Origin of the sequence: Pseudoduganella umbonata, from assembly GCF_014192225.1 — a bacterium.
Classification (GTDB): domain Bacteria; phylum Pseudomonadota; class Gammaproteobacteria; order Burkholderiales; family Burkholderiaceae_D; genus Rugamonas; species Rugamonas umbonata.
In genome coordinates this window covers 310,235-406,002 of the sequence record NZ_JACHXS010000006.1, presented here as the reverse complement: position 1 = coordinate 406,002, position 95,768 = coordinate 310,235, and the positions used below count along the sequence as shown (strand labels likewise).

Here is a 95,768-nt window from a genome sequence, read left to right as displayed (position 1 = left end):
CAGTCTGCAGGAGCCAGCCAGCGCTGCCCGTCGAGGCCATGGCGCCAGCCCAGGTAGTTCGGCAGGTATTTGCTCGCCACGCCATTGAACCGCGATAGCCAGCCATGAAAGCGGCTGTGATAGCCATTCACGTGTTGCAGGTGGAGGGCACCGCGGGTGCGCACTCCTGCGCTCAGATTGACTGCTTCATGCAGGATGCCGGCGCGGCGCGCGAACGTGCGGTAAGCGGCAGCGCTGTCCGACACCAGCAAGACATCGGCAGCCAGTACCGGAGTCAGGTGGCGCGCCAGCTGCCGCGCCGTGACCGGGCCGCGGCCGCAGACGAAATGCCGGGTTTTGCCGTCACGGTCGCGTGCCACCAGAATGCAGTCGAGTTCGTTGGAGATGCCGCGCCGCCTGGCCTTGCCGCCGCGCCGGCGCGCCGGCCGGTCCAGGTGCCGGCTGCCTTTTTGCGATTCGAGCAGATAGGTTTCGTCCGCCTCGACAATGCCTTGCAGCCGGGGTGGCCGGTCGTGCCGTGCTGCGCCCATGAAACGATGGCGCCAGCGAAAGCTGGTGTTGCGGTGGATGCTGGTGATTTTGGCGGCACCCCCGGACCGTGCGCGAATCCAGCACCGCCTGCAGGAAAGGCAGCCATTTGCCGCGCAGGCAGGAAAGCGAAGGGTGTGCCGGTCAACGCATTGAAGGTGCGGCGGCACATCACGCAGCGGTAACGTTGCAGGCCGCCAGAGCTGCCGTGACGATGGATGCGGATAGCCGTGCAATGCGGACAACGATCGCAGGGCCGGCCGAACTTTTCGATCAGTTCCAGACAGGTTGCCAATGACGAGGCCGACTCGAGCAGGGCACGCAGTGTCGCCAACTGGGCGCCGGACAACCCGTCGATTTGCCCGCGCAATCGTTCCAGCAAGCTGTTGAAAACGCCGTCGTGCATCGCCGCCTCCATCGTCAATACGATATGAGACAGCGATTGCGGCGAATTGTTCAGTTCCCCCCACAGGCTCGGGTGACAGCGCCAAAAAAAAAGCGACACCTCGGCGGTATCGCTTTTCCCATGCAAAGGCGCCTTGCGGCGCCGCCATCAGTGGTGACCGTGCTCGGCCTCGTAGGCGTCCGCCTCGGCCTTGTCCTTGTGGATCGTGCCGTCCGGGTGCTCCGGCGGCGTGTACAGCGTGTACAGCTTGAGCGGTTCGCTGCCCGTATTGATGACGTTGTGATGCGTGCCGGCCGGGATCACCACACCGACGCCGTCTTCCAGCGCGTGTTCCTCGCCGTCCAGGATGGCCTTGCCCTGCCCCGCTTCCACGCGGATGAACTGGTCGGTGTCGTCATGCTTTTCGGCGCCGATCTCCTCGCCGGCCTGCAGGGTCATCACGACCAGCTGGCTTTGCGGCGTGGTGAACAGCACTTCGCGGAAATTTTCATTCGACAGGGTTTTTTCTTCGAGGTTGATACTGAATCCGGCCATGATTGCTCCTTATGGGTTACCAATATTGCTTTGTATTATATCGGGGAAAACCGCGCCGGCAGCGCTGCCGCCGCCGCGGAAAGTCGCTTCAAGAACGGGGCGGCGCGGCGCTCTGGCGCACCCCATTTCGAGCAACAAGCCTGCCGGGAACTTACGCCAGCGCGACCTTGTGCAGCCAGCCGTGCGTATCGGCCGCGGTACCGCGCTGGATGCCCAGCAGCGCATCGCGCAGGGCCAGCGCGACCGGGCCGTTCTCGTTGCTGTTGATGGTGACTTCAAAGCCGCGGCCCTTGATCAGCCCGACCGGGGTGATGACGGCCGCGGTGCCGCAGGCGAACACCTCGGAGATTTCGCCGGAGGCGATGGCCTCGCGCACTTCCGTCAACGACAGGCGCCGTTCTTCCGCTGCGTAACCCTCGTCGGCTGCCAGCTGCAGCAGGGTCGAGCGCGTAATGCCCGGCAGCAGCGTGCCCGTCAGCTGCGGCGTGACGATGACCGGCTTGCCCTCTTTCCGGTACACGAAGAACAGGTTCATGCCGCCCATTTCCTCGATGTACTCGCGCTCGATCGCATCGAGCCAGATCACCTGGTCGCAACCGTGCTGCGTTGCCTCGGCCTGCGCCAGCAGGCTGGCCGCATAGTTGCCGGCGCATTTCGCCTCGCCCGTGCCGCCCGGCGCGGCGCGCACGTATTCCTTGCTGGCCCACACGCTGACCGGCTTCAGGCCCTGCGGGAAGTATTCGCCGGCCGGCGACGCGATCAGCAGGAACAGGTATTCATTCGATGGCCGCACGCCCAGGAACGGATCGGTGGCGATCATGAACGGGCGCAGGTACAGGCTCTCGCCGGAACCGCCCGGCACCCATGCCTGGTCGATCTTCACCAGCGCATCGGCCGCGCCGATGAACAGCTCCTTCGGGATCGACGGCATCGCCAGGCGATGCGCGCTGCGGTTGAAACGCTCGGCGTTCTGCTCCGGGCGGAACAGGCTGATGGAATTGTCCGGCTGGCGGTAAGCCTTGAAGCCCTCGAAGATCGCCTGGCCGTAGTGCAGCACGGAAGCCGACGGATCGAGCGACAGCGGGCCGTAGGCCTTCACTTCCGGATCGTGCCAGGTGCCGTTGCTGTACTTGACGACGGCCATGTGATCGGTGAACACGCGGCCGAACTGGATGGCCTGCAGCTTTTGTTCACGGTCGGCGGCCGAGGCCGGGGTGGTCGAGGGGGTGATGTTGAACGTGGTGTTGGAGGACATGTCGAAACTGCGGAGAAACGGAGTTGGTCGTCGGGGGAGTTTAACACGCGGCATCAGTTTGGCACCGAGGGGAGAGATACACGGTCCGTTCGCAGTGAGCCAGTGCTGGACGTTCAAGGCCGACGATCGAGCATCTGGATTATTGACCCTACGCAACATCGCCAGCCTGCCGATCCCTATATTTCTCATTGGAACTTTTTGATGGGTGAACGGGGGGAGATCTTCATGACCGAGGCAATCAATCGCACCGAAACGACCTATGTGGATGCGCGCACAGGCACGGGCCGCTGCACGGTGCAGTGGCTTCTGGAAAACCGCAACCTGAAGGGCAAAACGACGCACCCGATCACGCATAACAACAAGCTGACGATGTTCATATGCGGGAAGGAAGGATTTCAGGATATCGCGAAGGAAATACGCAATGCGAAAGGCAGCATCGATATCTGTTGCTGGGGATTCGATCCGGGGATGGAACTCGAACGCACGCGCAACGGAACCTGGCCGCGCGGTGATACCTATGGCGACTTGCTTGTAGCTGCTGGACGCCGTGGCGTGCGTGTCCGCTTGCTGGTCTGGTACGACTGGACTGCCGCCAAGGCGGGCATGGCCCGGAACATGCCGGGCATGACGCATGACACGCACGTATGGCGAATGGATGGCGGATCGAAAACGAACGCCGGGACACTCAGTGCCGCCAACAGCATTGCGCTGCTGCGCAGTCGTCACGCGGAAGCAAAGGCCGGCAAATCCGATCCGCTCAGGAATCAGCGTGGCATTTTCCGGTTCACGGACGAGACCATTCCCCTGCTGGCGCGCAAGGAATACTGCTTCAGCTGGTATCGGGCCGCCCGTGGAGGCATGCTCAAGAATATCGAAGTACGGCTGCACAATGGTGATGGGGACAGTATCGAGCGGCAGCTGTCGACCGAAACCACGCAGCCGGGAATTCTCGAGAGAACGTGCATGGAGTCTTTCGGCACGCATCATCAAAAACCTCTGCTGATCGATTTCGACCACGCGGACGGTACGAAGGCGGTGGGTTATGTGATGGGTTTGAATTCTGTCACCGAATACTGGGACACGACATCGCATCAACTGGAAAATCCTCGTCGCGAAGAAGTGGGTCCAACTGAAGCAGCGAAGGCAAGCGTTGAAGAACGCGGCTTCAAGACATTGAAACCATTTCGCGACTACGCCTGCCGCATCGATCGAGGCGGTGCGTTGGTCCCCCTGTACAACAACTTCATTTGCGCGTGGAACAGGGCCAGATCGAATGCCCCAAGTGGCGGATCGGCCGTGGACTTCAACGCCGCGGCAGGAAACGGGGGAGTTCCGGCAGCGTTGCTGCGCAAACCCTGCCCGGACGACAGCACCGTCCAGATCGTTCGCACGCAACCGGCGGAGGATGACCTGACGATACGCGAGCTGTATTTCAAGGCCGCGGACAATGCCAGTCTGGCTTTCCGATACCTCTACGTCGAGAACCAGTATTTCCAGTATGAAGAATGGACTCAACGGCTGGTGCAAAAACGCCGCGATGTAATGAAACTGTGGAACAAGGCCCGTGCCGGATCCAACAAGCACTTGGCTCACATGCCTGTCCTGCATGTGTTTGTCGTGATTCCCATGCCGGAACGAAAGGAGATGATTTCTCGCACCTACGATGCGTTGGCGCACCTCGGTGAACAAGGTGCGATGAAGGGCCAGCAGGCCATGATCGGCGAAGAAAACAGGCGCGTGGCGGCAATCAAAGCGAAACCGTCGCATCCCCTGGATGGCACGCTCGGACGGCCCCAAAAGCATCATGCGCCGTTGCCGGAAGTAGTGCGGCATGCGAACAGCATCGACAAGCCCGATCCGAAAAGATTGGAGCGTGAAAGCGGCATCAAAGTCTGCACCGCGATGCTGAATGCATGCGGCTCGGATGACAAGCAGTGGCGATACCGCGAAATCTACATTCACTCGAAACTGCTGCTCGTGGACGATGTGTTTTGCACACTGGGCAGCGCCAATCTCAATCAGCGCAGCATGACGGCGGACAGCGAGTTGAACCTCGCTACGATCGATCCGAAGTTGACGACGGATCTGCGGTGGAGGGTTTGGAAGCAGCTCAGTGGAGGCGCGTTTGATGGAGGCGACGGGAGCAAAGCCGAGATTGAAAAGGCATTCAGCCAGTGCCAGGCTCTGATGCGCACCAATGCGCTTCAAAAAAAGATTGGAGGCAAACTGACTGGCTTTCTGTTACCCCTGGCCGATGAACGAAGTTCAACGATTCGCCTGGGCTAAGCCATGTTGCTCCAACATCACTTGCTCAGGAAACTCGTCGTCATTGTGACAGTCCTTCCCGCCCTATCCTTTGGATACAAGATGATCAATCTAAGTGAATATACGTTGCCACGCGACGAGGAATTGCCCCTGTTCGATCCTCACATGCCAGCATTCACCTGCACTCATGAAGCAAGGCATATTCCTCCAATCGATGCGGAAGCGGAAGCCTGGTTCCGGGAAGCACGCGCACTCGAGGATCCAGAAATCTACGTCGACGATCGCGACTATAAGAGGATAGTGGAATTGACCCGGCAGGCGGCGGAGAGACGCCACTGGAAAGCCATGCTGAACCTGGCCAGCCTGTATCTCGAAGGACGCGACCCAAAGCACGGCACGGGTGATGCACTGCTTTGGGTTGAGGAAGCGATGCGCTTGGGAGTACCTGCCGCATATGACCGTATGGGAACGTATTACAGCAACGGCACCGGCGTGCGAGGCAATACGGAAAGAGCCCATGCTTTCTGGCTGCGGGCTGCCGAAATGGGGAATCCCCAGGCAATGACGTTCCTGGCCAACAAGATGAATGCAACCTGGGACAGCCCCAGGAATGGATTCTGGGCAAACATGTCCATTGCGACAAAGATGTTCGAATGCGCGCTGGCTCAAGGCTTCGGCGAGGCGGCATATCCACTGCACTTCCGATATCTGCATCCACAAGGTTCACATGCAGAGATCATTGCCGCGGACCCTAGGGAAACACGATTGCATGCACTTAAGACGCTGCATCTGGGCGCAAAACTGGGCTGCGCCATGTGCGCAACTCATCTGTACATCGATTTCGATCACCCCTTCAAGCTGTCGGAGATGATTGCACCGTTTGTCGACAAAGCCCGCGGCGAGCGCTACCGTGTTCTGGCCAACTACCTGGATTTCAACCCCGACATCCGCTACCCCAACCTCGACCAGGTACTTCCCCTGCCCCCTGCCATTCTGCCCGCGTGGAACGGCGACACCTACACGCTCATCGAAGCGGCAATGGGGACCTGCTTTCCACCACGCCCCGGCACGGCCGCCTCCCCTGCGCAAACGGCTGCTTGCAAGACGCTCGATCCTGTATTCCACCTGCGCCGCAGTGGCGAACAAACGCAGGGGAAGACTGCACCATTCGCCGGTTACTGGCAGCCGAAAGCGCCCGACGAGCCGGACGCCGTCCGGAAAGCGGTCGAAGCCATCCAGCCCGCCCTGTATGCGCGGGACGAACGCTTTTTCGTCCCCCATGTGTACGAACCTTTCGGCAAACCGGTCAGCTCATGGCTGGTGTGGGAACATTGGCTCACTGTCGATGCCGGCGATGGCGAAATCCGACCGCAAGCCGCAAGGGGCTGGCACGCGTCGTGAAACACACGGCACCGCTACGATCCTGCGGCAGCGAAGTGCCGTGTACCTCCACCGGCATCTGGCAACCCTGGATCGATCCTGAGCATCCCCTGCAAAGGATTGTCAACGTCACGTGGCGGCAAGCCTGGTTGCGGGAAGGCCAGCCGTTCCCGCAACCGCAGCGCGACTGGCTGCTTGACCTGCCGAACGAACTGCTCACCTGGCACTTGCTGGATACCGGGGTCGATATCAACGCGGACCGCGACGGGTGACGCGTCGACAGCGACAAACAGGCCTCACACGTCCCACGCTATTGCCTGCTCAGAAACAGGACGCAAAAATAGGGACCGCAAAAATGGGGACGGACCCTGTTTTCCAGGCAATATTTCCCAGAAAACAGGGTCCGTCCCCATTTTTTAAGCAACATTTTTAGTAGTTGACCGGATAATCCTTCGCGAATTTCGCGCCCGAATATGCCCTCTTCTGCGTCCAGTCCTGCGCCGGGGCGGTCCAGTAGCTGTCCGTGGCGGGCAGCCCGAGCGACAGGAAGCCGGCGGTGGCGATGTACATGCTGCCGTTGTTCGAGTACCAGTCGCCCAGTTCCGGCTGGTGCCCCATGAAGCCGATCGTCAGGTAGCCGTCGCTGGTGAAGTTCGATGGCGTGGTCCAGATGGCGCGGTGGGCGGCGTCGAGCGCGGCGCATACCTGGCCTTCGGGCAGCGACTTGGGCAGCTTCTTGCGCCATGCCAGCAGCGCCAGCGGCTGGAACACGGCGGTGCGGTAGGTCAGCGAGCGGCCGACCGGCGGCCAGGTGCCCTGCGGCGAGATGAAGCGCTCCAGGTGCTCGCCGTAGCGCTGCATGCGCTGGTAGGCCTGCGCCAGCAGCTCGTCCGGCTTGCCGTTCCAGAACGGTCCCTTGTGCTTCGCCAGCACTTCCAGGATTTCCACCAGCATCGGATACATCACGTACGAGCTGTAGTAGTCGAAGTGGAACGCCTCGCCATCCTTGATCCAGCCGTCGCCGATGTACCACTCGTTGATCTTGCGGATCGCCACGTTCATCCGCATCGGATCGTGCTCCTCGCCGATCGACAGCAGGAAGGCCTCGTTCATCGCGGCGAACAGCAGCCAGTTGATGTACGGCGGCTCGATGCGGCGCAGGCTCTTGATCTCGGCGACGATGCGCCGCTTCGTCGTCGCATCCAGCGGCTCCCACAGCGCCTTCGGCGCGCGCATCAGCGCGTTCGTGAAATACGCCGAATCGACCAGCGTCTGCCCCGGCCCCTTCCACAGCAGGTAATCGGGGCTTTTCGGATCGACCGAATGCACGTAGCTCTGCACCGCGAGTTCGCGCAGGCGCTTGCGCGACTTGCCTTCCGGCGTGCCGTCATCCGGCAGTTCCAGCCACGGTGCCACGCCGGCGATCAGCCGGCCGAAGCATTCGAGGTACGTGACGCCCTTGTCGCGGCCATCCCACGTGGGGCTGACCTCGAGCTGGAAGGTTTTTTTCAGCTGTCCTTTGGCCATGTTGGCCAGCACCGGCTCGGCCATCCGCTGCATCAGGCCGAGCTGGAAGGCACGCGCATCGGCCGGTGACGGCGACACCGATCCAGGCTGGCCGGCAGCCAGCGCATCGCCACCGCCGGCCAGCAGCGCAGCCCCGGGTGCCGCCGCCAGGCCGCGCATGAAGTTACGACGTTCCATCAGTTGGCTCCTTTCTCAGTTGCCCCATCGATCAGCCGTACCATCTCCGCCCCGGCCAGCAGGAAGGCCCCCACGCCGAAGTGCGCGGTCGAGTTCTTGTCCACCACCTGGCCGGGGATTGCCCGGTCGCCGATCGGCTGCACATAGCCCAGCCGGCCGTCGTCCTGCACCGCCGTCGTGGTCAGGAATTTCCAGCCCTTCTGCGCGGTCGGCAGGTAGTCGGCCTTGTCCAGCAGGCCGTTGTTGATGCCCCACAGGAAGCCATACGTGAAGAACGCGGTGCCGCTGGTTTCCGGCCCCGGCGCGTGGGTCGGATCGAGCAGGCTGCGCGTCCAGTAGCCGTCGGCCTGCTGCGCCTTCTTCAGCGATGCCGCCATGTCGCGGAACATCTGCTCGTATTCGGCGCGGTGCGGATCGTCCTTCGGCAGGTCGTCCAGCACGCGCGGCAGCGCCGCGAACACCCAGCCCACGCCGCGCGACCAGAAGTCCTTCACGCCATTCACGCTCTTGTGCTTCGGATAGACATAGCGCGCATCGCGGAAGAACAGCTTGGCGTCCTCGTCGTACATGATCTTGCGCGAGTGCGAGAAGTACTCGTGCATCTTGGCCAGGTACTGCTTGTTGCCTGTGATCGAATACAGGCGCGACATCACCGGCATGCCCATGTACAGGCCATCGGACCACCACCAGTAATCGTCGTTCGGGGTGCTCATCTGGTATTCCATCACCTCGCGGGCGCGGGCGATCCGCACCGGGTCGGGCTGCAGCTTGTACAGGTCGGCGTAGACCTGGAAGCAGGTCTGCCAGTCGCCGAACAGCACGTGGTCGTCCGTTTCGCCGTAGGTGTACTTCCACGTCGATTTATCGGTGGACTTCGCGCCCATCCACTTGTTGTGCTCCGCCCAGTCCTGCGTGTAGCGCAGGTAGGCCGCATTCTTCGTGATCTTGTACGCTTCCAGGTTGCCCGTGTGGTAGGCCGCCACGTTCCAGAACGGCCACTCCTTCGACGGCGTGGTCTTCTGCCAGTAGCCGTTCACCTTGTCCATCGCGGCCACCACGTCGGCCCTGGCCTGCGGTCCGGCCGTCTCATTGGCGGCTTTCTGCGCCGCGCAGCCGGCCAGCACGAAGGCCGCGACCAGCAGCATGCCCTTCGCCGCGTATTGCCTGTTCACCTGTTGCTTCATCGATTCCACTCCTTCGGTTTGAACTCCAGCACGCGCACCATCGACGGCGCTCCCCGTGCCAGTCCTTCGCCATCCGCCTGCCGCACGTCCTGCACGAACAGGTTCAGTTCCCCGCTGCGCCGCCAGCGCTCCGGGTCCAGGTTCGGCTCCCACGCGCCGACCGCCGCATCGGCGAGATCGCGCACCGTCCAGCTGCCGCGCGCGATATCGACCAGCGCGGCCGACACCCGGTTGCCCCGTTCCTCGTCCCTGAACAGCAGCAGCGCATTGGCGCCCGCCGTATCGACGACGAGCTGCGGCCGCGACACGGGAATCGCCTTCGTGCCCATGCCCGACAGCGAGAACGGCGTGCGCCGGAAGGGTAGATCCAGCGTGCGCCAGCCGCCATCCCCCAGGTGGACGATGCGGTACTGCGGCACCGTTTCGCCGGCCTTGCGCCAGTACGTGGCGATATAGGGCCGGCCGGCACCGTCCGCGGTCATCGCGGTCTGGTTGATCAGCTCACTCTTCTGCGGCACACGCGCCGCCACCTCGGCGGTCGCCTCGGTGACCGGCAGCGCCAGCCTGCGCCCGCCGCTGTCCTCCCACGTCGCGCCGCCGTCGCGCGAGCGCGCATAGGCGATGTCGTGGTTGCTGGCGACATCCGGCGACTCGCGCCAGGTCCACGACACGTGCACCGTACCTTGTCCGCCGACGGCGGCCTGCCAGTAAGCGTTGCGCTTGCCCTCGCCGGAGATCAGGTTATCGTGCAGCCGCGCCCACCGCTGCGCCGCCGGATCGTAGCGGTTCACGACCAGGTTGCCGCGCCCCGATCCGCCGTCCCGGTACAGGAACAGCATGCCGCCGCCGGCCAGCGGGTGGAACTCGGGATAGGTCACGGAGCGCTCGTCGCGCCCCGTCATCGCCTCTTCCGCGCCCAGCGTCAACGCATGCGGCGCGGTGCCGCGGGCGTAGCGCAGCGGGCCGTTGTGGTGATCGAACGCCACGTGCAGGACGCCACTGGCATCCAGGCCGATGCTGATGCTGTTGTGGGCATCGCGCACGTTGCCCTTGTATTGCGTGGGCGCCAGTTCCCAGCGCGCGGCATCGGGCTTGCGCCGGCCCAGCACCACGCGCCCTTCGGCATCGTAGAAGGCGATGAACTGCCACTCGCGGTCGCTGACCAGCGCATGGCGCCGGAACACGACGGCGTTGACGGAGTTGTCGGCCCAGCCCGGCGCCACGTCGACGAGCTTCACATCGGCGCCGGCAGCCGGCTGGCCGCCGCTGGCACAGCCGGCCAGCAATGCCGCCAGCAGCGCGGCAGCCGGCCACGCCGCGGCCAGCCGCGCTGCCGCGGCACCTCGGATCGGTGCCCGCATTACAGCGAACCGCGGATGCCGATCTTGATCGTGCGGCCGTCGTACTTGGCGTAGTCCATCCGGGTCTTCTTGCCGCTGCCGTACACGCCGTTGGCATCCTCGAAGTAGTCGTAGGTCAGCGTGTTGGACAGGTTCAGCGCATCGAGCCGCAGTTCCAGCTTGTCGCTGATCTTGTAGCTGATATTGCCGTCCAGGTAGCCGCGGGCGGCGCGCCAGCGGATCAGGTCGTCGCCGTTGTTGCGCGGGTTGTCGCCGTGCAGCGAGCGGCCCTTGTAGTTCCACGACAGGCGCACCGCCAGCGGGCCCCGCTCATAGTAGCCGGTGGTGCTGTAGGCGAACTTCGGCACCGAGTTGACTTCGATCTCGCGGCCCGCGTTGGTGATCCAGCGCTGGCTGTTGAACGGATCGATGTGGGTGAAGCTGGCCAGCGCGCCGAAGCCCTTGAACGGATCGGGCAGGAAGTCGAAGGCCTGCTGGTAAGCCAGCTCGTAGCCCTTCAGCACCTGCTTGCCCGCGTTCGAGTACGTGCGCAGCGTCATCGGCAGGTTCGGATCGATGCGGCCGTTGGCATCCTGGAAGATCGGGCCCAGCGCCGTTTCCGGCAGGCCCAGCGAACCGAAGGTTACGTTCTGCGTGGTCGATACCGTGGCATCCGTCAGCACCTTGCGGAAGTAGCCGGCCGACAGCAGGCTGCCCGGCTTGAAGTACCACTCCAGGCTCGTATCGAAGTTCTTCGACTGCTGCGGCTTCAGGTTCGGGTTGCCGGCGGTGGCCGTGTTGTCGAACTGGTTCGGGATGACGGTCTGTGCGGCGATGATGCCCAGCGATGCGCGGGAAATGGTCTTGCCCCACGAAGCACGCCACATCAGGGTATCGGTCACGTCGAAGGCGGCGCTGATGGCCGGCATCACATTGCTGTACTTGCCTTCTTCCTCGTTCGGCACATAGGCGTTGTTCGCGCCGGCCTGCTTGAAGTTGTCGATGTAGGTCTTGGTTTCGGAATAGCGCACGCCGGCATTGAAGCGCAGTTCGCGGCCGAATACCTCGCCACGGAAGTCCGACTGCACGAACGCGGAACTGACCTTTTCCTGCGCGGTGAAGCTTTGCGCCGGCGTGAACGCGGAGTTCGGGTTGTATTCCAGCGGATTGAACGTGGAATACGTGTAGCCGCGGTCGAACGTGCCCCAGGCGCCCGGCCAGCCGCCACCCATGTCCAGGTTCGAAATCGGCAGGTTCGACGTCATGCCGGCGCGCAGGCCGGCATTGCCCAGCTGGTTCAGCCGCGCCGTGGCCAGCGAAGTGCCATTGCGCTTGTCGATGCCCTTGGTGGTTTCCACGAACGAGAAGCCGCTCTTCATCTTGCCGGTCCAGCCGCCCGGCAGCTCGTACGAGTACTCCGCCGCCGCGCGGGCCTGGCGGCCCTTGTCGAATTCCTTGGTCCAGCCGGTACCGATCTGGAAGCCCTGGAAGTTGTTCGGGTCAGTGTAGCTGGTCGGCGACGACAGCGACGGGTACACGTGGTCGTCGCCATAGTCGATGGTCGACGTGATGCCGAAGATCTGGCCGGACAGCGTGCTCTGGTACGACAGCGCGCTGCTGTTGTTGGCGCTGGCCTGGGCGGTAAACGTCAGCTTGTCGCTGGCCTTCCAGGTCAGGTTCAGCGCACCGTAGCCGAATTCCGTTTCGTCGTTGGCGTAGGTGACGCCGCTGCTGTACGAGGTGTTGCCGAAGGTACCCTCCAGCAGGTTCGATGCCGGATCGATGCTGACATCGAGCGGAATGAAGCCGTTGTTGCCGTTCTGGCCGGCCGGCGCATTGCGGTTGGTGGTGCGGCTGTTGCGCACCAGGATGCCGAAGTACATCTCGTCGCGCTCGTTCTTCAGCTTCGAGTACAGCGTGTCGAAACTGACGTTCAGGCCACCGTTCTTGTACTGCAGCGACGAGACCAGGCCATCGCGGGTGCGGTCGTTCTGCGAACCGTAGAAGCGGTAGATGCGCGGCAGTAGCGCGTTGTCGATCTGGTCGCGCGTGTAGCCGCCCAGGTTGGCCAGCGGCGAATCGTAGTCGAGCGCCACGGCGAAGTTGCCGCGCAGCGGAGTGCGGCTGCCGTTGGCCGAGCTGTTGTAGCCGCCGGTGGCTTCGAAGCCGGAGCGGTTGTTCTTGCTGCCCGAATGCGAGCCGCCGACCAGGAAGCCCCAGTTGCCCCAGGTGTTCGAATACAGCGCGAAGCCGGCCGGGTTGAAGCGTTCGGACATCGTGTTGTAGCCCGCCGTGATGCCGTAGCGTACCTGGCGCTTCGGATTGTCGAACGGGCGCGGCGTCTGCAGGTCGACGATGCCGCCCAGGCCACCCTCGGTCAGCTCGGCCAGCGGCGACTTGTAGAAGTCGATGCGGCCGAACAGTTCGGACGCGAACACGTCGTAGTTGAAGCCGCGCGCGGCGCTGCCGATGGTACTGGTCGACGTGGTGTTCACCGGCGCGCCGTTCAGCGTGGTGACGGAGTATTCGGTGGGCAGGCCGCGGATCGAGATGCGCTGGCCTTCGCCGGAGCTTTCGTCGCGGTTCAGGATCACGCCCGGCACGCGCTGCAGCGACTCGGCCACGTTCGCCTCGGGGAACTTGCCGATGTCCTCGGCCACGATCGAGTCGCGCACGCCGATGGCCTGCTGCTTCAGGTTCAGCGCCTTCTGCAGGCTGGAACGGAAGCCCGTGACGACGACGGTGCTGACCGCCTCCTGGTTCGCGGCGGGGCCCGCGCCGGTGGTGCCGGTAGTCGATTGCCCCGAGGCGCCGGCCTCCGGCTGCGCGCTGGCCTGCGGTGCGGCCGCGTCTGCGGCGGTGGCCTGCGGTGCGGCCGCATCCGCGGCGGTTGCCGTTTCCTGTGCACTGGCATGGGTGCCGTAGGCCGCGGCAAGCGCCAGCGGCAACAGGGTGGCGAGAAGCTTCTTGTTCATCTCCGTCTCCGATCTAATATGGTTATCTCGATGCCACGAGTTATGGTCACGTTACCACAAGGCGTTTTCAGAAAATCGCTCAACAAATTGAGCGGTTTGACGACGGTTCCCTAAGTCGTTGAGTTCATTGAATAAAGTCTTGACGGCAAATTCCGGCGATGTGGTAACGTGACCACATTCCCGCCTGAACCATGTCCGCTCTGGTACAGTCGGTGCCTCCAGAACAACACGTGGCCACCGTCCAGCCCCATGCGCAAGACCAGCAAGCTCAGTGAAGTGGCAAAAATCGCCGGCGTGTCGCCGATCACCGCGTCGCGGGCGATCCGCGGCGTCGGCTACGTGTCCGAATCGGCACGCGCGCGCATCATGGAAGCGGCCGCGCAACTGAATTACACGCCGGACATGCTGGCGCGCCGCATGCGCGGCGACAAGAGCAACCTGATCGGCGTATTCGTCAACAACTACGGTTCGCTGGTGCTGCACGAAGTCACGCGTGCGATCAGCACCGAAGCCCGGGCGCGCGGCTACGACATCCTGCTGTTCAATGCCGAGCGCTTCGACAGCCCGGCGCGCGCCGGCACCGTCGACATGTTGAGCAAGCTGTGCGACGGCCTGCTGCTGGTGATGCCGAACGGCGCGGACGGCTACCTGGATGTGCTGGAACAGCATCGCATGCCGTGCGTGCTGGTGCACTATGACGCGCGGCCGGTCAACCTTCCCGTGATGGCGCTGGAGAACCGCAACGGTGCCCGGATGGCGGTCGAACACCTGCTGGCGCTGGGCCACCGCCGCATTGCATTCCTGGCCGGCACCTCGGCCACCGGGCAAAGCGCCGAGCGCGAAAAAGGCTACAAGGATGCGCTGCGCGCGGCCGGCATCCGCGCCGATGCGTCGCTGATCGTGGGCGGCGCGTTCAACCAGGCCGCCGGCCACGCCGCCGCGCAGCAGCTGCTGGCCCTGAACCGCCCGCCGACGGCGATCTTTGCCGCCAACGACGAAATGGCCTATGGTGCGATCGACGCGATCCACAGCCGCGGCATGAAGGTGCCGGGCGACATCTCCGTGATCGGCTTCGACGACATTCCGCTGTCCAGCCACGTGTTTCCGCCGCTGACGACGATGCGCCAGCCGCTGGCCGAGCTGGCGGCGCGCGCGGTGGGCGACGTGGTGACCATGGCCCAGGGCGGTACCGTGCCGCCGGAACGGGTGCCGTTCGCGATGGAACTGGTGATCCGGCAGTCGACCGGGCCGGCCGCCACTGCCGGCGCAGGCCAGGCGGCCGATTCCGCCGAACCGGCCGACGGAAACGTCTGATGGCCCAGGCCGCCGGCACTGGCCTGCCCCGCGATTCCGTCGAGGAAGCGGGTGCGGTCGGCGGTGCCGGCACGGGTAAGACAGGCGGCGGCGCCGGCGCAGGAACGATAAGCAGCGCAGCGGCCGCTGCGGGCCTGGCCGGCATGCTGGGCTGGCTGCTGCTGGGCGACCTGGGCATCGCGATGCGCGACCGTGCGGCGCTGCCGTCCGCGCTGGAACTGCTGCGCGTGGCCGGCGCCTCGGACACGGCCACGTCGCTGCTGCTGTCCACCGTGCCGGCGCTGCTGTCGATGTTCGTCGTGCCCGTCGTCGGCTGGCACTCCGACCGGTACCAGGGGCGCCTGGGGCGCCGCCGGCCGTTCCTGCTGGTGGCGGCACCGGCCGGCTGCATCGCGCTGATCGGCCTGGCCTGCTCACCCGCGCTGGGCGCGGCGGCCCATGACTTGCTGGGCGACTGGTCGCCCGGCGCGCGTATCTGCCGGCTGGCGGCGTTCGGCCTGTTCTGGACCGTGTTCGACTGTGCCGCGCTGTGCGCGCTGTCCCTGTTCACGGGGCTGGTCAACGACGTGGTGCCGTTCGGCTGGCTGGGCCGCTTCTATGCGCTGTTCCGCATCGTCGGGCTGGGGGCCGGGATCGCCTTCCACACCTGGGTATTCGCGCTCACCGACCATTACCTGGCCGAGATCCTGGCCTGCACCGGCGCGGTGTTCGGCGGCTGCATCGTGGCGATGTGCGTGGGTGTGCGCGAACCGCCGGCACCGGCCGCACCGGCCGTCTCCGCCACCGCCGGGCGCGGCCTGCCCAGGCAGTTCATGACCCGGCCCATCCTGTGGGCGATCGCGATGTTCGTCTGCGCCGCGATCACGTTCAATCCGTTCAACACGTTCTACCAGTTCTTCGCCCACGCCAGCGCGGTGCCGAAGGCCACGCTGGGCATGCTGACGGCGATCGGCTACGCCGTCTCGATCGGTTCGGCGTTCGCCATCGGCTGGCTGGTCGACCGCTGCGGCGCGATGCGCATCTCGGCCATCGTCATCGCCGTGTATTGCGTGGTGGCCGCGCTGGGCACGCTGCTGGTCGACGATGCCGCCAGCTTCCAGGCCGTATACCTGTGCCACGTGATCGTTTCCGGCGCCTGGTGGACCGCCGCCGCGTCGATGCCGATGGCGCTGTTCCCGCGCGAGCGCTTCGTGCAGTTTAATGCCACCAAGGACTTCGCGGTCGTTTCGGCCAGCATCCTGGTGGGTATCCTGCAGGGGCCGCTGCTGGACCTGTCCGGCCACGATTACCGTCTCACGCTGGGCTGCGGCGCCGTGTTCTCGGCGCTGTGCCTGCTTTGCCTGGCGCGCCTGCGCGCCCTTCCCCAAGCTGTTCCTTCAACCTAGCCAGAAACACATGACCAACCAGCCATCCCGCCGGCGCGTACTGCTCGGCACCGCCGCTGCCGTCGGCAGCACCCTGCTCCCATCGATCGGCAGCGCCGCGCCGGCGCACCGGTTCGCCGTCGGCGACAACGACTTCCTGCTGGACGGCAAGCCCGTGCAGATCCGCTGCGGCGAAGTGCACTTCGCCCGCGTGCCGCGCGAATACTGGATCCACCGATTGAAGGCGATCAAGGCGATGGGCCTGAACGCCGTGTGCGCCTACCTGTTCTGGAACTACCACGAGTGGCGCGAGGGCCGCTACGACTGGAGCGGCCAGCGCGACGCCGCTGAATTCTGCCGGCTGGCGCAGGCCGAGGGCCTGTGGGTCATCCTGCGCCCCGGTCCCTACGCCTGTGCGGAATGGGAAATGGGCGGCTTGCCGTGGTGGCTCTTGAAGAGTGACGGAGCCGGCAAGCCGGACGCCTTCCTGCGCACCCGCGACGACAGCTTCGTCCAGCCCGTGCGCCGCTGGATGCGCGAGGTGGGCCGCGTGCTCGGCCCGCAGCAGGTCACGCAGGGAGGCCCGATCCTGATGGTGCAGGTCGAGAACGAATACGGCTTCTTCGGCGAAGACCTGGAATACATGCGGGTCATGCGCAAGGCACTGCTGGACGGCGGTTTCGACGTGCCGCTGTTCCAGTGCAACCCGACCAACGCGGTGGCCAAGACGCACATTCCCGAGCTGTTCTCGGTGGCCAACTTCGGCAGCGATCCGCAGCGCGGCTTCGCCGAACTGGCCAAGGTGCAGAAAGGCCCGCTGATGTGCGGCGAGTACTACTCCGGCTGGTTCGATACGTGGGGCGCGCCGCACCGCACCGGCAGCGCGGCCAAGGCGGTGGCCGACATCGAGGCGATGCTGGCAGCGAACGGCTCGTTCAGCCTGTACATGGCGCACGGCGGCACGTCGTTCGGGCTGTGGGGCGGCTGCGACCGGCCGTTCCGGCCCGACACCACCAGCTACGACTACGATGCGCCGATCAGCGAGGCCGGCTGGGTCGGCGAAAAATTCGACGCCTACCGGGCCGGCATTGGCAAGCACCTGGCACCGGGCGAGACGCTGCCGTCGCCGCCCGCGCACATGCCGGTGACGACGATCCCCGCGTTCACGCTGGCCGAGACTGCGCCGGTGTTCGCCAACCTGCCGGCGCGCGTCATTCGCGATGTCACGCCGAAGCCGATCGAGCAGTACGACATCAGCCGCGGCGTGATCGTGTATCGCGTCACGCTGCCGGCCGGCCCGGCGGCCACGCTGGAAGCGGCCAAGGTGCGCGACCTGGCGTGGGTCTACATCGACGGCAAGGAAGTGGGCACGCTGGACACGCGCTACCGGCGCTTCCGCGTCAACCTGCCGGCCCGCAGCAAGAGCACCACGCTGGAAATCCTGCTGTACACGATCGCGCGCGTCAACTTCGGCGTCGAGATCCACGACCGCAAGGGCCTGCATGGCCCGGTGACGCTGCGCGCGAAAGGGCAACCGGTGGTTGCGCTGGAAAACTGGGAAATCCGCGCGATCGATTTCGACGCCGACGGCGTGCTGCCGCCGCTGGACTGGAAAGCCGGCAAGACGAAAGGCCCGGCGTTCTGGCGCGGCAGTTTCGATGCCGCCACCGCCGCCGACACCTTCCTCGACATGACCACCTGGGGCCAGGGCATCGTGTGGATCAACGGCCGCTGCCTGGGCCGCTACTGGAGCATCGGCCCGACGCAGACGATGTACCTGCCCGGCCCCTGGATCAAGGCGGGGCGCAACGAGGTCGTCGTGCTCGACCTGACGGGCCCGCAGGACAACCGCATCGCCGGCGTGGCGAAGCCGGTGCTCGACCGGCTGCGCCCCGAGCGCGACCTGGCGCGTCCGCCCAGCACGGCGCGCCTGGCGTTGCAGGGTGTGAAACCGGTGCACGAAGGCCGCTTCCAGCCGGGCGGCGTCACGCAGGACGTGCCGTTCGCCCAGCCGGCCCGCGGCCGCCAGCTGTGCATCGAGGCGCTGGACGCTTTCGACGGCAAGCCGTTTGCCGCGATTGCCGAACTGGCACTGCTGGGCAGGGACGGCAAGACGCTGAACCAGACGCTGTGGACGATCGCCTATGCCAGCAGCGAGGAAGCGTCGAAGGAAGACGGCACGGCGCTCAACGCGATCAACGGCCAGAACACCGACTTCTGGCATTCGGCCTACAGCAAGTCGGTGGCACAGCCGCCGCACCGGCTGGTGCTCGACCTGGGCGCGCCGTTCGAGGTGGCGGGCCTGCGCTACACGCCGCGCCAGGGGCCGGACGGGGTGACGGGCCGCATCCGCCGCTACCGTGTCTATGTCGGCGACAAGCTCGTCACCGAAGAGGCGTAACGAAGAGACATGGGCGCTTGACTGAACGTCAAGTAGACACTCTGCTCATGAGTGCACACTCACCGCTGGCACGGTTGACCCGACCGTGCCCGCGGGAAATACTGGAGGCCTTCCACATGTTTTAAGGCCTTTCGGAATCCATGGCAACCGTTGCACAAGCTACCAGCACCACCCTCTCCGGCTACAACCATATCGACGCATTGCTCGGCAATATGCCGAACTGGAACTACGTCACGCCCGGCACCAATACGCTGTACTACTCGTTTTCCGTCGCCAGCAACCTGGAACCGGGCAATTCCTCGCTGCTGAGCGCCCCGCAGGCCTTCACGGCGTCGCAGGCGGCCGCCACGCGCGGCGCCATGACGTACGTCTCGAAGCTCACCGGCATCAAGTTCGTGGAAACGGCCGATGCCGGCCTGGCGCAGGTGCATTTCGCGAACGCCAACCTGGCCGGCTCCGGCACCACGGGCCTGGACAGCAACCGCATCGGCTATTCGTACAACAGCAGCGGCGTGGTGACCAAATTCACCGCCGCCTCCTATGTCTACCTCGACAACGCCGAATGGGCCGGCATGAACGCCAACCTGGCGCCGGGCACGCAGGGCCACGAGACGCTGCTGCACGAGCTGGGCCACATGCTGGGACTGAAGCATCCGTTCGAGGGCTCGATCAGGCTGCCGTCCACCACCGACAACACGTCGCACACGCTGTTGTCGTACACGCATACCGGCGGCATCCACTCGACGTTCAGCCAGTACGACATCGCCGCGCTGAAGTGGCTGTACGGCGGCGACGGCCTGGCCGGCAATCTCGGTGTCAATTCGGCCACCGGCGCGCGCTGGCTCGCGGGCACGAGCACCGCCAATTCGCTGGCGGGCGGCGCCGCCAACGACATCCTGGAAGGCGCCGGCGGCAACGACGCGCTGAATGGCGGCGCCGGTACCGACACGGCGTTCTACAACGGCGCCCGCAGCGCCTACACGGTCACCCGCACCGGCACCGCGTCGTGGAACGTGACCGGCGCCGAAGGCAGCGATACGCTGGCGAACATCGAACTGCTGCGCTTCACGGACGCGACGGTCACGCTGGCCACCGGCGCCGTCACGCTGACCCAGCCGTCCGCCACGACGGCTGGCCTGGCCGCAGCGGTGTCCGAGGCCGGCACCGTCGCGTTGCGATCGGTCCAGTCGAAGGACGTGGCGGCCGCCCTTGCAAACGCCTCGGCGGTCCATGGCGACGGCGACATCGATGTGCAGGTGGCCGGCCACCACGGGCACGGGCACGGGCACGGGCACCACGATGACGGCGCCGGCACGCACGCGCCGCATGCCGGCCACCCGAAGGGCGCCGCACTGGCCCGCGCCGAGGCGCAGGACCTGCATGGCGCCGGCGGCATCGACGTGCAGCTGGCCGGCCATCACGAGCACGGCTTCGCGCTCCACGACATGGCGTGATCCGGCCCCGGCGGCGCGTCGCATCCGCGCTGCCGGACGGCCTGGAGCCATCGCCATATTGCCGGCTCCACGGGCATTGCAACAAAGTGTAATCCGGCCGCCGCACGGCGGCCCGGCCGGATTATGCTGTCGGTATACCGACAAGGAGTTTGGACATGGCCTACGATGCGATTCCCTACCTTCCGCTGCTTCACGTGGCGGAAATGAACGATGCCCGGCACCTGCTGTTCGGCCCGCGCCTGGGCGACGACGGCTACGACAACGAGGCGGTGTACGCCAGCACCGTGCCGGGCGAAGGCTCGTTCCCCGTCTTCAGCTTCACGGCCGTCGAGGGCGCGCTGTACACGGTCACGTCGGAAAGCTGGTTCGATCCCTACCACCTGGTGGTCTACGACAACATGGGCAATCCGATCGCCGAGGACGACGGCTGGGGCCCCGCCGGCCAGGACGGCCTGAGCTTCATCGCCCCCTATACCGGCAAGTACTACGCCGATGCCTCCTGGCAGCAGGGCTACGCGCCGGACGGCGGCGTCGAGCTGGCGATCCTGGAAGAGCTGGACACGGTGCCCGTGCAGCTGGGCCAGGGCACGGCGAATGACGACGAGATCACCGGCACGCTGACCAACGACGCGCTGTACGGCAACGGCGGCTGGGACCTGCTGATCGGCGAAGGCGGCAACGACCTGATCGACGGCGGCAGCGGCACCGATACCGCCTGGTACGAAGGCGGGCGCGACGAATACGACATCATCAATGCGGGCCACCGGCTGTTCGTCACCGATGCCGTCGGCCTCGACGGCGAGGACACGCTGGTCAATGTCGAGCGGCTCGATTTCGCCGACGGCGCGCTGGCGTTCGACGTGGACGGCACCGCCGGCCAGGCCTACCGGCTGTATGGCGCCGCCCTCGGGCGCCTGCCGGACGAAGGCGGGCTGGGCTACTATATCGACCGGCTCGATGCCGGCGTGTCGCTGCGCCAGGTCGCCGCGGGCTTCGTCGCGTCGCCCGAGTTCCGCGACCTGTACGGCGCCAATCCGACCAACGAGGCGGTGGTGACGGCGCTGTACCGCAACGTGCTGGACCGCGAGCCGGAGCCCGCCGGCCTGGCCTACTGGGTGGACATGCTGGCTTCCGGCCGCGACACGCTGGCCGGCGTCGTCATCGGCTTCAGCGAAAGCCGGGAAAATTACTACCAGCTGGTCGGCGTGATGGAACAGGGCATGGAATACCAGGTCTACGGCTGATACCCGGCGCGCCGCGCTATTTCGCCCGGAAGCCCCGTCCCGTGGCGGCCCAGTAGATGCCGCCATACAGGTGGTGGCGGAACACCGGGTCGGCGTAGGTTGCCGGCAGGTGGCCGAGCGCCGTGTAGAACGCGCGGCCGCTGTCGACCTGCTGGTACCAGCTGACCGGGTGGAAGGCGCCCATCCCCTTGCCCTTGCCCGTCTCCGGGCGGTAGGTCGATTCGTCGACGGACAGCAGGTAGCGCAGCCCGCCCGACTGGCTGGCGCCGAATTCGTACCACTCCTCCGTCACCAGCGTGCGGGGCGCGAAGCGCTCCATGCCGGGAAAATTCCCATCCTCCACCTTCAGCACCGCCGATTGCACGGCCGGATGCGTGACGAACATGTGGCCCACGAGCTTGCGGTACCACGGCCAACCATGCTCCGTATCCGCCGCCGCATGTACGCCCACGTAGCCGCCACCCGCGCCGATATAGCGCTCGAACGCGCGCTGCTGCTCGTCGTCCAGCACGTCGCCCGTGGTCGACAGGAAGACCACGGCCTGGTACTTCGCCAGCTCCTTGTCGTTGAAGACGCGCTTGGCATCCTCGGTCCAGAACACATTGAAGTCATGCAGCCGGCCCAGCTCACGCAGCGCCGCCACGCCCTCGTGGATCGACTCGTGATGCCAGCCCGCCGTGCGCGAAAACACCAGCACATCGAACTGCGCCGCCAGCACGGGTGTGGTTGCCAGGGAAAGTACTGTCGCTACAACTAATCTCATGTCTCCTCCATAGATATTTCCTGAAACCGGGGTCTGACCCCAGTTTGAGGAAATTGTTGCCAATAATGGCTGTTTTGACGCTGCCGCAGCAAAAAAAATTGCCCAGACCGGCCTGCTGCCTATTCTGGCAACGGGACTTCAGTTCTGGGCAACTAATTTCCTGAAACCGGGGTCTGAAAGGAGAGATGGCTTGCAGGCCATCTCCGCTGCGCACGCGGAGAGCAATGCTTTCCGAAATCCCTGCTACGCCCCCGGTCTCAGGAAAGATTTACTTGGGCAAGGCCAGCGTGGTGCGCGAGGTGATAGCGTCGGAGGCTCCGCCGAGGTGGAACTCGTAGGTGCCGGGGGCGCGCTGCCAGTCGCGGGACCTGGCGTCCCACACGGCCAGCGTGCGCGGGTCGACGGTCACGCTGACGGCCTTGCTTTCGCCCGGCTGCAGTGCCACCTTGTCCCAGCCGGCCAGGCGGCGCGGGGCTTCCCAGCCGGCGGCCTTGGCCGAAGCCGCGGCGGGAGCGGCGTACACCTGGGCGACCGCCTGCCCGGCGCGCTTGCCGGTATTGGCGACGGTGAACGACAGCACCACCTTGCCGCCGTCGTTGCGCGCTTTCAGGTCGCGGTACTCGTACGTGGTGTACGACAGCCCGTGCCCGAACGCGAACAGCGGCTTCTTGCCGGTCTTCTCGAACCACTTGTAGCCGACGGCCGCGCCTTCGATGTTGTAGTCGGTGCTGAAGCGGCCATCGCGGCTGGCCGGGTCGCCGTCGATCTTCGGCCGCGGCAGCTGGGCTTCCGAGGCGGGGAACGTGAAGGCCAGCCGGCCGGACGGGTTGACTTCGCCCGTCAGCAGCCGGGCGATCGCCTCGCCGCCCGCCGATCCGGGGAACCATGCGGCCAGCACGGCGCTCACGTTGTCCAGCCACGGCATCGTGACGGGGTTGCCCGTCTCCAGCACGACGACGGTGCGCTTGTTGGCGCCGGCCACGGCCGCGATCAGCGCATCCTGGTTGTCCGGCAGCGCCATCGACGGCGCGTCCAGGCTCTCGGCTGCCCATTGCGTGGCGAACACGATGGCGATATCGGCCGAAGCGGCGGCCTTCGCCGCGGCGGCGGGATCCTTGCCGTCGACATAGGTCACGCGCGCCTTGGTACGGGCCTGCAGCGCCTTCATCGGCGACGAAGGCAGCCAGACGATCGGCCCCGGGAAGCCCTTCGGCCCCTCGCCTTTTACCGCGCTGCCGCCATGCGGATGCACCTGCGCGGCGCCGCCGCCCGAGATCACCGCCTTGTCGGCATGCCCGCCGATGATGACGATGGATTTCACGTCGGCGGCCAGCGGCAGCACGTTGCCGGCGTTCTTCAGCAGCACGCTGCCCTCTTCCGCCACCTGCCGCGTCACCTTCGCATGCGCCGCGAAGTCGATCATCGAAGGCTCCACCTTCGGCTGCGGCGCGTCCATCAGGCCGTTCGCATACATGGCGCGCAGGATGCGGCGCGCCATGTCGTCCAGCCGCTCTTTCGGCACGTGGCCGTTGTCGACGGCTTCCTTCAGCGCGGGGCCGAAGTACATCGACTTGTCGAACGGCCAGCCGGACTGCTGGTCAAGGCCACCGTTGGCGGCCTGCGTCGTCGAGTGCGTGGCGCCCCAGTCGGACATCACGAAGCCCTTGTAACCCCAGTCCTTCTTCAGCACCTGGTTCAGCAGCCAGTCGCTTTCGCAGGCGTACACGCCGTTGACCAGGTTGTACGAACACATGACGGAACCCGGATCGCCCCGCTCGATCGCGATGCGCAGCGCCAGCAGGTCGGACATCTGACCGGCCGGCTCGTCGATCTTCACGTCGATCGTGTTGCGGTTGGTTTCCTGGTCGTTGAACGCGAAGTGCTTGATCGTGCCGACCAGGTTGTTCGACTGGTTGCCGCGGATCTGCTCGCCGGTGATGACGCCGGCCAGCAGCGGATCCTCGCCGGCGTACTCGAAGTTGCGGCCGTTGCGCGGATCGCGCATCAGGTTCACCGCGCCGCCCAGGATCACATTGTGGCCCGACAGCCGCGCCTCGCGGCCGATCATCGCGCCCGCCTCGTACGCCAGCTTCGTGTTCCAGCTCGACGCGGTGGCCATGCCCGACGGCAGCGCGGTGCGTTCGCGCGGCGCCGGCGACGGCTGCGTGGCCACGCCCAGGCCGGCATCGGTCTGCCACTGCGGCGGGATGTTCAGCCGCGGAATGCCCGGCACGTAGCCGGCCGTGTACGGAATCGCGTCCTTCGGCGGCTTGACGCCGGCGAATTCGGCACCGAAGTAGCCGAACACCAGCAGCAGCTTCTCCGCCTGCGTCATCTGCGCCACGGTGTCCTGGGCGCGCTTGTCGGCATCGGGCGCAGGATTGGCAAAAGCCCCGGCCCCTGGCGTCGCGCCGGCAAAGGCCGCCGCAAGGGCGACGGCCATTACCTTCCTGATTGCTTTCTTCATCACCGCCATTACAGTTTCACCGTCACTGGTTTGCCCTCATACGTGACTTCCTTGTCGGCCGTGTCGAACGTGTCGGCACTCGAAACGCCCGGCTTCACGAAGTGCACGCGGAACGTGCGCTTCGCCACCATGCCCTGGTAGCCGTCGCCGCCGCGCTGGCCGATGGTCAGCGTGCCGCTCTTCTCGTCCCACGACAGCGGGATACGGGAGTACTTGCCGCGCTGGTAGTCCTCGGTCACGCCGTCATCTTCATAGAAGCTGAACTGGCCGCTGGCGCCCGTGTAGACCTTCAGCGTGATCGGCGCGTCCGGCTTCTCGTCCACGTACTGCGTCACAGGACCCATCGGCACGATCGAACCTGCCTTGACGAACAGCGGCATGCGCGTTTCCGGCGCTGCGGCCGTCACCGTGCGGCCACCCTGCAGGCGCTCGCCGGTATGGTAGTCGTACCACTGCGCACCCTTCGGCAGGTATACCTTGCGCTCGCGGGCACCATACTCGGACACCGGCGCGACCAGGAACGCATGGCCGAACAGGAATTCGTCCTTGACGTCCTTCGAACCAGGGTCGGTCGGGAAGTCCATCACCAGCCCGCGCATGATCGAACCTTCGTTGAAATAGGTGCTCGACGCCGTCGCGTAGATGTACGGCATCAGGCGGTAGCGCAGCTTCAGGTACCACACCATCGAGTCGCGCATCGGCGAGCCTTCCGGCGCAATGTTCTGGATCTCGCGCTTGACCACTTCACCGTGCGAGCGGAACAGCGGCGTGAACGCGCCGAACTGCCACCAGCGCAGGTTCAGCTCGCGCCATTCCTTCAGGTCTTCCGGCTTGATCTCGGCGCCGCCGATGCCGCGGTTTTCCTGGGCCGAACCCAGTTCGCCGCTCTGGAAGCGGGTTTCCTGCGCATAGCCGCCGATATCGTGCGTCCAGTTCGGCACGCCGGACATCGACGAGCTGACGCCGGCCGAGATCTGGTCGTACAGGTTGTTCCAGCGGCCCACCGTGTCGCCGCTCCACGTGGCGACGTAGTTGCGCTGCACGCCGGCAAAGCCGGAACGCGACAGGATGAACTGGCGCTTGTTGGGCTGGTCGCGCTTCAGGCCGTCGTACAGGGCCTGCGTCTGCAGCAGGCTGTACGAGTTGAAGGTGATTTCGCCGGGACCGTAGACGGTCGGGCCGATCAGCTTCTTGAAGTCTTCCAGGCGCGTGTTCGACAGCACGTCCGGCTCGGTGTTGTCGAGCCACCACGCGTCGAAGCCCAGGTCGACCAGCTTGGTCTTCATCTGGCGGTAGTAGATGTCGCGGGCTTCCTGCGTGTACGGCGAATAATGGCTGTTCTTGTAGCCCGGGCCAACCCAGTCCAGCGCGCCATCCTCGACGTTCTTGGTCCACATGTGGCCCTTGGCCTTCAGTTCCTGGTAGTTGTCGGTGTTCTCGTAGAACTTGCCCCAGACGGACAGCATGATGCGCGCGTTCATCTTGTGGACTTCGTCGACCATGCCCTTCGGGTTCGGGAAGCGCTTCGGATCCCAGTCGTGCGAACCCCAGCCGTTCTCCGGCCAGTAGAACCAGTCCTGCACGATGTTATCCAGCGGCCAGCCGTTCTGGCGGTAGGTCTTGACGGTATCGAGCAGCTGGTCCTGCGTCTCGTAGCGCTGGCGCGACTGCCAGAAGCCGTAGGCCCACTTCGGCATCAGCGGCTGGGTGCCGGTCAGCACGCGGTAGCCGCCGATCACGTTGTCGATGCTGGTGCCGCGGATCACGTAGTAGTTCAGGCCCTCGGCGATCTCGGACGAGAACTGCAGCGAGTGGCGCTCCGGCTTCGGCAGCGGGTTGTTGTGCGCCACGTAGATCAAGCCGCCTTCCGGCTTCCACTCCAGCTTGAAGTCGACGGGTTTGTTGGCGCCGAAGTCCACTTCGAAGTTGTGGTACCACGGGTTCCAGCCCTGGCGCCACACGTCCATCACCTGCTTGCCGTCCACGGTCAGCGTGGCGTAGTCGGACGAGTACAGCTTCATCTTGTGCACGCCCGGCTTGTCGCTGGCCAGCTTGCCTTCCCAGACGACCTTGACGTCCTTCAGTTCCTTCAGCGGCTTCAGTTCCTTCGGCCAGAACTCGGCCACATCCTTCAGGTACTGGTAGTTGATGTTGTCTTCGCGGCGCTCCAGCGCCAGCTTGCCGCCGATGTAGTAGCGGGCCGTCAGCGCGCCTTCCTTGCCGGCGGCGTCCGTCAGCTTCAGGTCGCGGCCGATCGGGCCGTACGGACGCGCATCGCCGAAGCGGGTGATGCCGTTGTTGTCCCACAGGATGCCGTAGTTCTTGTCGGAGACCACCAGCGGGATCGCGATGTCCATATTGTGCTGGAGCAGGTCGACGTCCTCGCCGTTCAGGTTCATCTGGTTGTTCTGGTGCTGGCCGGTGCCGTAGAACGCATCCTTGGTCCCGTAGTTGAAGCCCTGCTTCACGGCCAGGTAGGGTTTTCCACCAATAGTGACCGGCTGCAGGTCTTCGGCATCCTGCTTCAGGAACACGGCGCCGCCCTTGTCGGCGAACTGCACGCGGCCATCCTTCAGCGACACGGTGGCCACCAGCTTCTTCGTCGTCAGCGTCACGGCATCGCCGCTCTTCTTCACGTCGAACGTACAGGCGCACGGCTTGGCGATCGTCATCAGCGACGGCGTCAGCTGCTTGCCGGCCTGGTCGACTTTCACCACGTGGACGATGTTGTCGGCCATGACCTGCAGGCGGATCTCTTTTGCCAGGCCATTGTCCGGCGCGATCGTCACGCCGGTCGCGGTCTGCTGGAACGTGCCGGCCCATGCCGGGGCGCCCGCGGCCACCATCAGGCATGCCAGGCTGACTGCTTTGATATTCGATTTGATCATTGATATGTCCCGAGTTTTATTTTGAGCACGAATGGCTTGCTGCCGAAATTGAGGCCGTAGTCGGTCTGGTCGCCATTCCACACGCGTTCCATCACCCACTTGCCTTTACCGTCGTACTGCCCTTCTTCCACGCGCGCGTACATCGACGGTTTTCCGGCATTCCGGCCGGCCGGGTCGAACTTGATGCGCGCATTCTGCGCGACGACGATGAATTCGTTGTCGGCGATCTGCGCGACGGCCAGGCCGCCGTTCGGCTTTTCCGTGCCTTCGATCGGATCGTTCTTCTCCATCGAATCGCCGAACTGGCGCTGGCGGAAGCTGACGGTGGCTTTCCAGCCATCCAGCGCGATGTCCTGCGGCTTGCGGTCGTCATGTTCGAACACGCCGCGGGTGCGGCCTTCGAAGCCCCATTTCGCCCACTCGCGCATCATCGGCCGGAACGCGCCGTACACCTTGCCGAACGGCTCGGTCATCGTCTTGTCGGTGGCTTTCGAGCCGAGAGGATAATTGGAGAACGCAAAGTAATCGATGCCGAACGGTGCGAAGCCGATGCCGCCCTGGCCGAACACGGCGTACGCCACCCGCGCGAAATCCTCCGAGTTGCCGATCTCCGGCACGAACAGCGGATTGTCCTTCGTGTGGAACTGCTCGAGCGTCTTCGCCACCTTGTCGGACTCGTGCAGGTAGATGTCCGGACCTGCCACGTCGATGTGCGGCGCGGCCGCCTCGTAGATGCCCAGCACGTCGTAGGTCGGGCCGCCACTGGCGAAGTTGCCCTTCCACGGCGCCATCGGTTCGACCGGATCGCGCAGCGCGTTATTGACGAACATCGGCAGGTCGTACACGGAGCGGCCGGCTTTCGCGATCTCCTCGATGTAGTTCGCCACCGCCCACGTGTGGAAGTACTGGTCGGCATAGTCGCCGTAGACTTCCTTCCACGTGCCGGAGCGCTTCCCGGCCACTGGCGCCTTCTGCTTCGCCAGCACGGCGGCCGGCACGGGGCCGTTGAAGGCCTTCTGCGCGGCCGGGCTGTGATCGCGCACCAGCCCATACGTGCCGACCTCGTTCTGCACCTGCACCATGATCACGGTCTGCCTGTCGCCGTCGATCGCTTTCAGGTGCTTCATGAATTCGACGAAGGCACGCCTGTCCAGCTTCAGCGTCTCGGCGCCGAACGGCGAATGGCTGTAGCTGCTCTTGCCCTTCTCGTCGACCATGCGCGGAAAGCGCCTGTTGTCGAACTTGACCCATTCGGGCAGGTAGGCCGGCGCGGTGTTCTTCCAGGTGCCGAACCACAGCAGCACCAGGCGCACGTTCTTCTCGCGCGCTTCCTTGACCAGCGTGTCGACGAAGCTGAAGTCGAATTTCCCTTCGGCGGGCTCGACCTGCTCCCAGGCGATCGGGATCTCCAGCGTATTGGCCTGCGCATCGGCGACGGCGGCCCACACCTGCGGCAGCGCCTTCGGATAATTGCTGGAGTTGTGCGCCTGCGCGCCCAGGATCAGGTACGGCGCGCCGTCGACCATCAGGGCGTGGCGCCCGTCCTTCGATACGACGCGCGGCAGCTCGGCGGCCATGGCCGCCGATACCACCATCATGCACGCACCGGCCAGCAAGCTCCTCGAGAAAATCTGCTTGGCGGTTTTCATCGGCTCCCTATCAGAACGTGTAGTTCAGTTTGGCGGAGTAGCGCGGGCCCGAGACGAACCATGCGCGGCCCATCATGCCGATCCCCTGCTGCATCAGCTGCTTGTACTTCGAGTCCGTCAGGTTGGAACCGTCGACGACGATCTGCACGCGCTCGTTGAACTGGTACGACACGGAAGCATCGAGCTGGCCGTAGTCGTCCGCCCACGTCGGCAGTGCCCAGCCGATGTTCCGGGCGCCGGGCGTGGCGCTGTTCGGATTGGTATCCGTGCCGTCGCCGCCGCGCGTGCCGTTCACGTTCACGCCCTGCAGGTTCTTCGAACGCCAGCTCCATGCCGCGCGGGCCGACCACTTGCCGTAGTCGTACAGCAGCGCCAGGTTGTAGGCGTTCTTCGACAGGTACTGCAGCGGCAGGTCGCCGAAGGACTGGCCGTTGGTGTCGCAGCCGTTCTGGTTCAGGTTGACGTTGGCCGCGTTGTTGCCGCCGGTGCAGTAGGCGGTAAACGTGCTGTTCGACAGTTTCGTGTTGCTGTCCACGTAGGTGTAGTTGGCCTGTACGCCGATCCCCGACCATGCGCCCGGCAGCTTGTCGAAGTACTGCTGGTAGGCGACCTCGAAGCCGGTGGCGCGGCCCGACGCGCCGTTCACGGGCGCCGAGACGTTGAAGTTGTACATCCGGCCGTTCACGTCCGGAATCGCATACTGGTACGTCTGGTTGACGATGATGTCCTTCAGGCGCTTGTGGAACATCGCCAGCGTGATCGAGCTGGATTTGCCGAAGTACCATTCGCCCGTCAGGTCCAGCTGGTCCGACTTGATCGGCTTGAGCATCGGGTTGCCCTTGCCTTCGCCCGTCTGGTTCACGGTGTTCACGTTCGTGTTGGATGGACGGTCCGGGAAGATGGTCGTCGTCGTATCCGTCGACTGCGACAGCGTCGTGTAGCCCTGCAGTTGCGAGAAGTCCGGACGCGAGATGGCGCGGGCCAGCGCGAAGCGGAACTGCAGGTCGTCGCGGGCCTTCAGGCGCAGGTTCAGGCTCGGCAGCACGTTGCTGTACGAATTTTCGTAGTTCTGCGCAGCCGAGTAGGCCGGGATGTTCGGGATCGGCACGCCGGTCAGCGTCTGCGGCGGATTGACGATGGCGCTCGTGTTGTTGAGCACCGTGTAGCCGTTGGCGTTCATGTCCGTCTTCACGTAGCGCACGCCCACGTTGCCGTCGATCGGCATCTTCAGGTCATCCCAGCCGAAGCGCAGCTGGGTGTAGAACGCCTTGGTCTTTTCTTCCTGCTCGTTGATGCCGGAAGGGTTGTTGCCGAACGCCGCCGGGGTCCAGGCGTTGCAGTTGGGCGTCGTGCCCGCGGTCGCAGCGGCCTCGCGGCACAGGATCTGGTAGTACTGGTGCAGCGCCGCATAGCTTTGCGGGAAGCCGGTGGCCACCGACACGTCCGGGAACACCAGCGAGGGCACGCTGGCCTTGCCATTGAAGAAGTTCTCGAAGTTGTGCACATGGGTATTGCCGGAGAAGCGCGGGTCCGACAGGAAAGCCAGGCCGCTGATCGACGTGCCCATCCACGGAGCCGTCACGGCGGCCCAGTGGTAATCCGGGTTCGACACTTCGGTGACCGCATCGCGCTTGGTGAAGCGCACGCCGAAGCGCAGGTCGCGCAGCACGGGATTGTCGAAGGTGTACTTGGCATCGAGCTTCAGTGCCTTCGATTCCGACTCGCTCTGGTCCAGGTGTTCCTGCGTGAAGTTCCAGTAGTACTTGCCCGGATCTGCCAGCTGGGCGCGCTGGGCGTCGTTGAAGATCAGGTTCGGACGGTTGCCGGTCAGGTCCAGCGTCTGGGTCTGCATCTTGACCGCGGTGGCCACGGTCGAATCGAAGCCGTTGCTCTTGGCCTTGATGCGCTGCAGGTCGCCGGTGAACGTCCAGCTGTCGCCGGCGCGCCATTCCACGTTCCACGAGATGTCGGTGGTGTCGGATTTGCGGCTGGCGATGCGGGTGTCCGCGCCGTAGTCGATGCCGCCATCCTGCGGCGACGAGAACGTGCCGGTCAGGAACTGGCCGTTGGCGCCGTACGTCGCGTCCGGGCCGACCTGGAAGTTATACGGATTTGACGCGGCGAAGATCGCGTTCTCGTCCCATTGCATCTCGTACTTCGACTTGAAGAAGGTCAGGTGCGAACGCAGGTTGGCATCCTTCTTCCACTGCAGCGCGCCGTACAGGCCCTGGCGTTCGCGGTTGAAATTCAGCGTGCGCCACTGCGCGCCCTTCGGGATCCACACGGTGCGGCCCTGGACGATATCGTCGCGCGGATAGTACGGCTCGACCTGGAACCCGTCGGTACGGGTACCGCTCTCAGAGTGCGCGAAGTCGACCAGCACGCCGAACTCGCCGAGGCCCGTCTTCCAGCGGTCCGACAGCAGGATCGACGCGGACGGCGACCATTTGCCGCCCTTCAGTTCCGAATACGTGGTGGACGCGGACAGCGCCACCTTGCGGCCCTTGAAGTCGAACGGCAGCGCGGTGCGCAGGTTGACCAGGCCACCGATACCGCCTTCGATCTGCTCGGCGGACGGGTTCTTGTAGATGTCCACGCCGGCCATCAGCTCGGGCGGCACGTCCTCGAAGTTCAGCGAGCGGCCGCCGTTGGCCGAGAACGAATCGCGGCCGTTCAGTTCCGAGCGCACCCACGACAGGCCGCGGATCGACACGCCGGAACCTTCGACAGAATAGTGTTCCGGATCGGAACGCGACATCGTGCGGTCGATCGTCACGCCGACCACGCGCTGCAGCACCTCGGTGACCGACTTGTCGGGCAGCTTGCCGATATCGGCGGCGACGATCGAATCGACGATCTCGTCCGAGTTCTGCTTGATCTTCTGGGCGTTTTCCAGCGACGCGCGCTGGCCCGTCACGACGACGGTCGCGGTGTTGGCGTTGGCGCCTGCATCGGCGGTTTGCGCATGGGCCGTACCGGCCATGAACGCGATCTGCGCGGCGGCCATGGCCATCGCATTGAGCTTGAATTGTTTCACCTGCATCTCCTAAAAAAAATTATTTTCCGGGCCCTGGTGTCCAGGGCTGCCATCGTCCGATGTGCGATGGGCCCGGCGCTACAGCGCGCCGAGCTCCCTTGTTTCACCCTGCTTCACTTTCAGAATCACGGTCTTCGCACCCGTGCGCACGCGCACGGTGCCGGTCCCGTTGCCCGGTTTCGCCCTGACGGTCGCCGACGTCAGCTGCCCGTCGCGCCACGTCATGTCCACTTCGTACCCGCCGCGCCCGCGCAGCCCCGATACCGATCCGTCGCGCCATGCCGCCGGCAAGGCCGGCAGCAGGTGCAGCACGCCATCGTGCGACTGCAGCAGCATTTCGCAGATGGCCGCGGTCACGCCGAAATTGCCGTCGATCTGGAACGGCGGGTGCGCGTCGAGCAGGTTCGGATACATGCCGCCTGCGGTGTTTTCCTCGGTGCCGGGTTTATGCTCTTGCGCCCGCGCGCCCGGCGTGGCGATCACGCCGCGCAGCATGGCGTGGGCCTTGTCGCCATCGCCCAGGCGGGCCCAGAACGCCGTCTTCCACGCCATCGACCACCCGGTGCCGGCATCGCCGCGCGCCGCCAGCGACACGCGGGCCGCCTCGGCCAGCTTCGGCGTACGGCTTGGCGTGATCTGCCGGCCGGGGAACACGCCGAACAGGTGCGACACGTGGCGGTGGTTGTCGTTCGGGGTGTCGAGCACCGGATCCTTCTTTTCTTCCATCCATTCGAGCAGCTGGCCCCAGCTGCCGACCTTCGGCGCGGCCAGCCGGTCGCGCGCGGCGGCCACCTGGCGGGCGAACGCCGCATCCGTCTTCAGTTCCCCGGCCGCTTCCACCGTGTTCTGGAACAGGTCCCACACGATCTGCTGGTCGTAGGTCACGCCGTCTTCCACCGGGCCGTGTTCGGGCGACCAGCCGTTGGGCGCCACCAGCGTCCCATCGGGAAGCTCCTTCAGGTAGTCGAGCCAGAACTGGCTGACTTCCTTCAGCAGCGGGTAGGCCACGGTCTTCAGGAAGGCCTTGTCGCGGGTGAACGCGTAATGCTCCCAGAAGTGCTGCGCGTACCACGCGTTGGCCGTCTTGTTCCACTTCCACTGCATGTAGCCGAACGGGTTGGTTTCGGTGCGCACCGTCCAGCCCCGCACCGGCTTGCCGTCCTTGCGCAGGAAGGTCTCGACCACCTGCCCGTCTTCGGCGTCGCGCGACGGATTGGCGGCGCTCTCGGCGACCAGCCGGCGGTACGACGGCACCATCGATTCGACGAAGCCGAACAGCGGCTGCGCCAGCTCGGACAGGTTGGCCGTTTCCGCCGGCCAGTAGTTCATCTGGATGTTGATGTTGGTGTGGTAGTCGGCATTCCACGGCGGCGTGAGGCTGTTGTTCCACAGGCCCTGCAGGTTGGCCGGCAGCGGGCCGCGCGAGCTGCCGATCAGCAGGTAGCGGCCATACTGGAATACCTGCGCTTCCAGCTCCGGGTCGTTGCCGTTTTTCGTGTACGCGGCCAGGCGGCGGTCGGTCGTCAGCGCGCGGCGCTGCGCCGCCGTGCCGGTGTCCCATGCTTTGGCGACGTCGAGCGACAGCCTGCCGAACAGGCTCTTGAAATCGTTTTCCTGCTCGGCCTGCAAAACGGACCACGGGCGTGCCGCGGCGCGGTCCACTTGCCCGGACACGCGGGAAAGCGGGTGGGCGCCGTGGAAGTTCACGGAACCGTCGCGCACGTAGCTGGTGCCGGCGCCCAGCACCAGCGTCAGCGCGTCGACGTTCTCGAAGCGCACCGTATCGCCTTCCATCGTGACCTTGCCGCCTTCGGCCACGACCTGGACCTGGGCGGCGTAGTCCATCTGGTTGCCGGTCACCGGCTGCTGTGCCGGCGTCCACTGATTGCCCCGTTCGCGCGGCACCACGAAGCCGGCCAGCGAACCGGTGGCGCGGATGCGGTTGCCGAAGGCGTTGATGTGCGCGCCGTGCTGGTCGGTCAGCCGGACCACGCCGCTGTGGGCGCCGGGCTTGTCGGCACTGAAGCGCAGCACGATCACGTCCGCCGGATAGCTGGCGATCGTTTCGCGCCGGTAGCGCACGCCGCCATGCGCGTACGTCACCGTGTGCAGGCCGCGTGCCAGGTCCAGCGTGCGCGCGTAATCCGTCGCGGCGCCGTGGCCGGGCAGGTCGACGAAGACGTCGCCGAACGGCTGGAATGCGCCCATCGATTTCGCATCGCCCGTCCACAGCGTGATGTCGTTGAACTGCACATGTTCGCGGGCGGGCTGGCCGAACACCATCGCGCCGATGCGGCCATTCCCGACCGGCAGCGCCTCGCGCTCCCAGCCGGCGGCATCGTCGGTGGCCGGGCGGTCGTAGCGCAGCGTCAGGTCCGGCGCCGAATAGGCCAGGACCGGTGCCGCCGCGAACAGGAACAAGGTAAGTACGGTCCGCATCATTGCGCGATCTCTCCATAGACGATGCCGCGGCCGGCGGTGCTCATGTAAACGCGGCCGAACACGTTCATGTCGCCGACGACGAAGCGGCCGTCGCCAGGCCCGCCGTACTGGTGCGCGTCGTCATTGATGCGCACCCAGTCGCTCCCTTCGTTGGTGGACCGCCAGACGCCGCGCAGGCCGTCGACCGTGCCCCACAGGTAGACCGCCGGATAGGCGCCGTCGCGTTCGGCCTTGCCGAAACCGACCGCGCCGGCATACGTCACGCCGTTCAGCACCGTGAAATTGCCGCCGCCATCGACCGAGCGGGCCAGGCCGCCGTTCTTCAGCGCCACCCACACGTCGCCGGCGCGGCCGGGCGCGGCGCGCACGAGGTCCGAGCCGCCCTTCGGCAGCTGCGCCTTGACGTTGAAGGTGCGGCCGCCGTCGGTGCTGGCGAGGAAGGCGCCGTCCTGGTAGGCGTAGAAGCGCATGGCATCGACCGGATCGGCAACGGGGCGGGTGCCCGCGATACCCTGCGCGGCCGTCCACGTATCGCCATCGTCTGTCGAAAAGAAAGTCACGCGCGACCCATTCTTAGGTCCTTCCGGACTATGCAGCAGCGTCTTGCCATCCGCCGACAACGCCAGTTGGCCTTTTGTGCCATTCATGCCGCGTGCGAGGCGCCACGTGGCGCCGCCGTCGCGCGTCACGTAGACGGACTTGCCGACGCGCGCCAGCACCTGCGGCTGCAGCGCCGCGTACGCGAGGCCGAACGTGGTGCCCATCTGCGGTTCATGGATGCGGCCGTATTGCTTCAGGTCTGCGTGGATGAAGCCGTCGTAGTCGCCGATCGTCGATACCAGCGGCGCGCCGGCGCGGCTGACGAGTCCCAGCGGCACCGTTTCCTCCAGCCCTTTTACGTCGAAGCGCCACGTCGCCGGCACCGCATCCAGGTTGGGCGTCCTGAAGACGCCATTGCCGGACGTGACCCAGGCGGCCTTCCCGTCGAACGGATCGAAGGCAACCGTGCTGGCCCAGTGGATCGCATGGCCCTTCACCCATGGCACGGCGGCGCGGTCCATGTCGAAGCCGCGGGCGACCAGGTCGGTCCACGTGTTGCCGCCATCGGTCGACAGGTACAGGCGATCGCCCTTGGCGTCGCCTTTGTTCCGGCCCTGCGGTGCATACAGGCTGATGGTCGACGCCAGCAGGCGGCGCGGGTCGTTGCGGTCGACGCTGATGCCGGAATAGGACGCGGCCGGGCCCTTTGGCGTGACGTCCTGGCCGCCGCCGTTGTCGATGCCGTATTTGCGGATGGCGCCCCGGTCCATCTTTTCGTCGCCGCGCGGGTGCGGACCGGCGCCGTTGGCGAACGTCACGTACAGGTGGCCGGTGCCGTCGAGCGCGGCGCGCTGCGGCATCAGGCCATCCGGCGTGGCGTCCATCGGGCGGAACGTGGCGCCGCCGTCGTCGCTGCGGAACAAATTGGTGCCGGCGCGCGATACGCCGACGAACAGGCGCTGCGCCCTGCCGTCCTTGACGCTGGCCGGATCGGCGATGACGAAGGCGATGCCGGCGCCGTTTGCCGTCGTCGTCACGTCGAGACCCGGCAGGCGCTGCCAGGTGGCGCCGAAATCGTCGCTGCGAAACAGCCCGTTGGCGCGCGTGCCGACGTACAGCACGTTGCCGGCAGCGGGATCGACGGCCAGGCGTTCGCCGTTGTTGCGGCCCGCGCCGTTGCCGTGGGTCTTGAACTGCCCGGTGACGTCGGCGATCGCGAAGGTCTTGCCGTAGTCGCGCGAGCGCAGGATCGCCGTGCGGCCGCCATTGTGGTAGGCGATGCCGGCCAGCAGGTACACCTTCGACGCGTCGCGCGGATCGACCGCCAGCGAATCCACGCCGAGCAGGCCGGTCTGGTCCTCGGACAGCCAGTCCAGCAGCGGCACCCACTTGTCGCCAGTCCACCGGTAGGCGCCGCCGACATCCGTGCGGGCATAGAACACGCCGCGCTCCGCGGTCGGGATCACAGCCGGCACGAAACCGCCGCCGCCGATGGCCACGCTGTCCCAGCGGTAGCCGGTCAGCAGCGGCTGCAGGATGGGGTCCATCGCCTTGCCCCAGATCTCGTAGCCGCGCGCGTTCGGGTGCAGCAGGTCCGGCATGATGTCCTTCGACAGCGTGCCCGCCTCGTCGAGGAACGCGCTGCCGATGTCGGCGAAGAACACGCGGCGGTTGTCCGCGAACGCCGCGATGCGCGCATTGATCGCGTTGTTGATGCGGCGCGACTGGCTGTCGGCCGCATCGCGCGGGAACACGCCCAGCAGCAGGATCTTCGCGTCCGGCAGGCGCGATTGCAGCTCGTCGATCACGCGGCGCAGGCCGGCGGCCGTGGTGGCCGGATCTTCCTGCCGGCTGCCGGTGTTGTTGGTGCCGGCCATCAGCACGACCACTTTCGGGTCGATGCCATCGACTTCGCCGTGCTGCACGCGCCACAGGATGTTCTCGGTCCGGTCGCCGCCGAAGCCCAGGTTGACCGGGTGGTAGCGCGCGTAGCGGCGCGCGAATTCTTCCTTGCCTTCCTTGGCCCAGCCTTCGGTGATCGAATCGCCGAGGAAGACCAGCTGCGGCGGCGTGCCGGCGGCGCGGCGTTCCGCATTCTCCCTGACCCGCTGCTCGTGCCGGGGCATCCACCAGTCGATGGCCCACGATTCGTTCAGCGGTTCCGGCGTGACGGAGCGCGTCCGGTAGTCCGGGCAGGCCGTGTTCGGCGTGCCCGTCTTCAGGATGCGCAGGTTGGCGATGGCCGCTTCGCCCTGCCCCGTCGCTTCCACTGAAAACGGTTTCATGACCGTTTCAAAAAAATCGCCGTCGCGGTAAAAGCATTTCAGCGCGAACGACACGCTCTTCCAGCCCTGGCCCGACGCGGCGCGGCCCGGCAGCACATACGGCACCTTGCGTTCGCAATCCTTGCCGCAGTCGAGCTTGAAGTCGATGCCGCCCCTGGTCATTTCGCGGACGTTCAGGTCGAAGGCGACGACGCCGTTCTCCAGGTATGAGCGCAGGTCCTGTGGCGCATGCTCGAAGCGCAGGCTGGCATACCAGGTGTTATTCCAGGCCAGCGTGACGGCGTCGCGGCCGGCGACCTTGCCGGTGCTGCCGCGCACCACGGCTTCGGGCTGCTTGACGGACTTCGGGACGACGGTGCTTGCGCCGCGCAGCGGCACGGCCTGTTCAGGGTCGGCGACCGTCACCTGCCAGCCGGCGCCCGGGCGGTTCTTGAACAGCGTCAGCTGGCCGGGCGTGGCCGCGCCGGCTGCCGCCGCGTGCGCGGTAGCCACCAGCAGGGAAGCCAGCAAGGGAGCCCGCAGGAGCCGCGGGAGAGGATGGCGCATGGTGTCTCGTCGTTATGGTTTTGACAGCAGGTACTGTCAGCATTCTGGACGTGGACGGTAACACGCATCAATTACGAAATTCACCAGTTGCACGAACGATATTTCACGCCTGCAGCGACACCTTGTAGACGGTGGTCTGCCGATACACCTGGCCGGGCCGCAGAATGGCGGCCGCCGCGCCTTTGCCGTTGAGCTGGTCGGGATACGCGCCCGCCTCCAGGCAGAAGCCGTCGTGTCGCGAATAAGTCACACCATGGCGGCCGCGGATGCCCGTCAGGCCGTTCCCGCTGTAGAACTGCAGCCCTGCCTCGGTGGTGGACACGTCGAGCTGGCGCCCGGAGCCGGGATCGAACACCTGCGCGACCTTGCGCAGCCGGCCCGGCTCGCGCGGGTCGGACGGCAGGCAATAGCAGTGATCGAAGCCGCCGATCGCGCGGATCTGCGGATCCGGCCAGCGCATGCGCGGGCCGATCGCGGCCGGCTGCCGGAAGTCGAACGGCGTGCCGGCCACCTCGGCGCGCGCGATCGGGATGCCCACGTCGTCGGTGGCGAGATAGTAATCGGCATCGATGCGCAGCATGTGATCGCCCACGTCGGCGCTGCCGCCGTTCAGGTTGAAGCAAGGGTGCGACGTGAGGTTGACCGGGGTCGGCGCATCGCAGGTGGCCTGGTACTCGATCGACAGGCTGCCGTCGTCGTCGAGCTGGTAGAACACCTGCACGGCCAGCGTGCCGGGAAAACCGCCATGCCCGTCCGGCGATACGTACGACAGCGCCAGGCCGCCGTGCGCCAGCTCGCCGTCCCAGTGCGCGGCGTGGAAGCCCGTGTCGCCGCCGTGCAGGTGGTTGCCGCGGTCGTTGACATCGGCCTGCACCACCCTGCCGTCGAGCGTGAAGCGGCCGTGGGCGATGCGGTTGGCCCAGCGGCCGATGATGGCGCCGAACCAGGCGTAGTGGAGCTTGCCGTTCAGGCGCAGCTGCTCGTGGTCCGGATAGCCGAGCAGGACGTCGGCCATGCGCCCGTAGCGGTCCGGCGCCATCCACGAGACCAGGGCCGCGCCGCGCTCGCTGATCGTCACGCGCATGCCCCAGGCGTTGGTCAGCGTGAACTGCTGGGCCCTGGCGGCGGATGCGGCGATGGGTGGCATGATGATCATCCCGGCACGTCGCTGGCCGCTTCGGCGCTGCGCTGGCGTTCCTGCCAGGCGCGCGGCGTGCAGCCGAGTTCGCGCTTGAACACCGAATGCATGTACTGGCTGGACGTGAAGCCGCAGCGCACCGCCACGTCGGCCAGGTTGCAGGTGCCGCGCGCCAGGTAGCCGGTGGCCGCTTCCAGCCGCAGGCGCAGGATCTCGTCGTGCACGCTGCGGCCCAGTTCCGCGCGGAAGTGCGCCTCCAGCGACGAGCGCGAGATGCCGACATATTCGGCCACCTGGTCGGTCTTGATGCCCTGGCAGGCGTACTGCCGGATGAAGTGGCGCGCGCGCATCACGTGCGGATGCTTGCCCGCCTCGTGCTTGCTGGATGCCAGCACGTTGATGCCGGACGGCGGCACCAGGATGCGCGTATCGGCCAGGCGCACACCGTGCAGCATCTGGTCCAGGAAGTGCGCGGCGGTGCGGCCCATTTCCTGCGCGCCCTGGATCACGGAACTCATCGGGATGCGCGTCAGCATGCGCGCCAGCGGATCGTTGTCGATGCCGATCACGGCCACCTGCTCGGGCACTTCGATGCCGGCCAGCGCGCACGCCTGCATCAGCTGGCGCGCCCGCGCATCCGTCACGGCGATGATGCCGACCGGCTTGGGCAGGCTGTGCAGCCAGGCGATCTGCTGCTCGACGGCCTCGCTCCACTGCTGCGCGCTGGTGGCATGGCCGCGGTATACCTCGGGCTGCAGCTTGTCGCGCAGCAGCAGCTTGCAATAGGCTTTCTCGCGCTCCTGCGCCCAGCGGTTTTCCTGCGCCTCGGGCAGGCTGAAACAGGCGATGTTGCGCAGGCCCGCCTCGATCAGGTGATCGTAGGCCAGCTTGATCAGCTTGAAATTGTCGGTGGCGACATACGGCACGCCGGCCGGATAGTCGGCGGCGTTCTCGTACGACCCGCCGACCGCCACCAGCGGCACGCGGGTGGACGCGAGCGCGCTGGCAACCCGCGGATCGTCGAAGTCGGCGATGATGCCGTCGCCCTGCCAGCCGTCGATGCCGGTCAGGCGCAGCCGGAAATCCTCTTCCAGGAACAGGTCCCACGCGGTGCGGGTGCTGGCCAGGTAGCCGGCGATGCCGGTGATGACTTCGCGGTCGAAAATCTTGTTGGCGTTGAAAAGCAGCGCGATGCGATGCGTTCTCAGCATTTGGTTTGTCTCCCCATGCTCCGTTGTGGGCGCCATTGTAATAGTTGAGAGGGCGCAACGGGCGATCGTGTGGCAATTCTGCTCACGGCGGGAGCGGCCGGCAATTATGAAATTCACCGGACTGCATTGCGATTCTTGACAACGTTTTCAAAATACGACGGAACAATGGCGCGAAAACAGCGGAACTGCACGCTGCCGCGCGGCGCAGCGTGCAACCGGCGCGATCAGCCGCGGCGGCGGCGCGCCAGCATCAGGCCCGACAGGCCGACGCCCAGCATCGCCCAGGTGGCCGGTTCCGGAATCGGGCTGGTGCTGACCCAGAACTGGGTTTCCGGCGTCCAGGAATAAAGCGTTCTCGAGCTGCTGCCATAGTGATTATAATAATCGCCGGTGCTTACTATAGTACTTGTGGCTGAATGTTCGTCCGACACGACATAGGTCGCGTCGACGGTCAGTCCCTGCTCGGCCGAGTAAGAAAAAACATACAGGCATTCGGTGACGGGGCCTGCCTGCCAGCAGGTATTGGTCGTATCCAGCCTGCCGAAACTCAGCGAAACAAGTTCATCCTTCGAATAGATACCGTCCGCATTCAGGTCGTTGGCGGTGAACGATCCGGTCAGGTTGGCGTTCGGCCGGTAGACATTGTATTCGTCGTCATAAAATCCCTTGTACGCAAAGTACAGGGTATCGGCCGAGGCGCTTGCCATGGCGAACAGGCCGAGAATACCGGCGACAGCAGCTTTTTTCACGAATAACTCCATTATCGAATTAACAATAGACGATTCTCGCCCTTAACGGTGACCGGCGCTTGCAATGTCCTGGTGAACGCAGTTTCTCCCGATTTGAAACCAACTTAGCGGGAAATTATTATTACCCGGCTTAAATACCCAAAAGCACTGTTCATGGCAATTCGTGGCGTGTCGATGCGCCAGCGCGCGCGATCGGCACCCGCGGATCCGGTCACAGCGATGTCAGCGGCGCCGGCGCCCTGCCAGCATCAGGCCCGACAGGCCAACGCCCAGCATTGCCCAGGTGGCCGGTTCCGGAATCGGCGCGGGAATCGGCGTCAGGCCGACCTGGAAGGTGGTTTCCGGCGTCCACAGATAGGTAACGTCCACATAGGGGCGTCCTTCGCCGTGCGAATAATGGTTATACGATTTGCCGGTATCGATCGAGGCGCCCCAGCCATGGTCCTCGACGGAGATCGACACCGATGCCTCGAGTCTCAAACCATTCGAATTCGAATATGAAAAGTCATCAAGGCACCAGTTCTCATACGGGGCGCTGCCGCAAGAATTGCCAACGCCCCAGCCGCTGCCGCCTTCAGGCGTGAAACCTACATTGAAGTAATCAAGTTCATTCTTTGAAAACGATCCATCCTGATTCAGATCGCTGGCGACAAAGAAACCGTTGATCTGTGCGATCGGATTAAAGACGCCGGTATCCTTGTTGAGCAATCCCTGATAGGCGAAATAAAAAGTTTCCGCAGACGCACTCGTTGCGAACAGCGTACCCACAAGGCCGGCCAACAGCATTTTTTTGTTCACGATGCATGCTCCCTTTCTGGATATGGAGGAGCGCACATTTTGCCACGCCGCATAAACACAGTTAATTTATTCTTAACTTTGTCGCACTTCGTTCATTGCGATGTAAAAGCCATGCCGCATGGCTGGCATCCCGTTACCGGCATCTTCTTCAGGCCGCATGGCGCAGCCGCTCCACCAGTTGCGCATGCAGCGCCCGGTCGCCGCAAGCCAGCACCGTGCCGCCTTGCTGGGCATCGCCGCCATCCCATGACGTGACGACCCCGCCCGCGCCCTCGATGATCGGAATCAGCGCCTGGATGTCGAACGGCTTCAGTCCCGCCTCGACGACGGCGTCGATGTGCCCGGCGGCCAGCATGCAGTACGCATAGCAGTCGGCGCCGAAGCGCACCAGCTGGGCTTCGGCGGCCAGCGCGTCCCACGCGGCGCGCTGGGCGGGAACGCGCAGGATCTCCGGCGCCGTCGTCATCACGCGGGCCGAGGCCAGGCTGGCGCAGGGGCGCGTGCGCAGCGGCTCGCCGTTCAGCCACGCGCCATCCGGCGTGCCCGCGTAGAACTCGCGCGTAAACGGCTGGTTCATCGCGCCGACCACCGGCCGGGTGCCGTCGTTCAGCGCGATCAGCGTGCCCCACAGCGGCAGGCCGCAGATGAAGGCGCGCGTGCCGTCGACCGGATCGAGCACCCAGTGGTACGGGCTGCTGCCCTGGTGGATGCCCTCCTCCTCGCCGACGATGCCGTGCTCCGGGTAGCGCGCGCGGATCAGCTCGCGCATCGCCCGCTCGGCGGAGCGGTCGGCGATGGTGACGGGATCGTAGGCGCCCTGCTCCTTGTTTTCCACGTCGAGGCGGGTGCGAAAGTGCGGCATGGCCGCGGCGGCGGCGGCATCGGCCAGCTGGCGGACGAAGTCCAGGTAATCGTTCATCGGATGCTCCTCATTGGAATGTGTTCCTGCAGGTAGTCGGCCACGCGCCGGGCGCGCGCCGGCAGCGGCCATTCGGCGCGGTGGATCAGCCACAGCGTATCGACGACCGGCGCGGCCATGTCGATGACGCGGATCGCCTCCTGCCGCGCGAACGCGCGCCGCGCATGGGTGGGGATGACGGTGAAACCCAGCCCGCGCGCGACGGGCTCCACCAGCAGGCCGACCTGGTTGGAAAAGCCGCGCGCCGGCACCGTGGCGATGCCGGGATTGCCGGGGAAGGCCCGGCTCAGCAGGCGGGTGGCCATCGCATGGCCTTCCGGGTGGTCGATGAAGCCCAGCGCGTGCAGGTCCTGCCAGCCGCGCACCTCGGTGGCGGCCGGCACCACCAGCTCCAGCGCTTCTTCGGCAAAGGGTATGGCGGCCAGCCGCGCGTCGTCCGGCTTCAGCGCGACGATGCCCAGGTCGTAGCGTTTGTCCAGCACCTGGGCCAGGGTTTCGCGGTCCGGCGCGAAGCGGTGGCGGATCGCCAGGCCGGGGTGGGCCAGCTGGAAGTCCAGCAGCAGCGGATACAGGAACAGGCCCAGGCTGCCGGGCGTGACCAGGCCGACGTCGCCGCAGCAGGCTTCCTCGTCGGCGATGCGCACGGCCAGGCGCCGGTCGGCTTCCTCGATTTCGGCGCAGTACTGCAGCAGCGCGGTGCCGGCCGGCGTCAGCTCGATGGCGCGCGGGCGGCGCAGCAGCAAGGGGCCAAGCCGGTCTTCCAGCGCGCGCACGTGCTGGCTGACGGCGGCCTGCGTGAGCCCCAGCCGTTCCGCGGCGCGGGTAAAGCTGCCGGTATGGGCCAGCGCGGTGAACGATTGCAGCCATTGGGGCGGATGCATAATGAATTCTAATAGGAGAGATAAGGTGCCATCAGTTTACATGATGCCGGCGGGCGCTTAAAGTGCTTCCTCTTTATTTAACTGAACACACATGTCCGCACTCTTCACCGAATTCACCCTGAAAGACGTCACGCTGCGCAACCGCATCGCGGTCCCGCCGATGTGCCAGTACAGCGCCGTCGACGGCTATACCAACGACTGGCACCTGGCCCATTACACGAGCATCGCGCGCGGCGGCGCAGGCCTGGTGATCGTCGAGGCCACGGCAGTGTCGCCGGAAGGCCGCATCACGCCGGGCTGCACGGGCCTGTGGGAAGACGGCCAGGCCGAAGGCATGGCGCGCATCGCCGCGGCGATCAAGGCCGGCGGCGCCGTGCCGGGCATCCAGATCGCCCACGCCGGCCGCAAGGCCAGCGCCAACCGCCCATGGGAAGGCGACGACCACATCGCCGAGGACGATTCGCGCGGCTGGCAGACGATCGCGCCGTCCGCGATCGCCTTCGGCGCCAACCTGCCGAAAGTGCCGCAGGCGATGACGCTTGCCGACATCGAGCGCGTGAAAGCCGACTTCGTGCAGGCCGCGCGCCGTGCCCGCGACGCCGGCTTCCAGTGGCTCGAGCTGCATTTTGCCCATGGCTACCTGGCGCAGACCTTCTTCTCGGCCCACTCGAACCAGCGCGACGACATCTACGGTGGCAGTGCGGAGAACCGCGGCCGCTTCCTGCTCGAGACGCTGGCCGCCGTGCGCGAAGTGTGGCCGGAAAACCTGCCGCTGACGGCCCGTTTCGGCGTCCTGGAATACGACGGCCGCGACGAGGAAACCCTGCTCGAATCGATCGCCCTGGTGCAGAAGATGCGCGCCGGCGGCCTCGACCTGCTGAACGTGTCGGTCGGCTTCACGATCCCGAAAACGGCGATTCCGTGGGGCCCGGCCTTCCTGGCCCCGATCGCCGAACGCGTGCGCCGCGAAGCCGGCCTGCCGGTTGCCGCATCGTGGGGCATCGACGCGCCGGCCAACGCCAACCGCGTCATCGCGGACGGCCAGATGGACCTGGTGATGGTGGGCCGCGCGCTGCTGGCCGACCCGCACTATCCGTACCGGGCGGCGAAGGACCTTGGACTGGATCGCCCGTCGTGGGTGCTGCCGGCGCCGTATGCGCACTGGCTGGAACGTTACGCGATGCAGGCCTGACCGGCCACCGGGGCTCTAAAAAATGGGGCCGGGCCTGATGCTGTTCAGTTAGCGATGCCCGATGCAGTCAGCGGCAATAGCGCACCGGTGTCGGACACCGGTATCTTGGTGTCCGACACCGGTTTGGCGTGTGATGAGCGTCGGCAAAGTACCGAAAACCGGTGTCCGACACCAGCGTCATCTGCCGTCCGGCACATATCCGGGACGGCCGTTACTCCCGGCAGCGGCTCAGGCGAGCGTATCGATGATGCCGCTGGTGTAGGAAGCGCCGATGACGAAGGCTGCGGCGGAAGGATTGGCCTTCAGGATCGCTGCCCATTGGCCGCTGCTGGCGAGGTCGGATGCGTTGTTGCCGGTACCGGTGCCGTTACCGGTATCGGTGTTGCCCGGCAGCGCCGCCGCGGTGCCGGCCTGCGCCAGAGTATTCAGTAGTCCGGCCGGCGAGTACACCTGCGCGCCGGACGACCCGCCCAGCGTGGCGACGATACCGGCCGTCGACGACAGGCTGGCCGCCTTGGCCGCCAGCGCGGGATTGCCGGTGCGGACGACCGTCGTCGTGGTAGGGGTGTAGACGCCGGAAGTCAGCGCGCTGGTTGCAGAGATGGCCATGACCCCATGCTAGCGCTGAAAGTTCCGCAAGACAATATCTTGGCGATATCCGGGGAAAAAAAGCGGCGCGCGGCGCCACAATCTTCGCGCTGCTCTACAACATGGCCTGCGGAACCGGCACACCGTGTCCCGCACCTGGCACTCGTGCCGTCCGCGCTCAGCGCAATTCGCCGCCGGCGGAAGCGCAGCTGAACCCCTGGTCTTCCACCTTCACGGCAACGCCCGTGCCGACCGGCCGCGCCCATGCCCACATTCCCATCTTCTGGCCCGTGTTCAGGTTGATCAGGGTATCGGCGCCGATGGCCCGCGCATCCGCAGCCATCAGCGGCAGCAGTTCGTTGACGCTGCCGTAGGTCTGTTTCGAACTGTTGATGTTGCCGAGGACCTTGTGCTTCACGTTGGCCGGCAGCGGCGAACGCAGCATGCAGACCTGGCCGCTGTGCGCTGTCAGTTTCGTGGCTTGCGGGTCGGACAGCTTGACGGTGGAGCGCGCCGCGCAGGCGGCCAGGGTGCCGCACAGGGCCAGCAGGATGATGGTACGCATTGCAATGCCTTTCAGAGGATTCGGGTGGCCGGATTATGCAATGTGGCCGTCCATGAAAATGTACTGAATTGTCACAAAAGCAAACCTTTTTTGCACCGGCAGGGCAGCCCCCCGCGCACGCGGGTCAACCTCCTGAGCGATTACCCCGCCTCTCCCCGGCGCCGGATGCGCGACGTACCATGCGCCATCGCATCCACGGGAACATCGCACCATGCCGACCTCCAGCAAGTCCTCCATCAACTTCCGGCGCCGCAGAATCATGCTTGCCGGCTTCGCCATGCCGCTGCTGGCGGGACCGGGCTGTTCTTCGCTGCGCCTCGGCGGCAGTACCATGCGCCACGAGGAAGTGCGGGTCGCCGCGCCGTTCGACATGCCGGCCATCCGCATTCCCGATTTCGCCGGTGCACCGCGCTTCGCCATCACCGATTTCGGCGCCGACCGGGCCGACCAGCGCAGCACGTCCGCGGCGATCGCGCGCGCGATCGATGCCGCCCATGCGGCCGGCGGCGGCATCGTGGTGGTGCCGCAAGGCGTATGGCCCACCGCGAAGATCCACCTCAGGAGCAACGTCAACCTGCACGTTGAAAAAGGCGCCACGCTGCTGTTCTCGGAGAATCCAGCCGACTACCTGCCGGCCGTGCACACCACATGGGAGGGACTCGAGTGCTACAACTACTCGCCGCTGGTGTATGCGTACCGGTGCGAGAACGTGGCGCTGACCGGCGAAGGCACGCTGCGCGCGAAGCTGGACGTATGGAGCATCTGGTACAAGCGCCCGAAGCCGCACATGGATGCGCTGGTCAAGCTGTACGACATGTCGGCAAAATTGTCTGCTGACGGCAGTACGCCCCTGCCGGTGGAGCAGCGCGACATGACGGTCGGCGCGGCCAACCTGCGCCCCCAGTTCGTGCAGTTCAACCGCTGCAGGCACGTGCTGGTGGAAGACATCACGATCCAGGACAGCCCGTTCTGGGTCATGCATCCCTACCTGACGAACGACGTGGTGATCCGCCGCGTGAAGATCGCCGCGCATGGCCACAACAACGACGGCGTCGATCCCGAAATGGCGCAGAACGTGCTGATCGAGGACTGCGTGTTCGACCAGGGCGACGATGCGATCTCCGTCAAATCGGGCCGCGACCGCGATGCCTGGCGCCTGGCCATGCCGGCGCGCAATATCGTGATGCGCAACTGCCGCATCAAGAACGGCCACCAGCTGTGCGCGATCGGCAGCGAACTGTCGGGCGGCATCGAGAACGTCTTCGTCGACAACTGCCACTTCGACAACCACGGTTCCGGCGCTGCCAGCACGATCAACAACATCCTGTACGTGAAGACCAACGAGCGGCGCGGCGGCTTCGTGAAGAACATCCACGTGTCAAACGTGACGGCGACCAGCATCAAGGGCGGCGTGCTGGCGGTGGAAACGGACGTGCTGTACCAGTGGAAGAACCTGCTGCCCACCTACGAAAGGCGGCTGACGCCGATCGAGGGCCTGCATGTTTCCAACATCACCGTCGCCGAGGCGAAGTTCGTCTGCCTGATCAGGGCCGAGCGCGAGGCGCCGGTGCGCAACGTGTCGATGCGCGGCGTGACGGTGGCGAAAGTGGCCGGAACGCCGGTGACGACGGAGAACGTCGAGGGGTTCGTGCGCGCGTGAATTACACTGCTCCCGTTATCGTCTCCGGGAGCATCCAGTGCCTGACTCCATCGCCGCCTATTTCAACTTAACAGGCATCAACCTGCCCAGCGCCGCGCCCGGCGCCGCGCCATCGCTCGACACGCTGGCGCAGCTCCAGCGCGGCCATATCCAGGCCATCCCGTTCGAGAACCTCAATCCGCTGGCCGGGCTGGCCGTGCCGCTGGAGATCCCGGCACTGGTGGAAAAATTCACCACGCGCCGCGGCGGCTACTGCTTCGAGCACAACACGCTGTACCGGCACGCGCTCGCGGCGCTGGGTTTCCACGCGACGCCGCTGCTGGCGCGCGTGCGCATGACGGCGCCGCCCGACGCGGTCACGCCGCGCACCCACATGCTGCTGCTGGTGGAGATCGACGGCGAGCGCTTCATTTCCGACACCGGTTTCGGCAAGATGACGCCGACCGCGCCGCTGCGCCTGGTCGACGGTGTCGTCCAGCAGACGCCGCACGGCCGCTACCGCCTTGCCAGCCTGGGAACCGCGGGCGGCGAATGGCGGCTGGAAGCGGAAACCGATGGCGACTGGCTGCACCTGTACGTGTTCGACCTGCGCCCCGCCTATCCGGTGGACGTCGAGATGTCGAACTGGTACGTCTCGACGCATCCAGTTTCCCACTTCACCCGCGACCTGATCGCCGTGCGCACGGTCGACGAGGGGCGGCACGTGCTGCACAACACGCGCTACTCGTTCCAGCCGGCCGGCCTGCCGGCCGTGCGGCGCGAACTGGCGTCGGGCAGCGAGATCGCCGGGGTGCTGGAAGACACCTTCGGCCTCGCCGCCGCCGGCGTTCCCGGCCTGGCGGCGAAGCTCGACGGCATCACCCGGTCACAATAAATAGAGACGGACCCTATTTTTCAGGAAATTTCCTTAAAAACAGGGTCCGTCCCTGATTTTGGTTTGAAGCCGGAGGCATGCTCGATACCGCCGGCCCTTTCACATCGTCAGAACTTGTAGCTCGCCCCCAGCACGAAGGTGCGCCCCGATTTCACGAACAGCAGCGTGTCCTGCCGCTGCGTGTCGTTGTAGTAGCGGGTCGGTTCGTTCGACAGGTTCTGCGCCTCGAACGAGATGCGCAGCTGCGGCGTGACCTGGTACGACGTGCTCATGTCGTACGTGGTGGTGCCGTCGGCGACCAGGTAGTCGTGGCCGTCGACGTTGCCGCGGATGCCCCGGTAGTAGCTGGAACGGTTGGCGCGCGAGACGCGGGCGCTGAACTTCTCGTCGTCGTAGTAGACGGTGAGGTTGTTGGCGCGCGGCGACAGGCCGGTGAAGTTGGTGATCATGAACAGCTCCTCGTTGTCCGGCGTGCGCGGATTGTCGAGGCGCGTCAGGTACTTGATCTTCGACTTCACGCGCGTCACGTTGGCCATCATGCCGAAGTTCGACCAGGCGCCCGGCAGGAACGAGAACGGCGTCTGCCACGAGAATTCCGCGCCGTTCAGCGGGCCGCCGCTGGTGTTGACCTGGCGGCTGACCGTCACGACCGTATCCGGCGTCGTCGGACACGCCGGCGTGCCGCCGGTGATCGAGCAGCCGGTCGGCGTCTGCAGCAGGTCGTTCGGGATGCCCAGCGACGAGTAGGTCTGCAGTTCTGACACGCCCTGGATGAACGACTTCATGTCCTTGCGGAACACACCCAGCCCGACCATCGCGTTCTTGGCGTAGTACCACTCGCCCTGCAGGTCGAAGGTGTTGGCGCGGATCGGGTCCAGGTTAGGATTGCCGATCGAGACCGACTGGCCGGTGGTGTTGACGGAGACCGATGGCGTCAGGCCCACGTAGTCGGGGCGCGACATCACCTTGCCGGCCGAGAAGCGCAGGAACACGTCGTTCGGCAGGATCGCCGTCAGGTTCAGCGCCGGCAGCCAGTCGCGGTATTTCTTGTAGCCGTAGTTCGGCTGCAGCTGGCCGTTCACGTTGATCATCGCCATCGAATTGAGCGTCGTCTCGGCGCCGCGCACGCCCAGGTTGCCGCGGAAGGTCACCGGACCCACGTCGTAGTTGAAGTCGACGCTGGCGAACACCGCGTTGATCTTCTCCTCGACCCAGCGGTTCGACTGCGTCAGGTAGTTGTATTCGGAGCCCGGGACGGCGGCGCAATGGCATTCGATGTCCCATGCGGAGCGGAACTTATCGAGGTCCACCGTGGCCCACGACGTCGGCACGCCGGTGCCGCCGAGGTTCTTGCCGAAGCCGGTGATCTGCTGGGTATAGTCGCCCACCGTGGTGCCGGCCGGCAGTGTCAGGCCGTTGCCGCCCGAAGCCAGCTCCAGGTTGCTCCAGCGGTTCTTGCGTGCCGACAGCCCGGTTTTCAGCGTGATGCGGTCGTTGACTTCCCATTCCACGTCGGCCTGCGTGGTCTGCAGCCGGTTGGTCGTGTTCAGGTAGCGGCCCACGAACTGGCCGCGCAGCGTGCCGTTGGGGTCCTGCGGACCGAAGGTGAAGTTGTCCGGGTTCGCCACGTCGATGCCGAAGTTCAGGATTGGCACGTCGCGGTTCTGGCGGAAGTCGAACGAGAAACCGTCCACGTTCGGCGCGTCGAACTGCACGGTGGCGCGCATCGGTTCGTCCAGCTCGGAGTCCGATACGCCGTGCATGAAGTTGGCGCGCAGCGTGTCGGAGAAGCGGTGGCCGACCGTGAACACGTGCTGCTTGAAGATGGTCTGGTAAACGTCCACCAGGCCTTCGCTGCGGATATCGACGTCGTTGAACTTGCCGTAGATCCAGCGCCCGTTTTCGTTGAATTCGGCATCCACGATCGACGTCTGCGGCTTGCCGTTGGCCTGCGCCATCGTGCGGCCGAACGAGATCGCCGAGATGTAGTTGTCGTAGCGGATGTTGTCGAACTTGCCGTACATGAGGTCCAGGTTGACGTCCGTGTCGGCGTTCGGCTTCCACTGCAGCGCGCCTGTCAGGCCGAGGCGCTCGTAGTCCGTCATCGAGCGGCGGAAACGTGGAATGCGCGGGTGGAAGGCGCCATTGCCGGCCGCGGGGTTGGCCAGCAGGCCGCCGTAGTCGTCGCGGCGGCCGAACACCTCGTTATAGGCGGTGGCATCGGTGGGCCGGTCGGCGCCGAAGCCGCAGGAAGTGGCATTGACGCCTTTCACCGGGTCGTTCGGCGGTGTCTGCGGGCTGACGCCGGCCGGCGAGCAGAAGCCGCCGTCGGTATTGGCGGCCACGATGCTGACGGCCTCGTAGCCCTCTTCCTGCGCGCGCCGCTTCGACCATGCACCGGAAACCAGCGCGCCGAAGCGGCCGTATGGCGTTTCCCAGCGGTCGGAGATCAGGCCCGTCACGCGCGGCTGGGTTTTCTTGCCCATCTCGCGGTAGGATTCCTGCAGGCCGAAGCTGATCGTGCGGCCCTTGAAGTCGAACGGGCGGCCGGTACGCAGGTCGACGGTGGCGCCCAGCGACCCCTCCTCGACGGCCGCCTCGGCGGTCTTGCGCACCGACAGGCTGTTGAACAGCTCCGATGCGAACACGGAGAAGTCGAAGCCCCGGCCGCGGTTCGTGCTGCCGTTGATGTCGGATGCGCCGGTGGCCGCCACGCCTTCGATGCCGTTGATGCGCACCCGCGTAAAACCGGAATTGAGGCCGCGCACGGTGATCTGCTTGCCCTCGCCGCCGTCGCCGCGTTCCAGCGCCACGCCGGGCACGCGCTGCAGCGACTCGGCCAGGTTCGCGTCGGGGAATTTCGAGATGTCCTCGGCCTTGATGACGTCGATGATGCCGTCGGCATTCTTCTTCGTGTTCAGGGCGCTGTTCAGGCTGGCCCGGAAGCCGGTCACGACGACGGTGTTGGCTTCCGCGCCGCTCCCCTGGCTGGCCGGCTGGGCCGTGGAACCCGTTGCGCCCTGCGTTCCGGACTGGCCGCTGGATTGCGCGCCCGGCTGAGGGTCCGCCGGCACGGCTGCCTGCGCGACCTGTTGCCCATCCAGCTGCCCCGCCTCACCCGTCGCCTGTTGGGCATTGGCGTGGGCGGCCATCGCACACACAGCCAGTGCTGCAAGCGCTATCAACTTCGGTTGCGGTCTTTGCATGTCTCATCCTCTCTTGCGTTGATGTCGGGCGCCCTGAATGTTTATTACCGATTCAAGACACTTGCGAATGCACCAAGCCCGCGGCTGCGGGCTTGGTGTTACTGCGGAATCAGAACTTGTAGCTGAGGCCCAGCACGGCCGTGCGGCCGGAGTGCACATACAGCAGCGTGTCGTTGCGCTGCGTGTCGCGGCCGTAGCGCAGCGGCTCGTCGGTCAGGTTCTGGCCTTCGAGCGAGATGCGCAGGTTCGGCGTCAACTGGTAGGAAATGCTGGCGTCGTAGTTGGTGGAAGCGTCGACCGTGGTGAAGTCGTGGCCCTGCACGTCGCCCAGCACGGCGTACAGGTAGGCCGAGCGGTGCGCCTTCGATACCCGCGCGCTGAACTTCGCGTCCTCGTAGTACAGCGTCAGGTTGTGCGCGCGCGGCGACAGGCCGGTGAAGTTGGCGGTCTGCGACAGCTCCTCGTTGGCCGCCGTGCGCGGATTGTCGACCCGCGTGATATAGCGGATCTTCGACTTCACGTACGTGTAGTTGGCCAGCAGGCCGAAGTTCTGCCACACGCCGGGCAGGAAGGTGAACGGCGTCTGCAGGTTGAACTCGGCGCCGTTCAGCGGGCCGCCGGCCGTGTTGACCTTGCGGTTGACGACCACCGTGGTATCGGGCAGCGTGGCGCAGGCCGGGGTGCCACCGGTGATCGAGCAGCCGCCGCCCAGCAGCAGTTCGTTCGGCAGGCCCAGCGACGAGTACACGGCGCGCTCGGAAACGCCCTGGATGAACGAGCCGATCTCCTTGCGGAACACGCCCAGCGACACCATCGCGTTCTTGGCGTAGTACCACTCGGCCTGCAGGTCATAGGTGCGCGCGCGGATCGGATCGAGCTCCGGATTGCCGATCGAGACGGTCTGCGATTGCGATGACAGCGTGACCGAGGGCGCCAGGTCCATGTACTCGGGGCGCGACAGCGTCTTGCCGGCCGAGAAGCGCAGGAACACGTCGCTCGGCAGCATCGCCGTCACGTTCAGCGCGGGCAGCCAGTCGCGGTACTTCTTCACGCCCACGTTCGGCTGCAACTGGCCGTTCACATTGATCAGCGCCATCGACGTGGCCTTCGTGTCCGCGCCGCGCACGCCCACGTTGCCGCGCCAGCCGATGCCGCCCCAGTCGTAGTTGAAGTCGACCATCGCGAACAGCGCGTTGATCTTTTCCTCCACGCCCCGGTTGGCCTGGTTGATGAAGTTGTATTCCGAGCCCGGTACGGCGGCGCAGTGGCATTCGATGTCCCACACGGCGCGGAACTTGTCGAGATCGACGGCCGCCCAGGAAGACGGCACGCCGCCCCCGCCCAGCCCGCGGCCGAAGCCGCTGACCTGCTGCGTCACGTCGGCCAGCGTGGTACCGGCCGGCAGCGGCAGGCCGGAGCCGCCCGAGCCGACTTCGTAGTTGCTCCACGTGTTCTTGCGCGCCGAGAAACCGGCCTTCAGCGTGAGGTTGTCGTTCACTTCCCACGCGCCGTTCAGCTCCGTGGTCTTGAGCCGGTTGCGGGTATTCAGGTAGCGGCCGACGAACTGGCCGTGCAGCGTGCCGTTGGTTTCCTGCGGGCCGAAGGTGAAGCTGTCCGGATCCGATACGTCGATGCCGAAGTTCAGCCTCGGCACGTTGCGGTTCTCGCGGAAGTCGAACTCGAAACCGTCCACGTTCGGCGCGTCGAACTGCACGGTTGCGCGCAGCGGCTCGTCCAGCTCGGAGTCGGACACGCCGTGCAGGAAGTTGACCTTCAGGTGGTCCGAGAAACGGTGGCCGCCGGACAGCACGTGCTGCTTGAATGTCGTCTTGTACACGTCCAGCAGCCCCTCGGTGCGGATGTCGACGTCGTTGAACCTGCCGTAGTCCCAGCTGCCGTTCTGGTCGAAGTGGGCATCCACGATCGACGTTTGCGGCTTGCCGTTGGCGGCCGCCAGCGTGCGGCCGAACGAGATCGCCGAGATGTAGTTGTCGTAGCGGCGGTTCTCGAACTTGCCGTACATGAGATCGAGGTTGACGTCCGTGTTCGCCGAGGGGCGCCACTGCAGCGCGCCGGTGATGCCGGTGCGCTCGTAGTCCGTCATCGAGCGGCGGTAGCGTGGAATGCGCGGATGGTAGGCGCCGGAGCCGGCGGCAGGGCTGGCGACCGTGCCGCCGTAGTCGTCGGTGCGGCCCATCACGTCGTTGTAGGCCGCGGCGCTGGCCAGCCGGCTGGTGCCGAAGCCGCAGGACGTGGCCGTGACACCGCGCACCGGGTCGTTGGCGGGAGACTGCGGCGACACGCCGAGCGGCGAGCAGAAGCCGCCGTCGGCGCTGGCGCTGAGCAGCTCCACCGCTTCGTAGCCCTCTTCCTGCGCGCGCTTCTTCGACCACGCGCCGGAGACCAGTGCGCCGAAACGGCCGTAGCCGGTTTCCCACCGGTCGGAGTACAGTGCCGTCACGCGCGGCTGCGTCTTGCGCGACAGGTCGTTGTAGTTCTGCTGGACGCCGATGCTGACGGTACGGCCCTTGAAGTCGAACGGGCGCCCGGTGCGCAGGTCGACGGTGGCGCCGAGCGAGCCTTCTTCCACGCTGGCTTCGGAGGTCTTGCGCACTTCCAGGCTGTTGAACAGTTCGGAGGCGAACACGGAAAAATCGAAGCCGCGGCCGCGGTTCGTGCTGCCGTTGATGTCCGATGCGCCGGTCGCCGCCACACCCTCGATGCCGTTGATGCGCACCCGCGTAAAGCCGGCATTCAGCCCGCGCACCGTGATCTGCTTGCCTTCGCCGCCGTCGCCGCGCGCCAGCGCCACGCCGGGCACGCGCTGCAGCGACTCGGCCAGGTTCGCATCCGGAAACTTGGCGATGTCCTCGGCCTTGATCACGTCGACGATGCCGTCGGAATTCTTCTTCGTGTTCAGCGCGCTGTTCAGGCTGGCCCGGAACCCCGTCACGACGACGACGTTCGGATCCTGTGCCGCCGGTGCGCCCTGCTGCGCCGGCGCTTCCTGCGCGGCTGCCTGTGCCGCCAGCGTGGCGATCGCCAGCGCCACGCTCGTCAACCGCACGGCCGGCAGCGCGCGATGCCCCATGTGCTTCGTGGACTTCATACCGTCTCCTCGCTTTTTTATTTGTCGTGCTCCGTTTGCCGGAGTCGGTTCGATCTTAGGACGATTGTTTTTTATAAAGGAGGGACGCGCCGCAATCACTCACGTAGTTGAGCCGTTACGGCCGGTTTTGGTGCAAAAGTTGACGATGCTGTCGGCTGGAAGCAACGCCATGCGCCACTTGCGCGCGTTGCCCGCGCTGCTTACAGTGTCGCCTGTTCCCGCCATCGCGGGACTTCAACGAACCAGGAGACGAATTTGAACAACACGTTTGCGCCCGCGCGGCGCAGCCTGCTGGCCGCGGCCCTCGCGCTGGCGGCATGGGCCGCCGTGCCGCTTGCCCATGGCGCGCCGGAAGCCGGCAAGGACTGGGTCGGCACGTGGGGAACGGCGCCCGCCGATGCGGCGCCGAAGACGCTGCAGACGTTCACCAACCAGACGGTCCGGCTGATCGTCCGCACCAGCGCCGGCGGCAGCCAGGTGCGTATCCGCCTGTCGAATGAACTGGGCAGCGTGCCGCTGCGCGTCGGCGCCGCGCACGTGGCGTTGCGGGCCAATGGCGCCGCCATCGACGCCGCCTCGGGCCGCGCGCTGACCTTCGGCGGCCGTCCGTCGGTCGTGATTCCACCCGGCGCGCCGATGCTGTCGGACCCGGTGGACCTGGCGGTACCGGCGCAGTCCGACCTGGCCGTGAGCCTGTACCTGCCGGGCCAGGCGAAAGCCACCACGGTGCACGAAGCGGCGTACCAGACCAGCTACGTTTCCGGCCCGGGCAACTTCGCCGGCGCGGCGGCGTTCCCGACGCGCGCCACGATCGCGTCGTGGCCGTTTCTCACCGAAGTGGACGTGATGGCCGGCGGCGGCGCGATCGTCGCGCTCGGCGACTCGATCACGGATGGCGCCATCACCACGGCGAACGCCAACCGGCGCTGGCCTGACTTGCTGGCGCGGCGCCTGCCGGCCGGTGCGCAGATGGGTGTCGTCAACCGCGGCATCGGCGGCAACCGGCTGCTGCGCGATCCGGAAGGCTGGCCGCCGTTCGGCCGCGCCGTGCTGGCGCGCTTCGACCGCGATGTGCTGGCCACCGCCGGCGCGCGCCACCTGGTGCTGCTCATCGGCATCAACGACATCGGCCACCCGAAGGCCGCCGACGTGCCCCCGGCCGAAGAGCTGATCGCCGGCTACCGCCAGGTGATCGCGCGCGCCCGCACGCACGGCATCGCCGTCCACGGCGCCACGCTGACGCCGTTCGAGGGCACGGTCTTCCCCGGCTATTACACGCCCGCCAAGGAAGCCGTGCGGCAGGCCGTCAACCGCTGGATCCGCGACAGCCGCGAGTTCGATTCCGTCATCGATTTCGACCGCGCCCTGCGCGATCCCGCGCGGCCGGCGCGGCTGCTGGTGAAGTACGACAGCGGCGACCACCTGCACCCGAACGATGCGGGCATGGCCGCGATGGCCGACGCGGTACCGCTGGAACTGTTCAATGGCGCGCAGGCCGCGCCGCGCTGAAAAGGAACTGCGTCGAACCGTGTGCCGGTGCGGCCGGGTCAGCCGAACGGCCGCACCAGCATGATCGGCGTGGCGTTTCCCGCGCCGCCGGGCGGGTCGGTATCCTCGAGAGTGCCTTCGATACCGTCCCACACCTGCACCAGCGCGGCCCAGCAGGCCAGCGCCGGATCCGCGTGCGGTACCAGGTGGGCTATTGCCGTATCGTTGTCCAGCTTTACGTAACCTGCGTCCATGGGTCCTCCCGTCGATCAGCGCAAGGGTGGACCCATCGCGGCTTGCCGTCCGTTAGCTGGCGCACCAAGCGGGGAATGGAGGCGGCCCGGCAAGGCCGGGCCGTTCAATGCTCACCGCTCAGCGGCGCCCGTCCTGCGGCGTTGCCACCATCTCCAGCGGCACGCCGCCGCGCGCGGTGCGCAGGTTCACCAGCCGCACAGGCTCCAGCGCGTTTTCCTTCCTGCCGTCGGTGGTGACCGCCAGCGCGATCGTGTTGCGCCCGTTCGGGTTCAGGATGCCGGGCGGGATCACGAAGGTGCGCTGTGGGCCGATGTGGGCGATGAACTGGCCCATGTTCCAGCCGTTCACGAAGATCAGCGCGCGGTTCTCCCGCTCGGAACGGGGCTTCGACGTATCGCCGAACGCCAGCCCCAGCTGCACGTCGTGCCCCTTCGGCAGGTCGAGGTCGAAACTGGTCCTGACCCAGTAGGTACCGGGCGCCGGCGGCGCGTCGGTCGGCTTCGCCGCCGTCCAGCCGGCGCCGGGATTGCCGGCCGATGGCAGGTGCCAGCCTTCGCGTTCGCCGTGCAGGCCGCCATTGTTCAGCGGGCCGCGTGCCACGTCGGCCAGCGTCTCGCCGCCGCGCCGGCCCTGGATGCGCCATGCGATCGGCACGCCGAAGCGCTTGCCGCCCTTCGAGGTCAGCGACGCCGAGATCAGGCCGCGCGCTTCGCGGTGGTAGTCGTCGGCCATCAGGTTCCAGTTGTGCGAATTGTTGCGCACCATGACGGCGATCACGTGCTTGCCCGGCTTCAGCTCATTTGCCCCCCTCAGCGACAGCTTCACGCTGTCGGTGGTTTCGGGGAACGAGCGGCCGGTGTCCATTTCATGCTGGCCGACGAAACGGCCGTCGATCCACACCTGCGCCATGCCGGCGCCGCCGGCGCCGATGAACAGTTCGAGCTGGTTCGTCTTCCGGTCGGTGATGTCCACATGGCCGCGGTACCACACGTCGCCGTGGTGGAAGCCGTAGTCGCTCATCGCCAGCGTCGGCTGGCCGCGTTCCGGCATCGTCCAGGTCTGCGCGGCGGAGGCGCGGTTGTCCGCTTTCACCCATGCGGCGTCGTCGAAGCCCGGCTGCGCCTCGGGGCTGCCGGCACGGCGCGTCCACGGCAGCGCCGCCAGGTCCGGCAGCTTCACGGCGGCCGGGCCGGCCACGGCGTTCGACCTGAAACTGCCGTCCGGCTGCGCGCCCAGCGACAGGGCCTCGCCGTTGAACGTGGCGGCACTGAATTGCGGCCCCCAGATCTCGATCGTGCTGGCGGCGGTGGTGTCGCCCGTCAGCGCCAGCCTGCCGCCGGCCAGCGTGGCGCTGCGCACCATGGCCGGCGTCAGCTGCAGCACCTGCCCGGCCGGGGTTTTCTGGGTCCAGAACTGCTGGCTGGTCTTCTCGTCCGCCAGCAGCAGGAGCAGCGGCGCGCGGCCGCCGCCGGTAATGCGCACGCGCGCCAGGCCGTCATGCGTGTATGTCAGCTTCAGGTCGCCCTTCGCGGCGTCGTAGCTCGATGCCACCTTGCCGGCCAGGACTTCCACCTTCGGCGCACCGGTGAAGCGCAGCACCGTTTCGCCGGCTTCGCCGCCGCGGCCATGCAGTACCGCGATGTCGCGTTCGCCGTTGTTGAAGTGCGTCTGCAACTCGGAACTGGAATACACCAGGTGCTGCCGCTCCATCGGATAGGAAGCCAGCAGCATCTTGGCATCCTGGCCGTTCAGGCGCAGCGGCACCCGGTAGCTGCCGTCCTTCGTCGCCAGGTCGAACGTGAAGCTGTCGTCGGTCAGCAGGTCCGACGGGCTGTGCACGGCCAGCAGCACGTGCGCGCCCAGCTTCGGATTGACGTTGTGGTAGACCTTGACCTTGTCCGACGAGGTGGCGATGACCGGCCCCTTGTCCATCTGCGCCAGCGCCTGTTCGGCCGCCTGCACCATCATGCCCTGCTGCTTCAGCGCCAGCGCCTTGGGCCGCAGGCCGCGGTCTTCCGAGATTGGCGCGCCGTAGTCGTAGGACGTGTACACCACCGGGCCGGCCAGCCAGCCCCACGAGGTGCCGCCGAACGTCATGTACACGTTGTGGATGGTGATCCGGTTGATCAGGTTGGTGCCGTAGAACACGCGCTGGAAGCCCTTGCCCTGGCGCTCGGCCGTGCATTCGTAGGTGCCGTTCGAGCCCCAGTAGTCGAACCAGCCCGCGCCCAGTTCGGCGGCGAAGCCCGGCGTGTTGGGCGAGGACAGCGAACCGGCCTTCGGCCCCGGCTGCGCGTAGATGCCCCAGTCCGGCGCCTTGTTCGGGCCGGACGGATCGGCGAATACATTGCAGCTGCCGCCGGGATAGCCGTCGAACGCGTAGATGTCGGTCGGGCCCTTGTTGGCCCATGGCGCGGCCGAATCCTTCGGCGCCCAGTCGGGCAGGCGGCCGGCCGCGTTGTGGAAGAACGGCACCGTGATGCCGTCGGCGCGCGCTTTCTTCGCCAGGTGCTCCATCTGGCGCACGTGCTTCGGTTCCACCTTGCCCAGTTCGTTTTCGAGCTGGTAGGCGATGACGTTGCCGCCGCCTGTCGTGACCTGGTGGCGCGCGATGATCGCGTTAATCTGGGTCATCCACTCGTCGGACGCCGCCAGGTACGCGGGATCGTCGGTGCGCGCCTCGGCGCGGTTGCGGAACATCCAGCCCGGATAGCCGCCGCCGGTCAGTTCGGCGTTCACGTAAGGGCCGGTGCGGGCGATGATGTACATCCCCTCTTCCTCGGCGATCTCGATCGCGCGTTCGACGTTGCGGATGCCGTTGAAATCGTACACGCCCGGCGCCGGCGAGTGGTAGCCCCAGTCGAAGTAGAAGGCGATGCCGTTGAAGCCGACCGCCTTCATCTTCTGGATCACGTCGCGCCACAGCGAAGGATTGGGCAGCCGGAACGGGTGCACCTCGCCGGACCAGACGACGATGCGCTTGCCGTCGACCATCAGCGAATGCTGGTCCCACGACACCTTCTTCGGCTGGCCCTTCGGCTTCGTCGCGGCGGCGAAGGCCTTGCGCTCCTCGGGAATGACCGACGCGCTGCCGACCATGCCGGACACGCCGCCCACCTGCGCCCTCGGCGACCAGGTGCGCAGGTCGCGGCTGTCCGCATACCAGTACCGGCGGCCATCGGCATCGGCATCGGCGAAATACGCGCGCCAGGCGCCATCGGCCAGCCTGACCAGCGACTGGCCGCCCGCCGACGCACCGGGGCCGCTGCCCTGCTGCGCCACGGTCCACGGCCCCGCCAGCGCCGGCGCCGTGGCCACCTCCAGCACGCCGCTGGCGGCGTTGCGTACCAGTGCCGTATAGCCGCCCTCGGTGGCGATGATCGATGCGCCGCCGGCCAGGCCCTGTACCGCCTGCGGTGCCGACCATGCCGTGAAGCCGGCGTCCGGCGCGACCATGAAGGTCTGCGTACCCGCGGCAAGCACCACCTTCAGCGTGCCGTTCGCTTCGCGCACCCAGCGCGGCGCGGAAACCGGCCTGCCATCGGACATGCCGCCGGGCAGCGCCAGCGGCGCCATATTCAGCGTTTCCCACTTTTTCAGGTCGGCGGAACGGGCGATGCCCAGGCCCGCACCCTGCGCGTAGACGGCATAGTACTGACCGTCATGCCGCACGATCGACGGCTCGGCCAGCGCCGGGCCGGCCGGCGCATGGGCCTCGGATGCCAGTGTCGTGAACGTGACGCCGTCGCTGGACGAATATACGCTGAATTTCCCTTGCGCCGACAGCGGCACCGCCGCCATCAGGAATACCGGCGCATTCGCGCCGATGCCGGCCTGCGACTGGCGCTGCTGCATGTCGGAAGCCTGGGGAATGCCCAGCTCCTGGGCGCCGGCCTGCAATGCCAGCGCGGCGAGGCTCAGTTGAAGAAGGTGGGGAACGCAGCGGCGACGGAACGAGGCGGGGATCTTGGGCATCGGGGCTTCTGGGTTGGTCTATGGAACAGTGGCAGATCATAAAGCCTTTTGCCCGTGTGACATGACCCCTCACTGGTCAAACAATTGAGCGTTTCGCCGCGGCTCCGATTGTCTACCTGTGCAATCGAGCATGCCGCGGCCACGCCGGCAGCGTCACGGCACCGGACTCCACCCCTTCCCGCCATCGAACCCCGAAAAGTAGGCCGCCCGCGATCCGTAAGCCGCCTTCGCCTCATCGGCACTCAGCACCCGGCCATGCACGCGCTGGCGCACATCGAGCGGCTTGCCGTCCAGGTCCATCGTGCCGTATTCGCGCCAGCCCGCAGTGGCCGTGGCCAGCGATGGATTCGGCACCGGCTGCTTCGCATTCGGCCCGGCCCAGCCGGCCGGCGCGATGTGCGGGCCCATGCGGCAATCGATGAAGGCGATGTGATCCCACGTGTAGGCATAGCCGGGGCTGCGCGCCAGCCACGTGGCGCCGGCCGGCACGTCGTTGCCGGTAGGGCCGGGGCCGTGCGTGAGCCGGCTGTTGACGAACATGAAGCCCCGGTCGCCGGCCGACACGGTGCGCGCCTGCAAAAGGTAGCCACCGTTCCTGGAATTGGCGCTGTCGCCCACGGTGCGGATCTCGCTGTCCTCGAACAGCGCGGCGCGGTTGTTCCCCCAGATGAAGTCCACGTTGCCGGCGATGAGCGTGCGGTAGAACCACGCATAGCCGCGTACCTGGATCGTGTCCTGCTCGCTGAAGAAGCTGGCGTTCTTCGCGACCAGGCGCCCTTCGCTGTTGAAGAAGACCGCTTCGGCCTGGCCGCCGCCGGGCGAGGCGCGCAGCGTGCTGTTACGGATGGTCAGCGTGTCGAGCGTCAGCAGGTCGGCATCCTCGACGAGGAAGATGGCACGGCCGCCGTTGATGCCGGGCGATTGCGCGTCCTGGGCGGTGCCGGAGCCGGGATTGAGGCCGTCGCCGTTCAGCGCGTCGATCACCACGCCGTCGCGGCTCTGGCCGCGCAAGGTCAGGTTGTCCTTGCCGCGCAGGTACAGCTGCTCCTGGTAGCGGCCATTGTGGATGTCCACCATGACCGGCGTGGCGCGGGCGGCATGCCGCATCGCGTGGTTCAGCGCCCCCTGCACGGTGCGGAAGTCGGCTGCGCCGTCGTCGTCCACCACCAGGGTCGCCCGCTGCGGGACTGCGGCGCGAGTGCGGAATGTCCAGCCGTGCTCCTTGCCGATGCCGGCGAACGGCTGGCCGTTCAGACGGCCGGCGAAGACGCCGTCGTCGATGGTGACGACGTATTCCTCATCCGGTTGCAGCTTCGCGCTGTGCAGGTGGATGACGGCGTTGCGGCCCTCGATGGCGATCGGCTGCAGCCGCACCGCGCGGCGATATGGCTGTCCGTCGTAGCCCAGCCGGTCGTATTCTCCGCTGGCGTGGATCGTGTCGGCAAGAGCGCCGTCGCGCTTGCGGTGGATGCGGATCGCACCGGACGTGCCCAGGACCGGCATCGCGTCGAAGCGAAGGCGCAGCGGCGTGTCGTACGGCACGCCGCGTTCGCCGATGGCCGGGGTGACGGCGCCGCCGAGCCGGTATGCGGCAGTGGCTGGCGCCTTGCGTTCCGCGATGCGCACGGCAACCACGGAACGGACGTTCGGATCGTCCATGCTGGCCAAGGTGACCGTGGTGGCACCGGGCGCCAGCGGCGTCAGCGTGACCGACCCGTCCCCCGCCTCGGCGCGCACCAGCGCCGGATCGGCCGCCACGGCCGTGAAGCGGAACGGCACGGCGCCGAAGGCGGTCGCGTTCGGCGGGCTGGCGGCGGTCAGGAACGTGCCGGGCTTGCCGGCGGGCTGCGCCGCGGTGGGATCGCCGGCAAGCCGGTAGCTGCCCAGCGCACTGACGTCGAGCCGCAGCGGGCCATCGCCCAGCGTCAGCTGCGCCAGTTGCGGCGCGCGGGCCAGCGCCAGCCGCGCCGGCTTCAGCATGGCGTCGCCGGTGACGGGCACGCTGGCTTCGAAGGCGCTGCCGCTGGCGACGACGCCGAAACGGCCCGCCTGCGGCAGCGCGGTATCGGTCACGCTGGTGATGCGCTCGCCGTCCAGGTAGGTGGCCAGCGTGCTGCCCGCCATCTCCAGCCGTACGGTGTGAAAACGGCCATCGGCGGCGGCGGCCCGGCCGAAACCTTTCAGGCGCGTCAGCTGGCCGCCCTGCATGCGCACGATCTCCACCTGGATGCGCCCCACCGCCGGCTGGTAGCTCAAGCCCGCGCCATACCAGTTGCCTTCATCCCGGTAGCGGCCGACGACGTACAGCTTGCCGTCGCCGCCCTGCCCGGCCAGCGGCCGGAAGCGCGCTTCGACCCAGGCATCGGCAGCGGCTTCGCCGGCTATGCGCACCGGTGCGCCCGGTTCGATATGTACCGGTGCGCCGGGTTCGATAGGGACTACTTGGTCCGCCGCCGGCGCGGCCAGGGCCGCCGCCGACGCAGCCACCATTACCATGCCCATCCATCCGCCGAAAACCTGCATCGTTGTCTCCTGTAGTTGTTGTCCGCAGCCGAAAACCGGTGTCCGACACCATTTCCTTCGGAAAAGTGTCCGACACCAGGCGACATCTGGCCTGACCACTTTACAGCAGGTCGGGGGAGAATTGCCAGCACGACGATGTTCGGGCTATCAGCGCCTGTCATAGGGCGATGTGAGAAAACATAACGGGGCTAAGGCAATATCTGTTTGCGTAATCATGCATTTTGAGCCATCCTGAAAATAAGTTGGTCAGGCCAAATAATCAGCGGCCTGACCAATGTGCGAAACCGTAGTGCCACATAAAAAAACAGGAGACCCCATGCACCGTTTGCGACACCGGATCGCGCTGTCAGCGATCGCCCTTGCCGCTCATCTCGTCCCGTTCGCACAGGCCTACGCGGCCGAGGCCTGGGTGCCCGACCTGGGCAACGGCAGCTACCGGAATCCCGTGCTGAATGCGGACTACTCCGATCCGGACGCGGTGCGCGTCGGCGACACCTACTACATGACGTCGTCGAGCTTCAACAGCGCGCCCGGGTTGCCGCTGCTGGAGTCGAAGGACATGGTGAACTGGCGCCTGGTCGGCCACGCGCTGCCGAAACAGGTGCCGGCGGCGCATTTCTCGACACCGCGCCACGGCGGCGGCGTGTGGGCGCCCTGCCTGCGCCACCACGACGGCAAGTTCTGGATCTTCTATCCCGACCCAGACCACGGCGTGTACGTGACGACGGCGACGGATTTCGCCGGCCCGTGGAGCGAACCGCGCCTGCTGTTGCCGGGCAAGGGCATCATCGATCCGTCGCCGCTGTGGGACGACGACGGCAAGGCGTATCTCGTGCATGCGTGGGCGAAGAGCCGCGCCGGCATCAACAACCGGCTGACCTTGCGCAGCATGGCGCCGGACGGCAGCCGCCTGCTCGATACGCAGGGCAAGGTCATCGTCGACGGCGACAGGCTGCCCGGCTACCGCACGCTGGAAGGGCCGAAGTTCTACAAACACGACGGCTATTACTACGTGTTCGCACCGGCCGGCGGCGTCGAGCACGGCTGGCAGTCGGTGTTCCGCTCGCGCACCATCGACGGGCCGTACGAGGACCGCATCGTGATGGAACAGGGCGACACGCCCGTCAACGGTCCGCACCAGGGCGCGTGGGTGCGCGCGCAGGACGGCAAGGACTGGTTCCTGCACTTCCAGGACCGCAAGGCGTATGGCCGCGTGGTGCACCTGCAGCCGATGGCGTGGCGGGACGGCTGGCCCGTCATCGGCCGGCCCGGACAGAAGCCGGGCATCGGCAACCCGGTCGCCACGCATGAAAAACCGGTGGCCGGGCAGCCGGTCGCGGTGCCGGCCAGCACCGACGAATTCGACGGCAAGGTACTTGGACTGCAATGGCAATGGAATGCCAATCCACAGGAAGGCTGGCATTCGCTGGCCGCCCGCCCCGGCCACCTGCGCCTGCCGGTGCTGGCCGTGCCGGCATCGAAGGACTTCGTCCGCGCCGCGCCGAACATCGTCGCGCAGAAACTGCCCGCCACCACCTTCACCGCCGAGACCAGGATCGCGCTGCACGGCGCAAAGGACGGCGACCGTGCGGGCCTGATCCTGAACGGGCAGAGCTATGCGGCGCTGGGCCTGCGCCAGCGCGGCGCCGCGCTGCACCTGGTCTACACCACCTGCACGCCGTTCCGGCCGCGCTGCACGGAAAGCGAAACGGTGCTGCTGCACGAAGCGCCGGCCGAACTGACGCTGCGGATGGCGATGGGCGAAGGCGCCAGCGCGCGGTTCCAGTACAGCGTGGACGGCAAGACGTTCGCCGACGCCGGCGCGCCGTTCGCCGCCACCAAGGGCCACTGGGTCGGCGCGCAGATGGGACTGTACAGCGCCAGCGATGCGGCACGGCCTTCCGGTGCCTGGCTCGATGCCGATTACTTCCGGGTGACGAAATGAAAACACAGACGAAAGCGCTCACGCTCTGCATGCTGCTGGCGGCACTGGCCGTCACGTCGGCCCACGCCGCCGGCCCGTACCGCAATCCGGACAACAAGAACCTCAACGATCCGCTGGAAGGCACCTACCCGGTGCCCTATAAACTGCCGGTGGTCGCCGAGATCACCGCGCAGCTGGCCGCCGTGCGCGGTTTCATCGACCGCGCCACGCCCAGCCGGATCGTCGACAAGGCCACCGGCGAACCGGTCACCGATTTCAGCGCGCCGGTCGCCACGGCGATCGTGGAGCCGTCGCCGAACGATTTCGGCATCATGAACTATGAAATGGGCGTGATGCACGCCGGCCTGATGCTGGGCCGCCGTGTGACGGGCGACCCGGCATGGACGGCGATGACCGAGCGCCACCTGGCCTTCTTCCACCAGCGCATCGGCTATTTCACGGAGCAGGAAAAGCGCTTCAGCCTGGGCCGCGCGAACAGCTTCGCGCGCTGGGTGAAACCCCATGCGCTGGACGATTCGGGTTCGATGTGCGCGGCGCTGGTGCGCGCCCGGCTGGAAAAGATCGGCCCGGACATGTCGCCCGTGATCGCCACGCTGGCCGACTGGGTGCACAGCAGGCAGGTGCGGCTGAAGGACGGCACGCTGGCGCGCAACCGCCCGCAGGCATGGTCCGTGTGGGCCGACGACATGTACATGAGCATTCCCGCACTGGCCGAGATGGGCCGCCTGACAGGCGAGCGGCGCTACTACGACGACGCCGTGAAGAACGTGCTGGGCATCTCGAAGTACCTGTTCGACAGGCAGATCGGCCTGTACACGCACGGCTGGAACCAGAACAATCCCGATGCGCCCGAGTTCTACTGGGGCCGCGCCAACGGCTGGGCGGTGCTGGCGATGTCGGACCTGCTCGACGTACTGCCGAAGAGCCACCCGGGCTACCAGAAGGTACTGGCGCAACACCGCGCCGCCTTGCGCGGCATCGCGAAACAGCAGTCCGGCGAAGGCATGTGGCACCAGATGCTGGACCGGCACGACTCGTACCTGGAAACTTCCGGCACGGCGATGTTCGTCTACGCGCTGGCGCACGCGATCAACCAGGGCTGGATCAGCCCGACCACCTACGGCTCGATCGCGCAGGCGGGATGGGCCGGCATCTCGGCGCGCATCAAGCCGGACGGCAGCGTCGTCGACGGCGTGACCGCCACCACGTTCGCCAGCGACCACGTGTATTACTACAACCGGCCGACCAGCATCAACGCGATGGCCGGCTACGGCCCGGTGCTGCTGGCCGGCTTCGAGATGATCCGGCTGCTGAACAACCCGGACGTGGTCATCACCGACAAGGTGAAGACCTATCATTATGGGCCGAAGAAGCCGCAGCCATGAATGCCGCGGCCGTCATAGGTCGACGGGTCCGCGGGATGCGCCAGGCCAGTTGAACACGTTCTTGCGAACCGCCGCGTATCTGTCGATCACGGGAGAAATTACAAGATGTCCATGCCAAATAATCATCGCCGCCGCGCGCTCGCCGTTGCGGGCGGTTTCGCACTTGCCGCGTGCGTGGCCACGCCCGCCGTACTGGCACGCGTGGACTCGCCAGGCGAACTGCGCTTCGACTTCACCGGCCGCGCCGCGTCCGGCGCGGTGGCGGTCGGCACGAACGGCAGGGTGCCGCTGTATGACGCCGCCACCGGCCATGGCTTCGTCGACCGGACGGCCGCCCTGCCCGCCCGCGCCGTGCACACGCAAGGCATCCGCTGCGGCAGCGACGGCTGCACGATCGCCGAACCGGCGGTCGATGCCAATGCCGCCACCGACCATTACAACAACTTCGGCATGGCGTTCCGCATCAGGGCCGCGCCGGGTGCGTATGCGATCAAGGTGCGCACCACGTCCGACGCGGCCGATACCGTCGTATCGGTCACGGGCATGCAGACCAGTCGCCTGGTCAAGCCGGTATTCTGGGACGCGGCCGGCCTGGTGCCGAACCAGACCCCCGTGACGGCCCGGGGCCGCGACTGGTCGTACCGCTATGCCAACGGGCGCGGCTTCATCGACATCGAGATCGAGCCCGCGAAGGCCGGCGTGCCGGTCGGTGTCGCGCAGATCGTGCTGACGCCGATCGCGCCGCAGGCACGTGCCGCCGGCACGCCGCCGGCGCTGTTCACGCTGGGCGATTCCACCGTGAAGACCTACACGTTCGACGAAGCGCCGATGAGCGGCTGGGGCCAGGTGTTCGACGGCCTGTTCGATCCCGCGCGTGTAAAAGTGCTGAACTACTCGATGGGCGGCCGGTCGTTCCGCAATGCCTACGCCGAGGGCCGGCTGAACGACCTCCTGATGGCGGGCCGCGTGGGCGACGTGGTCATGATCCAGTTCGGCCACAACGACGAAAGCGCCGATGAAACGCGGCGCTATGGCCGCGGCGCCACCGAGGCGATGTACGAGGAGATGATCCGCGACGTGTACCTGCCGGCGATCCGCGCGCGCGGCATGGTACCGGTGTTCGTGACGCCGATGTCGCGGGTGAACGGGGCGCAGAAGCCGGACGAACCGTACGTGAACTCGTTCGCCAAGCGCCGCTTCCCCGACCTGATGAAGAAGCTCGGCGCCGGGCTGGGCGTGACGACCGTGGACCTGAATGCGCGCAGCATCGAGTACTACAACAGCGCCGGCCTCGACGCCATCACGGCGATGGTGATGTCGATCGAGGCGGGCGAAACGCCGGGCAAGACCAATGACGGCAGCTACGCCAACGGACACCCGGCCAACAAGATCGACGGCACGCACTACAAGGAGGCGCTGGCGAAGCAGTATGCCCGGCTGGTGGTGACGGAGCTGGCGCGCCTGGCGGCGCAGGGCGACCAGGTGGCGGCCGGCATCGTGGCGCAACTGAACGGCGACGTGCGCCAGGCGGTGGCCGCCGGCGACTGGTCGGCGATCTACCCGGAAATCGCCAACGACATCCGCAGCGGCGAAGGCGCGTATTACCGCAACCAGATCGAAAAGCTGCTGCAGCTGGGCGCGCTGCGCAAGGATGCGCACGGCGATTTCCATCCGCAGGCGCCGATGGCCACGGCCGAATTCACCGGCGCGCTGAAGCAGGTGATGGGCCTTCCGGCGGCGGCGCTGCCCGGCTTCGCGGACGGACCGCTGACGCGCGAAGCGATGGGTGCGATGCTGCACGACGCCTACCACGCGAGGTTCACGGCGAAGCCGGCCTACATGACCGACTACAACGGCAAGACCATCCTGCCCGGCTCGCCCGGCTACGACCCGAACCTCGATAGTGGCGCGCAGGGCGCGATGTACTACCCGCTGGTGCGCTGGGCGCAACTGGAGGACACGGCCGCCATCGCGCCGGCGTATGCGGCCAGGGTGCGCGACGCATATGAACTGGGCCTGATCCGTTCGGATGCGGGCATCGCGCGCGGGAAGATGGTCAACGGGCGGCTGCTGGAGCCGCGCACGGTGGTCACCCGCGCGAAGGCGGCCAAGGCGCTGTATTTCATGTGGGTGCTGGCGCAGCCGCCGAAGGGCGAGAACGACCGGCACTGAACCGGTGGCGCGGCGCCCCGCTCCCTTCACGCCCCGTCGAGCAGCCGCGCCAGCTCCACGGCCGAACGGATCGCCAGCTTCTCCATGATACGGCTGCGGTGCGCTTTCACGGTGCGCTCGGTCGTGCCGAGCGCCGCCGCGACCTGCTTGTTCAGCCAGCCGCGGGCCAGCAGCAGTGCCACCTCGTGTTCCCTGGCGCTGAGCCGCGCCAGCAGTTGCATGCGCTCCGCCTGCCGTGCCTGCGCGGCGCGGGCCCGTTCCGCCCGCGCCAGTGCCCGTTCGATCGCTTCGCCCAGCACCGCCCGGCCGACCGGCTTGGTGAGGAAATCCTCGGCGCCCGCCTTCATCGCCCGCACGCTCATCGGAATGTCGCCCTGCCCGGTGATGAAGATCACGGGCAGGCTGTCGCCATGCGGCGCCAGCCGCGCCTGCAGGTCGAGACCGGACAGGCCGGGCATGTGCACGTCGAGCAGCAGGCAGCCCGCTGCCGGGCTGGGCTCCGCGAGGAATTCCTGGGCGCTGCCGTATTCCTGCACCGTATGCCCGAGCGCGCGCAGCAGCCGCGCCAGCGCGCGGCGAAAGCCCAGGTCGTCGTCGACGAGGTGCAGCACCGGCGTCATGGCGACGGCCCCGCCGCGCATGGCAGGCTGAAACGAAACAGGGCACCGCCGCCGCCCGGCCGCTCGGCCTGCAGCAGGCCGCCATGGCGTTCCAGGATGCTCCGGCTGATCGACAGGCCCACGCCCAGGCCATCCGGCTTGGTGCTGAAGAACGGTTCGAACAGGCGCTCGGCCGCGATGTCCGACAGGCCCGGCCCGCTGTCGATGACGCAGACATCGGCGCCGCCGGCGGCATTGCGGGTGCTCCGGATGGTGACGCGGCGCTGTGCCGGCGCGACCTGCTGCAGCGCGTCGAGCGCGTTCAGCACCAGGTTCAGCGTGACCTGCTGGATCTGCACGCCGTCGGCCACCACGTCCGGTACCGTCTCGCCCAGTTGCAGCCGCAGCTCGGTCTTGCGCATATGGAGTTCCACCCGCAGGATGCGCGCCACGTCGAGCAGCAGCGGATTGAGCGCCACGCGCTGCTGCTGGCCGGCGCCGTCGGCGATCCAGGCACGCAGGCGCACCAGCACCGCCGCGGCGCGCGCGTTGTCGTCGCGGATGGCCGCGATGATGTCGCGCAGTTCGCCATACGGCGGGGCTGGCAGGTCGAGCAGCACTTCGGCGGTTTCCGCGTTGCTGAGAATGGCGCCGAGCGGCTGGTTGATCTCGTGTGCCAGCGCCGCCGACAAGGCGCCGACCGCGCCTATCCGGTCGAGCCGCGCCAGTTCGCCCAGGTGCCGGCGGGCGCGGCGCTCGGCGCCCTTGCGGCGGCGCCGCTCCAGCAGCAGCGCGGCGATCAGGGCGCTCTGGATGGCCAGCACCAGGGCCGTGGCCAGCACGGCGCCCCGATACGCTTCCCACAGGCCGGGCGGCCGGAACAGCAGCTCGCTGCCGGGCGGCAGCGGCGCACCGGCGAGCCCGGCACGCTGCAGCGCGCGCCAGTCGAACTGCAGGCGGGGCGCGCTGTGCGGTTCGATGCCGATGCGCGCGGGCGGTATGCCGGCCAGCAGCCGGTTCAGCTGCGATGCGATGTCGCGCGCGAAGACGGCCGGCGAATGCACCCAGCCGCCCAGCGCGCCGGTCCCGAGCAGGGTCGCGGCATCGACGAAGATGGGCGCCCGCGTCTGCGGTGCCAGCGCACGCAGCGTGTCGTAGGGCGTCATCACGGCCGCGTTGTGGCCCGTGTTGGGCGCGGCGAAATACAGCGCGGTGCGCGGCGGCAGGTCGCGCAGGCGGCGCGACAGCTCTTCCGGCGCCAGGCCGCCCAGGTCGATCAGCGTGGCGCGGCGCAGCCAGGGCTGCAGGGCGCCGCGCCAGTTGCGCCGGATGGGGTCCCGGTCCAGGCCCGCGCTGACGATGGCGATATGCCGCGTTGCAGGCGCCACCGCGAACATCAGCTCCAGGTTGCGCGCGACGGGGTCCTGCTTCAGCAGGCCCGTCACGCGCGGCGCCGCGGCCAGGCCGGCCAGCCTGGCCCGGTCGAGGTCGGGCACGACCACCGTTGCCGCCGGCCACAGGCGATCGCGCAGCGCCAGCGCGACCGGCAACTGGTCGACGGTCAGCGGGACCACCGCGGCATAGGCCTGCCCGGCGTACTTTTCCGTGAGCCAGCGCGGCGGTACCGCATGAGCAATGACACCCGCGCCGGCACCGGCACCGGCACCGGCAGGCTGCTGAAGGACTTCGAGATGGAGTTCGGCGCTTGCGTGCCTGCGCAGCACCTCGCCGCGCAGGGCTTCGCCAAGCTGCAGCGACCAGGGTGCCGATGCGCCGCCGGACATCAGCAGCAGGACCCTTGCCGGCGCCGCGCAACTGCCCGCCTGCGCCGCGCAGGACAGGGCGATTGGCAGCAGCAGGCGGAGCATGGCCTGGCGGGACAGGAAGATCATCGGGAAGGCCTTACCAGGAGGGAGCGGACCGGTACAGCGGGCCAAGGGTACGACGACCGCGGCCGGGGCGCAATTGTACCAAGTGCCAATAGCCGCCCGGCGCGATTGTGCCGACTATCGGGTTCCCAAAAAAATAACGGAGACACGCATGCACTGGAAGACATCGCCAGTCCTCGCAACGGCCTGCGCCATCGGCCTGGGCCTGGCCGGCTGCGGTTCGGGCAGCCCGCCGCCGCAGGCCGCCCGGCCCAACATCCTGATGATCATGGCCGACGACCTGGGCTATTCCGACATCGGCGCCTACGGCAGCGAGATCAGCACCCCGAACCTGGATGCGCTGGCCGCTTCCGGCCGCCTGGTGCCCAATTACCACACCGGCTCGACGTGCTCGCCGACCCGCGCGATGCTGATGTCCGGCACCGATCACCACCGCGCCGGGCTCGGAACCATGGCCGAAACGATCGGCAGCCTGGTCGCCGGCGGCGTCGCCCCCTACGGCGCCGCCAACAGCTACGGCTTCGACACGCTGCCGCCCGGCTACGAGGGCTACCTGAACGACCGCTCGCTGTCGATGGCACAGCTGCTGCGCGATGCCGGCTACCACACCTACATGGCCGGCAAGTGGCACCTGGCCAGCATGCCGAGCGCGGCGCCGCTGGCCAGCGGCGGCAGCCCGTGGGTGTTCCGGCCGGCCTCCTTCCCCAACGCCAGGGGCTTCGAACGCTCCTTTGTCCAGCTGCAGGGCGGCGGTTCGCACTTCGCGCCGGTGCCGGGCCGGCCGACGGTGGCCGATCTCGGCTCGGTGCACCAGGAAGACGGCCAGGCGGTCGCGCTGCCCGCCGATTTCTACTCGTCGACGACCTATACCGACAAGCTGATCGCCTACATCGACAGCAACCTGGGCGACGGCAAGCCATTCTTCGCCTATGCCGCGTACACGGCGCCGCACTGGCCGCTGCAGGCACCCGATGCCGACATCGCCCGCCAGGCCGGCAAGTACGACGAAGGCTATGACGTGATACGGGCGCGGCGCCTGGCCCGGCAGAAGGCACTCGGCTTGGTGCCGGCCGATTTCACCGGCAACCCCGGCCTCGATGGCGCGCTCGGCCGCCCCCGCTGGGACAGCCTGACCCCGGCGCAGCGGGCCACCGAGGCACGCAAGATGGAAGTGTACGCGGCGATGGTGGAAAACCTCGACCGCAACATCGGCCGCCTGATCCAGCACCTGAAGCAGACCGGCGCCTACGACAACACGCTGATCGTGTTCACGTCGGACAACGGCGCCGAAGGCGCGGCCAGCCAGTTTCCGGACAATGCCAACGTCGACAATTCGCTGGCCAACATCGGCCGGCCGCTGTCCAACGTCACCTATGGCGAGCGCTGGGCGGAAGTGAGCGCGACGCCGTTCCGCCTGTGGAAGGGCATGCCGGCGGAAGGCGGCGTCAGCGCGCCGATGATCGTGCGCCTGCCTGGCCAGACCACAGGCCGCCCTGCCCTGAACGACCTGGCCCATGTGAAGGACCTGCTGCCGACGTTCCTTGCGGCGGCCGGGATCGCCGACCCGGGCGCCACGTATGCCGGCAAGGCCGTCAACCCGATCACCGGCCTGTCGCTGCTGGCCCGGCTGGATGGCGCGGACGGCCCCGACGTGCGCGCCGGCCAGGCGCTGGCCGACGAGCTGTTCGGCGGCCGCTACGTGATTCGCGATGGCTGGAAGATGGTATCGATGCAGCCGCCGTTCGGCGACAACAGCTGGGCCCTGTACGACCTGCGCAACGATCGCGGCGAAACCCGCGACCTGGCCGCGGCGCAGCCGGAGATCGCTGCCCGGCTGCGCCGCGACTACGATGCCTGGGCCAGCCAGGCGGGCGTGGTGTGGCTGCCGGTTCCCTCCCGGCGCCCGCCTGCGCCATGAGCCGCTTCGCCAGGGGCGCGGCGCTCGCGCTGGCCGCCGGCGCCGTGCTGGCCGCCGGCGCGGTACTGGCGGCAGGAGCCCTGCTGACAAATCACGCGCTGCGCGCCACGCCGGCCGCACCGGTCGCGGCCGCGCTGGGAAACAGTGCCGCGTGCGCCACCTATTCCGGCCTGCCGCCCGGCTGGGGCAGCGATCCGCATGCGGGCATGCAGCGCCTGCCGGGTGGCCGGTTCGTGCTGGGCGCCGACGACGGCTATGCCGAGGAGCGGCCGGTCCGCGAAGCCACGGCCGCGCCGTTCTGGATCGACCGCACCGAGGTGACGAACGCCCAGTACGATGCGTTCGTGCGCGCCACCGGCTACGTGACCGAGGGCGAGCGCCATGGCAGCGGCGCCGTGTTCCGCGCGCCGCCCGCCGGGCGTGGGCAGGAGGTAGCCTACGGCAGCTGGTGGCACGCCGTGCAAGGTGCCGACTGGCGCCATCCGGAGGGGCCGGGCAGTTCGCTGCGCGGCCGGGAAAACCAGCCGGTGGTGCAGCTGACCCGTGCCGATGCCGCCGCCTACGCGCGCTGGCTCGGCCGCAGCCTGCCGACCGAGGCGCAGTGGGAGTACGCCGCCAGGGCCGACGGTCAGCCCGAACGCATCGAACGCGGTCCCCGTGGCAAGGATGGCCGGCCCGCGGCGAATTTCTGGCAGGGCATCTTCCCCTACCTCGATTCGCGCGAGGACGGTTACGCCGACCGCGCGCCGGTGGGCTGCTACCCGGCCAACGGCATGGGCCTGCACGACATGATCGGCAATGTCTGGGAATGGACGTCGGATCGATGGCATGGCAGCCACCTGCCGCACGGCACCGGCGCGCCGGCGGCGTTATCGGCCGAAGAAGGCCTGATCAAGGGCGGCTCGTTCCTGTGTGCCAGCGATTTCTGCACGCGTTACCGGGCAGCGGCGCGCCATCCGCAGGATGCCGCACTGGGAGCGGCGCACGTCGGCTTCCGCACGGTGCTGCCTGCGGCGCCGTAGGCCGCCGCCGGCGGCTTCCCTTCAATCCGCTTGCGGGCCGGGCGGCCAGGCGCTGCCGGGATCGAAGACTTCGGACCGGCCACCGGCCAGCATGATGCTGAACGGCGAACTGTCGCGGTGCCCGCAGCGCGAGTTCGACAGCAGCGTGCTGAAATCGCCGAAGCCTTCGATCCGGCCGCGGCGCGGCGCGGGGCGCTCGCCGGGCGTGTTGGTCACCGTACCGGTCGCGTCCTGCCCTTCCAGCGTTGCCACGCGGGCCGACAGCGCGGCCACCGTGCGGCGCAGCTCGGCCAGTTCCTCGTCCTTCCGGCGCAATGCCCGGTCGCGCTCGGCCAGCAGCGCCTGCATGCTGCCTTCGGCATCGGCATGCAGGCGTTCGGCCAGCTGGCCGACCAGCGCCAGCAGCGCGTGCTCGGTTTCGTCGCGCCGCGCCGCGCTGTCGGTGCTTTCGCCGGCCAGCTCCTTCAGGTACTTGTGGATGGTCGATTTCGAGCCGGTGTCGCCCAGCGCGTGCCGTACCGCGTCGGCGGACGGGTAGCGGCCTGCGGCCAGCAGCTGGTCGCGGATCGCCCTGACCTGGTTTTTCGTGAGTCCGTTGCGTGCCATGTGCGCCTCCTTCAGGAACTGGCCTGGCCGACCAGGCCGCGGTTGGCCGCCCGGCTCAGTTTCGGGTGCACCACGGGAATCGTCAGCATCGTGCTGCCCACCGCCATCAGCAGCAGCGCGGTGAACGTCTCGCTGGTGATGATGCCCTTGTCGAGCAGGATGTTGGCGAAGATGATTTCGATCAGGCCCTTGGTCTGCAGCAGCCAGCCGATGATCGACGCTTCGCCGTCCTTCCATTTCAGGACCCTGCCGGCGATGTGCGCGCCGACCAGCTTGCCGCCCACCGAGGCAAACAGCAGCAGCCCGGCCGCGAAGAACACCGCATAGCCGCCCAAATCCCATTTGGTCTTCAGGCCGGTGCTGAGGAAGAACACCGGCATCATCACCAGCAGCACGGTCTTGAACAGGTTGTCGAGCTGTTCCTGGCCGAACCAGTCGGCATCCATCACCACGCCGGCCAGGAAGGCGCCGACCATGAAGTGCAGCCCGGCCCAGTCGGCGCCGAAACCGCAGGCCACCAGCCAGATCAGCGCCACGTACCAGCGGTCGCTCTGCTGCAGGCGCACCATCAGGCGCCGGAACAGCAGCGTCAGCACGGTGAAGGCGAGCAGGAAGCCGACCTGGCGGCCCATGCGTTCCCAGTCGAGCATGATCACCGCCAGCACGCCCCAGATCGCCACGTCGTCCAGGCTGGCATAGCGCAGGATGCGCTGGCCCATCGGCTGGCGCAGGATGTCGAGCTTTTCCATCAGCAGCACCAGCACCGGCAGCGCGGTCACCGCGCACGCCATGCCGGTGCCGAGCAGGAATTGCCAGGTGGCCGCCTTCGGGCCGATCCAGCCCGGGTAGGCCAGCAGCAGCAAGGCCGCGGCGCAGCCCAGCAGCAGCGGCATGCCCAGCGACAGGCCGGCCGCGGTGGCGCTTTCGCGGCGGTGCTGCCACACTTTCTTCAGGTCCAGCTCAATGCCGGCGAGCATCACGAACAGCATCACGCCCCACAGCGCGATACCGTTCAGCGTCTTGACGACATCCGGATTGAAGACGAACGCGTGGTATTCGGGCAGCGCGGCACCCAGCACGCCGGGGCCCAGCACGACGCCCATGATGATCTGCACGATGGCCAGTGGCGCGAAATAGTCGGTGCGGCCGAGGCGCCAGATCAGGAACGGTACGACGAAGATCAGCAGCATCGCCAGCAAAAACACTTCGGTGGTGTTCATATGTCTCCCAGTCGTTATTTGTTATGTAATTACGTACCGTCGGGAATAGTAGCGGAGAGTTGGCTGTTGTGAAAGCGTTTTCAGGGGTGGTGGTAGCGTTTCCACAACAGGCGGCTGGGAAATCGGTTGGTACAGGAGGATAGGTATGGCGGGAGGCATCTGGTGTCGGACACCGACGGGTGTCGGACACCGGTTTTTACTCGGGTGAGCGAGGGGATTGTGGCGGTGGGTGGCGTCGGTGTCGGACACGGAAATGCAAAACCGGGGACAGTCCCCATGCGGGGACAGTCCCCCTGCTGATCGACCGCTATGTGCGACTTCTGCTTTTGTTTGCGCCGGGGGTAATACGGCGGGAAGCAGACAGTGGTGCTACAGCCGGCCTACTGCCCACAGCACGCCGCGGGCGACGAGGTCGAGGTAGCGCGGGTCGGCCATCACGGCTTCGTTGTGGGCCAGCGTGGTGCTGAAGACGCGGGTGCGCCGGGGGCCGTAGAGGTGGGTCCAGGCGACGGTGTACGTCCTGGCGCGGTCCGCCGCTACCGGCGATTCCGGCTGGATACCGTACAGCACGGGCGTGACGTCGAACGCCGCCAGATTGTTGTACAGCTCGTCGCTGGCCGTGGTGTACGACTGGAAGCCTGCGGCGACCGGGTGGCCGGTGCCGGCGGCCGTCAGCCGGATCGGCGACTGCGGGCCATGGCCGCTGGACTGGATGCCGGTGAATTCGAACCAGCGCGCGTTCGGGGCGCCGGCCGTCACCGGTTTCTTCCAATCGCCGGAGCGGTAGGAGTGCATGGCGCAGTGCAGGTTCACGGCCGGCACGCCGGCGCGGTGCGGCGCCAGCACGGCGTCCAGCACCGCCGCGCTGTCCTCGTCGGCCGCGCATTCGTTGTGGATCACCACGTCGAAGCCGTCGGCGTACTTCGGGTTGCCGTGGATCGGCAACGCGGGCCGCGTGGCCTTCTCGCCCGCCCGGGGATCGTGGTAGACGTGGCTGACTTCGGCCGCCATGCGCGCTTTGAGGCCCGATTCCAGCAGCTTGCGCTGCTGCGGATAATCGTGGCAGCAGCCACCGCTGACGATCAGGATCTTCACCGGCCCGGCCGGCTCGGCGCCAGCCGACGCGTTGGCGACGATGGCGAGGACAAACGCGCCCGCGATGGATTTCAGCATGGCCAGCTTCCCGGTAGAAGAAAAGAAGATTTTAAGAGCAAAGCGGGCCGGCATCCGATCAATCGGCCGATTTTCCGGCGGACCGGCAGCGCGCCCCGTCGGCATGCACCCTACTGCGCGTTGCGCTCGACCGGCCACTTCATGAAGGCGAACATCCACAGGACGACGATGTTCAGCAGCGGAATGTACATCAGCAGCGACGCGAAGCCCGGGTAACCCGCCTTGACCGCGATGCGCCACATGGGAATGGTGAAGACCGCGATCCAGAAGAGGAAGAAAATGACGGTGAATGCCGAGTGAAACACGTTATACGATCCCATCGATGGTTCCCTTGCTTGTATTGCCCGGCGGACGCCAGGCCCCGGCGCACAGCGTAGCACCGCGCGAACGATTGAAAATGCACGCTTTGTCACAATGTCTACAATAGGGATTCCGGCACCAGCAAGATGGTGGCGCCGGGCCAGTCGTGCGACGCGGCGGCTGGCCGGCAGGGAGAATGCATCGGGGCACTGGAGGGCAGCATGCGCGCAGTCGAGAATGAACATATCGTTTCCTACCGGGCGTTACGCAACACCATCGGCTGGACCGGCCTGCTGATGCCGCTGGCCGTGCGGGGCGGCGGCCTCCTGCTGGAAGGCATCAGCACCACCGAATCGATCAGCGCCTATTACTACACCAGTATGCGCGACATCTTCGTGGCGAGCACGGTGCTGACCGGCGTCCTGCTGGCGTGCTACCGCACCCCTCGCCTGCTCGACAATGTGGTGGCCACCCTGGCCGGCCTGTCGGCGATCGGCGCGGCATTGTTCCCGATGGACCCGACGTACGCCGCGGAACTGCTGGCCCGCTATCCGGACCTGGGCACCCAGGCGCATTACTCGAACCACGGCATCCTCGGCTATCACCTGCTGTTCGCGATCACGTTCGCGGCGCTGTCGTTCTACCTGGTGTTCTTCCGCTTCGGCGCGGGTACGCCGCCGGACAATATCCAGGCTTTCCGGCGCAAGGTGGTGTACAAGATCTGCGGCGCCGTGATGCTGCTGTCGTTCGCGGCGATCGCCTACATGGGCCTGGCGCTGGAAGGCCAGTCCGTGTTCTGGCCGGAAACCTGTGCCGTGGCCGCCTTCGGGGTGGCATGGCTGGTCAACGGCCGCACCGTGCTGAAGGATCCGCCCGACGAGGCAGGCATGCAGCCGGTTCACCGGTAGGACGCCTCGCGCCCGCGGCGCTGGCCGTGCCGTCATCATCCGGTCATGTTGGCTGATTAAGGTTGTGGCTTTTCCAACAGCCAGACCATCACATGAACCGCAAGTCCCTACTCATCGCCGGATTGACCACGGCACTGCTGGCCGCCTGCGGCAGCGACAGCGACAGCGCCCCCGCTCCCACCCCCACCGTGCCGGAAACCACGGTGCCGAAGAACGTGATCTTCTTCCTGGGCGACGGCATGGGCCTGACCACGATGACCGCGGCGCGCATCTACTCGGTCGGCGAAGACGGCGACCTGACGATGGACACGCTGCCGGAAACGGCCTTCGTGAAGACGTTCTCGAACGATGCGCAGGTGACCGACAGCGCGCCGTCGATGGCGGCCTACATGACCGGCGTGAAGATGAACAACGAGGTCGTCTCGATGTCGCAGGACACGAAGGCGGTCGATCCCGTCGTCGACAGCGCCGGCAACCGGCTGGGCAACAACTGCGGCGCGAACAACGGCACGCCGGCCACCACGCTGCTGGAACTGGCCAAGGCGCAGGGCCTGGGCACCGGCGTCGTGTCGACGGCGCGCGTCACGCATGCGACGCCGGCCGCCACCTACAGCCACATCTGCCACCGCGACCTGGAGAACGATATCGCCGCCGCGCTGGTGCCGGGCGCCACGGGCTACAACAGCGCGCTGGGCAGCAACGGCCTGGACGTGATCATGGGCGGCGGCAGCCAGTTCTTCAAGCCCGCAAAAGACGGCGGCAGGCGCGCCGACGGCCGCGACCTGGTGGCCGAACTGAAGGCGAAGAACTACGCCGTCGCCAGCAACACCGCCGAGCTCACCGCGATCGACGGCACCAAGACCGACAAGCTGCTGGCCCTGTTCACGTCCAGCCACATGAGCTACGACCTGGACCGCGATCCAGCGAAAGAACCCAGCCTGGCCGACATGACGACCAAGGCGATGGACGTGCTGGCCCGCAACGGCAAGGGCTACTTCCTGATGGTGGAAGGCGGCCGCATCGACCATGCGCTGCATGAAACCACGGCGAAGAAGGCGCTGCAGGACACGGTCGCCTTCGACAACGCCATCAAGGCGGCGATCGCCAAGGCCAAGGTCACCGACCCGGACCTGAAGAACACGCTGATCGTCGTGACCGCCGACCACGACCACACGCTGGTGCTGAACGGCTACGCGAAACGCACCGGCAAGACGGCGGCCGGCAATGCCGGCGTGCTGGGGGTGGTGAAGAACTACGTGACGGGCGAAGCCGACAAGGATCTCGACGGCGCGCCGTATTCGATCATCGGCTTCGGCAACGGCGAGAACCGCGTGCAGGCCAGCCGTGCCGGCCAGGCATCGCTGGACGACAACGCCACCAGCGCCAACACCTACCACCAGGAAGCCGCGGTGCGCATGGGCGTGGGCAGCGAAACACACGGCGGCACCGACGTGTTCCTGGGCGCCATCGGCAAGGGCGCCGACACGTTCTCCGGCACGATCGACAACACCAGGGTCTTCAGCCTGGTGAAGAACGCCGCCGGCCTGTGAGCCAAGAACAACCCGATACGGAATCACCGCACATGAAACGCACCTTCCTGAAAAAATCCATGATGGGCGCCGCGCTGGCGCTTTCCTTCACCGCCGCGCATGCCGCCGGCGAGGCGAAGAACATCATCTTCTTCCTGGGCGACGGCATGGGCCCGTCCACCATCACCGCCGCGCGCATCTACAAGTACGGCGAAGACGGCAGCCTGGCGATGGACACGCTGGAACGCACCGCGCGCATCAAGACCTTCTCGCACGATGCGCAGACCACCGACAGCGCACCGTCGATGGCCGCCTACATGACGGGCGTGAAGATGAACAACGAGGTCGTCTCGATGTCTTCCGAAACGGTGGCCACCGATCCGGGCCGCGACGCCAACGGCAACCTCGGCATCAACAACTGCGCCGCCGGCAACGGCACGCCCGCCGTGACGATCCTGGAGCTGGCCAAGGCCAGGGGCAAGGCCGTGGGCACGATCACCACCACCGAGCTGACGCACGCCACCCCGGCCACCGCCTGGTCGCACATCTGCAACCGCAATGCGCAGTACGCGATCGCGGCCCAGCTGGTACCGGGTGGCGCCGGCTTCAATACGGCCCTGGGCGACGGCGTGGACGTGCTGATGGGCGGCGGCCGCAATCACTTCACGCCGTTCGCGGCGGGCACCAACACGGCCGGGCGCGCCGATGGCCGCAACCTGCTGGCGGAACTGGCGGCCAGGGGCTACACCGTGGCGGCCAGCAAGGCGGAAATGAACGCGGCGGCGGCCGGCAGGAAATTCATCGGCCTGTACAGCAGCCGCAGCCACCTCGAGTACGAGCTGGATCGCACCGCCACGCCGCCGCTGGGCGAAGGCGCCAGCCAGCCGAGCCTCGCCGAAATGACCGTCAAGGCGATGGACCTGCTGGCCTCGAACACCAACGGCTACTTCCTGATGGTGGAAGGCGGCCGCATCGACCACGCGCTGCACGGCACCAATGCCAAGCGCGCGCTGACGGACACCATCGCGTTCGACGACGCGGTCAAGGCCGCGCTGGCCAAGGCGAAACTGACCGACCCCACGCTGGCCAATACGCTGATCGTCGTCACCGCCGACCACGACCACACGCTGACAATCAACGGCTACGGCAAGCGCGGCAACCCGATCCTCGACATCAACCGCGGCTACCGCGACAACCAGCCGAGCCGCGACGCCGACGGCAACACGTACACGACGCTGGTCTTCGGCAATGGCCCGAACCGCCCCAGCCTGCGCTCCAGCCTGGACAGCGCCACCGTCCTGGCCGACAACTACCTGCAGGAGACCGGCGTGCGCCTGTCCACCGAAACGCACGGCGGCGGCGACGTGAAGCTGTTCGCCACCGGCGCCGGCGCGAAGACGTTCAAGGGCACGCTGGACAACACCAAGGTGTTCGGCCTGCTGAAGGCTGCAGCAGGGTTGTAAAGCATGAGCATGAGCATGAACACGAGCACGAGCACGAGCACGAGCACGAGCATGAGCAAAAGCGCGATCCTGTTCCTGGCGGGTACCCTCGCCTTGGCAGGCAGCGCCCGCGCCGGCGCCGACGTCGACCTGCGCATCACCCGCTACAGCAAGGTCGTCACCGCGGAAGGCGTGACGCGCGAAGCCCGCTACGAGGAAACTATGCTGCGCCGCGCCGGCCACGTGTGGACCGCCCGCGTGCTGCCCGGCACGGGGCATGGCCACGGGCACGGCCACGAGGACGAACATGGGCATGGGCATGGGAACGACACTGCGCATGGGCAGGGGAAAGCGGCGGTGGCGCACAAGGTGGCGGCCCGCAAGAGCGTCGGCCACAAGCACTTCAACCCCGTGACATTGCCGCGCCATGTGGCGATGGACGGCGGCAGGCTGCAGCTGACCTACGTCGATGCGCACGCGAAGGAAGTGATCGCGATTCCTCCTGGCGAATTCGACAACGTGGGTTTCGACGGCTCGTGGGATCACGCCTACCACCTGCTCGATACCGGGGGCCTGCGGGCGATGGCGGCGTCGAAACGCCCTTCCCCCGTGCCCGGCGCGCGCTGGCGCGAGCGTGAACGCGACGGCCTGTACGAGCGCGTGCTGTGGGACGAGAAAAAGCAGCTGCCGCTGGTAATCGAGAGCGGCGACAGGGCGGGAACGTTCTACAACCGCACCGAGCTGAAAGTGGCGGCCGGGCTGACGCAGGACCTGCCGTGGCGAAACCTGAAGGGATATGCGCAGCGGGAGTACGCGGACTTTCTGGATTGACCCGGACCGTATCATCCCGGGCCGGAATTCTGTATTCAGCCCCGCGGCCGCAGCGGATCGAGCAGCTGCCCGCCCAGCGAGGCCGCCAGCGGCGTATCGGTGCCCACCTCGGCCGGCCAGTGGCGCGGCAGGTAGTGGGTGCCGAACAGCCGGTCCAGGAACGGCAGCGTCGACGCGTAGTTGCGGTCGATGTGGTCGCGGCGGCTGTGGTGCCAGTGGTGGAAGGCGGGCGTCGTCACCAGCCATTCGAGCGGCCCGAGGCGCCAGCGCACGTTGGCGTGGATGAAGAAACCCCACAGCGTACCCGCCACCAGCAGCAGCGCCGGCGTGCCGCTGCCCGCGACGCCCGGACTGGCGAGGCCCAGCAGGTACAGCGGCACGAGGCCGAACAGCCGCGTGACCACCATGTCGACCGGATGCGAGCGGGTATTGGCGAGGAAGTGCATGTGCTCCGTGCCGTGGTGCAGCGCATGGAAGCGCCACAGCCATGGCAGTTCGTGGCTGAGCCGGTGCCCCCAGTAGAACCCCGTTTCGGCGATGACGAAGGCCAGCGCGATGCGGGCGGCCGCCGGCAGTTGCCCGATGGCGTGCGTCAACGCGCCGGGCACCACGTGCTGGGCGGCGGCGGCCAGCAGCGCCGTCGGCGCGGCCAGCACGACGACCGGCACCAGGCTGCTGATCACGTAGTACGCCAGGTCATGCAGCCGCTCGCGGCGCGAGCGCGGCGCATGGTGCGCGCCGAACCACCGTTCGAGCGGCACGAACAGCACCGTCAGAAGCACCAGCCAGGCGAACAGGCGCAGCGCGGTGATGGCGAATTCATTCAGCATGGCAGCCACTGCGGAGCACCGGATGCATCGGACAGGCTTGCGCGGCTTATGCCGTCTTGTTCCCGCGGCGGCGTGCCGCGAAGGCCACCAGGCCGAGACCGCCCAGCAGCATGCCCCACGTCGCCGGTTCCGGCACGGCCGACACCAGCGACACGCCGTCCAGCAGCAGGAACGGCGGCGCGCCCGGCGCGGTACCCTTGGCCAGGAACGACAGCACCTGGCTGGCGCCAGCGGCCGTGAACGTCATCGACGCCGTCTGCCAGCCGCTGAAACCGCCATTGGCGATCGACAGCGCCGTGCTGTCCTGCGTGGCGGTGCCGAAGCCCACCTGCCAGAAGTTGTCCACGTTGGCGCCGTCGAAGCCCACTTGCTGGGCCAGCGCGTAGTCGAACGTCAGCGTGTACGCGTTGCCGGCGGTCAGGCCGCTCACGGTCTGCGACAGCACGCCGGGCCAGTACTGCGAATCGGAGGCGAAGATGTTGCCGCGCCCATCCAGCGGGTCGTAGCCGTTGCCGCTGCCCTTCAGCCAGATCGCCGAATCCCACGTCGGTGCGGTCGCCGAGTCCAGCACGAAGTTGTAGCCGCCGTCATTGCCATTGCTGCTGGTCCAGCCGGAGATCGTGGTGCGTTTTTCTTCGCTGGTGACGGTGGCGGACAACTGCTTGTTGGTGCCGTTGGTGGTCTTCTCGAAATCGCCGTTGGCGACGAGATTGGTAGCCGCATGGGCCAGGCCGGTGCCCAGTGTGGCGGCGGCGAACAGGGACAGCAGGACGGTCTTGAGGCGCATGGCGCAGGCTCCAATGAATGACTGACAGAATGAGGGAAACTGCCGGCGATTTTTGGGCCGACGACAGCTCGACGACACACCTTGCCGAACTGCGGAGAGAGACGTGTTGTTGCTTTATGAAAACAACAATTGCATAGGGAAATTATATCAGACAATCCATGGCCGTGATCTATTGTCCAGAACAATTTGAACCGTGGACGACATCGTTGTCCAACACCGGCGCTCTGGCTGGAACCAGCAAGCGGCCATGCATGCCGCCACGCATGCGGCCATGCACGTGCCTATGTCCGCGCCCATGCGCGACTCTGCGCGCGGGTTTGCAAGCATCAGCGGCACGATCATCGACACAAGGACTGCTATCTGCGTGGCAACGGCTGTGTGGCGCCGCCGATACATGGTGTGGTTTCCGTCTGCAGTTCCCTAATGGAGAACACCTGAAACGCCCTGCTGGATCGCCCTGTGACGAACTATTTTTCGCTGAAACTGTCCAACTGAATAGCGAGCGATGAACTTCGCCGCTTTTCAGAGAATTCCAGAGCAATCCAGCCTGTTCCAGCAAGGAGATCCAGGATGATTCCATTAGTAGCCCTGCCGGTAGCACCACACACCATGCTCGCGCTCCTGCAGTTCATCGAGCAATCGGACTCTGCGCTCGCGCCGGGCGAGCTCGCGGACAAGGCGATTCTCGCGTGGCTGGAGAGTCGCCGCGCGGAGGCCGGGCGCCCGGCCGTTCCCGTGCTGCGCGGCTATCAGTGGAAATGCCTGTTCCTGCCGGAAGGCACGCGGTTGCGGGTATGGTGCCGTTCCGAGCATGGTTATGCGGAGGTCGTCGGCGACCGGCTGATGCACAACGGCCTGCCGGTATCGCCCAACCAGTTCGTGGCGGCCTGTTCGGACACGGTGCGCAATGCCTGGGTCGAGATCAATGTGCTGATGCCCGGCGAGAAGGCGTGGAAGCTGGCCAGCATGCGGCGGCGCGAGATCGAAGCGGCGGCGAGACTGGCCGGGGATCGCAACAATCAGCCGGTCATTCCGCCACCGCCACTCCCTTTTCCGCCACCAGCAGCCACGCCGCAAGACTGCGCGAGCGAGCCGGAAGACGACGGGTTCGGCAACCCGCCCCTGATCCGTCATGGCCGGCTCGCCAGCCACGCCCTGTCGTCAGCTTTTACGGAAGGCCGGCGCACGAACACCGTCGACCGGCGCCACCCGAACGCACCGCTGGACCGGCGCGATTGCTACTGATCTATTTCAGTGCCGGCGGGGGTGGTTTCATCGTGCCTCCCCGTTTGTCAGCAAACTTATAAACTTATATAAATAGCAATTATATAATTTCCCGCACGGTGGAGATGCGTGCCCGGCGCGGCCGAAGTGCACTATCATCCGGCAATGTCCAACTCGTCCATTCGGCTGCCCGGCAGCGGCCGGATCGTCACCAACGCCGGTTCTTCATGTTTCTGAAACGCCCTTCGAACTTTCTCCTGACAGTCACCTGCGCGATCGCGCTGCTGCATTTCGGCCGCGAGGTACTGCAACCGATCACGCTGGCGCTGGTGCTCAGCCTGGCGCTGGCGCCGCTGATCCGCGCCATCGCGTCGCTGGGCCTGTCGCGCACCTTCGCCACCTTCACCGCGCTGGTCGTAGCGATCTCGGCGCTCGTTGGCGCGGCCGTCGTGCTGGTCGCCCAGCTGTATGCGCTGACGGCCGACCTGCCCCAGTACCGGGCGGAGATCCGCGCCAAGCTGAAGGAAGTGCAGGTGCTGACCGAGCGGCCGCTGTCCCGCTTGCCGACGGAACTGCTGGAAGGCGTGCCGGCCGCGCCGGCGACCGGCACGTCGCTGCGGGCGCGCCGCGGGACCACGCAGCCGGTACCGGTCGTGATCCGCGAGCCCACGTCGACGCAGGATTCGCTGACGCGGGCCATCGGCGTCGTTTCCGGCCCGCTCGGCACCGTCGGCCTCGTGCTGGTGCTGCTGGTCTTCATCCTGCTCGACCAGGAGAACCTGCGCGACCGGCTGGTCCGGCTGGCCGGGCAGCGCGAAGTGAGCCGCACGCTGCGGGGCCTGGAAGACGCGGCGCACGGCGTCTCGCGTTTCTTCTTTTCCCAGTTCATCGTCAATATCGTGTTCGGCGCCGTCATCGGGGCGATCCTGTGGCTGCTGGGGATCCCCCACGCGGTGCTGTGGGCGGCCCTGTGCGCGGTGCTGCGCTTCGTGCCCTACATCGGCGCGCTGATCGCCGGCGGCGCGATCGCGCTGTTCGCCGCCGCGGTCGACCCGGGCTGGTCGCTCGCGCTGCTGGCGCTCGGGCTGTTCGTGGCGCTGGAGGTGGTGCTGGCGAACGTGATCGAACCGCGCGTGTACGGCCACAGCTCGGGCATGTCGCCGCTGGCGGTGATCGTGTCGGCGCTGTTCTGGAGCGCCGTCTGGGGGCCGGTGGGCCTGCTGCTGTCCACGCCGCTGACGCTGTGCCTGGTCGTGGCCGGCCGCTATATCAAGAGCCTGGAACCGGTCACCATCCTGCTGGCCGAGTCGCCCGACGCCAGCGCGGCGCAGCGCTTCTTCCACCGCGCGCTGTCCGGCGACGCGGCCGCGATCATCGGCGATGCCCGCGTCTTCCTGCGCAAGTCCACGCTGGCGCGCTACTGCGACCAGGTCATGCTGCCCGGCCTGGCGCTGGCCATCGGCGACCTGCGTGGCGGCGCGACCGACAAGGTGCAGGAAGGACGCCTGCGCGCCACCATCGCGCTGGTGGCCGACACGCTGGCCGCGGGCAAGCACATGGGGCGGGCGCGCCGCCTGAACGTGTCGATGCTCAACGAAAGCATCGGCGCGCACCTGCGGCACCTGCGCGAGGAGCGGCTGGGGCGCTGGCAGGGCTCGCTCGACGTGCCGGCGCGCTCGATCGTGCTCAGCGTGGGCTTCGCCAACATCCGCGAGGAATTCCGCAGCGAGCTGCTGGTGCTGGCGCTGCGCGAAGCGGGCATCGATGCGCGCAGCATCACGCTGGACGACGACGACGACGGCGAAGCGCGGCCCGATGCCGAGCACCTGGTATCGACCGTGTTCGTCGTCTACCCGATCGATACCGCGTTCGGGCCATGGTGCGAAGCCGTCGCCGCGCTGCGCGAGAACCTGCCCGACGTGCCGCTGGTAACGATCCGGCCGCGCGAGGACGCCCAGGCCGATCCCGCCCAGGTGGCCGAACGGGTAGACATGGTGCTGCAATCGTTCGAGGAGGCGCTGGCGTTCGTGGCGCCGGTCAAGGCGGCCAAGCCGGCCAAGGCATAGCGTCCTGTCGTCAGTCCGTAACCTTGCCGCGCAGCGCCTTGATCTTCCCGCTGCGCACCTTGGCATCGACCCGCCGCAGCTGCGAGCCGCGGGTCGGCTTGGTGGCACGGCGCACCACGGGAACGTGGGCCGCCGCGTCGACCAGCTCCTGGATGCGGCGCAGCGCCTCTTCCTTGTTCTGTTCCAGGCTGCGCGACGCCTGCGCCTTGACGACCAGCACGCCCTCCTGGGTGATGCGCCCGTCGCGCATGGCCAGCAGGCGCTCCTTCACGCGCGCCGGCAGCGACGATGCGGCGACGTCGAAGCGCGCATGCACCGCGCACGACACCTTGTTGACGTTCTGCCCGCCCGGGCCCTGGGCACGGATGGCGCTGAACGCTACTTCACTGGGATTGATGACCGCCATGCCGCCTCGCTGGAGCTGACCGGCCGCCCGGTCGCGATGCGCATGATAGCGCAATGCGCAGTGCGATTCGCCAAGGGCGGCACCATTGCCGGTACAGCAACGTGGACGGCCGGGCGCCCCGATGCATGGTACACTTGCCGCGTTCCCTGCAACGTTATGTCTATGAGACGATTATTCGTCATCTTCCTTGCCCTGCTGTTCCCCCTGAATGTCCTCGCGCTGTCGATGTCGGTCGCCGCGAACGCGCCGGCGCATACCGAGACATTAACCCTGTCCGCGGCATCGACCCTATCCAAGGCATCGCCCCTGTCCAATGCATTGACCGTGTCCATGGACAGCCAGGTCGGCGAAGCCATGTGCGACATCGATCCGGACGAGCCGCCGGCCGGCATGGATTTTCATGACACCGTGCACGCCGCACCGCGGCTGCCATCCGCCGCGCCCCCCGATGCATCCGTTTCCTCGTTCGTGCCACCGCGGCGCGGGCGCGATCCCCTGCCGCCGATAAAACCGCCTCCCGCCGCCTGACACGGCCCTGCCGTATCGGCTGCCGCTTGCCTGCGCCTGCCGGCGTGGCGGCCCGCGCTCCTGTTCTCCTTTCAAGAAGCACTGTTGTCTTAACGAGGTTTTATCAAATGGAATGGCTCTTCGACCCGGCAATCTGGGCGGGCTTGCTGACGCTTGTCGTCCTGGAAATCGTCCTGGGCATCGACAACCTGATTTTCATCGCGATCCTGGCGGACAAGCTGCCGCCCCACCAGCGCGACAAGGCGCGGCTGATCGGCCTGTCGCTGGCGATGCTGATGCGGCTTGGCCTGCTGACGATCGTGTCCTGGCTGGTCACGCTGACCACGCCGCTGTTCTTCATGGCCGGCCAGGGATTTTCCGGCCGCGACCTGATCCTGCTGGCCGGCGGCGTCTTCCTGCTGTTCAAGGCCACGATCGAGCTGCATGAACGGCTCGAAGGGGTCACCCATGCAGCCACCGGGTCGAAGGTATATGCCGGCTTCGGCGCCGTGGTGGCGCAGATCGTCGTGCTCGATGCCGTGTTCTCGCTCGATGCGGTGATCACGGCCGTCGGCATGGTCGACGAACTGGGCGTGATGATGGCCGCCGTCGTCATCTCCATCGGCGTGATGATCCTGGCCTCGAAGCCGCTGACGCGCTTCGTCAACGCGCATCCGACCGTCGTCGTGCTATGCCTGTCGTTCCTGCTGATGATCGGCCTGTCGCTGGTGGCCGAAGGCCTGGGCTTCCATATCCCGAAAGGCTACCTGTACGCGGCCATCGGCTTCTCGATCGTGATCGAGACACTGAACCAGTTCGCGCGCCGCAACTTCCTGAAAAGCCAGGCGCGCGTGCCGTTCCGCGACCGCACCGCCGATACCGTGCTGCGGCTGATGGGCGGGCGCAAGCGCACCGAAGCCGCGGCCGATCCGCAGGACACCCGGCCGGCCGGGCTGGACACGTTCGCCGTCGAGGAGCGCAACATGGTCAGCGGCGTGCTGACGCTGGGCGACCGCTCGGTGCGGTCGATCATGACGCCGCGCTCGGAAATGTCGTGGGTGAACCTCGACGACGACGCCGGCACTGTCCTGCGGCAGTTGCAGCAAACGCCGCACAGCCTGATGCCGGTGTGCCGGGGCCAGCTGGACAACGTGCTGGGCATCGCCCGCACCAAGGACATGATCGGCGACCTGCTGCTGCACCGGCCGATCGGCGAATCCGGCGGTCGCCTGCGCACGCCGATCGTGCTGCCCGATACGGCCGGCGTGCTGAAGGCGATGGAGACGCTGAAGCGTGCGCATGGCCAGGTGGTGCTGGTGACGGACGAATACGGCGTCGTGCAGGGCCTGCTGACGCCGGTGGACATCCTGGAAGCCATTGCCGGCGAATTCCCCGACGAGGACGAGGAACTGGCCATCCAGCCGAAAGCGCCCGGCCTGTGGGAAGTCGATGGCGCGGCCGACCTGCACCTGCTCGAGCAGGTACTGGAAACGGATACGCTGGTCAGCGACGATGCCGACTACACATCGCTGGCCGGCTTCCTGCTGGCACACTTCGAAGGTTTCCCCGAGGCGGGCCAGGTGCTCGAACTCGACGGTCTGCGTTATGAAATCATCGCCGTCGAAGAACGGCGCATCGCCAAGGTGTCGGTGCGGCGCATCGCCGCCGAAACCGCCGAGGAGGCCGTTCAATGAACAAAGAGTCGAATGGACCCGCCCTGTCCGAAGTGCTGCAGCAGCTGGCCGAGGACGGCACGCGCGAACGCATCTCGATCGGCGACCTGCTGACGGCGCTGGCCGACCGCGCGCTGGCCGCGCTGCTGTTCGTGTTCGCCTGCCCCAACGTGCTGCCGGCGCTGCCCGGCACGTCGGCGATCCTGGGCGCGCCGCTGGTGATCCTGGCCGCCCAGCTGGCGTTCGCCCGCAAGCCCTGGCTGCCCGCCTTCATCGCCACGCGCTCGATCGCGCGCAAGGATTTCCAGGCGCTGATCGGCCGCATCCGGCCGTGGCTGCTGCGCGCCGAGCGCATGCTGCGCCCGCGCGGCAGTGCGTGGGCGCTGCCGCCGATGGAATACGTGGTGGGCGCGATCTGCCTGATGCTGGCCATCGTGGTACTGCTGCCGATCCCGCTGGGGAACATGCTGCCGTCGCTGGCCATCAGCATGCTGGCGCTCGGCGTGCTGGAGCGCGACGGACTGTGGATCGTTGCCGGGCTGGCGACCGCTGCGGCCTCGGCCGTGCTAGTCTCCGGTGTTGTATTTGCTGCAATCAAGGCAATTTTGTATATGATGATGGCTTTTTGACATGACAGGATAGAAACGCATGACCGTAACATCGATCGGATGGCTGGAAGCTGCCTTGCTGGGACTGGTCCAGGGATTGACCGAATTCCTTCCCATTTCCTCCAGCGCGCACCTGCGCATCATTGGCCCGTTGCTGCCCTCCGGCATGGATCCGGGTGCCGCCTTTACCGCCATCACGCAGATCGGCACCGAACTCGCCGTGCTGATCTTCTTCCGCCACGACATCGCCCGCATCGCCGTCGCCTGGCTGCGCGGCCTGTCCGATCCGGCCATGCGCAAGCATCCGGACGTGCGCCTGGGCTGGCTGATCATCGTCGGCTCGCTCCCCATCGGCATACTGGGACTGCTGCTGCAGGATGCCATTGAAACCTACCTGCGCAACCTGTACCTGACCGCCACCATGCTGATCGTGTTCGGCGCGCTGATGGGCTTTGCCGACCGCTTCGGCAAGCAGCAGCTGGCGCTGGGCCAGATGACCTGGCGCGACGGCATCGTCTTCGGCTTCGCGCAGGCGATGGCGCTGGTCCCGGGCGTGTCCCGCTCCGGTGGCACCATCACGGCCGGCCTGCTGATGGGCTACACCCGCGAGGCCGCCGCCCGCTACTCGTTCCTGCTGGCGATCCCCGCGGTGATGGCCTCCGGCGGCTACCAGCTGGTGAAAAGCTGGGGCGTCGCCGGCCCCGTGGCGCCGGGCCCGACCGCGCTGGCAACCGTTGTCGCCTTCTTCGTCGGCTACGCCGTCATCGTCGGCTTCCTGAAGATCGTCAGCAGCCGCGGCTTCATGCCATTCGTGATCTACCGCATCGTGCTGGGCATCGTGCTGCTGGCGCTGCTGGGCACCGGACGGATGGCCCCGATCTGACAACCGGCGGTTGCCAGCACCAACGGCGGCTCCGGCCGCCGTTTTCAATATGAAGTCGCAAAAGGCGGCTGCGTACCAGGGGTCTGTCCCCGCCAGTCCGAGCCCGCTGCCCCAGTCGCCGCCCTCAAACAAGGGGACTGACCCCGGTTTTGACGTGCACTACTTGAAAATGCATTCTGACCCCGGTTTCGACGCACCCTACTTGATAATGCATTCTCATTATCGTATAGTTCAGGCCTTTCGCCCTTCCCGGAGTCCACCTTGCCTGCCCTGCCGCGCCGCGCCATCCCAGCCGCCCTGCCCGTCCATACCCTGCCGCGCGCGGTCCTCATCGCCTGCGCAGCCCACGGCATCGCCTGCGCCACTGAGGCCCCAGCCGACGCCCCCGCCCCCACGCAAGTCGTCGAAATCCGCGGCAGCCTGAACGACGACCGCATGACGCCATCCCTGGCACCCGAGGCACTGCCCGGCACCGTCAACACGATCACCGCCGAGGACATCGCCACGCTGGCAATCGGCCGCGACATCTCGAACATCTTCCAGCGCATCCCCGGCGTGGTGGCCAACAACATCGACCAGGGCGACACGGGCAACGGATTCCGCATGCGCGGCTTCGCCACCCAGGGCACGCACGGCGCCGACACCGCCATCTACATCGACGGCGTGCCGCAGAACATCCCGTCCAGCCAGGGCGGCGCGGGCCACGGCCCGGCCTTTCTGGAATGGATGACGGCGGACATGATCGACAGCGTCGCCGTGGTCAAGGGCCCCGTCTCCGCGCTGTACGGCGACCAGAACCGCGCCGGCTCGATTACCATCGCCACCCGCGAAGGCGGCGCCGCCACGCCGTCGAGCGCGGCGATCACGCTGGCCAGCCACGGAGGGCGCCGCGCGTCGCTGACGCTGTCCGGAGAATACGGCGCGGTGCGCTCGCTGCTGGTGGCGGACCGCTACCGCAGCGACGGTTTCCGCCACGGCGCGAGCAACGATCGCACGAACCTGTTCTGGAAGCTGTCGACGACGATCGGCGACGGCATCTACAGCCTGCGCGCCAGCTATTACCGGTCCGACTACGCGGGCGCCGGCTATCTGTCGCTGCCGGCGATGGAAGCGGGCCTCGACCCGCATTCGACGCAGTTCGGCCTGCCCGGCTTCGGCGATGCGCACCGCAGCACGCTGGTGTTCAACCGCCAGCCGACCGGCGCAGCCGGCTGGTTCGCCACCGTGTATGCCGAGGATTTCGAGCGCAGCCGCGCGATCGCCACCAGCACCACGCTGCACACCTTCGGCTACGACGACCGCGCGATCTACGGCGGGCGGGCAGGCAATACCTGGGCCTTCGGCGACAGTGCCGTGCTGACGGCGGGCCTGGAAACCCGCGCGGACAAGGGCGATGCGCTGCGCCGCCAGTACCGCGACCGCCAGCCCACCGCCAGCTACGTCAACAACCAGGAGCTGGACCTGCTGACCTACGGCGCCTTCGTGCAGGGCCAGTACCGCTTGCTGCCGGCACTGAAGCTGCATGCCGGCGCGCGCTATGACCGCTTCGAGTACGACCTGGTCAACCGCAAGCTGCCGGCTGCCTCCACTCCCTACCGCGGATCGGCGTTCACGCCGAAACTCGGCCTGCTGTGGAGCGCCTGTCCCGGCCTGGACGTGTTCGCCAATGTGGCGGAAGGTTTCCGTTCGCCCGCGGCGGAGCAAATCAGCGCCAGCGGCAGCCTCGGGCCGCTGGGCGCGCCGGGCGGCCGCATCAACGCCGGCATCGATCCGAGCAAGGTGCGCTCGCACGACCTGGGGATCCAGGCCCGCCCGGCCGCCGGCTGGAACGTGGCGGGCGCCGTCTACACCATCCGCAACGACGACGAGATCGTCAACACCGCGCCGGACGTGTTCCTGCCGTCCGGCCAGACCACGCGCAGGGGATACGAGTTCGACGTGAACTGGCAGCCCGGCCGCGCCGCCAGCGCCTATTTCAGCTACGGGCGCATCCTGCGCGCCCGGCTCGACAACCCGGCGCCGGGCGCGGGGGCGCTGCTGTCCGTGCCGGCGCACACGTGGAAGGCCGGCGCGCAGTATCGCGGCGCGCTCGGCGCCGGCATGCTCACGCTGAACGGCGACGTCTACGTGACCGCCCGCAACCCCTATTACACCGGCGCCCCTTCCGTGCGGCGCGACATGCCGACCTATGTGCGCTACACGCTCAGATCGGGCTACGACATCGGGACGGTGCAGGCATCGCTTGCGCTGGTCGTCCAGCCGCACCGGTTCGCCAGCGACATCGCCTACGGCACCGCTGCCGGCCTGCTGGTGTCGACGGTGCCGCGTACGCAGCTCGAAGGCTCGCTGCGCTACTTCTTCTGACCCGCCACCGACGAAAGGATCACCATGAACAAACTGACCGGCGCGGCCGATGCCGCGGGCCTGTTCGCTTCCACCCTGTGCATGGTCCACTGCCTGGCCATGCCGGTGCTGCTGGCCATGCTGCCCGCCATGAGCTGGGCCGAGGACGGGCACGTGCACGAGGTGCTGCTCGGCGTGGCGGTGATTGCCGCGCTGCTGTCGCTCGGGCCGGGCTACCTGGCGCACCGGCGCCGCGCCGTGCCGCTGCTCGGCGGCGCGGGCCTGGCCTGCCTGGCGGTGGCCATGTTCGTCGTCGAACCCCGCTACGGCCACGACGCGGAGGCGGTGGTCAGCGTGGCCGGCGCCCTGCTGCTGTTCGGCGCGCACGTGCGCAACCGGATCTGCTGCCGCCGCTGCGCGGGATCGCGCATCTTCTCATCCAGATGATTGAAAGCGGGTCCGTAACCGGTCGACAATAAGGTGCCGGCCACGCCAGTGGCCGTTCATCGTCGACCACCATCGGGAACCCCATGCATTCGAATTCCGCGACCAGGCTTGCCATCGCCGCCACCAGCCTGGCGCTCGCCGCCGCCGCGTCCGCCGCGCCGGACGGCAAGCGCATCTTCCAGAACAACTGTGCGATCTGCCACACGGCGACGCCCGACATGGCGGCGCTGGCCGGTCCGCCGCTGTTCAATACGCTGGGCCGCAAGGTGGCCGGCGTGCCGGGCTTCGGCTACTCGCAGGCACTGGCCGCCGTCGGCGCCGGCGGAAAACGCTGGACGGCGCGCGAACTGGACCTGTTCCTGAAGGACCCGGCGGCCTACGCGCCCGGCACGACGATGCCGATCGCGGTTCCGGATGCCGCCGGGCGGGCCGCGCTGGTTGCCTGGCTCGGTACCGCGAAGGGCAAGGAGGCCGCCGCCGCCGCGGCCACGGCATCGGCTACGGACCTGGTCAAGCCCGGCGAGGAGCACTGGAGCAACGACGCCCCGGGCCGCATCCACGAAGTACGCATGGCCGACCTGCCGCCGCCGTTCGCCAGCGCCAGCGCCGGCAACAACCCGAGCACCGTGCCGCGGCCGCAGGGCGTGCTGCCGGCCGTGCCGGACAGTTTCAGCGTCAACCTGTGGGCGACGGACCCGGACCGCGGCCGCGTGATGACCAGGGCACCGAACGGCGACATCTTCATTTCCTCGACGACGAAGCGGCTGATCAAGGTGTTCCGCTCGGCCACCGGCGAGAAGGCCGACCGGGTCAGCGTGTTCGCGGCGAAGCTGGACCGGCCCTTTGGCTTCGCTTTCTGGCCGGCCGGCCCGAATCCCCGGTACCTGTACGTGGCGAACGTGAACTCGATCGTGCGGTTCCCGTACAGGAACGGCGACCTGGTCGCCACCGCGGAGCCGGAAGTGGTGGTGCCGAAACTGACGGCGGAGACGGGCAGCCACTCTTCCCGCACGCTGGTCTTCTCGGCGGACGGCAAGACGATGTTCCTGTCGATCGGCTCGGCGTCGAACGTGGCCGAGGACATCGGCGCGGCGCCGCCCGAACCGCTGGCGCAATGGGAGAAAAAACACGGCCTGGGCGCACCGTGGGGCTCCGAATTCGACCGCGCCCTGGTGCTGGCGTTCGACCCGGACGGCAAGAACAGGCGCACCTTCGCCACCGGCCTGCGCAACTGCGTGGGCATGTACCTGTATCCGCGCACGGGCGACCTGCTGTGCAGCGTGAACGAGCGCGATCGCCTGGGCGACAACCTGCCGCCCGACTACCTGACGCGCGTAAAAGCCGGCGCCCACTACGGCTGGCCGTGGTACTACATCGGCGACCACGAGGAACCGCGACTGAAAGGCCACCGCCCCGACCTGAAAGGGAAAGTAACGGCGCCCGACCTGCTGCTGACGGCGCACTCCGCGCCGCTGGGCATGATCATGTACGCCGCCGGCCCCGGCGCGCGGGCGAAATTCCCCGCCGAATACGACGGCGACCTGTTCCTCGCGCTGCACGGCTCCTGGAACCGCGCCACCCGCACCGGCTCGAAAGTGGTGCGCGTGTTCATGAAGGACGGCGTGCCGACCGGGAAATACCAGGACTTCATGACCGGCTTCGTGGTCAGCGACAAGGAAGTGTGGGGCCGGCCCTCCTCCGTCGTCGTCCAGGACGACGGCTCGCTGCTGGTGGACGACGACGTGACTGGCGAGATCTGGCGGGTGGCACCGAAGTAGCAATTGTGAATAGGCGGCGCCGCAAGGTGTGCAATCCGATGTCGAGATAGCGGCAGAGCGGCAGGGGTCTGTCCCCGCCAGTCGCCACTGCAAACCCCAGTTGTCGGCCCGTATCAAGGGGACTGACCCCGGTTTCCCTGCATAGGATGTCGCAGATAGCAGTCGCGTTGCAGGGGGGCGA

The 95,768-nt window shown here is 66.8% G+C and carries 65 protein-coding genes and 1 pseudogene; 30 read left to right on the top strand and 36 right to left on the bottom strand.

What is annotated here, in order from left to right:
* From FHS02_RS17865 to FHS02_RS17855, 3 genes and pseudogenes are all read right to left on the bottom strand, one after another.
* A pseudogene (locus tag FHS02_RS17865) lies at positions 1 to 934 on the bottom strand (IS1595 family transposase); the annotation flags it as partial.
* A 147-nt stretch (positions 935 to 1,081) separates the two neighbouring features.
* Complete coding sequence (locus FHS02_RS17860; protein WP_137313612.1) at positions 1,082 to 1,468, bottom strand: cupin domain-containing protein; 387 nt, start codon at positions 1,466 to 1,468, stop codon at positions 1,082 to 1,084.
* A 151-nt stretch (positions 1,469 to 1,619) separates the two neighbouring features.
* On the bottom strand, positions 1,620 to 2,723 hold the full coding sequence (locus FHS02_RS17855) for a branched-chain amino acid aminotransferase (protein WP_137313613.1): 1,104 nt from the start codon (positions 2,721 to 2,723) through the stop codon (positions 1,620 to 1,622).
* A gap of 225 nt (positions 2,724 to 2,948) precedes the next feature.
* Here FHS02_RS17855 and FHS02_RS17850 point away from each other — a divergent pair, with 225 nt between their 5' ends.
* The 3 genes from FHS02_RS17850 (at position 2,949) to FHS02_RS17840 (ending at position 6,640) form a co-directional block, all read left to right on the top strand.
* Positions 2,949 to 5,009 carry a phospholipase D-like domain-containing protein gene (locus FHS02_RS17850; RefSeq protein ID WP_137313614.1) on the top strand — a complete coding sequence of 687 codons (2,061 nt, stop codon included), beginning with the start codon at positions 2,949 to 2,951 and terminating at the stop codon, positions 5,007 to 5,009.
* 81 nt (positions 5,010 to 5,090) lie between these two features.
* Entirely contained in the window at positions 5,091 to 6,389 is a 1,299-nt protein-coding gene (locus FHS02_RS17845) for an SEL1-like repeat protein (RefSeq protein ID WP_137313615.1), read from the top strand.
* Positions 6,386 to 6,640: a hypothetical protein gene (locus tag FHS02_RS17840; RefSeq protein WP_137313616.1), complete on the top strand. Its 255-nt coding sequence runs from the start codon at positions 6,386 to 6,388 to the stop codon at positions 6,638 to 6,640. The genes FHS02_RS17845 and FHS02_RS17840 overlap by 4 nt, the downstream gene beginning before the upstream one ends.
* 157 nt (positions 6,641 to 6,797) lie before the next feature.
* Here FHS02_RS17840 and FHS02_RS17835 read toward each other — a convergent pair whose 3' ends face one another.
* From FHS02_RS17835 to FHS02_RS17820, 4 genes are read right to left on the bottom strand one after another with little or no spacing between them, the layout of a single operon-like run.
* Positions 6,798 to 8,072, bottom strand: a complete 1,275-nt coding sequence (locus tag FHS02_RS17835; protein ID WP_137313617.1) for a DUF2264 domain-containing protein — start codon at positions 8,070 to 8,072, stop codon at positions 6,798 to 6,800.
* Positions 8,072 to 9,256, bottom strand: coding sequence for a glycoside hydrolase family 88/105 protein (locus tag FHS02_RS17830; protein WP_229422597.1), 1,185 nt, complete (start codon positions 9,254 to 9,256; stop codon positions 8,072 to 8,074). The genes FHS02_RS17835 and FHS02_RS17830 overlap by 1 nt, the downstream gene beginning before the upstream one ends.
* A complete protein-coding gene (locus FHS02_RS17825) occupies positions 9,253 to 10,617 on the bottom strand; it encodes a BNR repeat-containing protein (protein ID WP_137313618.1) in 1,365 nt (454 codons plus the stop codon). The genes FHS02_RS17830 and FHS02_RS17825 overlap by 4 nt, the downstream gene beginning before the upstream one ends.
* On the bottom strand, positions 10,617 to 13,571 hold the full coding sequence (locus tag FHS02_RS17820) for a TonB-dependent receptor (RefSeq protein WP_137313619.1): 2,955 nt from the start codon (positions 13,569 to 13,571) through the stop codon (positions 10,617 to 10,619). Before FHS02_RS17820 ends, FHS02_RS17825 begins: the two co-directional genes overlap by 1 nt.
* 249 nt (positions 13,572 to 13,820) lie before the next feature.
* Between FHS02_RS17820 and FHS02_RS17815 the strand changes: the two genes are divergently transcribed.
* The 5 genes from FHS02_RS17815 to FHS02_RS17795 all read left to right on the top strand — a co-directional run bounded on the left by FHS02_RS17815 (position 13,821) and on the right by FHS02_RS17795 (position 21,348).
* Positions 13,821 to 14,885 (top strand): LacI family DNA-binding transcriptional regulator, encoded by a 1,065-nt coding sequence (locus tag FHS02_RS17815; RefSeq protein ID WP_137313620.1) that lies wholly within the window; start codon positions 13,821 to 13,823, stop codon positions 14,883 to 14,885.
* Positions 14,885 to 16,270, top strand: coding sequence for an MFS transporter (locus tag FHS02_RS17810; protein WP_137313621.1), 1,386 nt, complete (start codon positions 14,885 to 14,887; stop codon positions 16,268 to 16,270). The genes FHS02_RS17815 and FHS02_RS17810 overlap by 1 nt, the downstream gene beginning before the upstream one ends.
* A 10-nt stretch (positions 16,271 to 16,280) precedes the next feature.
* Entirely contained in the window at positions 16,281 to 18,650 is a 2,370-nt protein-coding gene (locus FHS02_RS17805; protein ID WP_137313622.1) for a beta-galactosidase, read from the top strand.
* A gap of 140 nt (positions 18,651 to 18,790) precedes the next feature.
* Positions 18,791 to 20,104: a hypothetical protein gene (locus FHS02_RS17800; RefSeq protein WP_137313623.1), complete on the top strand. Its 1,314-nt coding sequence runs from the start codon at positions 18,791 to 18,793 to the stop codon at positions 20,102 to 20,104.
* A 155-nt stretch (positions 20,105 to 20,259) separates the two neighbouring features.
* On the top strand, positions 20,260 to 21,348 hold the full coding sequence (locus FHS02_RS17795; protein ID WP_137313624.1) for a DUF4214 domain-containing protein: 1,089 nt from the start codon (positions 20,260 to 20,262) through the stop codon (positions 21,346 to 21,348).
* Positions 21,349 to 21,364: 16 nt separating this feature from the next.
* Here the strand turns inward: FHS02_RS17795 and FHS02_RS17790 are convergent, their stop codons facing one another.
* From FHS02_RS17790 to FHS02_RS17730, 13 genes are all read right to left on the bottom strand, one after another.
* Positions 21,365 to 22,111, bottom strand: a complete 747-nt coding sequence (locus FHS02_RS17790) for a ThuA domain-containing protein (protein WP_137313625.1) — start codon at positions 22,109 to 22,111, stop codon at positions 21,365 to 21,367.
* Between the two features lie 268 nt (positions 22,112 to 22,379).
* Positions 22,380 to 24,554, bottom strand: coding sequence for a beta-glucosidase family protein (locus FHS02_RS17785; protein WP_229422598.1), 2,175 nt, complete (start codon positions 24,552 to 24,554; stop codon positions 22,380 to 22,382).
* Between the two features lie 32 nt (positions 24,555 to 24,586).
* Positions 24,587 to 27,466, bottom strand: a complete 2,880-nt coding sequence (locus FHS02_RS17780; RefSeq protein ID WP_137313627.1) for a glycoside hydrolase family 31 protein — start codon at positions 27,464 to 27,466, stop codon at positions 24,587 to 24,589.
* Positions 27,463 to 29,115: a DUF5597 domain-containing protein gene (locus FHS02_RS17775; protein WP_137313628.1), complete on the bottom strand. Its 1,653-nt coding sequence runs from the start codon at positions 29,113 to 29,115 to the stop codon at positions 27,463 to 27,465. The genes FHS02_RS17780 and FHS02_RS17775 overlap by 4 nt, the downstream gene beginning before the upstream one ends.
* 10 nt (positions 29,116 to 29,125) lie before the next feature.
* Positions 29,126 to 32,158: a TonB-dependent receptor gene (locus FHS02_RS17770; protein ID WP_221403884.1), complete on the bottom strand. Its 3,033-nt coding sequence runs from the start codon at positions 32,156 to 32,158 to the stop codon at positions 29,126 to 29,128.
* 72 nt (positions 32,159 to 32,230) lie between these two features.
* The gene (locus FHS02_RS17765) at positions 32,231 to 34,594 is read right to left on the bottom strand and encodes a glycoside hydrolase family 95 protein (protein ID WP_137313630.1); all 2,364 of its coding nucleotides are present in this window, start codon (positions 34,592 to 34,594) and stop codon (positions 32,231 to 32,233) included.
* A complete protein-coding gene (locus tag FHS02_RS31625; protein ID WP_229422599.1) occupies positions 34,591 to 37,965 on the bottom strand; it encodes a GDSL-type esterase/lipase family protein in 3,375 nt (1,124 codons plus the stop codon). The genes FHS02_RS17765 and FHS02_RS31625 overlap by 4 nt, the downstream gene beginning before the upstream one ends.
* A gap of 103 nt (positions 37,966 to 38,068) precedes the next feature.
* Positions 38,069 to 39,112: an aldose epimerase family protein gene (locus FHS02_RS17755; RefSeq protein ID WP_229422600.1), complete on the bottom strand. Its 1,044-nt coding sequence runs from the start codon at positions 39,110 to 39,112 to the stop codon at positions 38,069 to 38,071.
* A 5-nt stretch (positions 39,113 to 39,117) separates the two neighbouring features.
* A complete protein-coding gene (locus FHS02_RS17750) occupies positions 39,118 to 40,314 on the bottom strand; it encodes a XylR family transcriptional regulator (RefSeq protein WP_137313632.1) in 1,197 nt (398 codons plus the stop codon).
* Between the two features lie 224 nt (positions 40,315 to 40,538).
* Positions 40,539 to 41,063, bottom strand: coding sequence for a PEP-CTERM sorting domain-containing protein (locus FHS02_RS31870; protein ID WP_175424785.1), 525 nt, complete (start codon positions 41,061 to 41,063; stop codon positions 40,539 to 40,541).
* Between the two features lie 222 nt (positions 41,064 to 41,285).
* Positions 41,286 to 41,861 carry a PEP-CTERM sorting domain-containing protein gene (locus tag FHS02_RS31865; RefSeq protein ID WP_137313634.1) on the bottom strand — a complete coding sequence of 192 codons (576 nt, stop codon included), beginning with the start codon at positions 41,859 to 41,861 and terminating at the stop codon, positions 41,286 to 41,288.
* Positions 41,862 to 42,009: 148 nt separating this feature from the next.
* Entirely contained in the window at positions 42,010 to 42,780 is a 771-nt protein-coding gene (gene hisN, locus FHS02_RS17735) for a histidinol-phosphatase (protein WP_137313635.1), read from the bottom strand.
* Complete coding sequence (locus FHS02_RS17730; RefSeq protein ID WP_137313636.1) at positions 42,777 to 43,661, bottom strand: LysR family transcriptional regulator; 885 nt, start codon at positions 43,659 to 43,661, stop codon at positions 42,777 to 42,779. Before FHS02_RS17730 ends, hisN begins: the two co-directional genes overlap by 4 nt.
* Before the next feature lie 91 nt (positions 43,662 to 43,752).
* Between FHS02_RS17730 and FHS02_RS17725 the strand changes: the two genes are divergently transcribed.
* The gene (locus FHS02_RS17725) at positions 43,753 to 44,853 is read left to right on the top strand and encodes an NADH:flavin oxidoreductase/NADH oxidase (protein ID WP_137313637.1); all 1,101 of its coding nucleotides are present in this window, start codon (positions 43,753 to 43,755) and stop codon (positions 44,851 to 44,853) included.
* Positions 44,854 to 45,081: 228 nt separating this feature from the next.
* On the opposite strand, the gene FHS02_RS17720 is transcribed toward FHS02_RS17725, so the two are convergent.
* Together FHS02_RS17720 and FHS02_RS17715 are read right to left on the bottom strand one after the other, a co-directional pair.
* Positions 45,082 to 45,462, bottom strand: a complete 381-nt coding sequence (locus FHS02_RS17720) for a hypothetical protein (RefSeq protein ID WP_137313638.1) — start codon at positions 45,460 to 45,462, stop codon at positions 45,082 to 45,084.
* A 157-nt stretch (positions 45,463 to 45,619) separates the two neighbouring features.
* Positions 45,620 to 46,006 (bottom strand): hypothetical protein, encoded by a 387-nt coding sequence (locus FHS02_RS17715; RefSeq protein WP_137313639.1) that lies wholly within the window; start codon positions 46,004 to 46,006, stop codon positions 45,620 to 45,622.
* A gap of 211 nt (positions 46,007 to 46,217) precedes the next feature.
* On the opposite strand from FHS02_RS17715, the gene FHS02_RS17710 reads away from it, so the two are divergent.
* On the top strand, positions 46,218 to 47,666 hold the full coding sequence (locus FHS02_RS17710; RefSeq protein ID WP_137313640.1) for a glycoside hydrolase family 28 protein: 1,449 nt from the start codon (positions 46,218 to 46,220) through the stop codon (positions 47,664 to 47,666).
* Between the two features lie 37 nt (positions 47,667 to 47,703).
* Complete coding sequence (locus FHS02_RS17705) at positions 47,704 to 48,540, top strand: arylamine N-acetyltransferase family protein (protein WP_137313641.1); 837 nt, start codon at positions 47,704 to 47,706, stop codon at positions 48,538 to 48,540.
* A 107-nt stretch (positions 48,541 to 48,647) separates the two neighbouring features.
* On the opposite strand, the gene FHS02_RS17700 is transcribed toward FHS02_RS17705, so the two are convergent.
* Both FHS02_RS17700 and FHS02_RS17695 read right to left on the bottom strand, forming a co-directional pair.
* Complete coding sequence (locus FHS02_RS17700) at positions 48,648 to 51,746, bottom strand: TonB-dependent receptor (protein ID WP_137313642.1); 3,099 nt, start codon at positions 51,744 to 51,746, stop codon at positions 48,648 to 48,650.
* 109 nt (positions 51,747 to 51,855) lie between these two features.
* On the bottom strand, positions 51,856 to 54,855 hold the full coding sequence (locus FHS02_RS17695) for a TonB-dependent receptor (RefSeq protein WP_137313643.1): 3,000 nt from the start codon (positions 54,853 to 54,855) through the stop codon (positions 51,856 to 51,858).
* Positions 54,856 to 55,110: 255 nt separating this feature from the next.
* Here FHS02_RS17695 and FHS02_RS17690 point away from each other — a divergent pair, with 255 nt between their 5' ends.
* Positions 55,111 to 56,364, top strand: a complete 1,254-nt coding sequence (locus FHS02_RS17690) for an SGNH/GDSL hydrolase family protein (RefSeq protein ID WP_137313644.1) — start codon at positions 55,111 to 55,113, stop codon at positions 56,362 to 56,364.
* A gap of 38 nt (positions 56,365 to 56,402) precedes the next feature.
* On the opposite strand, the gene FHS02_RS17685 is transcribed toward FHS02_RS17690, so the two are convergent.
* The 3 genes from FHS02_RS17685 to FHS02_RS17675 all read right to left on the bottom strand — a co-directional run bounded on the left by FHS02_RS17685 (position 56,403) and on the right by FHS02_RS17675 (position 63,096).
* Complete coding sequence (locus tag FHS02_RS17685) at positions 56,403 to 56,597, bottom strand: hypothetical protein (RefSeq protein ID WP_137313645.1); 195 nt, start codon at positions 56,595 to 56,597, stop codon at positions 56,403 to 56,405.
* A 118-nt stretch (positions 56,598 to 56,715) separates the two neighbouring features.
* Complete coding sequence (locus FHS02_RS17680) at positions 56,716 to 60,573, bottom strand: beta-galactosidase (protein WP_137313646.1); 3,858 nt, start codon at positions 60,571 to 60,573, stop codon at positions 56,716 to 56,718.
* Positions 60,574 to 60,726: 153 nt separating this feature from the next.
* On the bottom strand, positions 60,727 to 63,096 hold the full coding sequence (locus FHS02_RS17675) for a pectinesterase family protein (protein ID WP_137313647.1): 2,370 nt from the start codon (positions 63,094 to 63,096) through the stop codon (positions 60,727 to 60,729).
* A gap of 316 nt (positions 63,097 to 63,412) precedes the next feature.
* On the opposite strand from FHS02_RS17675, the gene FHS02_RS17670 reads away from it, so the two are divergent.
* The 3 genes from FHS02_RS17670 (at position 63,413) to FHS02_RS17660 (ending at position 68,598) form a co-directional block, all read left to right on the top strand.
* Positions 63,413 to 65,041 (top strand): glycoside hydrolase family 43 protein, encoded by a 1,629-nt coding sequence (locus tag FHS02_RS17670; RefSeq protein WP_137313648.1) that lies wholly within the window; start codon positions 63,413 to 63,415, stop codon positions 65,039 to 65,041.
* Complete coding sequence (locus FHS02_RS17665; protein ID WP_137313649.1) at positions 65,038 to 66,426, top strand: glycoside hydrolase family 88/105 protein; 1,389 nt, start codon at positions 65,038 to 65,040, stop codon at positions 66,424 to 66,426. The genes FHS02_RS17670 and FHS02_RS17665 overlap by 4 nt, the downstream gene beginning before the upstream one ends.
* 111 nt (positions 66,427 to 66,537) lie before the next feature.
* Positions 66,538 to 68,598, top strand: coding sequence for a GDSL-type esterase/lipase family protein (locus tag FHS02_RS17660; protein ID WP_217496925.1), 2,061 nt, complete (start codon positions 66,538 to 66,540; stop codon positions 68,596 to 68,598).
* 26 nt (positions 68,599 to 68,624) lie between these two features.
* Here the strand turns inward: FHS02_RS17660 and FHS02_RS17655 are convergent, their stop codons facing one another.
* Positions 68,625 to 69,239 (bottom strand): response regulator transcription factor, encoded by a 615-nt coding sequence (locus tag FHS02_RS17655; RefSeq protein WP_229422601.1) that lies wholly within the window; start codon positions 69,237 to 69,239, stop codon positions 68,625 to 68,627.
* Positions 69,215 to 71,089, bottom strand: coding sequence for an ATP-binding protein (locus FHS02_RS17650; RefSeq protein ID WP_137313651.1), 1,875 nt, complete (start codon positions 71,087 to 71,089; stop codon positions 69,215 to 69,217). Before FHS02_RS17650 ends, FHS02_RS17655 begins: the two co-directional genes overlap by 25 nt.
* A gap of 148 nt (positions 71,090 to 71,237) precedes the next feature.
* On the opposite strand from FHS02_RS17650, the gene FHS02_RS17645 reads away from it, so the two are divergent.
* Together FHS02_RS17645 and FHS02_RS17640 are read left to right on the top strand one after the other, a co-directional pair.
* Positions 71,238 to 73,004, top strand: a complete 1,767-nt coding sequence (locus FHS02_RS17645; protein ID WP_137313652.1) for an arylsulfatase — start codon at positions 71,238 to 71,240, stop codon at positions 73,002 to 73,004.
* Complete coding sequence (locus FHS02_RS17640; protein WP_137313653.1) at positions 73,001 to 74,026, top strand: formylglycine-generating enzyme family protein; 1,026 nt, start codon at positions 73,001 to 73,003, stop codon at positions 74,024 to 74,026. Before FHS02_RS17645 ends, FHS02_RS17640 begins: the two co-directional genes overlap by 4 nt.
* Before the next feature lie 21 nt (positions 74,027 to 74,047).
* Here FHS02_RS17640 and FHS02_RS17635 read toward each other — a convergent pair whose 3' ends face one another.
* From FHS02_RS17635 to FHS02_RS17620, 4 genes are all read right to left on the bottom strand, one after another.
* Positions 74,048 to 74,632, bottom strand: coding sequence for a DNA-binding protein (locus FHS02_RS17635; RefSeq protein ID WP_137313654.1), 585 nt, complete (start codon positions 74,630 to 74,632; stop codon positions 74,048 to 74,050).
* 11 nt (positions 74,633 to 74,643) lie between these two features.
* A complete protein-coding gene (locus FHS02_RS17630; RefSeq protein ID WP_137313655.1) occupies positions 74,644 to 75,852 on the bottom strand; it encodes a cation:proton antiporter in 1,209 nt (402 codons plus the stop codon).
* Positions 75,853 to 76,221: 369 nt separating this feature from the next.
* The gene (locus FHS02_RS17625) at positions 76,222 to 77,025 is read right to left on the bottom strand and encodes a ThuA domain-containing protein (protein ID WP_175424786.1); all 804 of its coding nucleotides are present in this window, start codon (positions 77,023 to 77,025) and stop codon (positions 76,222 to 76,224) included.
* Positions 77,026 to 77,135: 110 nt separating this feature from the next.
* Positions 77,136 to 77,345, bottom strand: coding sequence for a hypothetical protein (locus FHS02_RS17620; RefSeq protein ID WP_137313657.1), 210 nt, complete (start codon positions 77,343 to 77,345; stop codon positions 77,136 to 77,138).
* Positions 77,346 to 77,546: 201 nt separating this feature from the next.
* Here FHS02_RS17620 and FHS02_RS17615 point away from each other — a divergent pair, with 201 nt between their 5' ends.
* The 4 genes from FHS02_RS17615 to FHS02_RS17600 all read left to right on the top strand — a co-directional run bounded on the left by FHS02_RS17615 (position 77,547) and on the right by FHS02_RS17600 (position 82,035).
* The gene (locus FHS02_RS17615) at positions 77,547 to 78,233 is read left to right on the top strand and encodes a hypothetical protein (RefSeq protein ID WP_137313658.1); all 687 of its coding nucleotides are present in this window, start codon (positions 77,547 to 77,549) and stop codon (positions 78,231 to 78,233) included.
* Positions 78,234 to 78,325: 92 nt separating this feature from the next.
* The gene (locus FHS02_RS17610) at positions 78,326 to 79,783 is read left to right on the top strand and encodes an alkaline phosphatase (RefSeq protein ID WP_137313659.1); all 1,458 of its coding nucleotides are present in this window, start codon (positions 78,326 to 78,328) and stop codon (positions 79,781 to 79,783) included.
* A gap of 32 nt (positions 79,784 to 79,815) precedes the next feature.
* Positions 79,816 to 81,225, top strand: coding sequence for an alkaline phosphatase (locus FHS02_RS17605; protein ID WP_137313660.1), 1,410 nt, complete (start codon positions 79,816 to 79,818; stop codon positions 81,223 to 81,225).
* 51 nt (positions 81,226 to 81,276) lie between these two features.
* A complete protein-coding gene (locus tag FHS02_RS17600; protein WP_137313661.1) occupies positions 81,277 to 82,035 on the top strand; it encodes a hypothetical protein in 759 nt (252 codons plus the stop codon).
* Positions 82,036 to 82,070: 35 nt separating this feature from the next.
* Here FHS02_RS17600 and FHS02_RS17595 read toward each other — a convergent pair whose 3' ends face one another.
* Together FHS02_RS17595 and FHS02_RS17590 are read right to left on the bottom strand one after the other, a co-directional pair.
* Positions 82,071 to 82,865: a sterol desaturase family protein gene (locus FHS02_RS17595; RefSeq protein ID WP_137313662.1), complete on the bottom strand. Its 795-nt coding sequence runs from the start codon at positions 82,863 to 82,865 to the stop codon at positions 82,071 to 82,073.
* A 46-nt stretch (positions 82,866 to 82,911) separates the two neighbouring features.
* Complete coding sequence (locus FHS02_RS17590; RefSeq protein WP_137313663.1) at positions 82,912 to 83,652, bottom strand: FxDxF family PEP-CTERM protein; 741 nt, start codon at positions 83,650 to 83,652, stop codon at positions 82,912 to 82,914.
* 570 nt (positions 83,653 to 84,222) lie between these two features.
* Between FHS02_RS17590 and FHS02_RS17585 the strand changes: the two genes are divergently transcribed.
* Both FHS02_RS17585 and FHS02_RS17580 read left to right on the top strand, forming a co-directional pair.
* Entirely contained in the window at positions 84,223 to 84,897 is a 675-nt protein-coding gene (locus tag FHS02_RS17585) for a hypothetical protein (protein WP_137313664.1), read from the top strand.
* 206 nt (positions 84,898 to 85,103) lie between these two features.
* Positions 85,104 to 86,942: an AI-2E family transporter gene (locus FHS02_RS17580; RefSeq protein WP_137313665.1), complete on the top strand. Its 1,839-nt coding sequence runs from the start codon at positions 85,104 to 85,106 to the stop codon at positions 86,940 to 86,942.
* Positions 86,943 to 86,952: 10 nt separating this feature from the next.
* Here the strand turns inward: FHS02_RS17580 and arfB are convergent, their stop codons facing one another.
* Positions 86,953 to 87,348 carry an alternative ribosome rescue aminoacyl-tRNA hydrolase ArfB gene (gene arfB, locus FHS02_RS17575; RefSeq protein WP_137313666.1) on the bottom strand — a complete coding sequence of 132 codons (396 nt, stop codon included), beginning with the start codon at positions 87,346 to 87,348 and terminating at the stop codon, positions 86,953 to 86,955.
* A 162-nt stretch (positions 87,349 to 87,510) separates the two neighbouring features.
* Between arfB and FHS02_RS17570 the strand changes: the two genes are divergently transcribed.
* From FHS02_RS17570 to FHS02_RS17540, 7 genes are all read left to right on the top strand, one after another.
* Positions 87,511 to 87,876, top strand: coding sequence for a hypothetical protein (locus FHS02_RS17570; protein ID WP_137313667.1), 366 nt, complete (start codon positions 87,511 to 87,513; stop codon positions 87,874 to 87,876).
* Positions 87,877 to 87,983: 107 nt separating this feature from the next.
* On the top strand, positions 87,984 to 89,549 hold the full coding sequence (locus FHS02_RS17565; protein WP_137313668.1) for a TerC family protein: 1,566 nt from the start codon (positions 87,984 to 87,986) through the stop codon (positions 89,547 to 89,549).
* Positions 89,546 to 90,157, top strand: coding sequence for an exopolysaccharide biosynthesis protein (locus FHS02_RS17560; protein ID WP_137313669.1), 612 nt, complete (start codon positions 89,546 to 89,548; stop codon positions 90,155 to 90,157). The genes FHS02_RS17565 and FHS02_RS17560 overlap by 4 nt, the downstream gene beginning before the upstream one ends.
* Positions 90,158 to 90,176: 19 nt before the next feature.
* Positions 90,177 to 91,019, top strand: a complete 843-nt coding sequence (locus FHS02_RS17555) for an undecaprenyl-diphosphate phosphatase (protein ID WP_137313670.1) — start codon at positions 90,177 to 90,179, stop codon at positions 91,017 to 91,019.
* A 261-nt stretch (positions 91,020 to 91,280) separates the two neighbouring features.
* Entirely contained in the window at positions 91,281 to 93,383 is a 2,103-nt protein-coding gene (locus tag FHS02_RS17550) for a TonB-dependent receptor (protein WP_137313671.1), read from the top strand.
* A 24-nt stretch (positions 93,384 to 93,407) separates the two neighbouring features.
* On the top strand, positions 93,408 to 93,809 hold the full coding sequence (locus tag FHS02_RS17545) for a MerC domain-containing protein (protein WP_137313672.1): 402 nt from the start codon (positions 93,408 to 93,410) through the stop codon (positions 93,807 to 93,809).
* 83 nt (positions 93,810 to 93,892) lie between these two features.
* A complete protein-coding gene (locus tag FHS02_RS17540) occupies positions 93,893 to 95,587 on the top strand; it encodes a PQQ-dependent sugar dehydrogenase (protein ID WP_137313673.1) in 1,695 nt (564 codons plus the stop codon).
* Positions 95,588 to 95,768: the final 181 nt, after the last annotated feature.

Coding starts and splice junctions, on each gene's coding strand:
- FHS02_RS17860 (WP_137313612.1), bottom strand. CDS start 1,468: ATGGCCGGATTCAGTATCAACCTCGAAGAAAAAACCCTGTCGAATGAA.
- FHS02_RS17855 (WP_137313613.1), bottom strand. CDS start 2,723: ATGTCCTCCAACACCACGTTCAACATCACCCCCTCGACCACCCCGGCC.
- FHS02_RS17850 (WP_137313614.1), top strand. CDS start 2,949: ATGACCGAGGCAATCAATCGCACCGAAACGACCTATGTGGATGCGCGC.
- FHS02_RS17845 (WP_137313615.1), top strand. CDS start 5,091: ATGATCAATCTAAGTGAATATACGTTGCCACGCGACGAGGAATTGCCC.
- FHS02_RS17835 (WP_137313617.1), bottom strand. CDS start 8,072: ATGGAACGTCGTAACTTCATGCGCGGCCTGGCGGCGGCACCCGGGGCT.
- FHS02_RS17830 (WP_229422597.1), bottom strand. CDS start 9,256: ATGAAGCAACAGGTGAACAGGCAATACGCGGCGAAGGGCATGCTGCTG.
- FHS02_RS17825 (WP_137313618.1), bottom strand. CDS start 10,617: ATGCGGGCACCGATCCGAGGTGCCGCGGCAGCGCGGCTGGCCGCGGCG.
- FHS02_RS17820 (WP_137313619.1), bottom strand. CDS start 13,571: ATGAACAAGAAGCTTCTCGCCACCCTGTTGCCGCTGGCGCTTGCCGCG.
- FHS02_RS17815 (WP_137313620.1), top strand. CDS start 13,821: ATGCGCAAGACCAGCAAGCTCAGTGAAGTGGCAAAAATCGCCGGCGTG.
- FHS02_RS17810 (WP_137313621.1), top strand. CDS start 14,885: ATGGCCCAGGCCGCCGGCACTGGCCTGCCCCGCGATTCCGTCGAGGAA.
- FHS02_RS17805 (WP_137313622.1), top strand. CDS start 16,281: ATGACCAACCAGCCATCCCGCCGGCGCGTACTGCTCGGCACCGCCGCT.
- FHS02_RS17800 (WP_137313623.1), top strand. CDS start 18,791: ATGGCAACCGTTGCACAAGCTACCAGCACCACCCTCTCCGGCTACAAC.
- FHS02_RS17795 (WP_137313624.1), top strand. CDS start 20,260: ATGGCCTACGATGCGATTCCCTACCTTCCGCTGCTTCACGTGGCGGAA.
- FHS02_RS17790 (WP_137313625.1), bottom strand. CDS start 22,111: ATGAGATTAGTTGTAGCGACAGTACTTTCCCTGGCAACCACACCCGTG.
- FHS02_RS17785 (WP_229422598.1), bottom strand. CDS start 24,554: ATGGCCGTCGCCCTTGCGGCGGCCTTTGCCGGCGCGACGCCAGGGGCC.
- FHS02_RS17780 (WP_137313627.1), bottom strand. CDS start 27,466: ATGATCAAATCGAATATCAAAGCAGTCAGCCTGGCATGCCTGATGGTG.
- FHS02_RS17775 (WP_137313628.1), bottom strand. CDS start 29,115: ATGAAAACCGCCAAGCAGATTTTCTCGAGGAGCTTGCTGGCCGGTGCG.
- FHS02_RS17770 (WP_221403884.1), bottom strand. CDS start 32,158: ATGCAGGTGAAACAATTCAAGCTCAATGCGATGGCCATGGCCGCCGCG.
- FHS02_RS17765 (WP_137313630.1), bottom strand. CDS start 34,594: ATGATGCGGACCGTACTTACCTTGTTCCTGTTCGCGGCGGCACCGGTC.
- FHS02_RS31625 (WP_229422599.1), bottom strand. CDS start 37,965: ATGCGCCATCCTCTCCCGCGGCTCCTGCGGGCTCCCTTGCTGGCTTCC.
- FHS02_RS17755 (WP_229422600.1), bottom strand. CDS start 39,112: ATGCCACCCATCGCCGCATCCGCCGCCAGGGCCCAGCAGTTCACGCTG.
- FHS02_RS17750 (WP_137313632.1), bottom strand. CDS start 40,314: ATGCTGAGAACGCATCGCATCGCGCTGCTTTTCAACGCCAACAAGATT.
- hisN (WP_137313635.1), bottom strand. CDS start 42,780: ATGAACGATTACCTGGACTTCGTCCGCCAGCTGGCCGATGCCGCCGCC.
- FHS02_RS17730 (WP_137313636.1), bottom strand. CDS start 43,661: ATGCATCCGCCCCAATGGCTGCAATCGTTCACCGCGCTGGCCCATACC.
- FHS02_RS17725 (WP_137313637.1), top strand. CDS start 43,753: ATGTCCGCACTCTTCACCGAATTCACCCTGAAAGACGTCACGCTGCGC.
- FHS02_RS17720 (WP_137313638.1), bottom strand. CDS start 45,462: ATGGCCATCTCTGCAACCAGCGCGCTGACTTCCGGCGTCTACACCCCT.
- FHS02_RS17715 (WP_137313639.1), bottom strand. CDS start 46,006: ATGCGTACCATCATCCTGCTGGCCCTGTGCGGCACCCTGGCCGCCTGC.
- FHS02_RS17710 (WP_137313640.1), top strand. CDS start 46,218: ATGCCGACCTCCAGCAAGTCCTCCATCAACTTCCGGCGCCGCAGAATC.
- FHS02_RS17700 (WP_137313642.1), bottom strand. CDS start 51,746: ATGCAAAGACCGCAACCGAAGTTGATAGCGCTTGCAGCACTGGCTGTG.
- FHS02_RS17695 (WP_137313643.1), bottom strand. CDS start 54,855: ATGAAGTCCACGAAGCACATGGGGCATCGCGCGCTGCCGGCCGTGCGG.
- FHS02_RS17685 (WP_137313645.1), bottom strand. CDS start 56,597: ATGGACGCAGGTTACGTAAAGCTGGACAACGATACGGCAATAGCCCAC.
- FHS02_RS17680 (WP_137313646.1), bottom strand. CDS start 60,573: ATGCCCAAGATCCCCGCCTCGTTCCGTCGCCGCTGCGTTCCCCACCTT.
- FHS02_RS17675 (WP_137313647.1), bottom strand. CDS start 63,096: ATGCAGGTTTTCGGCGGATGGATGGGCATGGTAATGGTGGCTGCGTCG.
- FHS02_RS17670 (WP_137313648.1), top strand. CDS start 63,413: ATGCACCGTTTGCGACACCGGATCGCGCTGTCAGCGATCGCCCTTGCC.
- FHS02_RS17665 (WP_137313649.1), top strand. CDS start 65,038: ATGAAAACACAGACGAAAGCGCTCACGCTCTGCATGCTGCTGGCGGCA.
- FHS02_RS17660 (WP_217496925.1), top strand. CDS start 66,538: ATGCCAAATAATCATCGCCGCCGCGCGCTCGCCGTTGCGGGCGGTTTC.
- FHS02_RS17655 (WP_229422601.1), bottom strand. CDS start 69,239: ATGCGCGGCGGGGCCGTCGCCATGACGCCGGTGCTGCACCTCGTCGAC.
- FHS02_RS17650 (WP_137313651.1), bottom strand. CDS start 71,089: ATGATCTTCCTGTCCCGCCAGGCCATGCTCCGCCTGCTGCTGCCAATC.
- FHS02_RS17645 (WP_137313652.1), top strand. CDS start 71,238: ATGCACTGGAAGACATCGCCAGTCCTCGCAACGGCCTGCGCCATCGGC.
- FHS02_RS17640 (WP_137313653.1), top strand. CDS start 73,001: ATGAGCCGCTTCGCCAGGGGCGCGGCGCTCGCGCTGGCCGCCGGCGCC.
- FHS02_RS17635 (WP_137313654.1), bottom strand. CDS start 74,632: ATGGCACGCAACGGACTCACGAAAAACCAGGTCAGGGCGATCCGCGAC.
- FHS02_RS17630 (WP_137313655.1), bottom strand. CDS start 75,852: ATGAACACCACCGAAGTGTTTTTGCTGGCGATGCTGCTGATCTTCGTC.
- FHS02_RS17625 (WP_175424786.1), bottom strand. CDS start 77,025: ATGCTGAAATCCATCGCGGGCGCGTTTGTCCTCGCCATCGTCGCCAAC.
- FHS02_RS17620 (WP_137313657.1), bottom strand. CDS start 77,345: ATGGGATCGTATAACGTGTTTCACTCGGCATTCACCGTCATTTTCTTC.
- FHS02_RS17615 (WP_137313658.1), top strand. CDS start 77,547: ATGCGCGCAGTCGAGAATGAACATATCGTTTCCTACCGGGCGTTACGC.
- FHS02_RS17610 (WP_137313659.1), top strand. CDS start 78,326: ATGAACCGCAAGTCCCTACTCATCGCCGGATTGACCACGGCACTGCTG.
- FHS02_RS17605 (WP_137313660.1), top strand. CDS start 79,816: ATGAAACGCACCTTCCTGAAAAAATCCATGATGGGCGCCGCGCTGGCG.
- FHS02_RS17600 (WP_137313661.1), top strand. CDS start 81,277: ATGAGCAAAAGCGCGATCCTGTTCCTGGCGGGTACCCTCGCCTTGGCA.
- FHS02_RS17595 (WP_137313662.1), bottom strand. CDS start 82,865: ATGCTGAATGAATTCGCCATCACCGCGCTGCGCCTGTTCGCCTGGCTG.
- FHS02_RS17590 (WP_137313663.1), bottom strand. CDS start 83,652: ATGCGCCTCAAGACCGTCCTGCTGTCCCTGTTCGCCGCCGCCACACTG.
- FHS02_RS17585 (WP_137313664.1), top strand. CDS start 84,223: ATGATTCCATTAGTAGCCCTGCCGGTAGCACCACACACCATGCTCGCG.
- FHS02_RS17580 (WP_137313665.1), top strand. CDS start 85,104: ATGTTTCTGAAACGCCCTTCGAACTTTCTCCTGACAGTCACCTGCGCG.
- arfB (WP_137313666.1), bottom strand. CDS start 87,348: ATGGCGGTCATCAATCCCAGTGAAGTAGCGTTCAGCGCCATCCGTGCC.
- FHS02_RS17570 (WP_137313667.1), top strand. CDS start 87,511: ATGAGACGATTATTCGTCATCTTCCTTGCCCTGCTGTTCCCCCTGAAT.
- FHS02_RS17565 (WP_137313668.1), top strand. CDS start 87,984: ATGGAATGGCTCTTCGACCCGGCAATCTGGGCGGGCTTGCTGACGCTT.
- FHS02_RS17560 (WP_137313669.1), top strand. CDS start 89,546: ATGAACAAAGAGTCGAATGGACCCGCCCTGTCCGAAGTGCTGCAGCAG.
- FHS02_RS17555 (WP_137313670.1), top strand. CDS start 90,177: ATGACCGTAACATCGATCGGATGGCTGGAAGCTGCCTTGCTGGGACTG.
- FHS02_RS17545 (WP_137313672.1), top strand. CDS start 93,408: ATGAACAAACTGACCGGCGCGGCCGATGCCGCGGGCCTGTTCGCTTCC.
- FHS02_RS17540 (WP_137313673.1), top strand. CDS start 93,893: ATGCATTCGAATTCCGCGACCAGGCTTGCCATCGCCGCCACCAGCCTG.